The 110,240-nt window shown below is 66.4% G+C and carries 119 protein-coding genes and 1 pseudogene (2 of these 120 cut by a window edge); 53 read left to right on the plus strand and 67 right to left on the minus strand.

Annotation, left to right across the window (positions count from 1 at the left end; genetic code table 11):
• Window positions 1-29: the end of a hypothetical protein gene (locus WDN01_05650; protein ID MEJ0025495.1), read on the plus strand. 460 nt of this gene lie to the left of the window's left edge; only the last 29 of its 489 coding nucleotides appear in the window; its start codon lies off the left edge, out of view; its stop codon occupies window positions 27-29.
• Window positions 30-450: 421 nt separating this feature from the next.
• On the opposite strand, the gene WDN01_05655 is transcribed toward WDN01_05650, so the two are convergent.
• The 4 genes from WDN01_05655 to WDN01_05670 all read right to left on the minus strand — a co-directional run bounded on the left by WDN01_05655 (window position 451) and on the right by WDN01_05670 (window position 2,899).
• Window positions 451-798, minus strand: a complete 348-nt coding sequence (locus WDN01_05655) for a hypothetical protein (protein MEJ0025496.1) — start codon at window positions 796-798, stop codon at window positions 451-453.
• A gap of 253 nt (window positions 799-1,051) precedes the next feature.
• Complete coding sequence (locus tag WDN01_05660; GenBank protein MEJ0025497.1) at window positions 1,052-1,825, minus strand: hypothetical protein; 774 nt, start codon at window positions 1,823-1,825, stop codon at window positions 1,052-1,054.
• Window positions 1,826-1,906: 81 nt separating this feature from the next.
• On the minus strand, window positions 1,907-2,623 hold the full coding sequence (locus tag WDN01_05665; protein ID MEJ0025498.1) for a hypothetical protein: 717 nt from the start codon (window positions 2,621-2,623) through the stop codon (window positions 1,907-1,909).
• Window positions 2,624-2,641: 18 nt separating this feature from the next.
• Window positions 2,642-2,899, minus strand: coding sequence for a DUF6471 domain-containing protein (locus tag WDN01_05670; GenBank protein MEJ0025499.1), 258 nt, complete (start codon window positions 2,897-2,899; stop codon window positions 2,642-2,644).
• 94 nt (window positions 2,900-2,993) lie between these two features.
• On the opposite strand from WDN01_05670, the pseudogene WDN01_05675 reads away from it, so the two are divergent.
• Window positions 2,994-3,992 (plus strand): annotated as a pseudogene (locus WDN01_05675) (IS1595 family transposase).
• A 123-nt stretch (window positions 3,993-4,115) separates the two neighbouring features.
• Here WDN01_05675 and WDN01_05680 read toward each other — a convergent pair.
• Entirely contained in the window at window positions 4,116-4,766 is a 651-nt protein-coding gene (locus tag WDN01_05680) for a hypothetical protein (GenBank protein ID MEJ0025500.1), read from the minus strand.
• Window positions 4,767-4,878: 112 nt separating this feature from the next.
• Between WDN01_05680 and WDN01_05685 the strand changes: the two genes are divergently transcribed.
• Window positions 4,879-5,400: a DUF2321 domain-containing protein gene (locus WDN01_05685; protein MEJ0025501.1), complete on the plus strand. Its 522-nt coding sequence runs from the start codon at window positions 4,879-4,881 to the stop codon at window positions 5,398-5,400.
• A 100-nt stretch (window positions 5,401-5,500) separates the two neighbouring features.
• On the opposite strand, the gene WDN01_05690 is transcribed toward WDN01_05685, so the two are convergent.
• A complete protein-coding gene (locus WDN01_05690) occupies window positions 5,501-6,757 on the minus strand; it encodes an FAD-binding oxidoreductase (GenBank protein ID MEJ0025502.1) in 1,257 nt (418 codons plus the stop codon).
• A gap of 104 nt (window positions 6,758-6,861) precedes the next feature.
• Here WDN01_05690 and WDN01_05695 point away from each other — a divergent pair, with 104 nt between their 5' ends.
• Window positions 6,862-7,092: a DUF3126 family protein gene (locus WDN01_05695; protein MEJ0025503.1), complete on the plus strand. Its 231-nt coding sequence runs from the start codon at window positions 6,862-6,864 to the stop codon at window positions 7,090-7,092.
• Between the two features lie 158 nt (window positions 7,093-7,250).
• Here WDN01_05695 and recQ read toward each other — a convergent pair whose 3' ends face one another.
• Window positions 7,251-9,056, minus strand: a complete 1,806-nt coding sequence (gene recQ / locus WDN01_05700) for a DNA helicase RecQ (protein MEJ0025504.1) — start codon at window positions 9,054-9,056, stop codon at window positions 7,251-7,253.
• A 114-nt stretch (window positions 9,057-9,170) separates the two neighbouring features.
• On the opposite strand from recQ, the gene WDN01_05705 reads away from it, so the two are divergent.
• Window positions 9,171-10,394: a hypothetical protein gene (locus WDN01_05705; GenBank protein MEJ0025505.1), complete on the plus strand. Its 1,224-nt coding sequence runs from the start codon at window positions 9,171-9,173 to the stop codon at window positions 10,392-10,394.
• Here the strand turns inward: WDN01_05705 and WDN01_05710 are convergent.
• A complete protein-coding gene (locus tag WDN01_05710) occupies window positions 10,379-11,122 on the minus strand; it encodes a hypothetical protein (GenBank protein ID MEJ0025506.1) in 744 nt (247 codons plus the stop codon). The two genes, WDN01_05705 and WDN01_05710, sit on opposite strands and share 16 nt — an antisense overlap.
• Before the next feature lie 273 nt (window positions 11,123-11,395).
• Here WDN01_05710 and WDN01_05715 point away from each other — a divergent pair, with 273 nt between their 5' ends.
• Entirely contained in the window at window positions 11,396-11,671 is a 276-nt protein-coding gene (locus WDN01_05715) for a hypothetical protein (GenBank protein MEJ0025507.1), read from the plus strand.
• Between the two features lie 27 nt (window positions 11,672-11,698).
• Here the strand turns inward: WDN01_05715 and WDN01_05720 are convergent, their stop codons facing one another.
• The 9 genes from WDN01_05720 to WDN01_05760 all read right to left on the minus strand — a co-directional run bounded on the left by WDN01_05720 (window position 11,699) and on the right by WDN01_05760 (window position 18,711).
• Window positions 11,699-13,507, minus strand: a complete 1,809-nt coding sequence (locus tag WDN01_05720) for an NAD(P)/FAD-dependent oxidoreductase (protein ID MEJ0025508.1) — start codon at window positions 13,505-13,507, stop codon at window positions 11,699-11,701.
• A 107-nt stretch (window positions 13,508-13,614) separates the two neighbouring features.
• Complete coding sequence (locus WDN01_05725; protein ID MEJ0025509.1) at window positions 13,615-14,262, minus strand: glutathione S-transferase family protein; 648 nt, start codon at window positions 14,260-14,262, stop codon at window positions 13,615-13,617.
• Window positions 14,263-14,266: 4 nt separating this feature from the next.
• Window positions 14,267-14,899, minus strand: coding sequence for a YceI family protein (locus WDN01_05730; protein ID MEJ0025510.1), 633 nt, complete (start codon window positions 14,897-14,899; stop codon window positions 14,267-14,269).
• A 20-nt stretch (window positions 14,900-14,919) separates the two neighbouring features.
• Window positions 14,920-15,411, minus strand: a complete 492-nt coding sequence (locus tag WDN01_05735) for an SRPBCC domain-containing protein (protein ID MEJ0025511.1) — start codon at window positions 15,409-15,411, stop codon at window positions 14,920-14,922.
• A 34-nt stretch (window positions 15,412-15,445) separates the two neighbouring features.
• Entirely contained in the window at window positions 15,446-15,685 is a 240-nt protein-coding gene (locus WDN01_05740; protein MEJ0025512.1) for an SRPBCC domain-containing protein, read from the minus strand.
• A gap of 29 nt (window positions 15,686-15,714) precedes the next feature.
• The gene (locus WDN01_05745; GenBank protein ID MEJ0025513.1) at window positions 15,715-16,050 is read right to left on the minus strand and encodes a hypothetical protein; all 336 of its coding nucleotides are present in this window, start codon (window positions 16,048-16,050) and stop codon (window positions 15,715-15,717) included.
• Between the two features lie 97 nt (window positions 16,051-16,147).
• Window positions 16,148-16,495 (minus strand): metalloregulator ArsR/SmtB family transcription factor, encoded by a 348-nt coding sequence (locus tag WDN01_05750; protein MEJ0025514.1) that lies wholly within the window; start codon window positions 16,493-16,495, stop codon window positions 16,148-16,150.
• A gap of 251 nt (window positions 16,496-16,746) precedes the next feature.
• Window positions 16,747-17,487, minus strand: coding sequence for a PhoH family protein (locus WDN01_05755; protein MEJ0025515.1), 741 nt, complete (start codon window positions 17,485-17,487; stop codon window positions 16,747-16,749).
• A 306-nt stretch (window positions 17,488-17,793) separates the two neighbouring features.
• A complete protein-coding gene (locus tag WDN01_05760) occupies window positions 17,794-18,711 on the minus strand; it encodes a DUF6635 family protein (protein ID MEJ0025516.1) in 918 nt (305 codons plus the stop codon).
• Window positions 18,712-18,790: 79 nt separating this feature from the next.
• Between WDN01_05760 and WDN01_05765 the strand changes: the two genes are divergently transcribed.
• On the plus strand, window positions 18,791-19,318 hold the full coding sequence (locus WDN01_05765) for a gamma carbonic anhydrase family protein (GenBank protein ID MEJ0025517.1): 528 nt from the start codon (window positions 18,791-18,793) through the stop codon (window positions 19,316-19,318).
• 3 nt (window positions 19,319-19,321) lie between these two features.
• Here WDN01_05765 and WDN01_05770 read toward each other — a convergent pair whose 3' ends face one another.
• Window positions 19,322-19,921: a GYF domain-containing protein gene (locus tag WDN01_05770; protein MEJ0025518.1), complete on the minus strand. Its 600-nt coding sequence runs from the start codon at window positions 19,919-19,921 to the stop codon at window positions 19,322-19,324.
• A gap of 107 nt (window positions 19,922-20,028) precedes the next feature.
• On the opposite strand from WDN01_05770, the gene WDN01_05775 reads away from it, so the two are divergent.
• Complete coding sequence (locus tag WDN01_05775) at window positions 20,029-20,829, plus strand: enoyl-CoA hydratase-related protein (protein ID MEJ0025519.1); 801 nt, start codon at window positions 20,029-20,031, stop codon at window positions 20,827-20,829.
• Window positions 20,830-20,894: 65 nt separating this feature from the next.
• Here the strand turns inward: WDN01_05775 and WDN01_05780 are convergent, their stop codons facing one another.
• A complete protein-coding gene (locus tag WDN01_05780) occupies window positions 20,895-21,365 on the minus strand; it encodes a hypothetical protein (protein ID MEJ0025520.1) in 471 nt (156 codons plus the stop codon).
• 191 nt (window positions 21,366-21,556) lie between these two features.
• Here WDN01_05780 and WDN01_05785 point away from each other — a divergent pair, with 191 nt between their 5' ends.
• The gene (locus WDN01_05785; GenBank protein ID MEJ0025521.1) at window positions 21,557-24,244 is read left to right on the plus strand and encodes a M1 family aminopeptidase; all 2,688 of its coding nucleotides are present in this window, start codon (window positions 21,557-21,559) and stop codon (window positions 24,242-24,244) included.
• 6 nt (window positions 24,245-24,250) lie between these two features.
• On the opposite strand, the gene WDN01_05790 is transcribed toward WDN01_05785, so the two are convergent.
• The 6 genes from WDN01_05790 to sdhC form a co-directional block, all read right to left on the minus strand.
• The gene (locus WDN01_05790) at window positions 24,251-25,042 is read right to left on the minus strand and encodes a class I SAM-dependent methyltransferase (protein ID MEJ0025522.1); all 792 of its coding nucleotides are present in this window, start codon (window positions 25,040-25,042) and stop codon (window positions 24,251-24,253) included.
• Window positions 25,043-25,111: 69 nt separating this feature from the next.
• A complete protein-coding gene (locus tag WDN01_05795; GenBank protein MEJ0025523.1) occupies window positions 25,112-25,795 on the minus strand; it encodes a hypothetical protein in 684 nt (227 codons plus the stop codon).
• A gap of 86 nt (window positions 25,796-25,881) precedes the next feature.
• Window positions 25,882-26,292 carry a DUF2306 domain-containing protein gene (locus tag WDN01_05800; protein MEJ0025524.1) on the minus strand — a complete coding sequence of 137 codons (411 nt, stop codon included), beginning with the start codon at window positions 26,290-26,292 and terminating at the stop codon, window positions 25,882-25,884.
• An 80-nt stretch (window positions 26,293-26,372) separates the two neighbouring features.
• Entirely contained in the window at window positions 26,373-28,163 is a 1,791-nt protein-coding gene (gene sdhA / locus WDN01_05805) for a succinate dehydrogenase flavoprotein subunit (protein MEJ0025525.1), read from the minus strand.
• Window positions 28,160-28,543, minus strand: coding sequence for a succinate dehydrogenase, hydrophobic membrane anchor protein (gene sdhD / locus WDN01_05810; protein ID MEJ0025526.1), 384 nt, complete (start codon window positions 28,541-28,543; stop codon window positions 28,160-28,162). Before sdhD ends, sdhA begins: the two co-directional genes overlap by 4 nt.
• Window positions 28,540-28,959: a succinate dehydrogenase, cytochrome b556 subunit gene (sdhC, locus tag WDN01_05815; protein ID MEJ0025527.1), complete on the minus strand. Its 420-nt coding sequence runs from the start codon at window positions 28,957-28,959 to the stop codon at window positions 28,540-28,542. Before sdhC ends, sdhD begins: the two co-directional genes overlap by 4 nt.
• A gap of 201 nt (window positions 28,960-29,160) precedes the next feature.
• Here sdhC and WDN01_05820 point away from each other — a divergent pair, with 201 nt between their 5' ends.
• The 5 genes from WDN01_05820 (at window position 29,161) to WDN01_05840 (ending at window position 34,149) form a co-directional block, all read left to right on the plus strand.
• On the plus strand, window positions 29,161-30,603 hold the full coding sequence (locus WDN01_05820; protein ID MEJ0025528.1) for a hypothetical protein: 1,443 nt from the start codon (window positions 29,161-29,163) through the stop codon (window positions 30,601-30,603).
• 51 nt (window positions 30,604-30,654) lie between these two features.
• Complete coding sequence (gene rpe, locus WDN01_05825) at window positions 30,655-31,314, plus strand: ribulose-phosphate 3-epimerase (protein MEJ0025529.1); 660 nt, start codon at window positions 30,655-30,657, stop codon at window positions 31,312-31,314.
• Window positions 31,315-31,318: 4 nt separating this feature from the next.
• Entirely contained in the window at window positions 31,319-33,028 is a 1,710-nt protein-coding gene (locus WDN01_05830) for a heparinase II/III family protein (GenBank protein MEJ0025530.1), read from the plus strand.
• 67 nt (window positions 33,029-33,095) lie between these two features.
• Entirely contained in the window at window positions 33,096-33,890 is a 795-nt protein-coding gene (locus tag WDN01_05835) for a succinate dehydrogenase iron-sulfur subunit (GenBank protein ID MEJ0025531.1), read from the plus strand.
• Window positions 33,891-33,894: 4 nt separating this feature from the next.
• Window positions 33,895-34,149 (plus strand): hypothetical protein, encoded by a 255-nt coding sequence (locus WDN01_05840; protein MEJ0025532.1) that lies wholly within the window; start codon window positions 33,895-33,897, stop codon window positions 34,147-34,149.
• A 176-nt stretch (window positions 34,150-34,325) separates the two neighbouring features.
• Here the strand turns inward: WDN01_05840 and WDN01_05845 are convergent, their stop codons facing one another.
• The 6 genes from WDN01_05845 to WDN01_05870 all read right to left on the minus strand — a co-directional run bounded on the left by WDN01_05845 (window position 34,326) and on the right by WDN01_05870 (window position 40,578).
• Window positions 34,326-35,183, minus strand: a complete 858-nt coding sequence (locus tag WDN01_05845) for a ferritin-like domain-containing protein (GenBank protein ID MEJ0025533.1) — start codon at window positions 35,181-35,183, stop codon at window positions 34,326-34,328.
• A gap of 173 nt (window positions 35,184-35,356) precedes the next feature.
• Window positions 35,357-35,752, minus strand: a complete 396-nt coding sequence (locus WDN01_05850) for a F0F1 ATP synthase subunit epsilon (GenBank protein ID MEJ0025534.1) — start codon at window positions 35,750-35,752, stop codon at window positions 35,357-35,359.
• Between the two features lie 90 nt (window positions 35,753-35,842).
• Window positions 35,843-37,309 carry a F0F1 ATP synthase subunit beta gene (gene atpD / locus WDN01_05855; protein MEJ0025535.1) on the minus strand — a complete coding sequence of 489 codons (1,467 nt, stop codon included), beginning with the start codon at window positions 37,307-37,309 and terminating at the stop codon, window positions 35,843-35,845.
• 284 nt (window positions 37,310-37,593) lie between these two features.
• A complete protein-coding gene (locus WDN01_05860; protein ID MEJ0025536.1) occupies window positions 37,594-38,457 on the minus strand; it encodes a F0F1 ATP synthase subunit gamma in 864 nt (287 codons plus the stop codon).
• Between the two features lie 19 nt (window positions 38,458-38,476).
• Window positions 38,477-40,018 (minus strand): F0F1 ATP synthase subunit alpha, encoded by a 1,542-nt coding sequence (atpA, locus tag WDN01_05865; GenBank protein MEJ0025537.1) that lies wholly within the window; start codon window positions 40,016-40,018, stop codon window positions 38,477-38,479.
• Window positions 40,019-40,020: 2 nt separating this feature from the next.
• Window positions 40,021-40,578 carry a F0F1 ATP synthase subunit delta gene (locus tag WDN01_05870; GenBank protein MEJ0025538.1) on the minus strand — a complete coding sequence of 186 codons (558 nt, stop codon included), beginning with the start codon at window positions 40,576-40,578 and terminating at the stop codon, window positions 40,021-40,023.
• A 270-nt stretch (window positions 40,579-40,848) separates the two neighbouring features.
• On the opposite strand from WDN01_05870, the gene WDN01_05875 reads away from it, so the two are divergent.
• The 3 genes from WDN01_05875 (at window position 40,849) to WDN01_05885 (ending at window position 41,908) form a co-directional block, all read left to right on the plus strand.
• Window positions 40,849-41,127 carry a type II toxin-antitoxin system ParD family antitoxin gene (locus WDN01_05875; GenBank protein ID MEJ0025539.1) on the plus strand — a complete coding sequence of 93 codons (279 nt, stop codon included), beginning with the start codon at window positions 40,849-40,851 and terminating at the stop codon, window positions 41,125-41,127.
• Window positions 41,114-41,419, plus strand: a complete 306-nt coding sequence (locus WDN01_05880) for a type II toxin-antitoxin system RelE/ParE family toxin (GenBank protein MEJ0025540.1) — start codon at window positions 41,114-41,116, stop codon at window positions 41,417-41,419. Before WDN01_05875 ends, WDN01_05880 begins: the two co-directional genes overlap by 14 nt.
• Before the next feature lie 108 nt (window positions 41,420-41,527).
• Window positions 41,528-41,908: a hypothetical protein gene (locus tag WDN01_05885; protein ID MEJ0025541.1), complete on the plus strand. Its 381-nt coding sequence runs from the start codon at window positions 41,528-41,530 to the stop codon at window positions 41,906-41,908.
• Here WDN01_05885 and WDN01_05890 read toward each other — a convergent pair.
• Window positions 41,852-42,310 carry a helix-turn-helix domain-containing protein gene (locus WDN01_05890; GenBank protein ID MEJ0025542.1) on the minus strand — a complete coding sequence of 153 codons (459 nt, stop codon included), beginning with the start codon at window positions 42,308-42,310 and terminating at the stop codon, window positions 41,852-41,854. The two genes, WDN01_05885 and WDN01_05890, sit on opposite strands and share 57 nt — an antisense overlap.
• A gap of 99 nt (window positions 42,311-42,409) precedes the next feature.
• Between WDN01_05890 and WDN01_05895 the strand changes: the two genes are divergently transcribed.
• Window positions 42,410-42,991 carry an NAD(P)H-dependent oxidoreductase gene (locus WDN01_05895; GenBank protein ID MEJ0025543.1) on the plus strand — a complete coding sequence of 194 codons (582 nt, stop codon included), beginning with the start codon at window positions 42,410-42,412 and terminating at the stop codon, window positions 42,989-42,991.
• 99 nt (window positions 42,992-43,090) lie between these two features.
• Here WDN01_05895 and lepB read toward each other — a convergent pair whose 3' ends face one another.
• Window positions 43,091-43,882, minus strand: a complete 792-nt coding sequence (gene lepB / locus WDN01_05900) for a signal peptidase I (GenBank protein ID MEJ0025544.1) — start codon at window positions 43,880-43,882, stop codon at window positions 43,091-43,093.
• A 118-nt stretch (window positions 43,883-44,000) separates the two neighbouring features.
• Between lepB and queF the strand changes: the two genes are divergently transcribed.
• Both queF and WDN01_05910 read left to right on the plus strand, forming a co-directional pair.
• Window positions 44,001-44,453, plus strand: coding sequence for a preQ(1) synthase (queF, locus tag WDN01_05905; GenBank protein MEJ0025545.1), 453 nt, complete (start codon window positions 44,001-44,003; stop codon window positions 44,451-44,453).
• Complete coding sequence (locus tag WDN01_05910; GenBank protein MEJ0025546.1) at window positions 44,453-44,920, plus strand: GNAT family N-acetyltransferase; 468 nt, start codon at window positions 44,453-44,455, stop codon at window positions 44,918-44,920. The genes queF and WDN01_05910 overlap by 1 nt, the downstream gene beginning before the upstream one ends.
• Window positions 44,921-45,038: 118 nt before the next feature.
• Here WDN01_05910 and WDN01_05915 read toward each other — a convergent pair whose 3' ends face one another.
• From WDN01_05915 to WDN01_05930, 4 genes are read right to left on the minus strand one after another with little or no spacing between them, the layout of a single operon-like run.
• Window positions 45,039-45,683: an SHOCT domain-containing protein gene (locus WDN01_05915; protein ID MEJ0025547.1), complete on the minus strand. Its 645-nt coding sequence runs from the start codon at window positions 45,681-45,683 to the stop codon at window positions 45,039-45,041.
• A 47-nt stretch (window positions 45,684-45,730) separates the two neighbouring features.
• On the minus strand, window positions 45,731-46,327 hold the full coding sequence (locus WDN01_05920) for a DNA-3-methyladenine glycosylase I (protein ID MEJ0025548.1): 597 nt from the start codon (window positions 46,325-46,327) through the stop codon (window positions 45,731-45,733).
• Window positions 46,324-46,821 (minus strand): VOC family protein, encoded by a 498-nt coding sequence (locus WDN01_05925; GenBank protein MEJ0025549.1) that lies wholly within the window; start codon window positions 46,819-46,821, stop codon window positions 46,324-46,326. The genes WDN01_05920 and WDN01_05925 overlap by 4 nt, the downstream gene beginning before the upstream one ends.
• Window positions 46,822-46,877: 56 nt before the next feature.
• Window positions 46,878-47,663 carry a hypothetical protein gene (locus tag WDN01_05930; GenBank protein ID MEJ0025550.1) on the minus strand — a complete coding sequence of 262 codons (786 nt, stop codon included), beginning with the start codon at window positions 47,661-47,663 and terminating at the stop codon, window positions 46,878-46,880.
• A 65-nt stretch (window positions 47,664-47,728) separates the two neighbouring features.
• On the opposite strand from WDN01_05930, the gene WDN01_05935 reads away from it, so the two are divergent.
• From WDN01_05935 to WDN01_05950, 4 genes are read left to right on the plus strand one after another with little or no spacing between them, the layout of a single operon-like run.
• On the plus strand, window positions 47,729-49,066 hold the full coding sequence (locus tag WDN01_05935) for a dihydroorotase (GenBank protein ID MEJ0025551.1): 1,338 nt from the start codon (window positions 47,729-47,731) through the stop codon (window positions 49,064-49,066).
• On the plus strand, window positions 49,063-49,497 hold the full coding sequence (locus tag WDN01_05940; protein ID MEJ0025552.1) for a PaaI family thioesterase: 435 nt from the start codon (window positions 49,063-49,065) through the stop codon (window positions 49,495-49,497). The genes WDN01_05935 and WDN01_05940 overlap by 4 nt, the downstream gene beginning before the upstream one ends.
• A 58-nt stretch (window positions 49,498-49,555) precedes the next feature.
• On the plus strand, window positions 49,556-50,542 hold the full coding sequence (locus WDN01_05945; protein ID MEJ0025553.1) for an MDR family oxidoreductase: 987 nt from the start codon (window positions 49,556-49,558) through the stop codon (window positions 50,540-50,542).
• A gap of 12 nt (window positions 50,543-50,554) precedes the next feature.
• Window positions 50,555-51,205 (plus strand): LysE family transporter, encoded by a 651-nt coding sequence (locus WDN01_05950; GenBank protein MEJ0025554.1) that lies wholly within the window; start codon window positions 50,555-50,557, stop codon window positions 51,203-51,205.
• A 3-nt stretch (window positions 51,206-51,208) separates the two neighbouring features.
• Here the strand turns inward: WDN01_05950 and WDN01_05955 are convergent, their stop codons facing one another.
• The 5 genes from WDN01_05955 to WDN01_05975 all read right to left on the minus strand — a co-directional run bounded on the left by WDN01_05955 (window position 51,209) and on the right by WDN01_05975 (window position 56,340).
• Window positions 51,209-51,595, minus strand: a complete 387-nt coding sequence (locus tag WDN01_05955; GenBank protein ID MEJ0025555.1) for a hypothetical protein — start codon at window positions 51,593-51,595, stop codon at window positions 51,209-51,211.
• Window positions 51,596-51,597: 2 nt separating this feature from the next.
• Entirely contained in the window at window positions 51,598-53,190 is a 1,593-nt protein-coding gene (locus tag WDN01_05960; GenBank protein ID MEJ0025556.1) for a tyrosinase family protein, read from the minus strand.
• Between the two features lie 107 nt (window positions 53,191-53,297).
• On the minus strand, window positions 53,298-54,281 hold the full coding sequence (locus WDN01_05965) for a nitronate monooxygenase family protein (GenBank protein ID MEJ0025557.1): 984 nt from the start codon (window positions 54,279-54,281) through the stop codon (window positions 53,298-53,300).
• 38 nt (window positions 54,282-54,319) lie between these two features.
• The gene (locus tag WDN01_05970; GenBank protein ID MEJ0025558.1) at window positions 54,320-55,573 is read right to left on the minus strand and encodes an Hsp70 family protein; all 1,254 of its coding nucleotides are present in this window, start codon (window positions 55,571-55,573) and stop codon (window positions 54,320-54,322) included.
• Between the two features lie 134 nt (window positions 55,574-55,707).
• Window positions 55,708-56,340 carry a DUF2306 domain-containing protein gene (locus WDN01_05975; protein MEJ0025559.1) on the minus strand — a complete coding sequence of 211 codons (633 nt, stop codon included), beginning with the start codon at window positions 56,338-56,340 and terminating at the stop codon, window positions 55,708-55,710.
• Between the two features lie 54 nt (window positions 56,341-56,394).
• On the opposite strand from WDN01_05975, the gene WDN01_05980 reads away from it, so the two are divergent.
• Entirely contained in the window at window positions 56,395-57,057 is a 663-nt protein-coding gene (locus tag WDN01_05980; protein ID MEJ0025560.1) for a TetR/AcrR family transcriptional regulator, read from the plus strand.
• Here WDN01_05980 and WDN01_05985 read toward each other — a convergent pair.
• Window positions 57,047-57,826, minus strand: a complete 780-nt coding sequence (locus WDN01_05985; GenBank protein MEJ0025561.1) for an SDR family oxidoreductase — start codon at window positions 57,824-57,826, stop codon at window positions 57,047-57,049. The two genes, WDN01_05980 and WDN01_05985, sit on opposite strands and share 11 nt — an antisense overlap.
• Before the next feature lie 148 nt (window positions 57,827-57,974).
• Between WDN01_05985 and WDN01_05990 the strand changes: the two genes are divergently transcribed.
• The 4 genes from WDN01_05990 (at window position 57,975) to WDN01_06005 (ending at window position 63,081) form a co-directional block, all read left to right on the plus strand.
• Complete coding sequence (locus tag WDN01_05990; protein ID MEJ0025562.1) at window positions 57,975-59,228, plus strand: hypothetical protein; 1,254 nt, start codon at window positions 57,975-57,977, stop codon at window positions 59,226-59,228.
• Between the two features lies 1 nt (window position 59,229).
• Window positions 59,230-59,688: a hypothetical protein gene (locus WDN01_05995; protein ID MEJ0025563.1), complete on the plus strand. Its 459-nt coding sequence runs from the start codon at window positions 59,230-59,232 to the stop codon at window positions 59,686-59,688.
• Between the two features lie 148 nt (window positions 59,689-59,836).
• Window positions 59,837-60,358: an FKBP-type peptidyl-prolyl cis-trans isomerase gene (locus tag WDN01_06000; GenBank protein ID MEJ0025564.1), complete on the plus strand. Its 522-nt coding sequence runs from the start codon at window positions 59,837-59,839 to the stop codon at window positions 60,356-60,358.
• Window positions 60,359-60,483: 125 nt separating this feature from the next.
• Window positions 60,484-63,081, plus strand: coding sequence for a glycosyltransferase (locus WDN01_06005; GenBank protein MEJ0025565.1), 2,598 nt, complete (start codon window positions 60,484-60,486; stop codon window positions 63,079-63,081).
• A 140-nt stretch (window positions 63,082-63,221) separates the two neighbouring features.
• Here the strand turns inward: WDN01_06005 and WDN01_06010 are convergent, their stop codons facing one another.
• The 5 genes from WDN01_06010 to WDN01_06030 are packed head-to-tail and all read right to left on the minus strand — an operon-like array spanning window position 63,222 to window position 67,338.
• Window positions 63,222-64,604, minus strand: coding sequence for an FAD-binding oxidoreductase (locus tag WDN01_06010; GenBank protein MEJ0025566.1), 1,383 nt, complete (start codon window positions 64,602-64,604; stop codon window positions 63,222-63,224).
• On the minus strand, window positions 64,601-65,557 hold the full coding sequence (locus WDN01_06015) for an L-threonylcarbamoyladenylate synthase (protein ID MEJ0025567.1): 957 nt from the start codon (window positions 65,555-65,557) through the stop codon (window positions 64,601-64,603). Before WDN01_06015 ends, WDN01_06010 begins: the two co-directional genes overlap by 4 nt.
• Before the next feature lie 21 nt (window positions 65,558-65,578).
• On the minus strand, window positions 65,579-66,139 hold the full coding sequence (locus tag WDN01_06020) for a YceI family protein (protein ID MEJ0025568.1): 561 nt from the start codon (window positions 66,137-66,139) through the stop codon (window positions 65,579-65,581).
• Window positions 66,139-66,720, minus strand: a complete 582-nt coding sequence (locus WDN01_06025; protein ID MEJ0025569.1) for a cytochrome b — start codon at window positions 66,718-66,720, stop codon at window positions 66,139-66,141. Before WDN01_06025 ends, WDN01_06020 begins: the two co-directional genes overlap by 1 nt.
• Before the next feature lie 3 nt (window positions 66,721-66,723).
• A complete protein-coding gene (locus WDN01_06030; GenBank protein ID MEJ0025570.1) occupies window positions 66,724-67,338 on the minus strand; it encodes a YceI family protein in 615 nt (204 codons plus the stop codon).
• Window positions 67,339-67,487: 149 nt separating this feature from the next.
• Here WDN01_06030 and WDN01_06035 point away from each other — a divergent pair, with 149 nt between their 5' ends.
• Together WDN01_06035 and WDN01_06040 are read left to right on the plus strand one after the other, a co-directional pair.
• Window positions 67,488-68,543: an MBL fold metallo-hydrolase gene (locus WDN01_06035; GenBank protein ID MEJ0025571.1), complete on the plus strand. Its 1,056-nt coding sequence runs from the start codon at window positions 67,488-67,490 to the stop codon at window positions 68,541-68,543.
• Window positions 68,544-68,606: 63 nt separating this feature from the next.
• On the plus strand, window positions 68,607-69,380 hold the full coding sequence (locus WDN01_06040) for a thermonuclease family protein (protein ID MEJ0025572.1): 774 nt from the start codon (window positions 68,607-68,609) through the stop codon (window positions 69,378-69,380).
• An 86-nt stretch (window positions 69,381-69,466) separates the two neighbouring features.
• Here WDN01_06040 and WDN01_06045 read toward each other — a convergent pair whose 3' ends face one another.
• The 5 genes from WDN01_06045 to WDN01_06065 all read right to left on the minus strand — a co-directional run bounded on the left by WDN01_06045 (window position 69,467) and on the right by WDN01_06065 (window position 74,311).
• Entirely contained in the window at window positions 69,467-70,036 is a 570-nt protein-coding gene (locus WDN01_06045) for a CarD family transcriptional regulator (GenBank protein ID MEJ0025573.1), read from the minus strand.
• 297 nt (window positions 70,037-70,333) lie between these two features.
• Window positions 70,334-70,672 carry a ferredoxin FdxA gene (fdxA, locus tag WDN01_06050; protein ID MEJ0025574.1) on the minus strand — a complete coding sequence of 113 codons (339 nt, stop codon included), beginning with the start codon at window positions 70,670-70,672 and terminating at the stop codon, window positions 70,334-70,336.
• A gap of 45 nt (window positions 70,673-70,717) precedes the next feature.
• On the minus strand, window positions 70,718-71,017 hold the full coding sequence (locus tag WDN01_06055; GenBank protein MEJ0025575.1) for an RNA-binding S4 domain-containing protein: 300 nt from the start codon (window positions 71,015-71,017) through the stop codon (window positions 70,718-70,720).
• A complete protein-coding gene (locus WDN01_06060) occupies window positions 71,014-73,575 on the minus strand; it encodes a helicase-related protein (protein MEJ0025576.1) in 2,562 nt (853 codons plus the stop codon). The genes WDN01_06055 and WDN01_06060 overlap by 4 nt, the downstream gene beginning before the upstream one ends.
• A gap of 88 nt (window positions 73,576-73,663) precedes the next feature.
• Window positions 73,664-74,311, minus strand: a complete 648-nt coding sequence (locus WDN01_06065; protein ID MEJ0025577.1) for a hypothetical protein — start codon at window positions 74,309-74,311, stop codon at window positions 73,664-73,666.
• A 333-nt stretch (window positions 74,312-74,644) separates the two neighbouring features.
• Here WDN01_06065 and scpA point away from each other — a divergent pair, with 333 nt between their 5' ends.
• Both scpA and WDN01_06075 read left to right on the plus strand, forming a co-directional pair.
• Window positions 74,645-76,798, plus strand: coding sequence for a methylmalonyl-CoA mutase (gene scpA, locus WDN01_06070; protein MEJ0025578.1), 2,154 nt, complete (start codon window positions 74,645-74,647; stop codon window positions 76,796-76,798).
• A 5-nt stretch (window positions 76,799-76,803) separates the two neighbouring features.
• Window positions 76,804-77,676, plus strand: coding sequence for a 2-dehydropantoate 2-reductase (locus WDN01_06075; protein ID MEJ0025579.1), 873 nt, complete (start codon window positions 76,804-76,806; stop codon window positions 77,674-77,676).
• Window positions 77,677-77,817: 141 nt separating this feature from the next.
• On the opposite strand, the gene WDN01_06080 is transcribed toward WDN01_06075, so the two are convergent.
• Entirely contained in the window at window positions 77,818-78,672 is an 855-nt protein-coding gene (locus tag WDN01_06080; protein ID MEJ0025580.1) for a DUF3108 domain-containing protein, read from the minus strand.
• A gap of 101 nt (window positions 78,673-78,773) precedes the next feature.
• Between WDN01_06080 and meaB the strand changes: the two genes are divergently transcribed.
• The 3 genes from meaB to WDN01_06095 all read left to right on the plus strand — a co-directional run bounded on the left by meaB (window position 78,774) and on the right by WDN01_06095 (window position 80,985).
• Entirely contained in the window at window positions 78,774-79,739 is a 966-nt protein-coding gene (gene meaB / locus WDN01_06085; GenBank protein ID MEJ0025581.1) for a methylmalonyl Co-A mutase-associated GTPase MeaB, read from the plus strand.
• Between the two features lie 52 nt (window positions 79,740-79,791).
• Window positions 79,792-80,088 (plus strand): 50S ribosomal protein L28, encoded by a 297-nt coding sequence (rpmB, locus tag WDN01_06090; protein ID MEJ0025582.1) that lies wholly within the window; start codon window positions 79,792-79,794, stop codon window positions 80,086-80,088.
• A gap of 132 nt (window positions 80,089-80,220) precedes the next feature.
• The gene (locus tag WDN01_06095) at window positions 80,221-80,985 is read left to right on the plus strand and encodes a hypothetical protein (protein MEJ0025583.1); all 765 of its coding nucleotides are present in this window, start codon (window positions 80,221-80,223) and stop codon (window positions 80,983-80,985) included.
• 50 nt (window positions 80,986-81,035) lie between these two features.
• Here WDN01_06095 and cobT read toward each other — a convergent pair whose 3' ends face one another.
• From cobT to WDN01_06110, 3 genes are all read right to left on the minus strand, one after another.
• Window positions 81,036-82,916, minus strand: coding sequence for a cobaltochelatase subunit CobT (cobT, locus tag WDN01_06100; protein ID MEJ0025584.1), 1,881 nt, complete (start codon window positions 82,914-82,916; stop codon window positions 81,036-81,038).
• An 18-nt stretch (window positions 82,917-82,934) separates the two neighbouring features.
• Entirely contained in the window at window positions 82,935-83,927 is a 993-nt protein-coding gene (gene cobS / locus WDN01_06105; protein MEJ0025585.1) for a cobaltochelatase subunit CobS, read from the minus strand.
• Window positions 83,928-84,003: 76 nt separating this feature from the next.
• Window positions 84,004-84,711: a J domain-containing protein gene (locus WDN01_06110; protein ID MEJ0025586.1), complete on the minus strand. Its 708-nt coding sequence runs from the start codon at window positions 84,709-84,711 to the stop codon at window positions 84,004-84,006.
• On the opposite strand from WDN01_06110, the gene WDN01_06115 reads away from it, so the two are divergent.
• The gene (locus WDN01_06115; GenBank protein ID MEJ0025587.1) at window positions 84,701-84,979 is read left to right on the plus strand and encodes a BolA family protein; all 279 of its coding nucleotides are present in this window, start codon (window positions 84,701-84,703) and stop codon (window positions 84,977-84,979) included. The genes WDN01_06110 and WDN01_06115 overlap by 11 nt on opposite strands.
• Before the next feature lie 152 nt (window positions 84,980-85,131).
• On the opposite strand, the gene WDN01_06120 is transcribed toward WDN01_06115, so the two are convergent.
• Window positions 85,132-86,418 carry an HlyC/CorC family transporter gene (locus WDN01_06120; GenBank protein ID MEJ0025588.1) on the minus strand — a complete coding sequence of 429 codons (1,287 nt, stop codon included), beginning with the start codon at window positions 86,416-86,418 and terminating at the stop codon, window positions 85,132-85,134.
• A 259-nt stretch (window positions 86,419-86,677) separates the two neighbouring features.
• On the opposite strand from WDN01_06120, the gene WDN01_06125 reads away from it, so the two are divergent.
• Window positions 86,678-87,871 carry an MFS transporter gene (locus WDN01_06125; protein ID MEJ0025589.1) on the plus strand — a complete coding sequence of 398 codons (1,194 nt, stop codon included), beginning with the start codon at window positions 86,678-86,680 and terminating at the stop codon, window positions 87,869-87,871.
• Here the strand turns inward: WDN01_06125 and aroB are convergent, their stop codons facing one another.
• Together aroB and WDN01_06135 are read right to left on the minus strand one after the other, a co-directional pair.
• Window positions 87,872-88,963 carry a 3-dehydroquinate synthase gene (gene aroB / locus WDN01_06130; protein ID MEJ0025590.1) on the minus strand — a complete coding sequence of 364 codons (1,092 nt, stop codon included), beginning with the start codon at window positions 88,961-88,963 and terminating at the stop codon, window positions 87,872-87,874.
• Window positions 88,960-89,490: a shikimate kinase gene (locus WDN01_06135; GenBank protein ID MEJ0025591.1), complete on the minus strand. Its 531-nt coding sequence runs from the start codon at window positions 89,488-89,490 to the stop codon at window positions 88,960-88,962. The genes aroB and WDN01_06135 overlap by 4 nt, the downstream gene beginning before the upstream one ends.
• An 88-nt stretch (window positions 89,491-89,578) precedes the next feature.
• On the opposite strand from WDN01_06135, the gene WDN01_06140 reads away from it, so the two are divergent.
• The 6 genes from WDN01_06140 to WDN01_06165 all read left to right on the plus strand — a co-directional run bounded on the left by WDN01_06140 (window position 89,579) and on the right by WDN01_06165 (window position 95,248).
• A complete protein-coding gene (locus WDN01_06140; protein ID MEJ0025592.1) occupies window positions 89,579-89,746 on the plus strand; it encodes a hypothetical protein in 168 nt (55 codons plus the stop codon).
• Window positions 89,727-91,508: a hypothetical protein gene (locus tag WDN01_06145; GenBank protein ID MEJ0025593.1), complete on the plus strand. Its 1,782-nt coding sequence runs from the start codon at window positions 89,727-89,729 to the stop codon at window positions 91,506-91,508. The genes WDN01_06140 and WDN01_06145 overlap by 20 nt, the downstream gene beginning before the upstream one ends.
• On the plus strand, window positions 91,505-92,434 hold the full coding sequence (locus WDN01_06150) for a site-specific tyrosine recombinase XerD (GenBank protein ID MEJ0025594.1): 930 nt from the start codon (window positions 91,505-91,507) through the stop codon (window positions 92,432-92,434). The genes WDN01_06145 and WDN01_06150 overlap by 4 nt, the downstream gene beginning before the upstream one ends.
• 173 nt (window positions 92,435-92,607) lie before the next feature.
• Window positions 92,608-93,597, plus strand: coding sequence for a CoA ester lyase (locus tag WDN01_06155; GenBank protein ID MEJ0025595.1), 990 nt, complete (start codon window positions 92,608-92,610; stop codon window positions 93,595-93,597).
• Window positions 93,598-93,667: 70 nt separating this feature from the next.
• On the plus strand, window positions 93,668-94,123 hold the full coding sequence (locus tag WDN01_06160; GenBank protein ID MEJ0025596.1) for a hypothetical protein: 456 nt from the start codon (window positions 93,668-93,670) through the stop codon (window positions 94,121-94,123).
• Window positions 94,124-94,288: 165 nt separating this feature from the next.
• On the plus strand, window positions 94,289-95,248 hold the full coding sequence (locus WDN01_06165; protein MEJ0025597.1) for an acetyl-CoA carboxylase carboxyltransferase subunit alpha: 960 nt from the start codon (window positions 94,289-94,291) through the stop codon (window positions 95,246-95,248).
• Window positions 95,249-95,382: 134 nt separating this feature from the next.
• Here the strand turns inward: WDN01_06165 and WDN01_06170 are convergent, their stop codons facing one another.
• The 4 genes from WDN01_06170 to secA form a co-directional block, all read right to left on the minus strand.
• Window positions 95,383-96,561 (minus strand): epoxide hydrolase family protein, encoded by a 1,179-nt coding sequence (locus WDN01_06170; GenBank protein MEJ0025598.1) that lies wholly within the window; start codon window positions 96,559-96,561, stop codon window positions 95,383-95,385.
• A 66-nt stretch (window positions 96,562-96,627) separates the two neighbouring features.
• Entirely contained in the window at window positions 96,628-97,578 is a 951-nt protein-coding gene (locus WDN01_06175; GenBank protein ID MEJ0025599.1) for a CsgG/HfaB family protein, read from the minus strand.
• Window positions 97,579-97,721: 143 nt separating this feature from the next.
• On the minus strand, window positions 97,722-98,657 hold the full coding sequence (locus WDN01_06180; protein MEJ0025600.1) for a magnesium transporter CorA family protein: 936 nt from the start codon (window positions 98,655-98,657) through the stop codon (window positions 97,722-97,724).
• Between the two features lie 126 nt (window positions 98,658-98,783).
• Complete coding sequence (gene secA / locus WDN01_06185; protein ID MEJ0025601.1) at window positions 98,784-101,567, minus strand: preprotein translocase subunit SecA; 2,784 nt, start codon at window positions 101,565-101,567, stop codon at window positions 98,784-98,786.
• A gap of 144 nt (window positions 101,568-101,711) precedes the next feature.
• Here secA and argJ point away from each other — a divergent pair, with 144 nt between their 5' ends.
• Window positions 101,712-102,986: a bifunctional glutamate N-acetyltransferase/amino-acid acetyltransferase ArgJ gene (argJ, locus tag WDN01_06190; GenBank protein MEJ0025602.1), complete on the plus strand. Its 1,275-nt coding sequence runs from the start codon at window positions 101,712-101,714 to the stop codon at window positions 102,984-102,986.
• A gap of 1 nt (window position 102,987) precedes the next feature.
• Window positions 102,988-103,827 carry an alpha/beta hydrolase gene (locus tag WDN01_06195; GenBank protein MEJ0025603.1) on the plus strand — a complete coding sequence of 280 codons (840 nt, stop codon included), beginning with the start codon at window positions 102,988-102,990 and terminating at the stop codon, window positions 103,825-103,827.
• Window positions 103,828-103,835: 8 nt separating this feature from the next.
• Here the strand turns inward: WDN01_06195 and WDN01_06200 are convergent, their stop codons facing one another.
• Window positions 103,836-104,369, minus strand: a complete 534-nt coding sequence (locus WDN01_06200) for an inorganic diphosphatase (GenBank protein ID MEJ0025604.1) — start codon at window positions 104,367-104,369, stop codon at window positions 103,836-103,838.
• A 170-nt stretch (window positions 104,370-104,539) separates the two neighbouring features.
• On the opposite strand from WDN01_06200, the gene WDN01_06205 reads away from it, so the two are divergent.
• Window positions 104,540-104,953 (plus strand): (deoxy)nucleoside triphosphate pyrophosphohydrolase, encoded by a 414-nt coding sequence (locus WDN01_06205; GenBank protein MEJ0025605.1) that lies wholly within the window; start codon window positions 104,540-104,542, stop codon window positions 104,951-104,953.
• On the plus strand, window positions 104,869-105,099 hold the full coding sequence (locus tag WDN01_06210) for a Flp family type IVb pilin (GenBank protein ID MEJ0025606.1): 231 nt from the start codon (window positions 104,869-104,871) through the stop codon (window positions 105,097-105,099). The genes WDN01_06205 and WDN01_06210 overlap by 85 nt, the downstream gene beginning before the upstream one ends.
• Here the strand turns inward: WDN01_06210 and WDN01_06215 are convergent.
• On the minus strand, window positions 105,090-105,902 hold the full coding sequence (locus tag WDN01_06215) for a methyltransferase domain-containing protein (GenBank protein ID MEJ0025607.1): 813 nt from the start codon (window positions 105,900-105,902) through the stop codon (window positions 105,090-105,092). The genes WDN01_06210 and WDN01_06215 overlap by 10 nt on opposite strands.
• A 17-nt stretch (window positions 105,903-105,919) precedes the next feature.
• Here WDN01_06215 and WDN01_06220 point away from each other — a divergent pair, with 17 nt between their 5' ends.
• The 4 genes from WDN01_06220 (at window position 105,920) to WDN01_06235 (ending at window position 108,381) form a co-directional block, all read left to right on the plus strand.
• Window positions 105,920-106,699 carry a ComF family protein gene (locus tag WDN01_06220; protein MEJ0025608.1) on the plus strand — a complete coding sequence of 260 codons (780 nt, stop codon included), beginning with the start codon at window positions 105,920-105,922 and terminating at the stop codon, window positions 106,697-106,699.
• Between the two features lie 33 nt (window positions 106,700-106,732).
• The gene (gene grxC, locus WDN01_06225) at window positions 106,733-106,990 is read left to right on the plus strand and encodes a glutaredoxin 3 (protein ID MEJ0025609.1); all 258 of its coding nucleotides are present in this window, start codon (window positions 106,733-106,735) and stop codon (window positions 106,988-106,990) included.
• 21 nt (window positions 106,991-107,011) lie between these two features.
• Window positions 107,012-107,833, plus strand: coding sequence for a carbon-nitrogen hydrolase family protein (locus WDN01_06230; protein ID MEJ0025610.1), 822 nt, complete (start codon window positions 107,012-107,014; stop codon window positions 107,831-107,833).
• Between the two features lie 134 nt (window positions 107,834-107,967).
• The gene (locus tag WDN01_06235) at window positions 107,968-108,381 is read left to right on the plus strand and encodes a DUF1178 family protein (GenBank protein ID MEJ0025611.1); all 414 of its coding nucleotides are present in this window, start codon (window positions 107,968-107,970) and stop codon (window positions 108,379-108,381) included.
• 68 nt (window positions 108,382-108,449) lie between these two features.
• Here WDN01_06235 and ubiG read toward each other — a convergent pair whose 3' ends face one another.
• Window positions 108,450-109,175 carry a bifunctional 2-polyprenyl-6-hydroxyphenol methylase/3-demethylubiquinol 3-O-methyltransferase UbiG gene (gene ubiG, locus WDN01_06240; protein ID MEJ0025612.1) on the minus strand — a complete coding sequence of 242 codons (726 nt, stop codon included), beginning with the start codon at window positions 109,173-109,175 and terminating at the stop codon, window positions 108,450-108,452.
• 198 nt (window positions 109,176-109,373) lie between these two features.
• On the opposite strand from ubiG, the gene WDN01_06245 reads away from it, so the two are divergent.
• Window positions 109,374-110,240: the 5' portion of an aspartate kinase gene (locus WDN01_06245; GenBank protein MEJ0025613.1), read on the plus strand. 381 nt of this gene lie beyond the right edge of the window; the window shows 867 of its 1,248 coding nt (coding positions 1-867); the start codon lies at window positions 109,374-109,376; its stop codon lies off the right edge, out of view.

Raw genomic sequence — 110,240 nt, forward strand, 5'->3', positions numbered from 1 at the left:
GCGCCGACTTTCATTTTACGGCGCGCTAGAGGGCGAACACCATGCTTCCGGATTACGGCGGCGAATTGTGTGAAATGAATCTTCGTTCCCGCTGTGTGGCAGAAACTTGAAGCTCCGCCGTTCACTCTCGATGCCTAGTGGCGTTATGTCGAAAATTGTGCCGTCCGGACGCCGCACGATGGAATGAGCCACGATCTTCCACATCCAGAATTGGTCATGTTCCTGTAACAGCCAGCCCCGAACTGAATCGCAATCCGGATTGTCCGAGACATATTTATCGGCATTGTCGTGGCAGTGTGCGACCTCCGGCTTCGATCCGTCATGGAATATTACATTCGGATCAAACGAAACGGAGACCGCTTGCAGGCGAGATTTGAGGAGGTCCTGAAAGAACTCCTCGTCTGAAGGAAGCACACCACAACGCATCTCAAGCGTCCCAATTTGATCAGGCTAAACGAAGCGGATGAAGAACAAATACGCTCCGGCCAGCAAGCTCACGCTCGCCAAGATCGACAGTATCCCGTCCCAGCGCGTTCTAATCGCGCTCGCAACAGCAGCTAGAATGAGACCCGACACAAACCAAATCGCCAAGCCAGTGAGCCAGCCTTCGGCCGCTACCGATGCGTAAATAGCAGCAAAACCGGCGAGGATACCGCCTAAGATCAGAGGCACGCTCAAAATCTGCGACACTTGGGATATGTTCTCATAGCCCGCTCGACGGACCATCGTGCCTGTGACGGCGGCGAAGTTCAGAAGTAACGCGGGCAATATTATATCGATCATTTCCGTCCCGCCCATTCGCATAACGTCCCGAGCCTATCAGAAATGCCAGCCACCAGAGGCATGTGCGTTGATTCATCTAAGGTCATTGCGTGTACGCTAGTGCGCCAAATTCTTGACTTTTCCGATAGGTGTGATAGTGATTTTCATGCGATGAATCGCGCGGCGCGCATCTCGCATCTCAAACACCAATACGGAGATTCAGTTGGCTGACGCAGTCGATGCGCCAATGACGCATCTATCCGGCATACGAGAGATCGGTGCCGAATCGTCACAGGACGCTCGAAATGCTCCTAATGAACTCAACGACAAGCTCGCGCGCTTCCGCGAGCGTTTGCGTAGCCGTCTTACCTGCGCGAACCTTGATCCCCCGAAACACTACGTTGAGCGGGATGGCTTTGAAGTCATCATTCAGTTCGAGATTGTGGGGAGCAACGAGCAATACGAGGCACTGATTAGTCGGGTGCCAGTGCATGCTACCGATGCGAACTCCGCGCCGTGCCTTGAGCCGGGCCACAAGGTGTTCGCTGGGAACGGGCGCTACTTCGAGAATCTGCTTCATGTGCCCTCCGGCAACGCTTCTGAGAATCCAGAATGGCTCGCCATCCCTTCCGCCGTGCGGATCAAGCGAGCGGATAAGTTCACCAACGTCCTCGGGAAATCTCGCTATTTCTCGTTGGAAACGAGCCGGTTCCTGTGGTCCCTTACCAAAAGACGCGGGGAACGCAGCACGCCCCTCACCGGGAAGTGCGATGCGCTGCACGATGTCATCGAGAACGCCCCACAGTCCGACCATGATGGACTTGGCGTCGGCACTGAGGGTGCGGAGAGCAGCGTCAGTTTCTTCGTAAGCCCGGATTGGATTTCTGCGGACCACGAGATTTACCTGCTGATGGGCCGCATGAGGTTGTTTCTCGGCTTCCATCGAGAACGGTTTGAGTTTGAGGAAGGCATTGACCGCCTTATCGAAGTTCGCGATGTCCATTTCGGCCCGCTCGGCTTTCCCGAGCGCGTCCAATAGGCAATCTTCGAGATCGATGTCCATGTCGGCGCTCTCGCAGGATTCGGCTTGGCCCCATGCGCCGAAGCTGCTTCGTAAAATGCCCTGATGCCGACTAATGTTCTCTTAAGGCGACCCCAAGAGCTTCTCAGCATTCTCGACGACATCCCGCAAATGTGCCGACGTTGACGAGAAAATCGTCGTCGGATCGCAATTCGCCTTCGTTGCGATGCCTTCGATCCTGAACTGAATCAGCGTCAGCACGGGTTGTGCCGGATCGGCGTCAACCGCCTGAAATGTGAATTCATCGTTCTTGGTGAAATGGTCGCCGGGAATCTCGACGACGCTTTGGCTCTTGTCGGGTTTGAAGTAGGCAACCCCGCATGCGCTCGATGTCGTCGGCGACAAGCTCCAGTGCTTCGCACTATTGGAAAGCTGCTTCACGAGGATAATGTGTGACAGCCACATCTTGTGCTTTTTTCTGGCGTCCGCGATGACGCCGCTGAATGCGGGACCGACGCGAACACCAATCGCCAGCATGCGTGTGGCAAACTCACCGTCATCCTCGCAGAACGGGTAATAGAGGTTCGGCTTCTGCGCACCGCCATTCAGTTTCAAGCAAGCCGCCAGAGCTTGGTCATGCGCGTGGACAAGATTGTTTGCAACATCAGAGACAATGGGCTTTAGCCCGTTCAGTACTTCTCGGTCGATGCATAATCGGTAGTGAGGGCCTGAGTAATGAACCTTCCAAACCGACTGCGTGGTTCGATTGTATTCAGCGACATGAGCCTGCGCCCTCGTCAGCAGCGCCTTTGCATCGACGAATGGATCAGGCTTTTGCATCAGGATTTGTGCCGCCTGCTAGGCCAGGTCACGCAGATCAAGTGAAGCACAGCCCATCACCTTCAAACACATCAACAGGAACGCCGCCGAGAACTCACCCCGCGCTACCTTGTTCCGGAGGTTGCGCTCATTCTCATGGACGCCCGCTTTATCTAGTAACTCCGCAAGCTCCCCATAGCTGAGATCGCGCTTCGCCATCTCGACGCGGATGATCCGGCGCGCCCAATCGTGAGCCTCGCTCGCCACCTCTTTATCGATCTCGATTTGCTTTGGCATCGTTAACCTTAAGCCTATCTATGGTGCATAATTCATCATAGATGCTGCTTTTGTTTGATATACGTTCATGTTTCGTGCTATAGCATCATCTACGATGCAAAAGCGCAGGCGGGCACGATCTCAGCATTTTCTTCTCTCGGCCAAGGCCCGGACCCTGAGTCTGATGGAGGTCGCCCGGATGTCGGATGACGACGCCTACAAACGGTTCCGGAGCGTGCGGTTCGCTCAGAATGACGGCGAGCCATTCTGCTCTCTGTGCGGCTCTCTCGGGGTCTATGAGTTCGAGTGCCGCCACATTTTCAAGTGCAAGGGCTGTGGGAAGCAATTCTCGCTAACGACCGGTACGATCTTCCACGGTCGCAAGATGGCCTATCGCGATCTCCTGATGGCGATTGCGGTGTTTGTGAATGGCGTAAACGGTCATGCCGCGCTCCGCCTCAGCCGCGATCTTTGCGTCTCCTAAAAGACGGCTTTCGTCCTCGCGCACAAGCTGCGGGAGGTGTTTGGCGCGCTCCAGACTCCGCACAAGCTCACCGGCATTGTCGAGATCGACGGTATCGTGGTTGGCGGACACATAACGAAGGCCAATCAGAAGAAGGACCGGCGGGATCGGCGCAAGAACACGCTGAAGCGCCAAACAATTGTGAACATGCGAGAACGGCGTCCCGGTGGGCGCACAATTTCGTTTGTGTGCAAGAACGAAGCTGACGCACTGCCGGTCATCCTCGCGCACGTTGATAAAGCGGCCAAGGTTCGCACGGACGAGGGCGCGTCTTGGCAGATTTTCCCCGCGTATTTTACGGACTGGAAAGCTGTCAATCACTCCGTCGCTTACATGATCGACGGAATTCATACCAATTGGGTTGAAGGCTTTCACTCGCGTATCCGGCGTGCGGAGCGCGGCATTCACTGCCGTATCTCAGGTCGGCATTTGCAGGGCTACGCTGATGAATTCGCGTGGCGCGAGGATCATCGCCGTATCGATAACGGCACGCAGTTCGCCATGCTGATGAAGGCGAGCGCGGGCCAGCCCAAGTCAGCGAAGTGGGGCGGATACTGGCAACGCCATTTGCCGAAGCCGGTGCCCGCATGATTATCGAGTTCAAGCGCGGCAAGCAGCGGTACGAGATCAAACCACAGGGTTGCGTCTTCGTGGGTTATGTCGATGGCGTACCAACCATTATCGGAAAAAGAATCGAAGTCGTTACTCGTATGCTCATCGAGAAGCGTATGGGAGGTCGGACGATGGCTGAGATTGTCCCGTTTCCGAAGGAGCCTGCGGAGCGTTAGGTGGACGCTTCAAGCGCATCCGCGCTGCGGGGTTCGGTAGCACGATGCCGATTTTTGCGTTCGGTTTGGATTGACGATTTCTTCCCGCCCTAGCTTGTTCTTTTGGAATCGCGACCCACCGCATCGGTTTATAGCTGACGACTTGAGCAGTTCGCCCTTCCCGACCCTTTAGCGTCAGGTGTATGTCACTTTCGATTCGTGAAATCTCTCGTTCGTCTGGCGGTTCAATTCTCAGCCGTGCCGCCACCATGCGAGCCAGTTCCCGTCGAGAAAGCGGAACCGTCGCGTCGCGAAGTATCGCATAGACAGTCCGACTGATCGCCCCCTTTGTTACATGCTGCTTGCGTGGGTAAGTCGGCCTGACTTTCGCCGGGTCCCAATCGGGATCGAAAAGCCAAATCACCGTTTCGATGGCCGAAAGCTTTTCATCGAGGTCCTTCTTACGAAGATCGCAGCGGTTGGTCGCCTCAATGATTGCGTCAAGGCCAACGGCATCCTCGGTTAGCCGCTCGGCGAATTCATATTCACCGAGGAGTTTTGCGTATTTCTTCGATAGGATGGAGACGACTAGCGGCACGGCCATACGCTTAGAGTGCAGCGCCAGACGTTAAATCTAGGCAAGTAAAGTTGGTTAAGAGTCGGCGACCGGATACAATGGGCAAGAATCGCGACGCGGACTGAGTATTCTAATGAGCAACGACTGGATGCTTGGAGGCAGTCGCGAAGTGCGATCATGGCACGACCAGATGCAGGTGTGCTTGAACGGCCACCGCATTACTGCCAACGCGCTGGGATCGCCTGAATTCCGCGAAGATTTTTGTTCGCGCTGCGGCATGCGCACAATCATGGCATGCGAAAAGTGCCGGACACCGATCCAAGGCGAATACCATGTGGAAAACGTATTTGCCGTGGGCATGAATACGCCCGTTCCCAAATATTGCACGAAGTGTGGCTCGCCCTATCCGTGGCAAGAAGCAGCCATAGAGAATCTGAAAGAGGCACTGCGCGAGGGCGGCTTAGACAGCGCCGACATTCAGGCGGCTGAGTTGGCCCTTCCGGACATCATGCACGACACGCCGAAAACTGAACTGGCATCGCTGAAGTTCGGGCGGATTCTCAAGAAACTTGGCAAACCGGTTTACGAGGTTGCGATCAAGGTCGTCACCGATGTGGCGTCGGAGGCCGCGAAGAAGGCGCTTGGTCTCGGCTAGGGTGTTTGCCCAAGGTGTGTTTGCGCCATAATGGCGTGAACCTCCGCGTTCTCCGCGGCTCCGCGTGAAAATATCGGTGCCGTTGCCCACCGGCTCAGGCTCAAAACAGATCCGCCCACTTCAGCAGCGTCAGCGCTGCCGTGACCATCGGCTTGCGCAGCAGCGGACCGCCGGGGAATTTGCGCGGCGGCACGCGCGCCAGGATGTCGAACCGCTCCGCCCGGCCGAGCGCCGCTTCCGCCAGTGCCTTGCCGCCCAAGACCGACAGAGCGACGCCATGACCGGAATAACCGTGGCCGAACAGGACGCGCGATCCGAGGCGTCCGAAATGCGGCATGCGCGTGCGCGTGATGCCGACCGTGCCGCGCCAGCCATATTCGACGGCAACATCCGCCAGGCCGGGAAACACCTTGAGCATGCGCGGCCGAACCAGCGCCATGATGTCCGACGGCGGGCTCCAATAGCTTTCTCGCCCCGCGAAGATCAGCCTTCCGTCGGCGCTCTTGCGGTAATAGTCGAGGACATGCCGCGTATCGGCGACGGCGACGTCGCTGGGCAAGACGTTCGCGTTTATCGCGCCGAGCGGCTCGGTTGCGATGAGGAAGCTCTCGACATGCGCAATATAGGGCGCGAGTTCGGGCGCCAGCGCGCCGCCGAAGGCGTCGCAGGCCAGCACGATATGATCGGCGCGAATGCGGCCATAGGCGGTCGCAACCACACCGTCGTCGCGGCCGATGGCGAGGGCAGGGCTGTCCTCATGCAGAACGGCGCCGGCCGCCGCTGCAAGCGCCGCAAGCCGCCGCGCGAATTTCAGCGGATGAAGATGGCCGCCGCCGCCGTCGAACCGCGCGGCGGGATAGGCCGTCGCGCCGAGCGTCGCCGCGGTCTCGCCACCGTCCAGCATGCGCAATTCGTGATAGCCGTACCGTGCTTCGAGATACGCGGCCTCTTCGGACAGATCCCGCGCGGCACGCGCATTATGCGCGGCGATCACGAGGCCGCGCTTCAGGTCGCAGCCTTCGCGCGCCAGTTCGAACACGAGCGCGCGCGCCTCCTCGCTCAGCCGCCACAGATCGCGCGCCTGGCTTTCGCCGAGCCAGGCTCCGAGTTCCGTCTGCTCCTTGCGGTGGCCGGGATGGATCTGGCCGCCATTGCGGCCCGAGGCCGCGAAACCGATGGTCTCGGCCTCGATGAGCACGACCCTGGCGCCGGCCTGCGCGGCATGGAGCGCCGCGGACAGGCCTGTGTAGCCGCCGCCGACGACGCAGATATCGGCGCGGATCTCGCCCGCCAGCGGCGGCCGCGGCGGCGATACCGCGGCGCTGGCGGCGTAGTAGCCCTGGGGTTGCGCGTTCATGGCTGCGTCCTTGCGCGAGCCTGGGGCGCAAGGTCAAGCTCGGGCCTTGACCGGGCCCGGCACGCGTGCAAGTTGGACCTTCCCTTCTTCTTCCGGAGACACCGTTGACCCGCAGCGAAATCTGGCGCCTCGAGAAATATCTGCGCAACCTGTTCCGCCTCGACACGATCACCATCGTGGAGCGGCCCAAGCAGGCGGATTCGGTCGAGGTCCAGGTGGCCGGCGAATTCATCGGCGTGATCTTCAAGGACGAGGAAGACGGCGAGACCTCCTATGCCTTCAACATGGCGATCCTGGAAATGGATCTGCCGGAAGCGCCGTCGAGCCGGACGTAAGCCGTCATCCTTCGAGGGCCGCTACGCGGCCACCTCAGGATGACGAATTCGATATCTCGCCCGTTCTCATTCGCGTCATCCTGAGGTGAGAGCGAAGCGAGCCTCGAAGGATGACGCGCCGCTCGATGTTTTTCGACTTCCCCACAAGGGGGATGTGGTTATCCTTCCCGTATCGCCTTCAAGAACACTTCTCCGAACTCCTGCAGCTTCTTCGCGCCGACGCCGTTGATCTCGGCGAACTCGGCGGTGGTTTGCGGACGGCGTTCGACCATGTCCTGCAGCGTGCGGTCGGGGAAGATCGCATAGGCGGGCACGCGGCGCTGTTTGGCGAGGCGCAGGCGCAGATCTTTCAGCGCAGCCAGAAGCGGCGCGTCGGCATCGTCCGATTGGGCCGCGGCGATGGCGCGGATCGAACGCTTGGTCGGTGCGCGGGGCGGCGCCGGGCGGTGGTGAAACGCCCCTATTCCGCGCAGCAGGGCGCGGCCCTTGTCCGACAGCGTCAGCCCGCCATAGCCGGCGATGTCGAGCGCCAGGAATCCGCCCGCCACGAGCTGGCGCAGGATGGTCTGCCATTCGGCCTGGGTCTGCGCCGCGCCGCTGCCGAAGGCGGCAAGCCGGTCGTGGCCGGCGCCGGCGACCTTCTCGCCCGTCATGCCGCGCAGCACATTGGCGATGTGCACCGCGCCGTACCGTTCGCCGGTCTGGCGCACGGCTTCGAGCGCGAGCCGCGCCAGCGGCGTCGCGTCGATCATCGCGCCAGGCTCGCGGCAGATATCGCAATTGCCGCAGGGCTCGGCGGTCTCGCCGAAATAATGCAGCAGGATCTGGCGGCGGCAGCCTGTGGCCTCGCAATAGCCGATCAGCGCGTTCAGCCGCTGATGCTCGCGGCGGCGGCGGTCCTCGCCCGCTTCCTCCTGGTCGATGAACATCCGCCGCAGGCGGATGTCGCCGAGCCCGAACAGCATATGCGCCTCGGCCTCGCCGCCGTCGCGTCCGGCGCGGCCGATCTCCTGGTAATAGGCCTCGACGCTGCCGGGCAGGTCGGCATGGAACACAAAGCGCACGTCGGATTTGTCGATCCCCATGCCGAAGGCGATGGTCGCGACCATCACGATGGCGGGCTCGGTCATGAACAGGTTCTGGTTCGCCTCGCGCGCCTCCTTCTCCATGCCGGCATGATAGGCGAGGGCGCGGATGCCGTGCTTGTTCAGCATCTCGGCGGTCGCGTCGGTCTTCTTGCGCGACAGGCAATAGACGATGCCGCTGTGGCCGCGATGGCGTTCCAGGAAGCGCAGCAATTGCGCGGTGCCGTCGCGCTTGGGCTCGAGGGTGAGGCGGATGTTCGGCCGGTCGAAACCGAGCACGACCTGCTCGGCATCGCCGCCGAACAGCTTGGCCACGACGTCGGCGCGGGTCGCGTCGTCGGCCGTGGCGGTCAGCGCCGCGATGGGCACGCGCGGGAATATCTCGCGCAGCCGCGACAGCGCCTCGTATTCGGGACGGAAGGCCGGGCCCCATTGCGAGATGCAATGCGCCTCGTCGATGGCGATGAGGCGGACGTCGAGCTTCGCCAGCGCCTCCAGCATGCGCTCGGTCATCAGCCGCTCGGGCGCCAGATAGAGCAGGCGGGTCTCGCCCGAAGCGGCGCGGCGCCACGCCGCCACATTGGCCTCGCGGGTCTGCGCCGAGTTGATCGAATCCGCCGCGACGCCGGCCAGGCGCAGCGCCGAGACCTGGTCCTGCATCAGCGCGACGAGCGGCGAGACGACGAGCGTCAGCCCGCCCCTGACCAGCGCGGGCACCTGGAAGCACAGCGACTTGCCCGAGCCGGTCGGCATCACGGTCAGCACATTGCGCCCGGCCAAGAGCGCGTCCATCGCCGCTTCCTGCCCGGGGCGAAACGCCTCGTAGCCGAACACGTCCTTCAGCACTCGCCGCTTGGAATCGACGGGGTGGAAATTCATGGCGCGAACCTGCCCGAGGCGCGGGGCCTGCGCAATCGGCGCGCTTGAGCGGGGTGTGCGCGAATGCGATCATGCCGCCATGCCGCATCGCGAACCGCGCCGCACGGAGCAAGCTTGGCGATCCTGACCTTTGCGTTCCGCATGCGGTGGGCGATTCTGGCCCTGCTTGTCCTGGGCGCGGCGGCGGGCGGATATGCCGGGCTTCGGGACGTTGTCCCACCGGTCGCCGCGCTGTTGGCCGGCACGGCATCCTTCGCGATTGTCGCATGTGTGGGCTACGTCCACGTCCGGCACGCCGGATTGGCCGTCATTGCGGCGCTGGCGCCCCTGCTGGGTATGGTCGCGGCGGCGCTGTCGGCGCGGGGCCTGGCGACAGCGGATTTGCTGGCGATCTATGGCCTGGGCGGCGTCGCGGCGGCGCTCACCGGCGGCGAAACGGTGCGCCGCGTGCTTGTCGAGGGTGCCGGGGATGCTGCGAAGCTCTCGCTCGCGCGGCTGTTCGTGCCGGCGATGCTGGCCGCGCTCGCGGCGGCGACCGTATCGGCAGCATGGCTGTTTCGCGGCGACCCGGCACTGACGCTCCGCACCGCCTGCGTGCTTCTTGCGAGTGTCGTCTTCGCCGTCCTTGGCACGACGTTCGGGGCGTCGGTTCTTCCGTTCGCGGAAGGCTTCTTCACGGCGGCGAACCGGGTGCGGGAGCGGCGCGAGCGCCTGCTGCGCCTGACGACCGGCGTCGTGCAATCGCGCTGGGCCTTGAGCATCGCGGGCATCGCGATGGTGCTGGCCGTGCTCGGCTGGTTCGGCGTCGAGCCGTTTCTCGTCCGCGGCGCATGGATCGCCAAGCCCGCGCTCTGGAGCGCATCGGCGCTGGGCGTCTTCCTGCTCGCCTTCGCGGCGGGGCGGGACTGGCGCGAGGCGCTCGCCGCGACGGCGGCGCTTGCCGTGTTCGTTCTGCTGGTGCTTTGGCTCTGGTGTCTGACCGTTGGGCGCCTACCGCCGCCGGCGCTTATCGCGATCGCGACGGCGGCGGGCGCGGCCTATCTGCCGATGCTGGCGCTTGCCGCGGGGAGGCATCGATTTCTTGCGGCCGGCGACGAACCCACCGTGGCGCGGTTGCGCGCGCTGGAGGACCTCGGCGCATCGCCCTATTTCGGCGCGGCCGCCGCCGCGGCTTCGCTCCTGCCCTGGATCGCGCTGCACGGCTCCTTCGCGGTGCTGGCGGCGGCTTTCCTGCTGGCGGGCGGGGCAGCCGTGATCGTGCAGCCGGCCATCGCGGCCGCGCTGGAATGGTTCATCCCGCGCCGCCGCTCCCTGAACCAACTCTACGGGCGCGGCTGAGGTTCGGCCGGCGGCTTCTCGAAGCTTTCGATCAGGCGCGCGACGCCTTGGCCGATCTCCTGCCAGCGTGCCAGGTGTTCGCGCTTGAAGCGATAGGACAGCGCCACGGCGTGCGCGATCGGCATGTCGCGCAGGCAGCTTGGGCTCGGCACGTCGGGCGACAGCCGGTCGCAGCGCAGCAATTCAAGGCCGGCCGGCGTCTGGCCGACGAACAGGTCCTGGTTGCGGTAGCCGGAGTCCTCGCGGAACGTGTACTGGGTGAGGCCGAACGGGCCGGGCGTACCGCGCGGGTTGGCGAGATAGGCGGTGTAGACCCGCGACAGCCTGTCGGCCTCGGTCAGGTTCAACTGCTCTTCGCGGATCAAGAGGAAGACAACCGGCGAATCCGGCGTGTTGGCACTGAAATTGGACGCCTCCCAGTTCGACCAGCCGGCCATGTCGGGAAGGATCGCGAACAGGGCGATATCCTTGCGCGTGCCGCCCTGGCGGGCGCTCTCGAACTGCAGGTAGTTCGCGGGAACCCAGAGCTTCAGGTCATGGACCCGCAGGGCGATGAGATCGCCGCGCGATGTCGGGGCGACCTGTTCCTCCAGGAAATTCGGCGCCGTCGGGGCGAGATAATAGAGCAGCACCAGCGCCGACAGCGCCGCCGTCACCAGGAAAACGCCCAGGGGAATCAGCCAGCCGGAGCGCTTGCGGATCGTGCCGTCGGTATCGGAATACGTCATCTTCGAGTCCAAGCCCGACCCGAACGAGTCGCGCGGACCATACTTAACATAGCGCGCGCAACGATCCGTTGTGACCTGTGTCACGCCGCGCCAATTTGTTCACGGCGTGGCGCAGATGCCGCGCCATATCCGTGTTCCGGAACCCCTGTTCCGCAGTCGGACGCATCGTAATGGCACAGAAGATGCGCAAATCCGCGCCAATCGGCAGGTATGCCGCCTGCATCCGTGACGTTCAGCACAGCACGGGGGCAGAGATTGTATCGGGATATCCTTTTGGTCGCGTTCGCCACGCTCGCGGGGTTCACCGCCTCGGGCATTCTTGCCAACCTCTACCGGATGATCGCCAAAAAGCCGGAGACGCTGGGCGGGCGCCTGAGTTACGTCGCTGTCATGGTTATCGCGGGCCCGAACGTGCTGTTCGAGAACGCGGCGAACTCGTTCCGCGCCAAGGATTGTTCCAGCTTCGCCTTCTGGCTGGCCGCATCGATCTCCGCCTATTGGAGCTTCGCGCTCGGCATGATCGTGATCCAGGTCGGGCTGGCGGTGTGATTTAATCTCCCCATAAGGGGAGGTGATTTAGGCGCTCAACTCCAGCCCCTTCAATTCGCCGTCTTCGCGCCACTGCTTCAAAAGGTCGATGAACGCGATGGACCCGGCGCCGTAGGAGCCGTTGCGGGCGGCCAGCACCGAAGGCTTGCCTTCATTGTTGTAGTAGCCGGGCGTGCACTCCTCCTGGAAGCGCTGGCGCTGCAGGGCGGATTTGATGATGGTGTCGACCCAGGCAGCTTCTGCTTCGGCAGAGGCTTCGACGACCTTGGCCTGGCGCTCGGTCGCGGTCTTGATGACATAGGCGATGTGCTTGGACTGTTCGTTCAGCATGTGCGGGAAATTCGCCGTGAAGCCCGACTGGGTGTTGCTCACCACGAAGCAATTGGGGAAATCGCGCACGAAGAAGCCGTGGAAGGTGGAGACGCCGTCCTTCCACTTGCCCGTCAGCGTCTGGCCGCCGCGGCCGTAGAGCTCGTAGCCCGAGCGCCGCGTATAGGCGGTGCCGACCTCGAAGCCGGTGCCGTAGATCAGGCAGTCGAGCGCGTATTCGCGGCCATTGGCGACGACGCCCCTTTCGGTGATGCGCTCCACGCCCTTGCCGTCGGTGTCGACCAGCGTGACGTTGGGCCGGTTGAAGGTCTCCAGATAGTCGTCGTGGAAGCAGGGCCGCTTGCAGAACTGGTTGTAGTAGGGCTTGAGCGCCTCGGCGGTTGCCTTGTCGCGCACGGTCTCTGCGGCGCGGGCGCGGATCTGCTCCATCTTCTTGAAGTCGGCGAGCTGCATCGTGGTCGCGATATCCGTCGCGGCGCCGGCCTCGCTCTGCTTGCGCATCAGCGCCAGCATGTTGCCGATGATGTCGGTCCAGCCGTCGTTGACGAGGTCTTCCTTCTGCGGCACGCCCGAGACCAGGGCGTTGAAATTGTCCATCCGCGCCTGCTGCCAGCCTGGCGCCAGCGAAGCGGCCCACTCCGGATCGGTGGGGCGGTTGTTGCGCACGTCGATGGAGGAGGGGGTGCGCTGGAAGACGTAGAGCTGCTTCGCGCCCGCGCCCAGATGGGGCACGCACTGCACCGCGGTGGCGCCGGTGCCGATGATGCCGACGACCTTGTCCTTCAGGCCCGTCAGGTTGCCGTTCGAATCGCCGCCCGTGTAGTCGTAGTCCCAGCGGCTGGTGTGGAAGGAATGGCCCTTGTAGCTCTCGACGCCCGGGATGCCCGGCAGCTTGGGGCGGTGCAGCGGACCGTTCGCCATCACCACGAAGCGCGCCTTCAGGGCATCGCCCTTGTTGGTCTTGACGATCCAGCGGCCGATCGCATCGTCCCAGCGCAGTTCGGTGACTTCGGTCTGGAACAGGGCGCCGCGATAAAGGTCGAAATGCTCGCCGATGGCGCGGCAGTGCTTCAGGATCTCCGGCGCGCGGGTGTATTTCTCGACGGGGATGTAGTTCATCTCTTCGAGCAGCGGCAGGTAGACATAGCTCTCGATATCGCAGGCCGCGCCGGGATAGCGGTTCCAGTACCAGGTGCCGCTGAAATCGCCGCCCTTCTCGATGATGCGGACGTCGTCGATCCCCGCCTCGCGCAGCCGGGCGCCCGCGAGCAGGCCGCCGAAGCCGCCGCCGATCACCGCGACCTCGACCGCGTCGCTCAGCGGCGCACGCGCGACCGGCGCGACATAGGGGTCTTCGAGATAGCGGGCGAAATCCCCTTTGATCTCGACATATTGCTCGTTGCCGTCGGCGCGCAGGCGCTTGTCGCGCTCGGCGCGATATTTCCGCCGCAGAGCGTCGGGGTCGAAGCCGAGATCGTCGGTCGCCGAGAGGGGTTCGAAGGCCATGTGCGGTGTCTCCCGATATTCTGACTTTTTGTCAGTATGCCGAAAGCCACGCGCAATGCCAGCGCAATCTTCGAAGAACGGGTACGGTTTGGGCCGCTTCCGTGGCGTTACGCGGCCGGAAACATCGCGAAATAGGGCTCGGCCTCCTTCAGCACCCGCGCGAAGGACGGGCGCTCGCTCAGACGCTTCAGATAGGCGGCCGTCCTGGGGAAGGCGCCGGCCAACGGCATCACCTTGTCGGCATAGAAGAGGGCCGGCGCCGCGGCGCAATCGGCCATGGTGAAGACCTCGCCCATCACCCAGCGCTCGCCGATGCCGCTCTCGAGCAGCGCCAGCGCCGTACGGAGCTGCGCGCGTGCCTGTTCCGTGCCGAGCGCATCCTTCCGGCCCGCGGGCCGCAACCGGTCGCCGACGATCTTCTGCATCGGGACGTGAATATAGAGATCGAAGAAACGGTCGCGCATGCGCATCTGCCGCGCCGCATCGCGATCGGCCGGAACGAGCGTCGTGGGGCCTGCGTGATGCTGGTCGAGATATTCGATGATGATGCTGGACTCCGGCACCATCCACTCGCGCGCCGTGTCTTCCAGCACCGGGAATTTGCCGATGGGCCAGAGCTTGTAGAAGGCGTCGCGATCGGCCTCCTTGCCGAGATCGACCAGCACCGGTTCGAACGGTGTGCCGTTCTCGTAGAGCGCGACCAGCACCTTCCAGCAGAAGGACGACAGCGGATGACAATGAAGCCGCAGCGCCATGGCCTCAGCCCTTGCGGTCGAACTCGGTGTCGATGACGAGCTGGATAGGCGCGGTGATGAACGGGCCCATGTTGAACGGCACGGGATCGATCCAGCCTTCGGCATGGATGCCGATGACGTCGCCGCCCTCGAAGCCGGGTCCGGCACCGATCAGCGTCACGTCGAAGGTAAGCGGCACCGTCTTGCCCTTGAGCGTGAACGTGCCCTCGACCTCGCCATGCGTGGCGTCGGTCTGGTGGAAGGCGGTAGAGACAAAAGTGGCCTGCGGGAAAGCGGCCGCGTCGAGATAGTCGTGGCCGGAGAGCTGCGTCGCGAAGCCGGGGACGTTGGTGGCGATCGACCCGGTCTCGACCGTCGCCGTGAGTTTCGATCTGGCGACCGCCGCCGGATCCCATTCCAGCGTTCCGGTCGCCTTGTCGAAGCGGAAGATGCTGATCGAGAAGCCGAGATGCGAGACCCGCGCGACGACGCCGACATGCTTGGTATCGAGCGTATAGGTGCCCGCGCCGGCCTTTGCGAGGTCGGCGGTGCCGTGCGGGATGGTTCCCGGCGCGGGCGCATCCGCGGCGTGGGCGCCGCAGATGACGCAGGCGGCCAGGATCGCTCCCAGCAGCGGCGCAAACTTTCTTAACGTCATCCTTTTCTCCTCTATCGCCGCTAGATCGTCGCCAGGTAATCGGCGAGCTGGTCGAGCGTGCCCTTGAAGCCCTGATCCATGCTCGGCAGCATGGAATCGAAGAATGCCTGCTCCTTGTCCGTCGCGTTGATCGGCGTGCCGGTCATCGCCAACGTAGTCTTGCCGCCGCGCTCTGTGAAGACGACGGTGTTCAGGACCTCGAGCGGCCAGATCGGCGAATAGGGCGAGCGGACCGTGTTGGCGTCCTCATCCGAAAACGACGTGACGAACGATATCCGTTCGGGCGCGACGATCTCGCGATAGACGAACTTGCCCCACATCTCCTGGCCCGTCGGCGAACGCATGCCGTAGTGGAACAGACCGCCCGGTTTCAGATCGAGCGTTCCCTTGATCCAGGTGAAGCCCTTCGGTCCCCACCAGCGCGAGAGGTGATCGATCTCGGTATAGACTTGCCAGACGAGCGCGCGGGGCGCGTCGAAGCTGCGGTCGAGCGAAAAGACGGGCGTGGTCATGACGTCATTGTTCTCCTTTTATCCCTGGATGCGATCACAAAGTCGCCAGCAGATCGGCGAGGGGGTCGAGGCTGCCGCTCACGCCCTCTTCCATGCCGTCGAGCGCCGGAATGAGATTGCCGCCGACGCGCAGGTCGAGACGCGTCTCGCCATTGTCGGAGCCCTTGGGCCCCCACCAGCGGCGGAAATGCTTCGGATCGGTCCACATCTCGAAGACCAGTTCGCGCGGCGCATCGAGAATGCGCGTCAGCGTATATTTGGCAAGATCGGCCATCGTCGGTTTCCCACTACCGTTTTCGTGTTTCAGGATTGCGGCGGCTGGCCCATCAGCGGATGCACGACGGACTCGCCGTCGCCGGCCACGGCGAGAAATTCCTTCACCATCCGCTCGGCGTCGGCCCTGTCCCTCGCGTTCAGGATGGCGAAGCCGTGCTCGCCGGTCTTCGGCAGATCGTTCACGGCATATGAGCCCTTGGCGAGCCGCACCGTGAAGGCGCCGGGCGCGGTCGCGCCCATGGCCGCCAGCGCGTCGCGGGCTTTCATGCGTTCGATGAACCTGCCCATCTCGGCCATGTGTTCGGGGCTCGGCGGGCCGCTCGACGGACTGGCGGGGCTGTAGATCGTAAGGAATTGCGGCATGGCGGCCTCCTATTGCTGCTGCGCGAGATAGGCTTTGAGGCGCCGTCTTCGACGGCGCCGAATTCGTGCGCGGGCCGCGACTGAAGGGAAGCGGGTTTCACTTCCGGGCGCGGCCACGTTTCTTCCCCTTCGCCTGAATTTCCTTGAGATAGTCCTCGAGCCGGTCGAGCCGCTGGTTCCAGAGCCGGCGGTATTCATCCAGCCAGGTGTCGACGGGCATCAGCGCCTGCGGTTCGAGCTTGCAGGGCCGCCATTGCGCCTCGCGGCTGCGGCTGATGAGGCCGGCATGCTCCAGCACCTTCAGATGCTTGGAGATGCCCGGCAGGCTCATGTCGAACGGCGCCGCCAGTTCGGTGACAGAACGCTCGCCTGAGGCGAGTTGGGCGAGGATAGCGCGCCGCGTCGGATCGGCGAGGGCCTGGAAGGTGGCGGAGAGGGCGTCCATGCGTGCTTTGCCGATTATCTATTTAGCTTATTAGTTAAATGAAGGGCGTGAGTCAATCCCAACCTGTCATCCCGGCCGAGCATCGCGAAGCGATGCGAGGGGACGGGGACCCAGGCCGCGCAACGTGAAAGGTGCCGACCGGATTTGATGAAATATCGCACGAACCTGCGAGATCGCGCGGCTTGCGCCACCTGGGTCCCCTTACCGCCCATCGCGCTTTCGCGCGATGGGCGCCGGGGATGACAGATACGTTACAGCACCGTCAGCATGCCCGCGACCAGTGGGTGCCTCACGATGTCGGCGTCGGAGAGGCGCACGACCGCGATCTCCGGCACGCGTTCCAGCCGGTCGGCGATGTCGCCCAGGCCCGACATACCCTTCAGCAGATCAGTCTGGTCGGGATCGCCGGTCAGCACCATGGTCGAGCGCCAGCCCAGACGCGTCAAAAGCATCTTGAGCTGGGTGTAGGTGCAGTTCTGCGCCTCGTCGATCACGACATAGCAATCGCTGAGCGTGCGGCCGCGCATATAGGCGACGGGCGCGATCTCGATCACGCCGTCAGCGAGCAGGGCCTTGAGGCGCTTGGTGCCGAGCCGCTCGGTCAAAGCGTCGTAGAGCGGGCGCAGATAGGGCGCGAGCTTCTCGTTGAGGTCGCCGGGTAGGAAGCCGAGATTTTCGCCCGCCTCCACCGCGGGACGCGACAACACGATGCGGCCGCAGCGCCCGGCTTCGAGCGCTTCGACGGCTTTGGCGATGGCGAGATAGGTCTTGCCGGTGCCGGCCGGTCCGAGCGCGAGAACGACGGAGCGCTCTTCGATGGCGTCCAGCAGCAGCTGCTGCGTCGCGCTCATCGCGCGGATGTTCTTTACGTATTTGCGGTCGCGGACGTCGTCTTCGCCGCGCGGATTCCAGCCGCCGCGGGAAGGGAAGGGGTGGACGTTTTCGGATTCCTGAAAGTCGCGAGCTTTGTAACGCGCGGAACGCTTGGCCATGGAGACTCCCTGGTCAGGAACGGAATGCTGGGGTTGATGGAGATGTCGGCGTGCGTGGAAGGGCGGACGACGTTGCCCGGGTATTTCGGGAATGAAGTGCAAAGCTGCACTAAATCCGGCCCCCTCTATGTCGAATCACGCTCCGACAAGAAAAGCGTAGCAGCGTTCGTGCGACGGCGATGTGAAATCTGTGGATTGTTCCGTTTTGAAATTCGTTCGTTATCGCCGGGCTTGTCCCGGCAACCCATAAGCACGGACGGTGCACTGGAATATGGGCGGCCTGCCCAAGGCCGGCCATGACGCGGGTTACGTCCGCATATGTCCAGCGATCGACACGATCGCGTCGACGAGATCGATGAGCCGCGCCGCGTATTGTTCCGGAATCGCCAGCCGCGCATCGCCGCCGAGGAAGGCGCTTTCCAGCGTGTCGAGCAGCGCGATCAGGCGCAGGTGATGGATGCCGAGCGCGCTCTGGATCGGATCGGTGACGACGCCGGCAAACGCCGCGGCCGTGGCGCTCGCGGCCAGCACGGCGCCGGTCACGGTGAACGCCGCGACGCCGCCGATCTTGGCGCCCAGCGCCTGGGCCAGCGCCGGGCCGAGCGTGAGGAACCCCGGCGTCGCCTGATGCAGGAAGGCGCCGCCGGCCGCCATCGTCACGCCGGCGCTGACGACTTCGCCGGCCGCGCCGCGGGCGTTGAGATAGATCGCCAACTGCTGCGCCAGCTTCGCGTCCATCATCAGGCGCTGCTTTTCGCCCCAGGGTCCGTTGAGCGCGCCCAAGGCGCCGTCGAGCCGGCTGTCGCCCAGGATCTCGACCGCCAGCGCGTCGTGGAAGCTCGGCTCGCCGAAACCGGTATAGGGAAGTTCCAGGAGATCGACGATCAGCCGCCGCTCGATCTCGACCGTCACGGTGGTGCGGAAGAACAGCTCGCGGGCGCGCAGGCGTTCCGCCGTTTCCTTCCGCCCCGCCATCTTGAGCACGGACGCCGCGGCGTTGAGGCCGAGCTGCGGCCCGGCCAGCGCCGCGTTCAGCGGCGCGCGCCACAGATCGTGACCGAAGGCATGGCGATGGGTCTCCAGCGCGCCCTTCAGCGAGAAGGTGCGCTCCACGAAGCCCGGCACGCGGCTGCGCCGCTTGCGGAAATAGGTGCGGATCGAATCCTCGACGATGCTGTGCGCGATCGCGTGGTCCAGGGCGGGCAGGCGCGAAGCAGGGGCCATGGCGCGAGTATGCCTTGAAGCCTCGCCTTCGCAAAATTGTCCTGCCACAATGGCGGCGCCCACCTGTCACGAGATGTTCATGCCGATCTATGCCCTGGACGATGCGACCCCCGTGCTTCCGCCCGAAGGCGACTATTGGGTCGCGCCCACGGCGGTTCTGATCGGCAGGGTCCGGCTCCTGAAGGGTGCCAGCGTCTGGTGGGGTGCGGTGCTGCGCGGCGACAATGACTGGATCGTGATCGGCGAGAATTCCAACATCCAGGACAATTCGGTGATCCACACCGATCCGGGCCAACCCGTGACCGTCGGCGCCAACTGCACCGTCGGCCATCGCGTGATCCTGCATTCGACCACCATCGGCGACGGCACGCTGATCGGCATGGGCTCGACGCTGCTCAACCGCACGCGGATCGGAAACAACTGCCTGGTCGGCGCCAATTCGCTGGTGACGGAAGGCAAGGAATTCGAGGACGGCTCGATGATCCTGGGTGCCCCGGCGCGCCGCGCGCGGGCGCTGCTCGACGAAGAGTTGACGGGCCTGAAGATCGCCGCCGCCGGTTACGTCTACAATCACCAGCGCTACATCGCGGCCCTGCGGTCGGTGTGACGCCTATCCGGCCTTGGCGATCACGTCGTGCTGCGCGGTCCACACGCGGCGGATTCGGGTGTCGGCTTCGGGGCCGAAATTGAACCAGGCCGCCTTGTTGTGCGTCGCGTCGACGATGAACAGCATGTCCATCTTGCCGAGCTTCTGGACCAGGGCGTTGCGGATCTGGTTGATCGGCTGCTCGCTGATCAGGAGCCAGGCCTGCGGCATCAGGGGATAGGCCGGGCCCATATTCATGATCTCTTCCTCGAGGCCGGAGATCGACCGCGACTTCATGTCGGCCATGACGACGAAGCGGCCGCGCTCGCCGCTGCGCGGCTCGTCATTGCTGCGTCCGAAGGTGGGCGAGATCGTATCGTCCTCGCTTTCGACGCCGCTGGCGGTCACGAACTTGCCCGTCGCCGAGGGCGCGGGCGCGTTGGCGGGCGCGAACAGGCGCGCCAGCATGGGATAGGAGCCGGCGGCGCGGAACTGGTCGTGGCCCGTGGGCGCCACGAGCGAATGCGCCGCCAGCCGGCCCTCTCCGACGAAGGTTTGGAGCTGCTGCTCGGTATAGGGGCCATAGAGCTGGCCCGCCGCGTTGATGGTCCAGGTGTCCGACATGAGAACTTTCCGTTGCTGCGGAAAAGTTACGTTCAAATGGTTACGCAAGCCTTGCCGCCGCCCGGGGGGCACGGGACACTTGGGCGAAAAACCAGGGAAACCGCGCCATGAGCACCTACGAATTCTGCAAGGTCGAGCGGGAAGGGCGGCTGACGATCGTCACCTTGAACCGGCCGGAGGTGATGAACGCGCTGCACGCCCCGGCCCATGCCGAGCTGGGCGCGGTGTTCGACGCCTTCGCCGCCGACCCCGAGCAATGGGTAGCCATCGTCACCGGCGCGGGGGAGCGCGCCTTCTCGGCCGGAAACGATCTCAAGGTCACGGCGGCGGGCGGCGGCAGCACGGCCAACCTTCTGCCGCACCATCGCGGCGGCTTCGGCGGCCTCGTCTCGCGCTTCGATCTCGACAAGCCGCTGATCGCGGCGGTCAACGGCATCGCGATGGGCGGCGGCTTCGAGATCGCGCTCGCCTGCGACATCATCCTGGCATCGGACGCGGCGGTGTTCGCCCTGCCGGAGCCGCGCGTCGGGCTGGCGGCGCTGGCCGGCGGGCTGCATCGCCTGCCGCGCGAGATCGGCACCAAGCGGGCGCTCGGCATGATCCTGACCGGGCGACGCGTCGGCGCGGCGGAAGGCAAGGAGCTCGGCTTCGTCAACGAGGTCGTGCCGGCGGCGGATCTGATGACGCGCGCCCGGGCGCTGGCGGCACAGATCATGGAGCTGTCGCCGATGTCGGTGCGCGCGTCCAAGCAGGCGGTTTATCGCGGCTTGAACGAGCCCTCCATCGCCGACGCGCTCAAGAACCAGAACGGCTATCCCGCCATCGCGGCCATGTACCGGAGCGAGGACCTGCGCGAGGGGCCCAAGGCCTTCGCCGAGAAGCGCGCGCCGCAATGGAAGGGCAAGTAGCGGCGCAAACGAAAACCCCGCGCCGGCGAAGCGCGGGGTCGCGTAATATTATCGAACGGTAACGTTCAGTCCACGAATTGCCATTCGTGATGGCGGCGGCACACCGTGCCGTTGCGCTCCAGGCGATCGCCGTGACGCCACACGACCTGCGTGAAGTCGCGGCAGCGACGGCCGTTGCGGCGATACTCGTTGTTTACGACGATATAGCCATGGCCGCCATGGCGGCCGGACCACTCATAGCGGCGGCCGATATCGCCGTCGAAAGCGTCCTCATACGCGCGGCCGGCATAGTCGCGGTCGTCGCAATCGATGTCGCGGCTGAGCGCATTGCCCGCCAGACCGCCGAAGATGGCGCCGCCGGCGATCGCCAGGCCGTTGCCGTGGCCCGCCACGCCGCCGAGCACGCCGCCCGCAATGGCGCCGAGCACCGTGCCGCCCGTGTGATCGCTGTGGCAATCGTCCGCCCAGGCGGCGCTTGTGCCGAAGCTCAGCACCAGCAACGCCGCGCCTGCGGCCAATACGGTTTTCTTCAACATATCGTCCTCTCTCCTTTTTGGGGGGCGGTCTTGCGGGACCGACCCGTTGTCGAAATCGCTTTATGCCTGCCGGCCATGAACTCCGCCTGAACAAAATGGGGCAGAATCAGGACAGTATGGACAGGCCCACCCGGAAAACCTTCAATAGGCGGGATTGTTCCCATAGCGCCGGAGCACGTCACTTGATTGCAGTGCACAAGATCGGGCGCGCCGTCGCGCTCGCCGTCCTCGCCGCCGTTCTATGCCTGTCCGGCTGCGGCAAGGAGCCTGAGAAACGTGCGGCGCCGCGCAAGGGACTCTCGCTCGGCGGCGAAACCGTCCCGCGCGGAAAATTGCCGCGCGACGCGATTCCGCAACGCTATCGCATCGCGCTTCGCATCGATCCCAGAACCGATCGCTTCGCCGGCCATGTCGAGATCGACGTCCTTTTTCCGAAAGCGCGGCGCTCGCTCTATCTGCACGGCCTGGACCTGAACGTTTCGGGCGTGACGGTGCGGCTCAAATCGGGCCAGAGCTTCGCGGCGCATTACGACCAGGTCGATCCGTCCGGCGTGGCGCGGCTGATCTTCGTCGACAAGGTGCCGGCCGGCGCTGCGACGCTGATCTTCGATTACGACGCGCCGTTCGATCGCTCGCTGGCGGGACTCTACAAGGTCGTCGACCGCGGCGATTCCTACGCCTTCACCCAGTTCGAATCGACCGATGCGCGCCGCGCCTTCCCGTCCTTCGACGAGCCCGGCTTCAAGACGCCGTTCGACATGACCGTGATCGCGCCCAAGGGCATGCGGGTCATCGGCAACACGCCCATCGTCGCCGCCGCGCCCGCCGCGCACGGCATGGTCGACACCGTGTTCGAGACGACCAAGCCCCTGCCGACCTATCTGGTGGCGCTGGCGGTGGGTCCGCTCGACGTCGTCGACGGCGGCACCGCGCCGCCCAATGCCTATCGCTCGCGCCCGCTGCACATCCGCGGCATCGCGGCGCGCGGCGACGGCAAGCGCATCGCCTATGCGCTGGCGCTGACGCCCAAGATCGTCGTCGCGCTCGAGACCTATTTCGGCATCGGCTATCCGTTCCAGAAGCTCGACATCCTGGCGGTGCCGGATTTCGCGGCCGGCGCGATGGAGAACGCCGGCGCCATCACCTTCCGCGAGCGCTATCTGCTGCTCGATCCCGACGCGCCGCTCGACCAGAAGCGCGGCAGCCTGACGGTCCAGGCGCACGAGCTGGCGCATCAATGGTTCGGCGATCTCGTCACGCCCGCCTGGTGGGACGACACCTGGCTCAACGAATCCTTCGCCAATTGGGCGGAATACAAGGCGTCCGCCGCCGTGCTGCCGCAGATGGATTTCGCCACCGACACGCTGCGCGGCGGTTTCGACGTGATGGACCTCGACGAGCTGCCCTCGGCGCGGCAGATCCACCAGCCGATCGCCAATACCGACGATCTCGAAAACGCCTTCGACGCCATCACCTACGACAAGGGCGCGTCGGTGCTGCGCATGTTCGAAACTTATGTGGGGCCTGCGAACTGGCAGCGCGGCATCCATGCCTATCTGACGAAATTCGCGCGCGGCAATGCGACGGCGCGGGATTTCGTCGGCACCATCGCCGCCACCACGGGGCATCCCGAAATCGTGCCGGCCTTCGGCGATTTCATCGACCGCTCCGGCGTGCCGCTGCTGAAGGCCTCGTTGCGCTGCGCGCCGCCGGCACTGGATTTCGCGCAGTCGGCCTATGCGCCGTTCGGCTTCTCCGCCCCGCAGCGCAGTTGGCACGTGCCCGTCTGCGCGATGGACGGTGCGTCGCGCGCCTGCCGGGTCGGCGAAGGCGCGCATTTCGCGCTGGCCTTGACGGCGGGCTGCACGGCGATGCCGCTGCCGAACGCGGACGGCGCCGGCTATTACCGCTTCGCGCTGGGCGAGGCCGATTGGCAGAAGCAGATCGCGCTGGCGCCGAAGATGGACGCCACCGGCCAGATCACGCTCCTGGCCAACGTCTTCGCCGGATTGCGCAACGGCCAAGCGCGCGCCGCAGACGCGTTCGCGCTCATCCATGCGCTGGCGCCGGCCGCGCGCTGGGACGTGCTGGCAAGCCTCGCCAACAGGCTCATGCCGCTGCGCCACAGTCTGGCGGCCAGCGACCTTCCCGCCTATCGCGCCTTCCTCAGCCGGAACTTCCTGGCGCGCCTCAAGACGGCGGGCGTCTCGCCGCGCAAGGGCGAAGCGCCGGCCGATGCGTTCGCGCGCGAATATCTCGCGATCCTGCTCGTCACCGAAGCGCACGATCCCGACGCGATCGCCATGCTGGCGCGTCCGATCCAGGTCTCGACGGGACAGGGCGAAGCCAAATGGCAGGCGCTGGCGCCCGAGGTGCGGGCCGAGGCGCTGCGTGCGGCGCTTCTGTCGGACAAGGCCTATGCCGACGACCTGGTCGCGGTGTTCCAGACCACGAATCAGGAAACCGTGCGGCGGAGCATCGTCTATGCCTTCGCCGGCAGCGACGATCCGGCGGTGATCGCCAAGCTTCTGGCGCTGGCGCCCGCCCGAATGCGGATCGGCGAATTGCGCTATCTGAACGCCTATATGCCGGAGGAGGCGGTGGCCCGCGCGGCGCTCTGGGCCTATGTGGGCGCGCATTTCGACGCCTTCGCGCAGCGCCTCAGCCTGTCCAACATGGCCGGCATGGCGGGTATTCTCAGCGGCGCCTGCGGCGCGGGCGCGCGCGCCGACGCCGAGGCTTTCCAGCAGGAGAGGCTCAGCGCCGCGCTCGGCGCGGCACGGCGAACCGCGCATACGGAAGAACAGATCGACCGCTGCATCGCGCTGCGCCGGAACGCGGGTGCCGATATCGCCGCGGCGCTGGCGACGGCGAAGTAGCACGCCTCAAGCCTTGTGGCCGCGCGCCACCATGTAGCCGGCAATGCGCGTGATCGGGAAGAGGCCGTCCTGGGCGGCCATCCGCTCCGCCAATTCGCGGTCGAGATTTCGCAGCGTCGCCTCGTCGGCTCGGTCGCCGGGCGGAAACGAGCGCAGGCAGTTCACGACATCCTGCGCATCGGTCACGCGCAGGATGTCGGTCTTCGCATGGACTTCGACATCGCGGAAATGGCGGCGCAGGATCGGCTCGCCGCTCTCCAGGCTGAACGGCGCGGAGCCGACGTCATAGGGCGGCGTGCCGAAAACGGCATGCGAAAGCCGGTTCATCTCCGCCATCGACGCGGCGCCGTTGGTGGTGACGATGAGCGTGCCGCCGGGCTTCAGCACGCGGGCGATTTCCGCGACGGCGCGGTCTTTGTCCGGCGCGTGATAGAGCATGTGCATCGCCGTCACGATGTCGAAACCATCGTCGGCGAAGGGCAGGACGCAGACATCGGCCACCGCACCGGTCACGGAGCGCCACATGCCGCCTGCGCCGGTTGCGTTCTTTACGGCCTCCCCCACCATTCCGGGCGACAGATCGGCGAGCGTCAGCGCGATGCCGGGCGGCAATGCCTTGGCGGCGGCCGCCCAGAACCGGCCGGGTCCGCAGCCGATGTCGAGCACGCTTGCGCCGGCGGCGAACAGACCGGTATCAGCGAGCGACCACGGCCTGCCTTGCGGCGCGTATTTGATGTGGATGAGGGCGCGCGCCATCATCCGGCTGCTGTCCTGGTACTGGCGCCGTATCTCGCTCATGACGAACCGCCCGGCCGGAGTCGCGCGCGGACGATAGCGCCGCTCCGGCCGTCGCGCTACGCGAGCGGTTCAATCGTCGAAGTGCCAGTAGCCGTCGCGGCCGTAGCAGGCGGCGCCGTCATGGCGAAATTCCTCGCCGTGCCGGTACGTCACGGTGGTGAATTCGCGGCAGCGCAGTCCGTCCTCGGAATATTCGCGCGTCGGCGTGAAGTAGCCATAGCTGTCGCCATGGCGCCATTCGTAGCGTCGGCCGATATCGCCGTTGAGGCCGACCGCGTATTCGTTGAAGGCATAGCGCTGGTCGTCGCAGTCGATGTCGTGCGTCACGGCATGGCCGAACAGTCCGCCGAGCAGGATGCCGCCGACGATGGCCGCGGGATTGCCGTGGCTCGCGACGCCGCCGATCAGCCCGCCGCCGGCCGCGCCGAACACGGTGCCCGCCGCATTGCCGGCGTGGCAATCGCGCTCGTAATCGCCTTCATGATAATAGCGCGGCGGCGGAGGAGGGGGACCGCGGTCGTCGTCCGGCGGAGGCGGTCCGCGATCGTCGGCATCCGGCGGCGAACCGCGGTCATCGGGCGGCGGACGGTCGGCATCCGTGAAATGTTGGTAATGACCGTTGCGGTCGTAATAACCGTCGCGGTCGCTGCGGCTGTAATAGCCGTCGGGATCAGGCCCGGCCTGCGCGAAGGCTGCGCCGCCGCTGATCGCAAGCACGGCGGCCGCCGCCAGGAACAGGGTTCTCGTCCGCATATAAATCTCCATCGCAAACGCCCTCCACCCCAGCGATGGATACGTCGGAAGATAGGATTTGTTCCGGTTTGCGGCGGCACCGCGCGTCAGGAGCCGAAGGCGACCGCGTGCATGATGCGGCCGGGGAGGAAGGTGAGCGTTCCGGCGATCAGCATGCCGCCGACGTAGAGCGTGATCATCGCGCGCTTGTGCATCGCGACGTTGTGCGTCCAGGCCCCGCGCAGCGCGCCGACGACCGCGAACAAGGTCAGCGGCACCAGAAGATGGATCGGGCTGAGACCCCAGAACGGGCTGTGCGGCATGAGCTGGTGGACGAACAAGGTCGTGATCGCCGTGATGCTCATCAGCACGAGATAGAGATAGCCGAGCGCACGATGCAGCGGAGCGCCCTTGCGGCTGGCAAATATCAGGAAGGTGCCGATCAGGAATGCAGGCGCCACGGTCGCGACGTGAACCTGCACGGCCGTCGGCGCGTGCAGCAGCGGCTCCAAAGTCATGCCGGCCCCCTTTTTCCTTACGTCGTAAATGATCTGGGTGGCAGCGTTCGCCTTTTCAAGAGCCGAACGATCGGAGGCTTTCAATACGTCCGCGCCTTGGGCGGGATGTATTCGACTTCGTTGGTCAGCGTGTAGGTGTGTACCGGGCGATAGTCGAGCCGCGCCACGCCGGTCGCGGGATCGAGCCAGGACAGTGTGTGCTTCATCCAGTTCGCGTCGTCGCGGTTGGGGAAGTCCTCGCGGGCATGGGCGCCGCGGCTTTCGTGGCGCACCACCGCGCCCTCCAGCGCGACGATGGCCTGCTGGATCAGGTTCTCGAATTCCAGCGTCTCGACCAGATCGGTGTTCCAGATCAGCGAGCGGTCGGAGACCTTGACGTCCTTCAGCCGGGCATAGATCGCGTCGATGTTCTTCTGGCCGCTTTTGAGCGTGTCGCCGGTGCGGAACACGGCGGCGTCCTCCTGCATCGCCCTTTGCATCGCAAGGCGCAGCTCGGCAGTCGGCGTGCCGCCCTTGGCGTTACGATATTTGTCGAGCCGGGCGATGGCTTCGTCGCCCGCGCCCTTGGGCAGGTCGTGATGGCCGGTGACGCCCTTGAGCGACTCCGCGGCGTGCATGCCGGCGGCCTTGCCGAACACGACGAGATCGATCAGCGAGTTGGAGCCCAGCCGGTTGGCGCCGTGCACCGAAACGCAGGCCGCCTCGCCGACGGCCATCAGGCCTTGGATGGGCGTGTCGGGATTGCCGTTCTTCAGCGTCACCGCATCGCCGGTGTAATGGCAGGGAATGCCGCCCATGTTGTAGTGCACCGTCGGCAGAACCGGGATCGGCTCCTTGGTGACGTCGACGCCGGCGAAGATGCGCGCGCTTTCCGAGATGCCGGGCAGGCGCTCATGGATGATCTTCGGATCGAGATGGGACAGGTGCAGGAAGATGTGGTCCTTGTTCGGCCCGACGCCGCGGCCTTCGCGGATCTCGATGGTCATGGCGCGGCTGACCACGTCGCGCGACGCGAGGTCCTTCGCATTGGGCGCATAGCGCTCCATGAAGCGCTCGCCCTCCGAATTGGTGAGATAGCCGCCTTCGCCGCGCACGCCCTCGGTGATCAGCACGCCGGCGCCGTAGATGCCGGTCGGATGGAACTGGATGAACTCCATGTCCTGGAGCGGCAGCCCGGCGCGCAGCACCATGGCGTTGCCGTCGCCGGTCTGGGTGTGGGCGCCGGTGCAGGAGAGGTAGATGCGGCCATAGCCGCCGGTCGCCAGGATCACTTTATGGGCGCGGAAGCGGTGCAGCGTGCCGTCGTCCAGATTCCACGCCATCAGCCCGACGATGGCGTCGCCGTCCTTGATCAGGTCGAGCGCGAAATACTCGATGAAGAAATTCACCTCGTGCTTCACGCATTGGCCGTACAATGTGTGCAGCATCGCATGGCCGGTGCGGTCGGCGGCGGCGCATGTGCGCTGCGCGATGCCCTGGCCGTAGTTCGAGGTCATGCCGCCGAAGGCGCGCTGGTAGATCTTGCCGTCTTCGGTGCGCGAGAAGGGCAGGCCGAAATGCTCGAGCTCGTAAACCGCCTCGGGCGCGTTGCGGCAGAGATATTCGATGGCGTCCTGGTCGCCCAGCCAGTCCGACCCCTTCACGGTGTCGTACATGTGCCAGCGCCAGTCGTCCTCGCCCATGTTTCCGAGCGCGGCCGCGACGCCGCCCTGGGCGGCGACGGTATGGCTGCGGGTCGGGAAGACCTTGGTGATGCAGGCCGTCTTGAGGCCGAGGCGGGCGCATTCCAGCGTGGCCCGGAGGCCCGAGCCGCCGGCGCCGACGACGACGACGTCGAATGTGTGGTCGACGATGGTGTATCCGGCGGTCATACGATGGGTCCAGCGATGCGGAGCAGGGCATAGAGGCAGGCGGCGGCGACGGCGATCGCGAAGCCGCGCATGAGCAGCATCAGCGAGAGCTTCTGCCAGGAGACGTAGACGTAGTCGTCGATGACGACCTGCATGCCGAGCGCCATGTGATAGACCGCGATGAGCACGAAGGCGGCCATCAGGATCGCGTTGAGCGGCTTGGACAGGAAGGCCAGCGTGGCGGCCTCGTGCGCGCCCACCAGTCCGAGCGCCGAGACGCCGAACCAGATCGCCAGCGGGATCAGCGCCGCGGCGGTGACGCGCTGGCGCCAGAAATGCGTCACGCCGGAATGGGCGGAGCCGAGGCCCTCGACCTTGTGCAGCGGGGTTTCGAGGCTCACTGGTAGTATCCCCCATAGCCGCCATAGGCGAGCGCGAAGAAGCCGGCGGCGACCAGGATCGAGGCCGCGATCACCAGGATGGAATTGGTCTGCGCCGTCTCTTTCGAGAAGCCGAAGCCCATGTCCCAGGCGAGATGGCGGATGCCGTTGAGCAGGTGGAAGGCGAGCGACCACACGACCAGGAACAGGATGACCTGGCCGAGCGGCGTGCCGGCGAGATCGGTGAACTCACGGAACGAGTCGGGCCCGCTCGCCACCGCATAGAGCCACCAGGCGAGAAGGACGGTGCCCGCGGCCAGCCCCATGCCGGTGAAGCGATGGGTGATCGACGTCGCCATGGTGACGGGCCAGTGATAGATCGTCACGAAGGGCGACAAGGGGCGCGGGCGCTGCGCCCTGTGCGGGGTATCCGCCATGAATTTCCTCGAGAAAGCGGGTATGCGAAGCGGGCCGGAGTGTAGGGCGGGGCGACCGCCTGTCAACCGCGCCGATGCCAGCGAATCGGCAGGATTTCCGCGCCGTTTCTCCCCAGTGTTGCGCCTGTCCATTTTGTCACTTTGCAGTGCAGCATTGGTTGCGGCATTGTTCGCACACGAGTTGGGGGCGTCCGCCGGGCAATGAGCGAGTTGGGAAGCACCGTTGCGGGGTTACGCCCGTTTCGCTTCGTGTTCCCGGCCGCGCCGATTGCGCGGCCGCGCAACGAGCTTCTCGGCGTTCTTCTTCTCACCCCGATCCTGTTGTCCGTGGCCGCCTGGAACGGCTTCCCGATCATCTTCTACGATACCGGCGCCTACATGCTGCAGGGGCTGGGGCATCTCTTCATCGCCGAGCGGTCGCCGATCTATTCCGGCTTCCTGGCGGCGAGCGGCGGCGCGCTGAGCCTATGGCTGGTGGCGGCGGCGCAGTGCCTGATCACCGCCTTCGTCATGGTGGAATTCGCCCGCGCGATCCGGCCGCAGATGGCGCTCTGGGCGCTGCTGGCGATCGGCGCGGTCTTGTGCCTTACGACGGGACTTCCCTGGTATGCCGGCCAGATCGAGCCGGATTGCTTCGTCGCCGTGGCGCCGCTCGCGATCTATCTGCTGGCGTTCCATGGCGAGGAATTGGGGTCCGCGCGCAAGACCCTGCTCGTGGTCGCGGCGACCATCGCGATCGCCTGTCATTCCTCGCATGTCGCGCTCGCCGCGGGCCTGCTCGTCGTCCTGGCCGCGATGCGCTTCGCGCCGGTCGCCTGGATCGAGGCCAACGCGCTGCCGCGCCCGCGGCTCAGGCTTTCCGTGGCGAGCTTCGTTCTGGCGATCCTGTCGATCTATGCCGCGAACTACATCTTCACCAAGCACGTCTTCTTCAGCCGTTCGGGCATGGTTTTCCTGGAAGCGCGGCTGATGGAGGACGGACTGATCGCGCCGGTGCTCGACACCGATTGCCCCGCGGCCGGCTATGCGATCTGCCCCTATAAGGACCGTCTGCCGGTCCATGCCGATACCTGGCTTTGGATGGGCGGCATCGCCAGTCCGTTCCACAAGGCCGGCGGCTTCGAGAAACGGGCAAAGGAATCCGCGCACCTCGTGGGCCAGAGCCTGGCGCGCTATCCGCTGGAGAACGCCATCGTCGCGGCTCAGGACGCGGGACTGCAGTTCTTCTGGTTCCAGACCGGCGACGGGATCGTGCCGCAGGAATGGGTGCTGAACCGCGAGTTCAAGGTCGCCATTCCCCAGCAGCTCGACGACTACGACCACGCCTATCAGCAGGAAGGCGCGATCTGGTTCCTGCCGATCAACCTCGTGCATGTGCCCGTCGCGATCCTGTCGCTGGCGGCGCTCTACCTCGTCCTGCGCAACGCGGTGCGGCGGCGCGACTGGCGCGGCAGCGTGCTGCCGGCCTTCGTCCTGCTCGCGCTCCTGGGCAACGCCTTCGTCTGCGGCGTGTTCTCCGGCCCGCATGGCCGCTACCAGTCGCGCATCATGTGGCTGCCGACCTTCGCGGTCATTCTCATCGCCTGGCCCCGGATCGAGAGCGAAGCGCGGCGCCGGCTGGATACGAAAACACCCACCGCCTAGGCGCGTTCCCGCCTTGCGGGCAGGATCAGAATCCGTCACTTAATGGCCGCCATGGCCAGCAAAATCCGCATCGCTCCGTCGATCCTTTCGGCCGATTTCTCGCGGCTGGGCGCGGAGATCGAGGCGGTCGAGGCCGCCGGCGCCGATCTCATCCATGTGGATGTCATGGATGGCCATTATGTTCCCAACATCACGATCGGTCCGATGGTGGTGAAGGCGATCAAGCCGCACGCCAAGAAGCCGCTCGACGTGCATCTGATGATCTCGCCGGTCGACCCTTATGTGCAGGATTTCGCGAGTGCCGGCGCCGACGGGATCACCGTCCACCCCGAGGCGGGGCCGCACGTCCATCGCACGCTGCAGTTGGTCAAGAGCCTGGGCAAGCGCGCCGGCGTGGTGCTCAATCCCGGAACCCCGGTCGAGATGCTCGACAATCTCATGGACCTCGCGGATCTCATCCTGGTGATGAGCGTCAATCCCGGCTTCGGCGGCCAGACCTTCATCCACAGCCAGCTCCGGAAGATCGAGGCCATCGCGACGCGCATCGCCAAATCCGGCCGCGCCATCGATCTGGAGGTGGACGGCGGGATCAATCCCGAGACCGCGAGGCTCGCGGTCTCGGCCGGCGCGAACATCCTGGTCGCGGGAACCGCGGTGTTCACGGGCGGACCGTCGCGCTACGCGGCGAACATCGCCGCGCTGCGCGGCTGATGCCGTGGCGGACAAGGCGACGAGTTCCCTTCCCATCGGTCTTCTACCGGAGGTCCTGCGCGCCCTGCTGCGCGTCTGGCTCCGTCCCCTTCGCGTCTGGTATCGCCGCACCTGGCTCTATCGCCGCTTCCTGAAAGGTCCGCTGTCGGACCGCATCCTGTTCCACCCCTACGACGCGCTGCCGCGCCGCCTGGAGGACGCCGATGCCCTGCTGCGCGGGCGCTTCCGCTTCGCGGGCGAGACGGTCGAGGTGAAGGACGGCTCGGTGTTCGACAAGGAGGCGCCGTCGGACGAGTGGGCGCGGGCGCTACACGGATTTGCCTGGCTCCCGCCCTTGGCCCTGGCCGGCGGCGATGCATCGCGGACGCTGGCGACCAACCTGATCAGCCAATGGCTCAAGCGCAATGCGCGCTATTCCGAGCCGGCCTGGTCGCCGGAAGTGATCGCGCGGCGGCTGATCCACATCTTCGCGCATGGACGGCTGGTGATCGCCAATTCCGATCTGCTCTGGCGCTCGAAGGTCTTCGTCTCGCTGCGCGAGCAGTCGCGCATGCTGGCGCGCATCGCGGGCGCGGCGCCGGACGGCATGCCGCGCCTCGAAGCGGCGGCGGCCTTCGCGCTCTCGGGCGCCTGCCTCGGCGACAGCCAGCGCCGGCTGGAAGAAGGTCTCAAATGCCTCGAAAGCGAGATTACGCGGCAGATCCTGCCCGACGGCGGGCATATCAGCCGCTCGCCGGAGAACCTCGTCGCCTGCTACCGCCTGATCGTGATGGTGATGGACGCGCTCGGCGCCGGCGGCCTCGACGTGCCGCATCCAATACGGAGCGCCCATGACCGTATCGCGCCGGCGATCCGCTTTTTCCGCCATGGCGACGGCGCGCTGGCGCTGTTCAACGGCGGCACCGAAGCGGATTCGCGGATGATCGCGGGCCTGTTGGCGCGCGACGAGGTGCGCGGCCAGCCTTTCGCCTTCGCGCGCCATTCCGGTTATCAGCGGCTCGCCGCCGCGAAATCGCTGCTGGTGCTCGATTGCGGCGCGGTGCCGCCGGCCGCATTCTCGATTCAGGCGCATGCGGGATGCAACGCGTTCGAATTCTCGAGCGGCAACCAGCGCATCGTCGTCAATTGCGGCGCCGCCAGTCTGGCGCATCCCAAATGGGAATCGGCGCTGCGCGCGACCGCGGCGCATTCGACGCTGGCAATGGACGACGCCTCGATGGCGGCGATCCTGCCCGCGGGGCTGGCGCGCCGCCTGCTCGGGCCGCGCCTCCTCAAGGGCCCGCGCACGATCGAGACGCAGCGCCTCGAGACCACGCAAGGCTGGAGCGTCGAGGCCAGCCATGACGGATACCTCGCCCAATTCGGCGTGCGCCATGAGCGGCAGGTCGTGTTGTCCGTCAACGGGCTCGTCGTCACCGGCGCGGACCGGCTGCTGCCGAAACCCGAGAAGGGCCGCAAGGACGTAGCCTTCGCGATCCGCTTCCATATCCATCCCGACGTGCGCGTGTCGCAGATCCAGGGCGGCGGCGTGCTCTTGAAGCTGCCAAACGGCGAGGGCTGGCGGTTCCGCTCCGGCGGGCAGGTGGGAATCGAGGAAAGCGTCTATCTCGGCGGCGACCTGGTGCGCCGCACCGAGCAGATCGTGCTGACCGGATCGGTCAAGGACCGGCCGGTCGAAACCGCCTGGGTGTTCGAGCAGATCGGAACGGGGTAGGTGCCGCGTTGCCAGAGGGGAGGGGGCTTGCTAAACCCGCTCCACGATATTTCCCGCCAGGACGGTCATGGTTCAGCTCACATTGCCCAAAGCTTCGCGCCCGACCAAAGGTAAGGTCTGGCCGGCGCCGAAGAACGCCAACGGCAAGAAGCCCAAGGGCACCAAGGAGTTCAAGGTCTACCGCTACGATCCCGAGGGCGACGCCAATCCGCGCGTCGACACCTACACGGTCGATCTGGCGAGCTGCGGGCCGATGGTCCTGGACGCCCTCATCAAGATCAAGAACGAGATCGATCCGACGCTGACCTTCCGCCGCTCCTGCCGCGAGGGTGTGTGCGGCTCCTGCGCGATGAATATCGGCGGCGGCAACACGCTGGCCTGCACCAAGGCGATCACCGACATCTCGGGGCCGGTCGCCGTCTATCCTCTGCCGCACATGCCGGTGGTGAAGGACCTGGTGCCCGATCTCACCAACTTCTACGCGCAATACGCCTCCATCGAGCCGTTTCTCCAGACCAAGACGGCGGAGCCCGAGAAGGAATGGAAGCAGTCGCCGGAAGACCGCGCCAAGCTCGACGGCCTCTACGAGTGCATCCTGTGCGCCTGCTGCTCGACGGCGTGCCCGAGCTATTGGTGGAATTCGGAGCGTTATCTGGGACCGGCGGCGCTGCTGCAATCCTATCGCTGGCTGGCCGACAGCCGCGACGAGCACACCGGCGAGCGCCTCGACAAGCTGGAGGACCCGTTCCGGCTCTATCGCTGCCACACGATCATGAACTGCACCAACACCTGCCCGAAGGGTCTCAACCCCGCCCAGGCCATCGGCGAGATCAAGCAGATGCTGGTGAAGCGCAGCGTGTGACGCGGTGACGGCCCGCACCCGGCGTCTCGTCGCGGTCATCGTCCTGATCGCCTTCGGCAGTTCGCTGGGCCTGGCGCTGGTCTTCGGCCCGAACGGCATCGGGCTCTATCTGCTCTATCAGTTGCGCTGGCCCTTGATCGTGCTGGCGGCGATGATCGCCGCGACGATCTGGCTACGCCGCCGGCAGCCGAAACCGCCCGCGCCCAAGCCCAGGCCGACCCATCTCAAGATCGTCAAGCCGGACGAGACGCTGCATTAGCGACCTGCTCAATCGGAGCCTTATTCTAAAACCGTCATGGGCGCCCTTGAGGCGCCCATCCATCGCGCCCGCGTCTGCGGGCGCATGAGAGTCTTTCCGGCGCGCGCCGGATGGATGGGCGGGGCAAACCCGCCCATGACGATTTTCTGAACGCAGTCGAATAGCGACCCTTGGCGTCAGGCCGCGGCGGGACGCAGCCCGGCGCGCAGGCGCAGGAAGCGCCACAGCACCGCGCCGGCGACCCGGGCGAAGGCACCGTGCGGCGCGGCGCCCACGGCCTTGGCCACCATCTGCACCAGCTTCTGGACGTGATGGCGCTGGTAGATCGTGTTGAGGATGCCGGCCGCCACCCTGGCGTGATGGGACCGCCGGTAGGGCGTGCGCGCCGTCTCGCCCGGCGGAATATTGGCGCAATAATAGGCGTAGGCGATCTCGTCGTCGTCCGACTCGGTGATGCGCCCCGCCGCGACCGAGATCTTCTTCCAGAACGGCAGATCCGGCTCATCCTGGGCGTGAAGAGTCTCGAAGAAGAGCTTGTAATGCCTGAACTCGTCGGCGGCGATGCGGCCGGCGATCTCCTTGAGCACCGGCTCCTCGGTCGCGTCCTTGATGGCGGTGTAATAGGTCGAGGTGCCGCTCTCCACGACGCAGCGCGCGATCATCTCGCCGCGCCGGCTGCCGCGGATCGACGCGCCGTCGTCGTCCTGGAAGTGCTCCGGCTTGTAGCCGGCGCGGAAGCGGGCGAAGGCGTCGGCAACCTTGTAGCTGGAGTCCGCCATCTCGGCCCAGCGGCCGAGGGCGCGGCCGTGCTGGCTCTCCTCGCACCCCCATTGCTCGATGGCGGCATGGATCTCGGGGCCGGCGTCCTTGAAGACCCGCTTCAGGTAAGTGACGTAGTCGGGCGCATTCATTTCGACCAGGGCGGCGGCCTTGATGGCCGCGACCATGCGCGGCGTGGTCTTCGCGGCGTCGAAGCGGTCCCACCGGATATCGTCCAGCGTCCAGCCCTGTTTGTAGACGGTTGCTTCCGTCATTCGCCTGCATGCCCCATGGTGGGTCTTCCGACCCCGTCAACGCACTATATCAAAACCGGTTGCCGAGTGGGAACCCACAGTCGCGCCCTATCCGCGGGTAAAAGTCCGCCGAATCAGGTGCTTGTCCGCCTGCCGCACCCGAAAGGGAGGGCGCTGCCAGTCCGGACCGGCCTCTAGAACGCGGCGCGGACCATCTTGAGGTCGTCGAGCACTTCGGCGATGCGCGCTTTCTCGGCCTCGGTGCCGGCGGCGATCAGGTCTTCTTCGGTGTCCCGGATGCGCTGGTCGAGCACCGGCAAAGCCATTTCCGTCATCGGGATCGCTTCCTCGGCGAGAACCGTGATCTTCTCGGCGCCGATCTCGGCGAAACCGCCGCGGACGAAGAAGCGGGTGTCCGCCCCGTCCTTGAGGATGTCGATCATGCCGGGGCGCAGGGTGGTGATCACCGGCGCATGGCCGGCCATCACGCCCATATAGCCCTCGGTCGCCGGCACGGTGACCATGTCGGCGGTGTCGGAGAGCAGGAGCCGCTCCGGCGAGACCAGGTCGAAGGCAATCTTATCGGCCATGTAAAATTAGCGAATGGCGAGTAGCGAATAGCGAGTAGTCGCCTCCGCTTCTTTCCCTATTCGCTACTCCCTATTCGCTATTCGCGGACCTCAAGCGTCCGCCGCCATCTTCTTGGCCTTGGCCACCGCGTCCTCGATCGTGCCCACGTTGTAGAACGCCTGCTCGGGCAGGTCGTCGTGCAGGCCGTCGACGATCGCCTTGAAGGAGCGGATCGTGTCTTCCAGGCTCACGAACACGCCGGGCAGGTTGGTGAACACCTCGGCGACGTGGAAGGGCTGGCTGAGGAAGCGCTGTATCTTGCGCGCGCGGGCCACGACCAGCTTGTCGTCTTCCGACAGCTCATCCATGCCCAGGATGGCGATGATGTCCTTGAGCGCCTTGTACTGCTGCAGCACTTCCTGGACGCGGCGGGCGACGGTGTAGTGCTCCTCGCCGATCACGTTCGGGTCCATGATGCGCGAGGTGCTGTCGAGCGGATCCACCGCCGGGAAGATCGCGAGCGCCGCGATGTCGCGCGACAGAACCGTGGTCGCGTCCAGATGCGCCATCGAGGTCGCGGGCGCCGGATCGGTCATGTCGTCGGCCGGCACGTAGATCGCCTGCACCGAGGTGATCGAACCCTTGTCGGTCGAGGTGATGCGCTCCTGCAGCGCGCCCATCTCCGACGCCAGGGTCGGCTGATAGCCCACCGCGGACGGGATGCGGCCGAGCAGGGCGGACACTTCGGAACCGGCCTGGGTGAAGCGGAAAATGTTGTCGATGAAGAGCAGCACGTCCTTGCCTTCGACGTCGCGGAAATACTCCGCCTGGGCGAGACCGGTCAGCGCGACGCGGGCACGGGCGCCCGGCGGCTCGTTCATCTGGCCGTAGACCAGCGTGCACTTGGAGCCTTCCGTCGAACCGTTGTTCTTCTTCGGGTCGATGTTCACATTCGACTCGATCATCTCGTGATAGAGGTCGTTGCCCTCGCGGGTGCGCTCGCCGACGCCGGCCAGCACCGAATAGCCGCCATAGGCCTTGGCGATGTTGTTGATCAGCTCCTGCATCGTCACGGTCTTGCCGACGCCGGCGCCGCCGAACAGCCCGATCTTGCCGCCCTTGGTGTAGGGGCAGAGCAGGTCGATGACCTTGATGCCGGTGACGAGCACTTCGGCGGTGCCCGCCTGCTCGGAGAAGCTCGGGGCCTCGCGATGGATCGGCGCCATATGGGTCTCGGCGATCGGGCCGGCCTCGTCGATCGGCTCGCCGATGACGTTCATGATGCGGCCGAGCGTGGCCGGGCCGACCGGCACGCGGATGGGCTTGCCCGTGTCGGTGACTTCGGCGCCACGCACCAGGCCCTCGGTCGCATCCATCGCGATGGCGCGGACGGTGTTCTGGCCCAGATGCTGGGCGACCTCGAACACCAGGCGGACCGGCTTGCCGGTCTTGGCGTCGACATTCGTCGTCTCCAGCGCGTTCAGGATCGCCGGCAGCTCGCCGTCGAACTCGACGTCGACGACGGCGCCGATCACCTGGGAGAGACGGCCTTTGGCATTCGGGGTCACGGCATTCATGACGTTTTCCTTCACTTCGGTCTCTTAGGCCCCGATCGGTTCGATCGGGACCGGGTCTTTCTGCTCCACGATCTCCACGGCCACCGCGTCGATCGTGTTCGGCGGCGGGAGCGCCGCAACGCGCGACCGCCGTCCGAAGATTTCGCGGAAGAATCGGACGACCCTTCCCAGTCTCTCGCGCCAATTCATCCCGTCTGCCCCCGCAGCGCCGCCAGTTTAGGCTAGGCGCGGCTCATGACGATGGGGCGAATTGGGCGTTTACCTTGTTCCTGCTCCCTCGCGCGTCAGACGGCGGATGCACCGGAGATGATCTCGATCAGCTCCTTGGTGATCTGTGCCTGACGGGTACGGTTCATCTTGATGGTGAGCGCCTTGATGAGGTCGCCGGCATTGCGGGTCGCGTTGTCCATCGCGGTCATCTGCGAGGCGAAGAAGCCAGCCTGGTTCTCGAGCAGCGCGGTCAGGAGCTGCACGGCGATGTTCTGCGGCAGCAGCGCTTCGAGAATCGTGGATTCATCGGGCTCGTATTCGTAGAACGCGGCGCTGCCGGCATTCGCGTCCACGGCCGCCGGGATGAGCTGACGCGCGGTCGGCGTCTGGGTCACGACCGACTTGAAGCGGCTGGACACCAGCGTCACGACATCGGTCTCGCCCGCCAGGTACATGTCGATGATCTTCTTGGCGATCGGGCGCACCAGCGCGAAATCCGGCGCCTTCGTCCCGACCTCGTAGTTCTCCACGAAGCGCGCGGCGTGTTGCCGGCGCAGCTGGTCGCGCGCTTTGCGGCCGATGGTGATGATGCGGACGTCCTTGCCCTCATCCAGCAGCCGGGCGATGCGCTCGCGCGCCGCGCGCACGATGCCCGAATTGAATCCGCCGGCGAGGCCGCGGTCGGAGGTCGCCACGATGAAGAGATGGCGCTGGTCCTTGCCGTTGCCGGCCAAAAGCAGCGGCGCGTCGGCGCCGGAGACGCCCGCCGCCAGGTTGGCGATCACCGCCGCCATGCGCTGAGCGTAAGGGCGCGCGCTTTCCGCAGCGGCCTGGGCGCGGCGTAGCTTCGCCGCCGCCACCATCTGCAGCGCCTTGGTGATCTTCTGCGTGGACTTCACGCTTCCGATCCGTGTGCGCATTTCCTTGACGGATGCCATGGAAAATCAGCCTTGTGCGTTACGCCACGAACGTTTTGGCGAAGTCGGCGAGCGCATCCTTGAGCTTGCCTTCCAGTTCGGGCGTCAGCGCCTTGCCGGTGCGGATGCCGTCGAGAATCTCGGGCCGCGAGGCCTTGAGCTTCGACAGCAGCGCCTCCTGATAGGCACCGACCCTGTTCACCGGAATCGGATCGAGGAAGCCGCGCGTGCCGGCATAGATTACCACCACCTGCTCCTCGACCGCGAAGGGCTTGTATTGCGGCTGCTTGAGCAGCTCGGTCAGCCGCTCGCCGCGCGCCAGCATCTTCTGGGTCGAGGCGTCGAGATCGGAGCCGAATTTCGCGAAGGCCGCCATCTCGCGGTACTGCGCGAGCTCGGACTTGATCGGGCCGGACGCGGTCTTCATCGCCTTGATCTGCGCCGACGAGCCCACGCGCGACACCGAGATGCCGACGTTCACCGCCGGGCGGATGCCCTGATAGAACAGGTCGGTTTCCAGGAAGATCTGGCCGTCGGTGATCGAGATCACATTGGTCGGGATATAGGCCGACACGTCGTTGGCCTGGGTCTCGATGATCGGCAGCGCCGTCAGCGAGCCCGAGCCGTTGTCCTCGTTCAGCTTGGCGGCGCGCTCCAGCAGGCGGCTGTGCAGGTAGAAGACGTCGCCCGGATAGGCTTCGCGGCCCGGCGGGCGGCGCAGCAGGAGCGACATCTGACGATAGGCGACGGCCTGCTTGGAAAGGTCGTCATAGACGATCACGGCATGCATGCCGTTGTCGCGGAACCACTCGCCCATGGCGCAGCCGGAGAACGGCGCGAGGAACTGGAGCGGCGCCGGCTCGGACGCGGTCGCGGCGACGACGATGGTGTAGTCCATCGCGCCGGCGTCCTCGAGCGTGCGCACGATCTGCGCCACGGTCGAACGCTTCTGGCCGATGGCGACGTAGATGCAATAGAGCTTCTCGCTCTCGCTGCCGGTCTTGTTGACCGATTTCTGGTTGATGATGGTGTCGACGGCGACGGCGGTCTTGCCGGTCTGGCGGTCGCCGATGATCAGCTCGCGCTGGCCGCGGCCGACCGGGATCAGCGAGTCGATGGCTTTCAGGCCGGTCTGCACCGGCTCGTGCACCGATTTGCGCGGGATGATGCCCGGCGCTTTCACGTCGACGCGGCGGCGCTCGGCGATGCCGGCCGGATCGATCGGACCCTTGCCGTCGATCGGATTGCCGAGCGGATCGACCACGCGGCCGAGCAGGCCCTTGCCGACCGGCACGTCCACGATGGCGCCGGTGCGCTTGACGGTGTCGCCTTCCTTGATCGTGGAGTCGTTGCCGAAGATCACGATGCCGACATTGTCGTTCTCGAGATTCAGCGCCATGCCCTTGATGCCGCCCGGGAACTCGACCATCTCGCCGGCCTGGACGTTGTCGAGGCCGTAGACGCGCGCGATGCCGTCGCCGACCGAGAGGACCTGGCCGACTTCGCTGACCTGCGCTTCGGCGCCGAAATTCGCGATCTCACGCTTCAGGATGGCGGAGATTTCCGCGGGCTGGATATCCATTGTCAGTTACCTCTCATGGCCGCACGGATGCCGTTCAGCTTGGTGCGGAGCGATGTGTCGATCATGCGCGAGCCCACCTTCACGACGAGGCCGCCGAGCAGGGTGGGATCGACTTTGGTTTCGAGCCGCGGCTCGCGGCCGAGCTTGCCCTTGAGCGCCGCCTTCAGCTCGGCGGTCTCGCCATCGTTGAGCTTGCGGGCCGATGTCACCTGCGCCTGCACCTCGCCGCGGCGCGCCGCGAGGATGCGCTCGAAGCTCTTGATGATGTCGGACAGGTAGAACAGCCGGCGCTTGGCGGCCAGCACGAGGACGAATTTGGTGCCGAGATCGCTGGCGCCGATGCGTTCGAGCACGGCCTTCAGGGCGCGGGCCTGGTCGTCGCTCGCGAAGACCGGCGAGCGCACGAGGCGGGTGAGGTCGGAGCTTTCCGCCAGCAGCTCGCGCAGGACGGCGAAATCCTTCTCGATGGCGGCGATGGATCGGCTGTCCTCCGCCAGTTCGAAAATGGCGGTGGCGTAGCGTCCCGCGATGCCGGTTTCGTGCTGCTGTTCCGTAGCCACGTTCGCCCTTTAACCCTTGGCGCTTTTGCGTATCGCGCCGGCCGTTTAAGCTCTTGAATTCGCTTATGAAATTACGCCGCACACGGGCGAGTCCCCACGCGCGCGAAGCAGTTAGCACGCGACCTTCCCGCGCGCAACAATGTGCCACTAGCCGTGGTGTCGCGGGCCGGAACCGGCCCATAGGGCGGCGCATAAATCGCCGCCCCGGAGCAATCGGCTTGCGTGCAAGGGGCATGGCCGTAGTATGACACCGTCATATAGGAGCTCAGAATGGCGCGCACCAGCCGGCCGATCACCGTCACGCTCGGCGATCTTCACAGAAGCGTGGAGGCGCGTTTGAACAGCGGCGCCTACGCCTCCGCCAGCGAAGTTTTGCGCGCCGCGGTCCGTGCGCTGGACCGCGAGGATGCGGCCGTCAATGCTTGGCTCAAGCAACAGGTCGCGGAATCCCTGAACGACCCGCGCCCCAGCATCCCGGCAAGCACCGTGTTCGACCGCCTGCGCAAGCGTCACGCGCGCAGGTCGAAGGCCAAGCGTGAGCCCGCATAGGGTTGTCTTTCGTCCGCTTGCCGAAGCCGACCTGATCGAGCTGTACGAATACATCGCCGACAAGGCGGGCGCGAAGATCGCCGGCGGCTATATCGAACGCATCGAAGCGGCCTGCTTTTCGCTGGAAAATTTCCCTCAGAGGGGCACGCGGCGCGACGATATCGAACCAGGCCTGCGAACGATGGGATTCGAACGCCGGGCGACGATCGTGTTTCGCGTCCTCAAATCCGAAGTGACGATCGTCCGCATCTTCTATGGCGGCCGGGACGTCGAAGGACTGCTGCGCCTCTGAACGGGGCCGGATGTCTTTCTATTGTTTCAACCTTTCCTAACCAGTCCTGTCAGCCCGAAATTAACGCGCGCGGCGCATGCTGCCAGTGTGGGGCAGAGGCGCAAAGCCATGCAGGAACGGGTTCTGGGTGCTTTCAAGCAGGTCGTGGGCTTTCTCGTTCAGGGCGTGGACTTCGAAGCCGAGGGCTGGCGGGCCTTCGAGGCGGAAATGCGCGAGCTGATCGCGCCCCACATCGCGGTCCTGGCGCATCGCCGCGCCAAGCTGCTCGACGGCTCAGACGGCGCGCGCTGGGGCGAGGAGCTCGACGCTTTCATGCAGGCCAGCCTGTGGCCGCTGCTCGGCGACGAGCGCGACTTCGCCGAGCGCAACCGCACCTTCGTGACCCTCATGCTGGACGTCGCTGTGGCCGAGGAACAGCGCCGCCGCCGCGAATCAGCCGCGCAGTCGCTTCCGTTCGTCCGCGCCTTCGACGCGAGCTGGGCGGGCTAGCGATCCCGGCCTGACCGCGATCTTCGGGGTTGGACGCGGCGCCGCCGCGTCGAATTTCGCGCGCGCATTCTCGATCTTGCCGATATTGGCGAGCGCCCAGGCGCCCAGGGCGCTGACCGGCACCAGCAGCGAGCGGCCGAGCGCCGTCAGCGCGTAGTCCACGCGCGGCGGAATCGTCATAAAAACGGTACGGGTGACCAAGCCGTCGCGCTCCAGGCCTCTTAAGGTCAGGGTCAGCATGCGCTGGGAAATCCCGCCGATGTCGCGCTTCAGCTCGCTGAACCGCATGGCGCGGTCGCCGAGCCGGCTGACGATCAGGACCGACCACTTGTCGCCGATCCGGGAGAGCACGCCGGAAACGGCGCGGCAGTCGCCGGTGTCATGGATGTGCCCCTGTTTCATGAGCGTGCCTTCTTGCAAGACATTCGGCCAGGAACCATCCTAGCTCCAGTTACCTTTTGATACCATACAACCGAACGATACCGCCAGCAGGAGCAGACCATGGCCTTGAAGCTTCACACCGTCATCGGCACGACCCGTCCCGGCCGCCAGGGACCGATCGTCGCCCAGTGGTTCCATGCCGCCGCGAAGGCGCACGGCAATTTCGACGCGCATCTGGTCGACCTCGCGGATTTCGAGCTGCCGCTCTATGACGAGCCGCACCATCCGATGCGCCGGCAATACGAGCACGCGCACACCAGGAAGTGGTCGGCCAGCGTCGACGCCGCGGACGCCTTCGTCTTCGTGATCCCGGAATACGACTACATGCCGCCGCCGGCCTTCGTGAACGCGGTCGACTACCTGTTCTGGGAATGGCAGTACAAGCCGGCCGCCTTCGTCAGCTATGGCGGCGTGTCCGGCGGACTGCGGTCGGCACAGGTGGCGCGGAGCCATGTCTCCACGCTCAAGATGATGCCGATTCCGGAAGGCGTGGCGCTGCCGAACGTCTTCGCCCAGATCAAGGACGGCAAGTTCGAGGCCAACGATCTCAACCTGCAGGGCGTCGCCGCGGTGCTGAACGAGCTGCACAAATGGTCGACCGCGCTGGCCCCGCTGCGCGAGCAGATCCGCAAGCCGAAGTAGCCTCCACCCGTCATGGGCGGGCTTGACCCGCCCATCCATCGCGCCCGCGGGCGCAAATGAGTCGTTTCGGATGGCCGGCTCGCGGCCGGCCATGACGGGTCAGTTGACGCTGTTGAACACGCGCGACAGGCGGAACTCGCCGAGCCACGTCCAGACCGCGTGCGCGTTGAGGAAGTCGTAGGAGCCGACGACGAATTCGGCGCGGCCGACGAGGTTCTCCACCGGCACGAAGCCGACGCCGAGTTCGGCCTCGGACCACCGGCTGTCCTGCGAGTTGTCGCGGTTGTCGCCCATCATGAAGAGATGGCCGGGCGGCACGACATAGACGTCGGTGTTGTCCTTGGGTCCTTCCCAGTTCCACTTGAAGATCGGATGCGACACGCCGTTCGGCATCGTCTCGATGAAGCGCGGGACCTGGCGGATCGTGCCGTCCTCGTCTTCGACCTGTCCGTAACCGTTCGCCCGCAGCGCCAGCGCCTTGCCGTTGATCCACAAATGCCCGTCGAGCATCTGCACGCGATCGCCGGGCAGGCCGATGACGCGCTTGATGTAGGTCTGTTTCGGATCGCGCGGCAGGCGGAAGACCACGACGTCGCCCTGCTTGGGCATCGTCTGCAGCAGCCGCCCGGCGGAGGCCGGGCCGAAGCCGAACGGCACCGAATAGCGGCTGTAGCCATAGGGATATTTCGCCGCGACGAAGGCATCGCCGATGGCGAGCGTCGGCTGCATCGAGCCCGACGGCACATAGAAGGGCTGCGCGATCGCGGTGGTGGAGGCGAAGGTGATGGCGACGATGGCGATGGGTTCGAGCACCGCACGCGCCACGCCCTTGCCGTCCTCCACACCGAGGAGGCGTTTGATCGTCGCCCAGACCGAATCCAAGATTTCCATGCCTTAGCCCTGCGCGCCCCCTCGCGAACTTCGATATTGCCGGAAGCGAATTCAAGATGACATTAACGCATAAAAGGATTTCTTGACGGAAATTCATGGGGCTGCCAAAGCCTTGGCCATGGCGAAAAAGCTTACCCAGCTGGGCCGTTCGGTGCCGGTTCCGGCCTCGCCGGACGCGGCGGTCCTGGAAGCGGTTCCCAATCCGCAGGCCGGCGAGGCTTACCTCGTGCGCTTCACGGCGCCGGAATTCACCTCGCTCTGCCCGGTGACCGGCCAGCCGGATTTCGCCCATTTTGTGATCGATTACGTGCCCGGCGCGAAGATCGTCGAATCGAAATCGCTGAAGCTCTTCCTGTTCAGCTTCCGCAACCACGCGGCGTTCCACGAGGATTGCACGGTCTATATCGGCAAGCGCATCGCCGGCGCGATCAAGCCGCGCTTCCTGCGCATCGCCGGCTACTGGTATCCGCGCGGCGGCATCCCGATCGACGTGTTCTGGCAGAGCGGCAGGTTGCCGTCCGACGTGTGGCTGCCCGAGACCGGCGTGGCGCCCTATCGCGGGCGCGGCTGATGTCCGTCGCAATCGTGCCGGTTCTCGAGAGCGAGAAGGCGCTGTTGTGGGACAGGTTCCAGGACTATGCGCAGGAGTTGACCCGCTACGGCACGCATGAGCGCGTGGACGGCGTTTTCGAATATCCGTATTTCGATCTCTATTGGCGCGAGCCCAACCGTCATCCCTTCTGGGCCGTGGTCGACGGCAGGCGCGTCACCTTCGCGCTGGTGCATCGCCTGGACGGCGTCACCGAAATGGCCGAGTTCTACAGCTTCCCGGAAAGCCGCCGCACGGGCGCGGCGCTCCAATTCGCGCGGGCGATTCTCGAACGCTTCCCCGGCTCCTGGCAGCTGACGCAATACCGCACGAATGAGGCCGCGGTGGCTTTCTGGCGGCGCGTGATCGGCGAACGGCCGTATACGGAGGAGTCCTATATCGGCGGCTCCGGCATCGAACGCCTGCGGCAGACCTTCACGGTCGGCTGACCTCAAGACATTCTGTCATGCCCGCGCAGGCGGGCATCCAGAGGACTGGGCGCACTGCCAAGCATGGATTCCCGCCTACGCGGGAATGACAGTCTGGAATGGTCGAAAATCCTTCGCCCTATATCCGCGCCAGCAGTTCCGCCTTCTTCGCGTCGAACTCCGCTTGGGTCAGGAGCCCCTGGTCGCGCAGTTCGGCGAGGTGCCGGATCTGCTCGGCGATGTCGGCGGCCTTGGCGGCGGCAGGCGAGGGCGCGACCGGTCCAGCGGGGGACGGCGGCGAGAAGAACGGCGCCGCGGGCTGCACCACCGGCGCGCCGCCGGCGACGCTGGGCGAGGCCGTCATCTTCACCCCGATCCGCGCCAGCGTGTCGGCCGGCCATTTGTTGAACACGCTCCAGAACAGATAGCCCTCGGCGGCGATCACGATCAGGAACCATAGCCCGCTCAGGCTGCCGAAGAAGAAGCCGCCGAACACCAATGCGACCAGCCCGATGCCGAGCGCATAGACCACGAACTGCGTCGCCGGCTCGATCGCCAGCGTGACGGTAGATGCCCCGTCCGGCGCCGCCGCGACCACCGCCCGGCCGGGCATGGTCACCTCCATCGAGCCGGTGTCGGCATCCTTGCGGGTCAGCGCGAAGTCGAGATTGGTCGGCGGCGTCTGCGCGCCCAGGACCGCGCCGGCGGCCTGCAGGGCACCGCGCGTATATTCGAACGCATCGCCCGGCGTCATCGCCACATTGTAGACGGCCGTTGCCGGCATGCGCATTCTCCTCGGGTCACATCCTGTCAGAGAAACGCGCGAGAAGGCTAGTGCGGCGCATGTTTGCCCAGCTTCGCCACCGGCCCGTGGCGGTAGCAGGTGACGACATGGTCGTTCACCATCCCCACCGCCTGGGCGAAGGCATAGACGATCACCGGGCCGACGAAGTTGAATCCGCGGCTTTTCAGTTCCTTGGACAGGCCCTGGCTCATCGCCGTCTGGGGCGGGATCTGCTTGAGGGTCTTGAAGCCGTTCTGTTTCGGCCTGCCGTCGACATGCTTCCAGATCAATTCGGTGAAGCCGCCGGGCTCCTTCTCCTGGATGTCGAGCCAGAGCTGGGCGCCCTTGATCGCCGCCTTGATCTTGGCCTCGGAGCGGATGATCCCCTCGTTCTTGAGCAGCCGGTTCATCTCGCGCTTGCCGTAGCGGGCGACCTTTTCCGGGTCGAATTTGTCGAACGCCGCGCGGAAATTCTCCCGCTTCTTCAGGATGGTGATCCAGGACAGCCCCGCCTGGAAGCCGTCCAGCACCAGCTTCTCGTAGAGCGCGCGCGGATCGTATTCCGGCACGCCCCATTCCTCGTCGTGATAGACGGAATAGATCGGTTCCTTGCCCACCCAGCCGCAGCGGACGAGGTCGCTCAACGGCGGCTCTTCTTCTTTTTTGCCTTTGTCTTCACGGCTTTCTTGGCTGCCTTTTTCACGGCCTTCTTCTTGACCGCCTTCTTGGCTTTCTTCTTGGGGGCCTTGGCAGGCGCCGCCGGGGCGGGTCGCAGCGTCGCCTCGATCTTGTTGCCGTCGAGATCGAAGACGAAGGCGCCGTAATAGTCGGGGCCGTAGTCCGGACGCGGACCGGGCTCGCCGTCATTGCCGCCGCCCTGGGCGAGCGCGACGGCATGGAATTTGTTCACCTGCGCCTTGGTCCGCGCGGCGAAGCCGAGATGGGTGCCGTTGCCCGCGCTGGCGGGCTTGCCGTCATGCGGCGCGCCGATCCAGAACTCGGGATAGGCCTCGCCATAGCCGATCGCATGCGGCGAGAAATCGGCGACGCGCTTGAAGCCCAGCGCCGCCAGCACCGCGTCGTAGAACTTCGCGGCGCGGTCGAAATCGGCGACGCCGACCGAGACATGATGGAGCATTGTCGAAATCCCCTCGAAGATCGCGTGGCAAACGAGAAGCTTTCGCGCCTACGCCGTCAAGCGAAAAGCCAGGCGGGCTTGGTCAATTCGACCACGCTGCTGCCAATTGTGACAGGAGCGTCCCCGGCCTCCTCCAGACGGTCGAGACGGATGAGGGCGAAGTCCGCCGAGACGACCTCGCCGATGTCCTTGCCGCCGGCGCTCACCGCCGCGCCGGGCTCGCCTTTCAGCGGCAGGAGCCGCTTGCGCGCCGTGCCGCGATGCTTCATCCGCGCGGTCAATTCCTGGCCGACATAGCAGCCCTTGGTGAAATCCACCGCGTGGAGTTCGTCCAGGTCGGCGTCGAGCGCGAACATCCGGTCGGAGCCGAAATCGCCCGCCTCGGGCACGCCCAGGGCAAGGCGATGGGCGTGGTAGGCGGCGGTCGGAAGCAGGTCCTGGCGCATCTCGCCCCGGGCGATGACGGCGCGGCGGCCGAGCGCGGCGAGGCGCGGATCAGGATAGGCGACGGCGTATTTCGCCTCCGCGCCGTCCCATTCGGCCAGCACGGCAAGCTGGTCGCGCGCCTCCAGCACGATCTTGGCGCGGAGCTTGTACAGCGTCAGCCGCTTGAGCAGCGCGTCGCGCGCCGCGGCGTGGCAATCGATCAGGATCGCGCCGTCGCCCTCGACCAGGAAGAAGTCGAACAAAATCTTGCCCTGGGGGGTCAGCAGCGCGGCGTAGAGCCCGGTTCCCGGCTGCAGCCGCTCGACATCGTTGGTGATCAGCCCCTGCAGGAAGCCGCGCGCCTCGGGTCCGGCGACGGCGATGACGGCACGGTCCTCGAGAAGGGCGATGGGCATGGCGTAAGAAGTAGTGGGGACCGGCAAGGTTGCCAAGGGAAGGGCGGAAGGGATACGCCTTGCCCATGTCTCAGACCTTCGATCTCCTTATCCGCGGCGGGGTTGTCGCCACGCCCAACGGCCTCGCCGGGGGCGATGTCGGCGTTGTCGGCGGCAAGATCGCCGCCATCGGTTCGCTCGCCGGCGCCAAGGCGGCGGAAGTGTTCGAGGCCAAGGGCCTCCACGTCCTGCCCGGCGTGATCGACAGCCAGTGCCATTTCCGCGAGCCCGGCAACGAGCACAAGGAAGATCTGGAGAGCGGCAGCCGTGCGGCGGTGCTGGGCGGCGTCACCGGCGTCTTCGAGATGCCCAACACCAACCCGCCGACCACCACCCGCGCCGCAATGGAGGACAAGCTCGCCCGCGCCGCGAACCGCATGCATTGCGACTATGCGTTCTATATCGGCGCCACGCCGGCCAATATCGGCGCGCTGGCGGAACTGGAGCGGATGCCGGGCGTCGCCGGCGTGAAGGCGTTCCTCGGCTCCTCGACCGGCACGCTGCTGCTCGACCATGAGAGCGACATCGCCGCCATGCTGCGTGCCGGCCGCCGCCGGGTCGCGGTGCATTCGGAGGACGAGGATCGTCTGAAATCCCGCAAGCATCTCGCGCTGCCCGGCGATCCGCGCAGCCATCCGGTGTGGCGCGACGCCGAAGCGGCCCGCAAGTCGACCGAGCGCGTCATCCGCCTCGCGCGCGCCGCCGGCCGCCGCCTGCATGTGCTGCATGTGACCACTGCCGACGAAATCCCGCTGCTGGCCGGTGCGAAGGAAATCTGCACCGCCGAGACCACGCCGCAACATCTGACACTCGCCGCGCCCGAATGTTACGAGCGCCTCGGCACCTATGCGCAGATGAACCCGCCGATCCGCGACGCGTCGCATCGCGCCGCTTTGTGGGAGGCTGTGAACCAGGGCGTGATCGACGTCATCGGCTCCGACCACGCACCGCATACCCGCGCCGAGAAGGACAAGACCTATCCCGACACGCCGTCCGGCATGCCGGGCGTGCAGACTCTGGTAACGATCCTGCTCGACCATGTGGCCGCCGGCCGGATGACTCTCGAACGCTTCATCGACCTGACCAGCACCGGCGCGGCGCGCATCTTCGGCATCGCGGGCAAGGGCCGCATCGCGCGCGGCTTCGACGCCGATTTCACCATCGTCGACCTCAAGGCCCGGCACAAAATCGAGAACAGCTGGATCGCCTCCAAATGCGGCTGGACGCCGTTCGACGGCATGCAGACCACCGGCTGGGCGCTGGCGACGATCGTCCGCGGCCAAACGGTGATGCGCGACCGCGCGCTGGTCGCCGGCGGCCTCGGCAAGCCGATCCGCTTCGGCGAGACGCTGGAGCCGGCATGACCTGGGCGACCGAGCGGCTGGACGCATTGATCTCGGGCAAGGACGATCCGCCGCCGGTGATCCAGACGATGCGGCTGGGAACGCTCGATGCCTGGGACGAAGGATGGGTCGGCAAGCGCTGGGAACCGGATGCGGAGATGCTGAACGACGACGGCACCTTGTTCGGCGGTTGTATCGCCGCGCTCGCCGATCAGCTCCTGGGCTTCGCGGCCATGACCGTGATCCCGGAAGGCAGCATGTTCCGCACGATCAATCTGCAGGTGCAGTTCCTGCGCGTCGGCCGCGCCCATCCCTTGCTGATGGAGGCGCGCGTCACCGCCCACACCAAGTCGCTCATCGCGGTCGAAGCCGATTTCTACCGCGAGGCGGACAAGACTCTGATCGCCCGGGCGAGCGCCCAGCAGATGGTGCTACCCCTGGCAACGCCTTGACGGCGCGCGCGAATTCGGGTGGCGTGCCGATCAACATTATCCAGGTGGGCAACGACCAATGAAGAGCCGGTTCAAGGCCGTCCTGCTGCGCAAGGACGGCGACAGGCAGACCGTTGAGGACGTCGAGTTGACGCCGGACGATCTGATGCAAGGCGACGTCACCGTCGCCGTGTCGCATTCGACCGTGAACTACAAGGACGGGCTCGCGCTCACCGGCCGCTCGCCCGTGGTGCGCAAATTCCCGATGATCCCGGGCGTCGATCTCGCCGGCACGGTCGAGGAATCGTCCCATCCCGACTTCAAGCCGGGCGACAAGGTCGTGCTGAACGGCTTCGGCCTCAGCGAGACGCATTATGGCGGCTATTCCGAGCTGGCGCGGGTCAAGGGCGATTGGCTGGTGCCGCTGCCGAAGGCGTTCACGCCGGCGCAGGCGATGGCGATCGGCACCGCCGGCTACACCGCGATGCTCTGCGTGCTGGCGCTGGAAGACGCGCATGTGACGCCCGCGAAGGGTGCCGTGGTGGTGACCGGCGCCAATGGCGGCGTCGGCTCGGTCGCGGTCGCGGTGCTGGCCAAGCTCGGCTACAAGGTCATCGCCTCGACGGGACGGCCCGAGGAAGCGGACTATCTGAAGGAACTCGGCGCCAGCGAGATCATGCCGCGCGCCGAACTCTCGGGCGATCCGCGCCCGCTCGCCAAGGAGCGCTGGGCCGGCGGCGTCGACAGTGTCGGTTCCAAGACGCTCGCCAATGTCATCGCGGCGACATCGTATCAGGGCGCAGTGGCGGCCTGCGGCCTCGCCGGCGGCATGGACCTGCCGACCAGCGTCGCGCCCTTCATCCTGCGCGGCGTCTCCCTGCTCGGGATCGACTCGGTGCAGATGCCCAAGCCGCGGCGAATCCAGGCATGGGAGCGGCTGGCCAAGGATCTCGATCCGGCCAGGCTTGCCGCGATGACACACTCGATCCCGTTCTCGGGTCTGCGCCAGGCGGCGGAGGATATCCTTAGCGGAAAAATCCGCGGCCGCCTGGTCGTCGAAATTTAGCGCGCGGTTCGGATGGACTATATCGTCCTCGGCGTCTCCGGGATCGTGATCGGGCTCTTCGTTGCGGTCCCGATCGGGCCCGTGAATCTGATCTGCATCCGGCGCACGCTCGCCTTCGGTCCGCTCAACGGATTCATGTCCGGGCTGGGCGCTGCGGCCGGCGACACCGTGTTCGCCATCGTCACCGCCTTCGGCCTGACCGCGGTGGCGCAGCTCATCGAGGGCTATTCCTCGATCATCGAGCTCGCGGGCGGTGCGATGCTGGTCTATTTCGGCGTCCATACCTATCTGGCCAAGGTCGAGGCGCGGCTCGACGACAAGCTCGCCGCCAAGGAAAAAGGCGCGTCCACCCTGTTCCGCGCGGTGGCATCCACCTTCGCGCTGACCATCACCAACCCCGCGACGCTGCTCGGCTTCGCGGCGCTGATCGCGGGCCTCGGCGGCCTGGCCGGCGGCCATCCCTCCATCGCCTCCGCGTCCTTCGTCGTGATCGGCGTCGCGGTGGGCTCGACCCTGTGGTGGCTGATCCTGACGGCAATCGTCGGCCTGTTCCACGCCAGCATCAACGATCACACCATGGCGCTGATCAACCGTATCTCCGGCATCGCCATCGCCGGCTCGGGCCTGGCGGTCCTCGTTCACGTCGCCACGAAGATCTTCTGACGCTCAGTGCGTTGCGCCGATGGCGACAAGCGCCACGCCGCGCAACTCGCGTCTCGTCGGCGCGCGGGGCGGCGCGCCGGCCTCCGTAAGCACCAGCCGGATCGTCACCCGTCCGCGACGCGCCAACCGGTCGGGCAGGGGGATCGTATAGGTGCCGGCCCCTTGCCCACCGCGAACCGCGAAGGGCGACACCGTGCCCAGCAATGCGCCCTCGCCATAGACGTCGATCTCGGCGCCGCGCGGCAGCACGCCGGCCCGCACGCGCAGGACCAGGTTCTCGCTCGCCGGGACTGTGCGCGGCACGGCAATCGTGACGACGCGCGCCGCCGCCGCGCTCGCGGGCTGTCCCAGAAGGGCGAACAGCGCGAGCGCGGCAGCAGCAATACGCATTGTCAGGGCGAGACCGCGACCGACACCGCCTTGAGCAAAGGCGCGGGGCCGTTCTGCCCGAGCGCGGTGGCGCGCAGATTGGGCGAGGCATAGGACGGCACGACGGTGAAGACGAGATCGCCCGGTGCCTTGCCTTTCGCGGCGGCCGGCAGCCTGGTGAGCGGCACCTGGAACGTCACGTCCATCGCCATCATGCCGGCCATGAAGCCGAAGAACGACACGGTTCCGGCGTAGTAAGGGCTGTCGGCCTCGACATGCGTCGTCCCGGGCGGGGCATTGACCAGCACGTCGTAGTCGCGCGGCGCCGCGCCCGACATCGGATGCGGGATGGTGATCGAAGCGACCAGCGTGCCGCCCTGCAGCAGGTTCTGCGGTACCGACACCGCACCGGCGCCGGCGCTCACCGCGCCGACGAAGGGCTTCAGCGCCGCCACCGCGGCGGCGACGGGCGTGACGCTCTGCTCGCCGGACCCGGGCTGATAGGCATAGTCGAAATCGCCGATCGGAATGCTCTCGCCGGCCGTCCGCCGCGGCGCCGGCTTGCCCATGCGGTCGACATAGAAGAGGAACGGCTCCGTCGCGAAGGTCCGGAATTGCGCACCGGTCGGCAGCCAGGGCAGGCGGCGCGCCTGCTGCTTGCGCGTCCACACATCCCACAGCCGGTCCATGTTGGAATGGTGCAGGAAGAACACCGGATCGACCGGCGACAAATTGTCGGCCATGTAGCCGAATTTCAGATACTGGTCGTTCGGGATGTGGCCGACGCCCCCGATATTGTTGTGCGTCTTGTTGTGCGGCTGGCCTTCGAGGATGGCGAACACCGTCGTCCCGCTCGGCGCGGTGTTGTGCGACGGCGTCTCGTTCGAGTTGAACGTATCGAACGTATTCGGCGCCAACCCCTTCAGGATCGTCGGCAGCGACACCGTCACCTTGGTCTTGTCGTCCAGCCAGGGATTGGCCTTGGTCAGGTAGCGCGCATAAGGCGTCTGCGCGTACATCGCACTCTGCTCGAAATCCTTCACCTGCTGCCACAGCGATGCGAGCGTCGGCATCCCGCGCGTCTGGAGCTGCGCAAGCTGCGCCGGCGACAGCGTCTTCCAATAGTCCGTCATCGCCGGATTGAGGTATTCGAAAAACGTCTCGAAGGTCGAAATATAAGGATTGAAGAACCCGCTCGTCGGATCGAGCGCGCCGGAGAACATGCCTTCGGGAATCCGCGCCTCCGCCGTCCAGTCCCAATAGGGAAAGGCGAAATTGGGACTGCCCGAGGCGTCGCGCACCGTCTGCTCGAAATAGCCGACGAAGGGACGGTGCCAGGTGAAGAACCACCAATTGCCGTGCGGGCAGTCCATCGCGTGGATGAAGGCATTGCGGAACCAGTTGCGGCTGTCGCCGGCATCGTATTTCAGCAAATTCCGCACGCCACGCTCATAGCTCACCAGCATGGCGCGGCCCTGCGGGCTGGTGGCGTTGTAGCGGGTGTATTTCGCTGCGGGCGCCGCGATGGCGGGCAGCAGCGCCGAACCCGCGGCCGCGGCGGCGGTGCCCAGGAAGACGCGACGCGAAGTACCGGGTACGTCGAACAGGACCGTCATGGCGAATCCCCCTCAAATTGTGGGGTGGATTGGCTCATGCGCTGCGATCATAGTCAAAGCAAAGATCGAAGAACATTCGATCAAATATCGTGCAAATGAAACCCGCGTCAGGCTTTGGCCGCGACTTTGGCGAGTGCGGCCATGCGCGCGATGACCTCTTCGGCTTCGGCCATGATGCCGGCGATGATTTCGCGAGCGGGTTTGACGTCGTGGATGGCGCCGGCGCCCTGGCCGATGGCGAAGGCCGAGCGTTCGCGCGACAGCCCCTCGATCTGGCCGCCGATGCCGCCCATCACGCCCGCCTGGCTCGAGAGGATCGCCTGCGCCGGGAACGGCTTGATGTCCTGCGGCCGCTTCTCCCAGTCCGCGACCCATTCGTTCCTGAACACCCGCATCGGCTTGCCGGAATAGGACCGCGTGATGATCGTGTCCTCGTCGGTCGCATCCACGATGACCTGCTTGTAGAGCCCGCCGGCATGCGCCTCGGTCGCCGCGATGAAGCGCGTTCCCATCCACACGCCCTGCGCGCCCAGCGCCAGCGCCGCAGCGAGACCGCGCCCGTCGACGATGGCGCCCGCCGCGATCACCGGGATCTTCACCGCGTCCACGATCTGCGGGATCAGCGCCATGCCGGCAATGCGGCCCGTATGGCCGCCGGCCTCCGTTCCCTGCGCCACCACGGCATCGAGCCCGCCGGCCTCGGCCGAGCGCGCATGCTTGACCGTGCCGTTGACGTTCATGACTTTCAGGCCCGCGTCGTGGAATTTCTTCACCAGATGCGGCGGCGGCACGCCGAGGCCGGAGATGAACGCCTTCGCGCCGCCCTCGATGATGATATCGGCGGTCGCCTCCAGCGATTGTGGCACCGCGGCGAGCAGATCGACGCCGAACGGCTTGTCGGTCAGATCGCGCACGACTTTCATCTCATGCTTGATCTCTTCGGCGGAGCGCCCCGCCATGCCGAGGGTGCCGAACCCTCCGGCCTCAGAAACGGCTGCGGCCAGTTCGCCGTAAGACACGCCGCCCATACCCGCGAGCATGATGGGATAGTCGATGCCGAGCATGTCGCAGAGAGGCGTGCGGAGAGTCATGGCGTCCTCGTTTTCACCTTCCCTCCGGGGAGGTGGTTCTATCCAAACCGCTTCTGCGCCTCGCGCGTCAAGCCTAACGCCACGGAAAGGAAATCCGAGCCCGTCGTCGCGCGGGCGTTCGGCGCGGCGCGCCCGATCGCCGCGCGCACCGCCGGCACGCGGCCCGATCCGCCGGTGAAGAAGATCGTATGGATGTCGTCGGGCCTGAGGCCCGCATCGCGGATGCAGTCCGACGCGGTGCGGAACAGCCGCTCCGTCCGGCTCGCGATGGCATGATCGAAACCGTGACGCGTGGCCTCCGCCGCCAGCCCGCGCTCGATGAAATCGAGGGCCAGGACGGCCGCGTTCGCCTCGCTGAGCGCGATCTTGCCGTCCTCCACGGCGAAGGCGATGCGGTGGCCGAGCCGCTCGCGCACCACCTTGAGCAGTCGCGCCACCTTCTCCGGCTCGCGCGCGCCGGCGGTCAGTTCGATCAGCATGCGCTCGCTCTGATAGGTGTATGCGAAGTTGATCGTCGACCAGGTGCTGAGCTCGTAATAGAGCCCGTTCGGCATCGGCAGGTTCTTCTCGACAAGCTGCGTGCCGAGGCCGAGCTGCGGCATGACCGCCTCCAGGCTGAGCAGCGAGTCGAAATCCGTGCCGCCGATCCGCGCGCCGTCATTGGCCAGGATGTCGTCGGTTCGGTCCGCCCGGCGCATGCGCTCCGGCCCGATGCGGATGACGGTGAAGTCCGACGTGCCGCCGCCGATATCGGCGATCAGCACGGTTTCCTCCCGCGTGGCGGTCTCCTCGTAATGATAAGCCGCCGCGATCGGCTCGTAGACGAAGGCCACGTCGCGGAAGCCGACGCGGTTGGCGATCCCTTCCAGCACGCGCTGCGCCTTGGCGTCGGCCGCGTCGTCGTCGTCCACGAACCGCACCGGGCGGCCGTGCACCACGGCGGTCAGCTCCGTGCCGGCAAAGATTTCGGCCTTCTGTTTCAGATGCCGCACGAAGATCTCGACCACATCGGTCAGCGCCACCATCTTCGAGCCCAGCGCCGTCTTCTCGTCGATCAGGGGCGAACCCAGGATCGACTTCAGCGCCCGCATCAGCCGCCCGTCATGCTGGCCGATATAGGTCGCGATGGCCTCCGCCCCGAACAGGACGTTGCCCTTGGTCTCGTAGTCGAAGAACACCGCGCTCGGGATCAGCGTTTCGCCGCCCTCGACGGGCGCCAGCACCGGCGCGTTGCCGCGCAGGACGCCGATCGCCGAATTGGATGTTCCGAAGTCTAAGCCGCAGGCCGCCATGGGTGTCCCCGTGAGATGAGGGGACGCCATCTATTACACTGGAAGCAGCCTTGCCAGTCTGTTTTTTTGCGCTTATGCTATCTGTCATACTGGGATGTCCGAAAAACGGGCGTCCTTTTTTGTTTGTGTACGGATCATCGCGCCGCCGGCCGGCGCAGCGCCTTCACCATCGCGTAGAGCGCCACCGCGATCACATTCGGCATCCACGACGTGTAGGCAAGCCAGACCGACGCGGCGCTGTAGGTCGTAAAGCCCTCCATGGCGAAGAACGGAATCTGCAGGCGCAGCGTCACGGCGGCGAAGGTCATCGCATAGCTGAAGCGCATCAGGAGGCGGTGCAGGTCGAATTTCCGCATCGCCGCGGCGCGCCAGGCGCCGAGCGTCGTGACGACCCACAGAAAGGCCAGCGTGCCGAAGCCGATCCCCGCGACCGGTCCGCCCGAGGCATAAGGCGCCGTCGCCAGCGCCGCGACTCCGGCGATCACGCAGGCCGCGACATAGACCTTGCCCAGCGTGCGGTGCAGGGCGGGGCGCCGGACGCGGATCGCGGTGAAGAACTGGAACGGCCCGACCAGCAGCGCCACCGGCGCCACGATCATATGGACCAGCGCGCGGACCGGCACGCGCTCGATGACGCCGCGGATGCCGTCATCCACCTGCAGCCAGACATGCGCCGGCACGGCGGCGAAGCGGAACGAATAGAGCGCGACGCCGACGGCGAGGAACGCCATGGCCGCCAGCCCGATCCGCGCGATCCCTCTTTCCATCGCCCTCTCCATCGGCCAGTATCTTAACAACGTACAGATCAGATAGGGCGTTATTTGAACAGTGTCAAGATAAAGCGAAAACCGAAAACGCCGGCGAAGAAGCGGGCCTATCACCACGGCGACCTGAAGGATCAGCTCGTCGCGGCCGCGGAGGCGATCATCCTGGAGCGCGGGGTGGACGGCTTCACGCTGCGCGAGGCGGCGCGCCGTGCCGGGGTTTCCCCGGCCGCCCCGGCGCATCATTTCAAGGATACCAAGGGGCTTCTATCCGAGGTCGCGCTGCGGGCCTTCAAGGATTTCGGCGACGCGCTGGCCGCAGCCGACGCGCGCGGCGGCGCCGATCCGGCGGCGCGCCTGCGCGAGCAGGGGCTCGCCTATGTGACCTTCGCGCTGTCCCATCCGGCGCGCTTCCAGCTGATGTTCCGCCATGCGATGTACGACATCGACTATGCCGGCCTGGCCGACACCGGCGGGCGCGCTTTCGCCGTGCTCGAACGCGCGGTACGCGCGGCGACGGCGCTGTCCGAGGGCGCGCCGATGACGTCCGACGCCTTCGGCTTTCTCCTGGCGACCTGGTCGATCGTCCACGGCTTCGCGCATCTGGCGCTCGGCGGCGATCTCGATTCCGCGGCGCAAGGCCTGGGCGGCCCAAAAGCGATCCTCGACCGCTTCCTGCCGCTGATGCTGAAGCATCTGCCGACGCCGTCTAGAAAATGACGTAGCCGCCGTCGATGATGAACGTGTCGCCCGTGTGGTACTTCGAAGCGTCGGACGCGAGATAGACCGCGATGCCGCCGAAATCCTCCGCCGTGCCCCAGCGGCGCATCGGCACGCGGCTGATCACCTTCTCGGTGAACACCGACGAGCTCTGCGCCCCCGCCGTCATGTCGGTGGCGATCCAGCCCGGCGCGACGGAATTGGCCCGGATGCCGTAGCGCGCGTGCTCCACCGCGATGGAGCGGATCATCGCCAGGACCGCGCCCTTGGTCGCGCTATAGGCCTCGTTGCGCGCCGCGCCTTCGATGCCCGCCAGGCTCGCCACGCCGACCAGCGAGCCGCCCGCGTCGCCCTTGCCCGCCCGCTCCACCATGTGCTTGCACGCCTCGCGCAGGGTGAAGAACACGCCCTCCTCGTTGACCGCGTGGATCTTGCGCCAGGTGTCGATGGTCATCTCGCTGAACGACCGCGAGCCGAAGCCGATGCCGGCATTGGCGATCACCGTGTCGACGCGCCCGAATGCCGTTATCGCCGCGCCCATCGCGTCGATCACCTCGGTCTCGCTGGCGACGTTCACCTTGCTTGCGGCGACTCGCGTGCCGTGCGCCTTGAGGCTGGCGGCGGCCGCGGCGTTCTTCTCTTCGTTCGTGCCCCAGATCACGATATCGGCGCCGGCCTGCGCCATCGCATCGGCCATGCCGAGGCCGATGCCGCCATTGCCGCCGGTGACGAGCGCGACCTTGCCGCTGAGATCGAATGGCTTGTACATGATGTTCCCTCCGGGTTCCGACCGACGCCGAACCTAGCCACTGCCCGAAAGACGGGCAATGTGCCCTCGTCAACCATGTTTCTTGTCGCCTCCCAATTGTCGCGGGGCTGTGGAATACTCCAGCAAAAGGCGGGGTAGGGCGTATCGCATGACATCCGAGATCGCGGTGATGAACCAGCGCGCGGTGGCGCTCGCCGCGGATTCGGCCGTCACGCTGATCGACGGCGGCACCGTCGTGGTGCGCAACGACCAGCGCAAGCTCTACAACCTCGTCGGCGGCCAGCCGGTCGGCGTGATGTTCTTCGGCGTGGCCGACATGATGGGCCACCCCTGGGAACATCTGATCGAGCATTACCAGAAGACCGTGAAGCCCGGCACGCTGCCCCATATCCGCGGCTACGCCTCGGGCTTCGTCGGCATGCTGGACAATCTGGAGGAGTTCTTCCCGAAGAACCGCCAGCGCGACGAATACAAGCGGCTGCTGGCGAGCGTGTTCCGCTACATCTTCCACCTCGCACAATATCTGCGCGAGAGCGGCGGCGAGGAACGCGCCCATATCAGCGACACGGCGATCCTCGAAGAAGCGATCGAGCGGGTGTGGCGCGATTATCAGTTCCGCGAGGACGGCAGCCCGCGCGGCGATCTTTCCTGCTTCCCGGCCGGCTTCGCCGAGACGGTGCGCAAGACCTACGCCGCCGACATGGATGAGGTCATCGCCTACGGCTTCCAGCCCTTCGGCCTCGGCAAGCAGGGGATCGCCCATCTGAAGGAGATCGCGGTCTATGCGGTGGTGAAGGACCTGTTCCTGGAGGACGTCACGGGCCTGGTCTTTGCCGGCTTCGGCTCGGAGGAGCGCTATCCGATCGTCACCACCTGGTTCGTCTCGGCCATCGTCGGCGGCATCGTCAAGCGGGCCGAGGCCTCGTTCGACCAGATCGACGGCGACACCCGCTCCAAGATCCGCGTCTTCGCCGACAGCGAAGTCACCAACGCCTTCATCCGCGGCATCGATTTCAACCTGGAGCGCAGGGTCTACGGCGCGCTGAACATGCTGATGCATGCCCTGGTCGACCAGGTCGTTGGCGCCTTCCCGAACGCCGATCCGGTGGTCAAGGAGGACATCCGCCGCCAGTTCCAGTCGAACTACATCCCCCAGTATTTCGATGTCTTCCGCGGCATCATCGGCGACTACCAGCAGCACGCCTATATCAACCCGGTGCTCCGGGTGCTGGAGATCGCGTCGCGGACCGAGCTGGCCGAGACCGCGCGCGAACTGGTCTCGCTCAACGTTTTCAAAAAGCGTATCATGGCGCAGAAGCAGACGGTGGGTGGCGCCATCGACGTCGCGATCATCAGCCGCGAGGGCGGCTTTCAGTGGCATTCGAGGCAGGGTGGAGGCTGACATGGCCGAAAGACTGACAAACGCGACAGGCTCGCTGGCGGACGGCGCCGAGCGGCTGGAACGACTGATCCGCGGCGTGAAGGACCGGCAGTTCTCCGAGGCGCTGAACGCGCCCCAGCCCAAAAGCGTCTCCAATGCCTATGCCGTCAGCCCGGAAGAAGAATGGTCCAGGAAGTTCATGACCGCCGGGATCGGCCCGCACGATTTCAAGCCGGTCCAGATGCCGGTGATCTCGATTGCCGCGCCGTCGGCCGCGCTCAAGCCGGCGCCCAAGGTGCTGGAGCCCGCCATCGCGGCCGTCGCCGCCAGTCCGGCCGCCCCCAAATCCGTCCCGAAGGCTGCGGCGCCAGCGGCCGCGGCCCAGTCGCCGGGTTCGGTGCGCCCCGGCCCGATCGGCGCCGCCATCGCCAAGCCGGCGCGCAAGCGGACCTGGTTCGGCCGGATGGTGCGGGGGAATTGATCGCCTCGCTTTCGCCATCAAGGCCGGGTTTGTCGCGCTCCCACAGGGGCTTGTAAGAATGTGTTGAGCCGGCTGCTCAATTGAGCGGCAGGGCGGATTTTGCGATAAGGTCTTGGACTCGCGTCGGGTCAAGCAAGGAGCTGAAAGCATGAAGCGTTTCGGGGCCCTCATGGCCGCGCTGGCCGCGTTTTTGTCGTTCTCGGGGGCGGCGCAGGCGGCCGATCCGGCGCTGAGCGGCCCGGCGAACGAGGCTTATCTGGCGGCGAATTCCCACAAACCGGGCGTCGTGGTGCGCCCCAGCGGCCTGCAATACAACATCATCAAGAGCGGCTATGGCGACCGGCCGAGGACGACCGACGAAGTCGACGTGCTCTACACGGGCATGCTGATCAATGGGAAGGTGTTCGACGGCACCGAGCCGATGACGCCCGCCCATTTCACCGTCAACAAGCTGATCCCGGGCTGGACCGAGGCGCTCAGCCTCATGCGGACCGGCGACAAATGGCACATCGTCATCCCGTCCGGCCTGGCCTATGGCGCGCGCGGCGCGGGCGACGGGCTGATCCCGCCGAACCAGGTGCTGGTGTTCGATATGGAGCTGCTGTCGATCACCCACCCCAAGGGGCCGCCCCCCGGGCAGGACCCCGACGATCCCAACGGCGGTCAATGACGGCGGCGCAGTTGCGGAACCTGATATAAAATGGGCGGGCCCGGGCAGCGATAGGCGTGGTCGAGAAGGTCCTCAGTGGCTGGCGTCGATGGCTCGGGAGCGGCCGGCTCCGGATCGCCGCATCCTTGTTTCTGGTCGTCAGCGCCTCCGTGCTGTTCTGGGCCAGCCGCGACTACACGATCGTGGCACCCGATTGGGAAGGCCAGATCCGCGGCGTCACCTACGCGCCCAGCCATGTGTTCTCGCTTCGCGAGCACAACCGCATTTCCCCCGCCCAGATCGACCGCGACATGGCGCAGCTCTCCCAGCTCACGGGGCGGGTGCGCACCTATACGGTGGGCGGCGGCATGGACAAGGTGCCGGAGATCGCCCGCCGCTATGGCCTGATGGTCTCGCTCGGCTGCTGGATCTCGGCCGATTCCGAGCAGAACGAGACCGAGCTTTCGCTCTGCATCAAGACCGCGCTCGCCAACCGCCGCGTCATCGACCGCGTCTTCGTCGGCAACGAGGCGATCCTGATGGGCTTCGTCACGCCCGACCAGCTCAACGGCTACATCAAGCGGGTGCGCGACGCGCTGCCCGACCGCATCAAGGTCACGACCGCCGAGCCGTGGTCGACCTGGCTGCTGACGCCGGAGATCGGCCAATATGTCGACGTCATCTCGGTGCACCTGCTGCCCTATTGGGAAGGTGTCTCCGCCCACGATTCCCTGCGCATGCTTGAGCACGCCTATAACGACGTCGCCGAGGAATTCCCCGACAAGCCGGTGATCATCGGCGAGGCCGGCTGGCCGTCGGAGGGCCGCACCAAGCGCTTCGCCGAGCCCTCGGTCGCCAATGAGGCCTATTTCATGCGCGGCTTCGTCCAGCTCGCGCGCGAGAAGGGCTACGACTACTACCTGCTCGAAGGCTACGACCAGCCCTGGAAGGGCGGCAACGAAGGCTCGGTCGGGGCGAGCTGGGGCCTGTTCGACGCCATGGGCAATCCGAAATTCAGCTTCAGCGGCTTGCTGCGCACCTTCCCGGAATGGCGCACCTATGCGCTGTTCGCCTCGGTCCTCACCCTGGTTCTCGGCCTGATGATCCTGGGCTGGATGCCGCGCATGCGCCAGCAAGGCTATCTCGTCATGGGCGGCCTCGTCGCCGTGGTGACGACGGGCCTTCTGGTGCTGATCGACGCCAGCTCGCTCGAATATATCGATCCCGCCGACCTCGCCATGATCATCGCCATGGTGCCGCTGGTCCTGCTCGCCTCCACCGTGATCCTGACCGAGGGCATCGAGCTCGCCACCAGCCTGTGGCGCGTCGAGCGCCGCGCGCTGCGCACCGCCATCCCCAAGATCAGCCCGCGCGTCTCCATCCATGTGCCGTGCTACAACGAGCCGCCGGCGATGGTGATCGGCACCCTGAACGCGCTGGCGCGCCTGGACTACGACAATTTCGAAGTCATCCTGCTGGACAACAACACGCCGGACGAAGCCGTCTGGAAACCGGTCGCGGCGCATTGCGCCGCGCTGGGCGAGCGCTTCCGCTTCTATCACTACGACGACATGGCGGGCTTCAAGGCGGGCGCGCTCAACGAGGCGCTGCGGCTCACCGATCCGGCGGCGCAATACATCGCGGTGATCGACAGCGACTACCAGGTCGAGCCGTTCTGGCTGCGCCGCGCGCTGCCCTTCTTCGCCTCGCCCGACATCGCGGTGGTGCAGGGGCCGCAGGATTACCGCGACGCGCACCAGAACGCCTTCAAGTCGATGGCCTATCAGGAATATCGCGGCTTCTTCCAGATCGGCATGGTCGAGCGCAACGAGTACAACGCCATCATCCAGCACGGCACGATGACCATCGTGCGCCGCCACGCCCTGCAGGAAGTCGGCGGCTGGGCGACCTGGTGCATCACCGAGGATACCGAGCTCGGCCTCAAGCTGTTCGAGGCCGGCTATGGCGCGGCCTATATCCCGGAGAGCATGGGATCGGGCCTGATGCCCGACACGCTCGACGCCTTCATCTCCCAGCGCTACCGCTGGGTCTATGGCGCGATGCAGATCATGAAGCGCCATGCCGGCGCGATCTTCCTCGGCCGCACCAGGCTCACCGCCGGCCAGCGCTACCAGTTCCTGGTCGGCTGGCTGCCCTGGATCTCCGACGGCTTCGGTCTCGTCGTGACGCTCACGGCCCTGGCCTGGACTGCGGCGATGTGGGTGGCGCCGCAGACCTTCGACGTGCCGCTGCCCGCCCTGTCGGCGGCGGCGCTGGCCCTCTTCGTCGCCAAGACGATGAAGACGCTGCTGCTCTATCCGCAGAAGGTGCGCTCGGGCATGAAAGGCGCCGTCGTCGCATCCATCGCCGGCCTTTCGACCACGCACGCGGTCGCCAAGGCGGTGATCTCGGGCCTCTTCACGCGCGGCCAGCCCTTCCTGCGCACGCCCAAATGCGAGGACCAGGCGCTGCTCAGCCAGGCGTTGCGCAAGGTGTGGCAGGAGACCACGCTGCTGGCGGCGTGCGTGCTGGCGCTGCTGTCGCTGGCGACCGGCGCCACGCTGGACGATCCGGCGATCCAGCTTTGGATGGTGATGATCGCCGTGCAGTCGCTGCCCTATCTGGCGACGGTGGTGACCGCATCGATCAGCGCGATCTCGAACAAGCAGCGCAATGCGCGCTTGGCGGTGCAGGCCGTTCCGACCGCCCCCGATCCGAAACCGGCCTTGCCGAAAGCGGCATGATTTCTTTCCTCCCCCGCTGTTGCGGGGGAGGTGCCGAGCGAAGCGAGGCGGAGGGGGCCTGTGCGGGGCGGCTGGCCCCCTCCGTCACGGCTCCGCTTCGCTCCGCCGTGCCACCTCCCCCGCAACAGCGGGGGAGGAAATCAGAGCGCGATCACCTTCCCGGGATTGAGAATATTCCCCGGATCCAGCATCCGCTTCAGCATCCGCATCACATCGAGCTCCGCCGCGCTCTTGTAGCGCGGGAGTTGATCCCGCTTCTGCACCCCGATGCCGTGCTCCGCGCTGATCGAGCCGCCGAAATCGCGCACGACGTCGTGCACGATCCGCTGCACCTCTTCCCAGCGCGCGAGGAACGCGGCCGCGTCGCCCTCCTTCGGAGCGCTGAAATTGAAATGGATATTGCCGTCGCCGATATGGCCGAACGACACCGGCCGCGCGCCGGGAATCGCCTTCAGCACAGCCGCCGTCGCCGCGACGAGGAAGTCCGGAATCGCGCTCACCGGCACCGACACGTCATGCTTGATCGAGGCGCCTTCGCGCTTCTGCGCCTCCGACATGTTTTCGCGCAGCGCCCACAGCGCGGCGCGCTGCGCCTCGCTGGACGCGATGACCGCGTCGTCGGCGTCCGCCAGCGCGGTCTCGAAGGCGCCGTTCAGGTCGGACCCGCCGCCCGCCTCGACCAGCACATACCAGGGCGAGGGCTTGGACAAGGGATCGCGCGCACCGGGCATATGCGCCAGCACGAGTTCGAGCCCGGCCCGCGGCAGGATCTCGAAGGCGCTGACGAGGCCGCCCGTCGCCTCCTGCATCCGCCCCAGCAGCGCCACCGCGGCGGCGGGCGAGGGCAGGGCGACGAAGGCGGTGGCCCGCGCCGCCGGCTTGGCGAACAGCTTCAGCGCCGCCGCCGTGATCACGCCCAGCGTGCCCTCGGCGCCGATGAAAAGCTGCTTCAGGTCGTAGCCCGTATTGTCCTTGCGCAGCGTGCGCAGCAGGCCGAGCACCCGCCCGTCCGCCAGCACGACCTCCAGCCCCAGCGCCAGGTCGCGCGCCATGCCGTAGCGCAGCACCGCGACGCCGCCGGCATTGGTCGAAAGGTTGCCGCCGATCGTGGCGCTGCCCTCCGCCGCAAGGCTCAACGGGAAAAGCAGGCCGGCCTCGTCGGCCGCCTTCTGCACCTGGGCGAGGATCATCCCCGCTTCCACCGTGATCGTATGCGCCGCGGCATCGAGCCCGCGCAGCTTGTTCATCCGCGCCAGGCTGAGAACGACCTCGCCGTCGAACGGAATCTGCCCGCCGACCAGCCCTGTATTGCCGCCCTGCGGCACCACGGCGGTGTGCGTCTCGTTGCAGATCGCCAGCAGCGCGGAAACCTCCGGCGTGGTCGCCGGCCTGAGCAGCAACGAGGAACGGCCATGATATTTGCTGCGCCATTCCTCCAGATGCGGCGCGATCTCCGCAGGGTCTTCCGAGAAGCCCTTCGGTCCGGCGGCGGCTTTCAGGCGCGCGAGCGTTTCGCCGTTCATGACGGATCTCGCGGCGCCGCCGCGCGGCGCAGCCGGTCGTTGATCGCCTCGCCGAGCCCTTCGTCCGGGATCGGCATCACGGCGATGGCCCGCGCCGCGTCGAGTTCGTGCAGCATCGCGAACAGGTTCGCGGCCGCCTCGCGCAGATCGCCGGTCCGGCTGAGGTTGCGCGCCGCGCGCGGCGCCTCCGGCCCGAAGCCGAGCAGCGTCTCGCCGGCGCGGGCCTCGCGCGCGTTCAGGCGCAGGCTCGCGCGCGGCGCATAGTGGCTGGCAAGCTGTCCCGGCGCCTGCACCTTGCCGTCGCTGGGCGCGATCAACGGCCCCGCGATGCGCTCGATGGCTTCACGCGGGATCGCTCCTGCGCGCAGCAGCACCGGCTCGCCCGCGTCGAACCCGATCACCGTGGACTCCAGCCCCAGCGGCGTCGCGCCGCCGTCGAGGATCAGATCAACCATGTCGCCAAGGCCCTCGGCGACATGCGCGGCCGTGGTTGCCGTGATGCGGCCCGAGGCGTTGGCGCTCGGCGCCGCGATGGCGAGGCCGCTTTGCGCGATCAGCTTCGCCGCCACCGGATGCGCCGGCACGCGCAGCGCCACGGTACCGAGGCCGGCGCTGACCAGCTCGGAAAGCCGGCAATCCTCCTGCCGCGGCAGCACCAGCGTCAGCGCCCCAGGCCAGAACGCGTCCGCGAGCTTGCGCGCCGTGTCGTTGAACACGGCATGCCGCTCGGCTTCGGCGGCATCGTGGACATGGACGATCAGCGGATTGAAGCGCGGCCGCCCCTTCGCCTCGAAGATGCGCGCCACCGCGCGGCCGTTGGCGGCGTCGGCGCCCAGCCCGTAGACCGTCTCGGTCGGGAACGCCACGAGCCCGCCGTCGCGCAGAAGGCGCGCCGCCTCGGCGATGGCGCCGTCATCGGCGGGGCGCAGGAGTGGAGCCGTCGTCGTGGTCATGCGCCGCATTCTATACGGAATTCACAAGGCCTTTGTCGCGGTCAGATCGACCGTGATCGTCACCGCATGGCCGATGGGCGTCTCGCCCGCCCATTCGCCGCTCGCGCCCAGCCCGAAATCGAGCCGGCTCACCACCGCCTTGCCCGTCATATGCGCCGTGTCGCCTGCGACGGTCAGCGTGAAGGGCAGGGCGATCACCTTCGTCACGCCGTGCAGGTTCAGCCGTCCGGTCGCGATATAGCCGTTGCCGCCGGTGGCCTTGAAGCCCGTCGTCTCGAAGGTCGCGGTGGGGAACCGGGTGACGGAGAACCCCTCCGCGCCCTTCAGCCCGTCGTCATTGTCCGCCGCGCCCGACGCTTCGCTGTCGAGCGCGACGGTGACCTTGGCATGCGCCGCCGCGAGGTCCGCCGGATCGAAATCGATCGCGGCGCTCCAGGATTTGAACGTCGCGTCGAACGCCTCGCCGCTCCATTGCACCGTGAAGCCGAGCCGGCTCCTGGCGGGATCGACGGTCCAGCGCGCCGCCGCGGCCGGCGTGGCGGCCAGCAGCGCGATGCACAGAACCGCCAGCGCCCGCCGCATCAATCGCCCACGCTCATGCCCGGCACCATGCGCCGCAGCACGTCGTCGCCGCGCAGGAAATGGTGATAGAGCGCCGCGGCCACATGGATCGGAATGAGCACGATGGCGCTCCAGGCGAGATAGACATGCACCGTCTCGTACATCTCGTGCACGGAATGAAGCTGCTCGCGGGTCTGGCCGGCGTAGAAGCCGAGATTGGGCCAGATGAACAGCCCGAAGAAATTCGTGCCGTTGCCCAGGGGCGAAGCCGACACCATCAGCCAGCCCGACAGCGGGATGGCGATGATCAGGACATAGAAGAAGACATGCGTGAAGCGCGCGAAGCCCGCCACGATGGGATGCATGCCCAGCGGCAGATGCGGCACGCGGTTGACCAGGCGCCAGCCCAGCCGCAGCAGGCTGAGCACCAGCACGGTCAGGCCGATCGATTTGTGCGTCTGGATGATCATGAACTTGCTGGGATCGCTGCGCGGCAGCCCGCCCATGTAAAGCCCGAGCGCGATATTGGCGATGAGCAGCGCCGCGATGATCCAGTGAAACGACATCGCGACGGTGTTGTAGCGGAGGGGACGCGCCGGCACGGCTCAACCCTTCTGCTTCTGGAACAAGGCTTCGACGGTCAGCTTGACGTCGTCTCCGACAAAGCCGGTCCAGCCCATCTTGTCCAGCCCGAAATCGCTGCGTTTGATGCTGGTCGCGGCGTGGAAGCCGAGATAATAGCCCGGCCCCATCGGCGAGGGCGCCCCGCCGTTGAACGTCACGTCGAAGGTGACCGGCCTGGTCACGCCATGGATCGTGAGATCGCCCGTCATCCGGCCGGACGTCGGGCCGGTGCGTTCGAGGGACGTGGAGGTGAAGGTCGCCTGTGGGAACTTGGCGGTGTCGAACGCGTCCCCGGCCACCAGTTCTTCGAGCAATTCGCTGTTGGGCACGTTGAGGCTGGGCATGTCAATGGTGATCGACACCGAACTCTTTTCCGGGGCGCCCGGCGTGAAGTTCAGCGTGCCCGAGGTCTTCTCGAAACGGCCGTAATAATCCGTGATCCCCAGATGCGGGATGGCGAACAGCACCACGGTGTGGCGCGGTTCGATCTGATAGGCGCCGGCGGGCGCCTGCTTGGTGTCGGTCGAGACGCCGGCGGCCTGCGCGACGACGGTGTGGAGCGCGAAGACGGCTCCGAGAACGGCAAGGCGGCGCATGTTTCCTCCGGTGCGGGAAAGTTCCGACTAGATATAACGTGCAACCGGCCCACATGCAGTGCCGTGACGCGGTAAATATCGGCGGCTTGACGCACCCGGCGCCCTCTACCCATAGTCGAAAGAACCGCTATTTCCCGAAAGGCTCACTGGTGAGCGCCACCGAAGTCCGGGTCCGTCCCGGCAGCAATCTCGACTATCCGTTCGAGCACAGGCCCGAGACCGGCCACAGCATCGTCGTCGCCCCCGGCGTGCACTGGGTGCGCATGCGCCTGCCCATGCAGCTCAACCATATCAACCTGTGGCTGCTGGAGGACGGCGACGGCTGGACCGTGGTCGACAGCGGCATCCGCAACGAGGAGACCACCCAGGCCTGGGAACAGCTCTTCGCCGGTCCGATGCAAGGCCGCCCGGTCAAGCGGGTGATCGTCACCCACATGCATCCCGACCATATCGGGCTTGCCGGCTGGCTGGTGCGCAAATTCGGCGTGCAGCTCTGGATCACGCGCACCGAATATCTGATGTGCCGCAACCTCGTCTCCGACACCGGGCAGGAAGCGCCGGCCGAGGCGCTGCGCTTCTACCGCGCCGCGGGCTTTCCGGAGGATCTGCTGGAGACCTACCGCACCCGTTTCGGCGGCTTCGGCCATGGCGTCTACCGGCTGCCCAGTTCCTATCGCCGCATCGCGGACGGCGAGGCCATCGAGATCGGCGCCAACACCTGGCGCGTGGTCGGCGGCAACGGCCATTCGCCCGAGCATGCCTGCCTGTGGTGTCCGGAGCTGAACGTGTTCATCTCGGGCGACCAGATCCTGCCGAAGATCTCGTCCAATGTCTCGGTGCATCCGACCGAGCCGGAAGCCAATTCGCTGCAGGACTGGCTCGACAGTTGCGCCAAGCTCCGGCGCGTCGTGCCGGACGATGCCCTGGTGCTGCCGTCGCACAACGAGCCGTTCCGGAAAGCAACCCTGCGCCTGACCGAGCTGATCGAGCATCACGAGGAGGGCCTGGAGAAGCTCCACGCGCTCTGCGCCGAGCCCAGGCGCGCGGTGGATGTTTTCCCCGCGCTGTTCCGCAGCCGCATCACCCAGGGCAATTTCGGCATGGCGACGGGCGAGAGCCTGGCGCATCTGAACTGCCTGCGCGCCCGCGGCCGCATCCTGCGCACCGCCGACAAGGACGGCATCGACTGGTACGAGGCGGTCTGACCTCCGGTTACCTTTTGCGCATATCCCGCGTGCAAGCCCGCGCGAGCCGTGCTGAATGGGCGGATGATCCGAGCCATCCTCACCGCCTTCCTTTTCCTCGCGGCCGCCGTGCCGGCGGCCGCGCTGCCGTCCTGCGCGGGACCGGCCGAAATCGCCGGCGGACAATTGCTCCGTGTCGAGCGCAATGGCGCGGTGATCCTCACCGACGGCCGGGCGACGCATCTGGAAGGCATCCGCCTGGCCGCAGGCGCGGCGGATCGCGCGCCGCAGGCCTTTGCCGACCAGGCGATTTCCGCGATCCTGGCGATGGCACGCAAGGCGCCGCTGACGCTGACCGCCGTGCCGCCGAAGGAAGACCGCTATGACCGCATCCGCGGCCAGCTCTTCGCCGGCGACGGCACCTGGGTCCAGCTCGCGCTTCTGAGGAAGGGCCTCGCCCGTGTCGCGCTCGCGCCCGACCGCACCGAGTGCTTTACCGAGCTCTATGAGGCGGAGGCCGAGGCGCGCGCGGCGCGTGCCGGCCTATGGGCGGTCCCGGCCTATGCCGTGCGGACGCCGGACACGGTCGGGCGCGACACCGGCACGTTCCAGATCGTCGAGGGCACGGTGCGCAACGCCGAGCTCAAAAATGGCCGCGCCTATCTCAATTTCGGCGCCGACTGGCGCACCGATTTCACGGTCACGGTCGATCCGGAGGACATGCCGAATTTCCGCAAGCTCGGCGTCGACCCGCGCGCCTATGCCGGCCAGACCATCCGCGTGCGCGGCCTGGTGCAGTTCCTGAACGGCCCCGAGATCGAGATCGCCAATCCGCAGAGCGTGGAAGTGGTGAACTGAATCGACCCTCTCCTTGAGGGAGGGCAATAAAAACAAAAAGGCCCGGATCGTCTCCGGGCCTTTTCGCAATCGATGGTTCGAAGCGCTTAAGCCGCCTTCTTTAGCAGCATGCCTTCGACGCGCTTGACGGCCGACGGCTCGTCGGTCTTCTCGACGGCGGCGACTTCGCGCGCCATGCGGGCCAGCGCCGCCTCGTAGAGCTGGCGCTCGGAATAGGACTGCTCCGGCTGGCCGGACGCGCGGTGCAGGTCGCGGACCACCTCGGCGATCGACACGAGGTCGCCCGAATTGATCTTCGCTTCGTATTCCTGGGCGCGGCGCGACCACATGGTGCGCTTGATGCGGGCGCGGCCCTTCAGCGTGTTGAGCGCGTTGTTCACGATGTCCGGCGAGGACAGCTTGCGCATGCCCACGGCCTTGGCCTTCATGGTCGGCACGCGGAGCGTCATCTTGTCCTTCTCGAAGGTGATCACGAACAGTTCCAGCTTCATGCCTGCGACTTCCTGTTCCTCGATCTTCATGATGCGGCCGACGCCATGGGTGGGGTACACGACATGGTCGTTGGTCTTGAATTCATGCTTGGTCTTGGTGTTCGTGTTCGCGGGCGTCTTAGGCTTCGCGGGGACGGGTGCGGGGGCGGTCTTTGCGGTTGTCATGGTTCACTTTCGTTCGGCCCCGCGCCTGGCGCGCCTTGGGGGCCTTTGGCCTTACTCTGCACTGCAACCGAAACGTGTTCCGGCGCCGGAATGTTGCCAGTCCGGTGAGGGCGCCTTCGAGCGTTTCAGATCGTGGAATTATATATCACAGTTCATCCGTAAACGGAAGGACAAAGTGACAAGGCCTTGAAATTTCGGCCTTTATTGAGATTCGCGGCGAAAAGACCCGAAAATTCAACTGGTTAAATTCGACGTGAACGGCGGTTAACGAATATCCACCGGCGGTCGTCCTTAATTCTACGAACCGGAACCGGGCTTATCGGAAAAGTACTTGGCGAATTTGTCAGGCTTTCCTTCCCATTCCTTGGCGTCGGCGGGCGCGGTTCCGTGCTGGGTGATGTTCGGCCACTTCTTGGCATATTCCGCGTTCAGCGACAGCCATTGTTCCAGGCCGCTCTCCGTGTCGGCCTTGATGGCCTCGGGCGGGCATTCCGGCTCGCAGACGCCGCAATCGATGCACTCGTCGGGATGGATGACGAGCATGTTCTCGCCCTCGTAGAAGCAGTCCACCGGGCAGACCTCGACGCAATCCATGAACTTGCACTTGATGCAGGCTTCAGTGACGACATAGGTCATGCGGTCGGGCCCCTTAAGCGTAGGCGATACATAGTCAGCGAAGCGTCATACGGGAGGGGGGCCTTTAGGATCAAGCCCATCCTCCGCGACGATTTCGTACAACAGCCGCGCTTCGGCAGCAGGCCCGCGCCGTTCCCCGAAAGCAACCACGCGCACGATAAGGACATCGCGCCCGGTCGGGACGGTCAGGATATCCCCGAGCTTGATGCCGCGCCCGGATTTTTCGGTCCGCGTTCCGTTGAGCCGGATGCGGCCCTTCTCGGCCGCCTCCTGCGCCAGCACGCGGGTCTTGTAGAACCGCGCATGCCAGAGCCATTTGTCGATGCGGGCGCGCACCTCGCTCACTTGCGCACGAGCGCCGCCAACCCCGCGAATGGAGAATCCGGACGGATTTCCACTTTGAATTCCTTGGGCGCCCGGCGGTCGGGGCGATGCTTCGGCTTGCGCAGCGGACGGGGCAGGGCCTTGCGCCAGACCTTCGTCACGCCGTTGCCGGTATCGGCGACATCCACGACCTGCCAGCCCATCTCGGCCAGCACGCCCTTGAGCTCCTCATTGCCCGAGCCGATCAGCGAAACCAGCCTGGGCAGCAGCGTCTCCGCATCCGTGCCCGCGGCGGCGCCTTTCTCGAGTTCCTCTTCGAGGCGCTCCACCATGTCGAGGCGGATGGCGCGCTTGCCGATCACGCGGAAGCCGGCGGCGGCGAGGAATTCGCGCGGCAGCTTGGCGTCGTTGACGAAAGAGGTCAGCCCGGGCTGCGGCGGCGCCGGGATGCGCTCATGCTTGGTCCACACACCCCAGAGCAGCGCCAGCAGCGATGCCGCCTCGGGCCGCAGCATCTTGGGCAGGTAGACCGAGCGCCGCCCGAACCACACGCCATAGGCCTTCAGCGCGCGGATCAGCGGCCCGAGCTGCTCCGGCAGTTGCAGCCGGGCGCGCTCCAGCGACCCGAAATGCTCCAGCAATTGATGCGCGATGCCGCGCGCCGCGCCGGGCAGGGCGTCGGCCGTGCCGGCCTTGGCCTCGACCGCCTCGCGCAACGCCAGCAAGGGTTGCAGCCGCGCCGCGATCCGTGTACGGACGAACGCCTCCAGCCGCGCCTGCACGCCCTCGCGCAGGTCGCCCTTCAGCCGCTCGTCCGCCAGCATGTCCACGCGCGGCTCCAGCGGCGACGGCCCGGCGGCGAGATGTGCCACCACCGCGCCGTCCCACCACAGCTTGCCGTGCTCGCTGAGCGAGATCGCCTTGTCGTCGGCCTCCGAAATGCGCTTGGCGCGGGCATAGAACTCGCCTTCCAGGCCGCGCATCGCCGCGGCGCGCAGCGTGCGGCCATGGATGCCTTCGGCCCGCGCATCGGGCTCGAAGCGGAAGCCTTCCAGCTTTCCGACCACCTCGCCGCCGATGGCGACGCCGCCGGAATCGTCCAGCGTCAGATCGATGATGTCGTCCTCGCGCAGCCGCTTCATCAGCACCGAGGTGCGCCGGTCGATGAAGCGCTGCGTCAGCTGTTCGTGCAGCGCGTCCGACAGCCGGTCCTCGACCGCGCGCGTCACGCCCTGCCAATGCACGCTGTCCCTGGTCCAGCTCGAGCGATGCGACGCATAGGTCCAGGTGCGGATCTGCGCCAGCCGTCCGGAGAGCGTCGCGACATCGCCTTCGGTGACGTTCAGCCGCTCGATCTGCCGCGCCAGCCAGTCGTCCGGCAGGACGCCGTCGTCGCTGGCCAGGAACAGGAAGATCGACTGCACCAGCCGCACATGCTCGTCGACCGAGAGCTTGCGGAAGTCCGGTAATTGGCAGGCATCCCACAGCCGGTGCACGCCGCCGCGCGAATTGGCCAGCGCCTGGACATCTTCCAGCGCCGCCAGAGTCCGCAGCGCGATGAAATCGCTCGACGGCCTTGCCTTGGCGAGGCCCTTCGCCGGCGGCGGCTCGTCCAGGCTGGCGATCAGCCGGTCGAGCGATGCGAAGTCGAGATTGGAATTGCGCCATTGCAGCACGCGCACCGGATCGTAGCGATGGCCCTCGACCCGCGCGACGAGTTCGTCCTCCAGCGGTTCCGCCTCCGCCGTCGTGCCGAAGGTGCCGTCGTTCATGTGCCGCCCGGCGCGGCCCGCGATCTGCCCGACCTCGTCGGGGCGCAGCGGCCGCATCTGGGCGCCGTCGAACTTCTCCATCGCCGCGAAGGCGACGTGGTCGACATCCATATTGAGGCCCATGCCGATGGCGTCGGTCGCCACCAGGAAATCGACGTCGCCGCTCTGGTAGAGCTCGACCTGCGCGTTGCGCGTGCGGGGTGAGAGCGCGCCCAGCACCACCGCCGCGCCGCCGCGCTGGCGGCGGATGAGTTCCGCGATGCCGTAGACGTCGTCGGCCGAGAACCCGACCACCGCGGCGCGGCGGGGCAGGCGGGTCAGCTTCTTGTGGCCGGTATAGGCGAGGTCCGAGAACCGCGCCCGCGTCATGAAATAGGCGCGCGGCACGAAGCGCTGGATGGCGCCGCGCATCGTGTCGGCGCCGAGCAGGATCGTCTCCTCCTCGCCGCGCGCATGGAGCAGCCGGTCGGTGAAGACATGGCCGCGCTCGAAATCGGCGCAGAGCTGGATCTCGTCGATGACGAGGCAGGCGACCGGAATGTCGAGCGGCATCGCCTCGACGGTGCAGACATAGTACCGCGCGTCGGGCGGGACGATCTTCTCCTCGCCAGTGATCAGCGCCGCCAGATTGGCGCCCTTCAGCCGCACCACCTTATCGTAGACCTCGCGGGCCAGGAGCCGCAGCGGCAGGCCGATCATGCCGGAGCGGTGCGCCAGCATCCGCTCGATGGCGAAATGGGTCTTGCCGGTATTGGTGGGGCCGAGGACCGCCGTGACGCGGGCGGCGGCGTTGGGATTGGTTTGCACTGAGCCAGCTTCTACCATGCATAAGAATTGCTGTTTGCGTTCGGCCGGACGGGACATCCTGCCATGCAGACTGGGCCCGGCGGCGGCGCTATCCACCCATGCGCCGCAAAAGCTCTGCCAGCAAGTGCTTGCCACCTTCCTTCAAGAGATCCCTTTTGGTTTCGCCCCAGAACTGATCCTTGGTTCGAAACGTATCCTGGAACACGACATCGTCGACATCGATGTGCAGGCATTTGCGGACGCCTTCATAGGGGTAGTTGCCGGCGTTGTTGTTGCAGTCCCCGACGTATCCGCCGGAGCCGTTCCGCACCGTACCGAAAACCAGATAGAGACCTTCGGACTCCTCCGCCGTCGGCGGGGGATGACTCTTGAAATAGGCCCGGCATGCGTTCTGTGCGGTCTCCAGCCGGCCATGCGCCATCTTTCCCCAATAGGTTCGCAGGAACCCCGGATTTGCCGCCTGCGCCCAGTGGAACACCGGCGGTATCAACACGTCGCTCTCGGCATAGCAAGGCCCTCGAAACCAGCCGACGGTAACGACCTTGATACCGTTGAATACGGACGGTCCTTCCGTCAGGAAGGTCCAGCCTTCGAACCCGCCGGTCGCGTAGAGCGTCTCATAGTCGACGACCTGATAGGCTTGGCCATCGTGCGTCACCTGTGCTCCGAACGCGGGCGACGAAAGTGTGAAGGCCAGACACGCAGCGAACAGAAGGGAGAGCGGTTTGATGTTCATGGAGACCAGCCCGAGCCGAACGGCGCGCACGTTACATCAGATCGACCGGCCGCTGTGGATCGTCCGTTTACGGATGGTACGTTCCAGGAACGAACCCGGCCCGAATCACTAACCGATAAAATATCATCCTTTGTTCTCATACGTTTAGTGGAAAGTCAAGGATCGCGTACCACTACATCTTGTGGACAGGTCCAGTGATGGAGCCGGAAGGGCTTATCCACCGGATAATCCGTACCCGGATCATTTGTTACGGAACGAAGACAAAGGCATGACAGGTTTGACGACCCTTTCGCACCTGCGATACTGCCCGCAAAGCACCAGGGAACGGGAACCATGAGCGTCGACGGCAAGACACCGGAAAGCTGGGCCAGGGCGGCCCAGAAGGAACTGAAAGACCGTCCGCTCGCCAGCCTGACCTGGGCGACCCCGGAGGGTTTCGACGTCAAGCCGCTCTACACCGCCGCCGACCTCGAGGGCTTCGAGGCCGCGAATTCCCTGCCGGGGCAGATGCCGTATATGCGCGGCGTCCGCTCGACGATGTATGCCGGGCGCCCCTGGACCATCCGCCAATATGCCGGCTTCTCGACGGCGGAGGAATCCAACGCCTTCTACCGCAAGAACCTCGCGGCCGGGCAGATGGGCCTGTCGGTGGCGTTCGACCTCGCCACCCATCGCGGCTATGACAGCGACCATCCGCGCGTCGCGGGCGACGTCGGCAAGGCCGGCGTCGCGATCGATTCCGTCGAGGACATGAAGATCCTGTTCTCCGGAATCCCGCTCGACAAGATGAGCGTGTCGATGACCATGAACGGCGCGGTGATCCCGATCATGGCGAATTTCATCGTCGCCGGCGAAGAGCAGGGCACGCCGGTCGGCAAATTGTCGGGCACGATTCAGAACGACATCCTCAAGGAATTCATGGTGCGGAACACCTACATCTATCCGCCGACGCCCTCGATGCGCATCGTCGCCGACATCATCGAGTACACGGCCAAGAAGATGCCGAAATTCAATTCGATCTCGATCAGCGGCTATCACATGCACGAGGCCGGGGCGACGGCGACGCAGGAGCTCGCCTATACGCTGGCCGACGGCATCGAATATGTCCGCGCCGCCCTCGCCAAGGGCCTCGGCGTCGACGAATTCGCGCCGCGCCTGTCGTTCTTCTTCGGCATCGGCATGAACTTGTTCATGGAAGTGGCCAAGCTGCGCGCCGCGCGGCTACTGTGGTCGCGGATCATGGAAGGCTTCGGCGCGAAGAACGCCGAGAGCCTGATGCTGCGCACGCATTGCCAGACCAGCGGCGTGTCGCTGACCGAGCAGGACCCCTACAACAACGTGGTGCGCACCACGATCGAGGCGCTGGCCTCGGTGCTCGGCGGCACGCAATCGCTGCACACCAATTCGTTCGACGAGGCCATCGCGCTGCCGACCGAATTCTCCGCCCGCATCGCGCGCAACACCCAGCTGATCCTGCAGAACGAAGCCCAGGTGACCAAGGTCGTCGATCCGCTCGGCGGCTCCTATTATGTCGAGGCGCTGACGCATTCGCTGGCCGACGCCGCGAAGAAGATCATCGACGAGGTCGAGGCGATGGGCGGCATGACCAAGGCGGTCGAGGCCGGCATCCCCAAGCTGCGCATCGAGGAAGCCGCGGCGCGGCGCCAGGCCCGTGTCGATCGCGGCGAGGACGTCATCGTCGGCGTCAACAAATTCCAGCTCACCAAGGAAGACGCGCTCGACGTCCGCGCCATCGACAACGCGCAGGTCCGCGAATCCCAGATCGCCCGGCTCAAACAGGTCAAGGCGACGCGCGATCCGGCGAAGCTGAAGGCGGCGCTCGATGCGCTGATCGCCGGCGCCAGGGGTACCGGCAACCTGCTCGAACTCGCTGTGGAAGCGGCGCGCGCCCGCGCCACCGTGGGCGAAATCTCCGATGCGATGGAAAGCGTGTTCGGACGCCACCACGCCGTGATCCGCTCCATCGCCGGCGTGTACGGCCAGGCCTATGAGGGCGACAACGAATTCGGCGCCATCCGCGGCGAGGTCGAAGCCTTCGCCCGGCAGGAAGGCCGCCGTCCGCGCATGCTGGTCGCCAAGATGGGCCAGGACGGCCACGACCGCGGCGCCAAGGTGATCGCCACCGCCTTCGCCGATCTGGGCTTCGACGTCGACATCGGGGCCTTGTTCCAGACGCCGGAGGAAGTCGCCAAGGACGCGATCGACGCCGACGTGCACGTCATCGGCGTGTCCAGCCAGGCGGCGGGACATCTGACGCTGGTGCCGCTCCTGATCGAGGCGCTGAAGAAGCACAAGGCGGACGACATTCTCGTCGTGGTCGGCGGCGTGATCCCGGCGCAGGACTACGACGCGCTGCGCAAGGCCGGCGTCGCCGCGATCTTCGGCCCCGGCACCAACATCCCCGACGCGGCGCGGGGCGTGCTCAAGCTGATCCGCGAGCGCAAGCTTCCGCACGCGGCGGAGTAGGGCGAATGATCGCCCTCATCGGTCCCGGCGCCATCGGCGGCACGGTCGGATTCGCCCTGCTGGAAAAGGGCGCCGACCTCGTCGTCTGCGCCAATCGCAAATTCTCCGAACTGGCGGTGACGCGCGCCGACACCAAGGAGCGCCGCGCGCGTCCCGTGGAGGTCGTCACCTCGCCGGCAGACGCTCGGCCCGCCGACTGGGTCTTGCTCTGCGTGAAGTCGCATCAGACCGATTCCGCCGCCGCCTGGCTGAAGGCGACCGTCGGCCCGCACACCGGGATCGCCGTGCTCCAGAACGGCGTCGAGCATCGCGAGCATGTCGCGCCCTATATCGGCCCGGGCAACGCGGTCGTGCCGGTGGTCGTGATGCTGCCCGCCGAGCGCACCGCGCCGGGCGAGATCACGACCTTCGGCAGCGCGGCGCTCACCGTGCCCGACGACGCGGCCGGCCGCGCCTTCGCCGCGCTGTTCGAGTCGAGTTCCGTCAGGGTCTCCACCGACACGGATTTCGTCTCGCGCGCCTGGGAGAAGCTCTGCATGAACGCATGCAGCGGCGCGCTCTGCGCGATCCTGAACCATCCGGCGGCGCTGGCCGCCTATCCCGACCTGCGCCCGCTGGGCGAGCGCATCGTCGAGGAGACCATGGCGGTCGGCCGCGCCGAAGGCGCGACCTTCCCGGACGGCTTCGCGAAAGCCATCGTCGGGCTTTTCACCAACCCGGGCGGCCGCGGCAATTCGATGTATTACGACCGCCGCGACGGCAAGCCGCTGGAATGGGATGCCCGCAACGGCGTGGTGGCGCGGCTGGGCGCCAGGCACGGCATCGCGACTCCCGTCGCCGATACGATCGTGCCGATCCTGAGGTCGCTGAGTTCATAGTTTCCTCCCCCGCTGTTGCGGGGGAGGTGGCACGCCGTAGCGAAGCGTAGGCGTGACGGAGGGGGCCTATCGTCGCGCGGGCCCCCTCCGCCTCGCTGCGCTCGGCACCTCCCCCGCAACAGCGGGGGAGGAAAAACCCATTCACCCCGCCGGCTTCAGCGGCGCGCCGTCGACCCTAAGCTGCGTCGCCACCGCGGCAATCACGCCGTAGTCGGTGCTCGCCCAGACGCGCAGCGGCACCACATAGCGCCGGCCCGTTACCGCGCTCGGGATCGTCGTGATCCAGGCGTTGATCAGGGGAAACTTCGCCGCGTCCTTGAGCACGCGCGGCTTGTAGCCGGAGATCTGCTTGTACTTCATCTCGCACAGCACCGCCGGCCCCTTATAGACCCCGTTGTCCAGCGCCACCGTGGTGTCCTTCACCTTCACGAACTCGACGTCGTAGCGCCGCCGCCCGTCGAACACCGGCAGGAGGACCGAGCACGGATTCTCCGCCGTCATGCCGACCCCGGAGACGAAATAGGTGATCGCGCTCAAGGGATCGAAGGTGCCCTTCTGCTGCGCCGGCGGCACCTCATAGCCGGTGGTCGGATAGACCGGATCGGCATAGAGCCGGACCGGCCCGCCCTCGTCATAGGTCAGCGAGACTTCCTGCTTCTTGTCGGCATGGCCCGTGTAGAACGAATCGTAGAGGCCGGGATGGAATGCCTTGGGCGCCACCGTTCCGGTGGAGGTCGCCTGGATCTCCGACTGCCAGAATGCATTGACGATGCCGCTGGTCTGCAGGTTCGACACCGAATGATACTGATCGCCGATGATTTTGGTGTTGAGGTCGACCTTGCCCAGCGTCACGCCGCCGGCATAAAGCGTCATCGCCATCTGCAGCGTCGAGCCCGGCTGCGCCGGCGCCTCGCCGCCCGAGCCGCCGGCGGCGAAGGCGGCGCCCGCGAGCGGCGCGGTCACGATCAATGCAAGGACGGCGTGACGAATTTTCATCGTTGGGCTCCTTATGGCGGCGCAAAGTAGCGGCGCGGACGCTCCAAAACCACTATGGTCCAATTATGGCCAATCCCTTGGATTCAAAAGCGGTTAACGGCGTGGACCTTGCCGCGTCCGTAACCCTCGGCGATCGCCGGGCACTGGCGCGCGCGATCACGCTCGTCGAATCCACGACGGTACAGGATCAGACGCAGGCCGAGGCACTGCTGACCGCACTCCTGCCCAGGACGGGCGGCGCGATGCGCATCGGCATCTCCGGCGCGCCCGGCGTCGGCAAGTCGACCTTCATCGAGGCGTTCGGGGGCCATCTGACGGGCCTCGGCAAGCGGATCGCGGTGTTCGCGATCGATCCGTCGTCGCGGCGCTCCGGCGGCTCGATCCTCGGCGACAAGACGCGCATGGAGAAACTGGCGCGCGATCCGAACGCCTATATCCGCCCGTCGCCCGCCGGCACCACGCTCGGCGGCGTCGCCCGGCGCACCCGCGAGTCGATGCTGCTGGCCGAGGCGGCCGGCTTCGACGTCGTGCTGGTGGAGACGGTCGGCGTCGGGCAGTCCGAGACCGCCGTCGCCGACATGACCGATCTCTTCGTGCTGCTCGCGGCGCCGGGCGGCGGCGACGACCTGCAAGGCATCAAGCGCGGCGTGATGGAACTGGCCGACCTCTTGATCGTGACCAAGGCGGATGGCGACCTGCTGCCCGCCGCCAACCGGGCGGCCGCCGACTACCAGGCGGCGCTGCACCTGATGCGGCCCAAGCATCCCGGGCTGTTCCCCAAGGTGCTTCGGGTCTCCTCGGTCGTGGGGCAGGGCATCGCCGAGGCCTGGGCCGAGATGGAGGCCGCCCATCGGGTGCTCGCCACCGGGGGTGGGCTGGCCGGGCTGCGCGCGGCACAGGCCCGGCGCTGGTTCTGGGGCGAGGTGCAGACTCTGGTCAGCGAAGCCATCCTGGAGGATGCGGGCCTCGCCCGGGACGCCGCCAGGCTGGAGGCCGCCGTCGCCGCGGGCGGCTCGCTGCCTGCGGCGGCCGCCCGGACGCTCCTCAGGCGGTTTCGCGGCGCTTGACCGGCAAGGCCCCTTTCCTTATGAGGGCGCCTCTTTTGGACACGAGACTCCCATGGCACGCCGCTGCGAATTGACCGGAAAAGGCACTTTGGTTGGCAACAATGTCAGCCACGCCAACAACAAGACCAAGCGGATTTACCGCCCGAATCTGCAGCAGGTGTCCCTGGCCAGCGAGGCCCTGGGCAACTCCTACGTGCTGAAGATCAGCATGAACGCGCTCCGGACCGTCGACAAAGTGGGCGGCCTCGACCCGTTCCTGCTCAAGTCCAAGGACGGCGTCCTGTCGACCAAGGCCCTGCGCCTCAAGCGCGCGATCGCCAAGAAAACCGCGGCGAAAGCGGCTGCTTAAGAGTTCCCGCTAAGCCTCTCTAAAATTTACCTTGTTTCGCCTGTCCACAGGCATGGCTCCTGCACGAACTTTGCCCTAGTGTATCAAAATGTGTCAGGTCCAAAATAACGGGCCGGCACGGGGCGGGGTGCGGTGCGGGCATACGAATCAGGTTCGATTTCGGCGCGGAACGGTGCGTCGCAGCGTCTGGCGGTCGGCATCGACGACGGCCCTTACCGGCTGCGCGGCGCCAGTGACACAACCTGGCACAATCAGGGCTACGTCCAGAATGCGGGCTTCGGGCGCCGCCTGGCGGATGGCTTCCGCGCCGTATTGCGGACCGTCATTCCAGTTCTGGCGCTCTGCACCGCGCTGGCGGCCATGTACCTCTACATGGACACGACGCTTGCCTATTTCGCCGACGCCGGCGTGCGCTGGCTGACGGTCAGCCATCTTCTCCTTCCGGTGGCGTTTCTCACCGTCCACCTGACGAATCGCCGCTACGGGCCGGCTTATGCCTTCGCCCAGATCGTGCTGTCCTTCGCGGCGCTCGCCGCGGCGGTGATCTTCGGCCGGGACGTGATCTCGCTGTTCCTTCCCGAAGCGATCGTCCCCAGCGTGCGGATGGTGGCCGCGTTCGGCGGCGCATTCCTGGCGGCGGGCTTCGTCGGCATCATTGCCTTCGACGGCGCGCGCGGTCCGCGCTGGTGGACGGCGCCGCTGATCGGCTCGATCGCGGCTTCGCTCGTCTTCGCGCCGATCTTCTACGCCGCCGCCTATGCCGGCACGCCGGGGCCATGGTTCGCCCATATGGGCATCCATACGGGCCTGCTGGCAGGCGGCGCGATCCTGGCGCTCATCCCCTACTGGCTGCTCCGCCGCATCGTGCAGCCGCTGCCGGGTTTCGGCGGGTATTGATCCTCCCATTTCCTCCCCCGCAACAGCGGGGGAGGAAATGGGGGAGGAAACTAATGCGCCACATGCCTGGGCGTGCGCTTTGCGAGGCCGCGCGGCGCACGGATGTGCCCTTCGTGACCCTTCTCTTCCTTGAACAGCCCGATGAGCTGTTCCGTCATGGCGCCGCCGAGCTGCTCGGCGTCGACGATGGTCACCGCCTTGCGATAATAGCGCGTCACGTCGTGGCCGATGCCGATGGCGGTCAGCTCGACGTCCGACTTCTCCTCGATCTCCTCGATCACCCGGCGCAGGTGCCGTTCCAGGTAATTGCCGGCATTGACCGACAAGGTTGAATCGTCCACCGGCGCGCCGTCGCTGATCACCATCAGGATCTTGCGCTGCTCCGGCCGCCCGACGATGCGGTTGTGCGCCCACATCAGGGCCTCGCCGTCGATATTCTCCTTCAGCAGGCCCTCGCGCATCATCAGGCCGAGATTCTTGCGCGCCCGGCGCCACGGCTCGTCCGCCGCCTTGTAGATGATGTGGCGCAAATCGTTGAGCCGGCCGGGATGCGGCGGCTTGCCGTCGGCGATCCATTTCTCTCTGGACTGCCCGCCCTTCCAGGCGCGCGTCGTGAAGCCCAGAATTTCCGTCTTCACCGCGCAGCGCTCCAGCGTGCGCGCCAGGATGTCGGCGCACATCGCCGCCACCATGATCGGCCGCCCACGCATCGAGCCGGAATTATCCAGCAGCAACGTGACCACGGTGTCGCGGAAGGTCATGTCCTTCTCGCGCTTGAAGGAGAGCGGATACATCGGATCGATGATGATGCGGGGCAGGCGCGAAGTGTCGAGCATGCCCTCCTCGATGTCGAACTCCCAGGTGCGGTTCTGCTGCGCCATGAGCAGGCGCTGGAGCTTATTGGCGAGGCGCGAGACCACGCCCGACATCGCCTGGAGCTGCTGGTCGAGGAAACTGCGCAGCCGCGACAATTCCTCGGCGTCGCACAGCTCGTTGGCCTCGACCTCCTCGTCGAACTGGAAAGTATGGACCTTGTAGCCCCACTCGTCCTTGTGGCTGAAGGGCTGCTCCGGCCGCTGCGGCTTCATCCCGTCTTCGGGCTCGGCCGCGTCCGACATCTCGTCGGTCTCTTCGGCGCGCATCTCGGCGGAGGAATCTTCGCTCTCCTCGCCGTCGGATTCCTGCATGTCGGCTTCGCTGGTCTCCGACTGGCTGTCGGATTCCTGCTCCTCGCCCTCCTGCTCCTGGCTCTCGGCGTTCTCGCCTTCGCCCGTTTCGTCGGAGGATTCCTCGGCGTCGAACTCGTCGGTGAGCTTGAGGTCCTTCAGGATGGTGCGCGTCAGCTTGGCGAATTGCGCCTGGTCGCGCAGCGAGTTCTCCAGCCTGGCGAGGTCCTTGCCGGCATTCTCCTCGATGAAGGGCCGCCACAATTCGACGGCGTTCTTGAGCACCTCGGGCGGCTTCTCGCCGGTCAGCTTCTCGCGCACCATCAGCCCGACCACGTCGGCGATGTTCGCGTCGGCGCGCACCCGCGCCTTGCCGAGGCCGCGCTGCACCAGCCGCTGCTCGAGCTGCGCCGTGAGGTTGTTCGCGACGCCTTTCATGGCGAGCGATCCGATGGCCTCGACGCGCGCCTGCTCGGCGGCTTCGAACACCGCCGCGGCGTCGGCCGATTGCGGGCGGAACTGGTCGTGGATCTTGCCCTCGTGATGCGCCCGGCGCAGCGCATAGGCGTCGCCGGCGCCGCGCACGATGGCGACCTCGTTCGGCGGCAGGTTGCGCGAGGGCAGGGGCAGCCGCGCTTTCAGGCCGCGCAGGGCAGGCGGCTCGGCGGAGAACGTGACCTCCATCTCCGGCTCGCCCGACAGCGCCCGCACCGAAGCGGTGACGGCACGCTTGAACGGCTCGGAGGGATTTTCAGGCTTGGACACGGGTCACCCGCGTGCGGTTCACGTCACCAGCACCTTGGCGGCGCTTTCCGGCAGGTCTTCGCCGAAGCAGCGCTGATAGAACTCGGCCACCGAAGCGCGCTCCAGCTCGTCGCATTTGTTCAGGAAGGTGAGCCGGAAGGCGAAGCCGACATCGTTGAAGATCTCGGCGTTCTCCGCCCAGGTGATCACGGTGCGCGGGCTCATCACGGTCGACAGGTCGCCGTTGATGAAGGCGTTGCGCGTCATGTCGGCGACGCGGACCATGGCCGCGATCTGCTTCTTCTTCTCCGGCGTCGCCGCATAGGACGGCACTTTCGCCAGCACGATCTCCTGCTCGGCGTCGTGGCTCAAATAGTTGAGCGTCGTGACGATCGACCAGCGGTCCATCTGGCCCTGGTTGATCTGCTGCGTGCCGTGATAGAGGCCCGTCGTGTCGCCCAGGCCGATCGTGTTCGTGGTCGAGAACAGGCGGAACGCCGGATGCGGCCGGATCACCTTGTTCTGGTCGAGCAGCGTCAGCTTGCCCTGGACCTCCAGCACGCGCTGGATGACGAACATCACGTCCGGGCGGCCGGCATCGTATTCGTCGAAGGTCAGCGCCACCGGATGCTGCAGGCACCAGGGCAAGAGGCCCTCGCGGAACTCCGTCACTTGCTTGCCGTCCTTGAGGACGATGGCGTCCTTGCCGATCAAATCGATGCGGCTGATATGGCTGTCGAGGTTGATGCGGATGCAGGGCCAGTTGAGGCGCGACGCCACCTGCTCGATATGGGTCGACTTGCCGGTGCCGTGATAGCCCTGAATCATCACGCGCCGGTTGAAGGCGAAGCCGGCGAGAATCGCCAGCGTCGTCTCGCGGTCGAAGCGATAGGCCGGATCGCGGTCCGGCACATAGGGCGTCGTCGTCTTGAAGCCCTTGATCTTCATCTTGGTATCGATGCCGAACGTGGCCTTCACGTCGACGTCCACATCGGGCGTCATCGCGGCGTCGAGTTCCTGTTGTTCCGTCATGTCCTGGTATCCGGCCCTAGAATCTTGTTTGCGGGGTGACCGCCGGATGAGGGGAGGGCGTTGGAAGGAGCCCTCGTTAGGTCAGCCCGGAGGCGCGCAACACGCCATAGGCCTTGATAACCTGCTTCAGACGCTCCTCGGCGCCCCGATCGCCGCCGTTCGCGTCGGGATGAAACCGCTTCACAAGTTCCTTATACCGCGCCTTGATCTCTAGCAAGGTGGCGGAATGCGCCAGCTGCAGGGTGTCCAGGGACTGCATCTGCAGCCGCGTCAAGGTGCGCTCCGGGCGGCGGATATGCGGCTTCGAATCGGCGTCGTTCTCGAACTGGCCGTAATTGTCGTCGACCGTGAAGGTGCCGAACGGATTCTGCATACGTGCCGCGCGTTTGCCGAGCGGCCAGGTCGGGCGATGGCCGGTGATGGCATCGTTGCGGAAGGATTCGATGGCCTTCTCGTCCATGCCGGCGAAGAAATCCCACGCCTCGTTGTGCTCGCGCGCGTGGGCAAGGCAGAGCCAGATATATTCGCCCAGCCGCTCGCGCGAGCGCGTCACCTTGAAGTCGCCGTTCTCCGCGCAGCCGGCATGCGCGCAGGGCCGCAGCGTCTTCGCCGGTTCCGGGCGGACGCCATCCGGTTTGATCCGGATGTCGGTTTTGAACTTTGCACTCTGCTTGGCGGCCATGCGGTGAATTATGGGGCGCGACGGCGAAAAAACAAGAAAACGTATTGCTTGACTTAACGCCGCGGACGGCTGACACGCTGGAGTCATGACGATGGCCGACACGATCCGGCAAAAACTGGAGGCCGCCTTCGCGCCGGCGGAGCTGGTTGTCGAAGACGACAGCCATAAGCACGCGGGCCATTCCGGCGCCCGTCCGGGCGGAGAGACGCATTACAGCGTGCGCATCGTCGCACAGGTCTTCGAGGGCCTGTCGCGGGTGGAGCGCCAGCGCCGCGTCTATGCCGCGCTCGCCGAGGAACTCGAGCCCAACAAGGTACACGCCCTAGCCCTGACCACGATCACCCCCGCGGAGATGTGGCAGGAGAAGTAACACCCTGACGGTGTCATGGCCCGCGAATGCGGGCCATCCATGTGACGCCTTGCATCGACCGAGCAGGTTTGGGCAGGCGCAATCCTGACAGGTTCTTCTGCTTTCAACTGGGTGGCCCGCATTCGCGGGCCATGACAATTTTTTGATGTCGATCAGCTGGTCTCCGGTTCGGCTGCCATCGCCGCCGGCGGGATCACCCTGACGGCCGTGATCTGGTTGCGCTGCCGCCGCAGCACTTCGAACTCATAGCCGAAGAATTTGAACCTTTGGCCCACCTCCGGGATCGTGCGCGCCTCATGGATGACCAGCCCCGCGATGGTCGTCGCCTCCTCGTCGGGCAGGTTCCAGTCGAGGTCGCGGTTCAGCTCGCGGATCGGCACCGTGCCGTCGATCAGGAATGAGCCATCGGGGCGGCGCCGCACGTCGGGGCGGCCCTGTTCCTCGTGCTCGTCGGGGATGTCGCCGAAGATCTCGTTGAGGATGTCCTCCAGCGTGACCAGGCCCTGCAGCGCGCCGTACTCGTCCACCACCAGCGCGAAATGCGACCGCTTCTCGCGGAAGGCGTCGAGCTGTTCCTCCAGCATCGTGGTTTCCGGCACGAACCAGGGCGGCGAGGCCAGCGCCGCGACGTCGACGCCCTCGCGGCCGCGCTCCAGGATCGCGCGCACGATGTCCTTGGTGTGGACGACGCCGACGATGTTGTCCGGCTGTTCGCGCCACAGGGGCACGCGGGTGTGGTTGGCTTCCAGGATCGCGGTTAGGATCTCCTGCGGCGGCAGGTCGGCGTCGATGGTCGCCATGGTCTTGCGATGGATCATCACGTCGCCGACGGTGAGTTCGCGCAGGTTGAGGATGCCGCCGATCATGTCGCGGTGCTCGCGCTCCACCGCGCCCTCCTTGTGGTGCAGGTCGACCGTGCCGCGGATCTCCTCATGCGCCTCGACCAGTTCCTCCTCGTTCGCGCGCACGCCGAAGACGCCGAGCACCCGCCAGACGACGAACTGCACGGCGTTGACGATCGGCCCCAGCACGCCGACCACCAGGCGCACCGGCGTGGCGACGGCGAGCGCGAAGCGGTCGGTGCGGGCGATGGCGAGCGTCTTGGGCAGCACTTCCACGAATACCAGAATGAGGACGGTCATGATCGCGGTCGCGATGATGACGGCGCGATGGCCGAAACTGTGCTCCAGCACCGTGGTCGCGATCGACGAGGCCAGGATGTTGACGAAGGTGTTGCCGAGCAGGAGCGCGCCGACCATCCGCTCGCGGTTGTTGACGAGGCGGTTGACGTCGCGCGCCGCGCGGCTGCCTTCCTTTTCGAGCTGGTGCATGCGGCCGCGCGATACCGCGGTCAGCGCGGTTTCCGAGCCGGCGAAGAACGCGCCCAGCACCAGAAGGAGCAGGACGGGCGCGAAGGAAAGCAGGATGACCGTATCCATTGGAGAATCTCGCATAGTCGGATGACGAGAATGTCATCCGCGGGGCAGGGGGGCCACTCTCAATTCATCATGCCGGGGCGTCCCGACACCGCCGTCCTGCGCTACCTTGACCGCATGCGGAACCTGGACAGGCGGACCGCCCGCAACCATTTGTATGATTGTGCGCTCGACGCGGGACGTCGAGACTCGCAAATCTTGTTGGCCGGCGCGCTCGGGACGGGCGCAGCCGGCGTTCCGTCCGATCGCAAGGCCTATCGTCATGAAGCTCAATCCTCCCCTTCTTGCGCTGGCCGCCGGCGCCTTCGGCATCGGCGTCACCGAGTTCGCGCCGATGGGACTCCTGCCGGCCATTGCCGGCGATCTTCGCGTGTCGATCCCGACCGCCGGTCTGCTGGTCAGCGCCTACGCCATCGGCGTCATGCTGGGCGCGCCGGTGATGACGCTCGCCACCAGCCGCGTGCCGCGCCGTGCCCTGCTGATCGGCCTCATGGGGATATTCACCCTCGGCAACCTGATGGCGGCGATGTCGACCGGCTACGGCATGCTGCTGGTCGCGCGGCTGATCACCTCGCTGAACCATGGCGCCTTCTTCGGTGTCGGCTCGGTCGTCGCGGCGCGGCTGGTGCCGCAGAACCGGCGCGCCGCCGCCGTCGCCGCCATGTTCATGGGCCTGACCCTCGCCAATGTCGTCGGCGTGCCGCTGGCCGCCTGGGCCGGCGACCAGATCGGCTGGCGCGCCGCCTTCTGGGGCATCGCCGCGATCGGCGTCGTGGCGATGGCGGCTTTGCGCCTGACGCTGCCCGCTATCGCCGCCGACGCCGGCGGCGACATGCTCGCCGAGATCAGGGTCGTCGGGCGCGGTCCGGTGCTCGCGGCGCTCGCCCTGACGGTGATCAGCGCCAGCGCGATGTTCACGGTCTTCACCTATATCGCGCCGATCCTGCAGGTGGAGACGAAGGCATCGATGTCCTTCGTCACCGCGATGCTGGTGACCTATGGCGTCGGCCTCACCGTCGGCAACTGGCTGGGCGGCCGCTTCGCCGACCGTTCGGTGGATCGCACGCTGATCGTCACCCTTGCATCGCTGGCGCTGCTGCTCGTGGCATTCGCGGTCGCCATGCCGTTCGCCGCGCCCAGCGCCGTGCTGATCTTCCTGTGGGGCGTGGCGAGCTTCGCCCTCGTGCCGCCGCTGCAGATGCGCGTGATGTCGGCGGCGCATGACGCACCGAACCTGGCCTCCGGCATGAACATCGGCGCCTTCAATCTCGGCAATGCCGTCGGCGCCGCCCTGGGCGGTGCGGTGATCGCCGGCGGGCTGGGCTATCCGGTTGTTGCCCTGGCCGGCGCGGCGGCGTCGGCGTGCGGCCTCGTCCTGGTGCTTTTGCTGGCGCGGCGCCGCGCCCGCATTCGGGCCGCCGAGCCCGTTCCGGCGGCCACCGCCTGCGGCGGGTGATCAGGCGAGCATCGCCCGCACCGCCGCCAGCGGCACATCGGCCGTCACGAAGGCCTCTCCTATCCTCTTCAGGAGGATGAACGTCACCCGCCCGTCCTTGACCTTCTTGTCGTGCGCCATGTGCTCCAGCAGCGTCTCGACATCCGGCCGCGGATCCGGAATGTCGGCGATGGAAGAGGGCAGGCCCACCGCTTTCAGATGCCGCGCGAAGCGCTCGGCATCCTGCCCGCTGCACAGGCCGAGTTCGACCGACAGCCGGAACGCCAGCGCCATGCCGATGGCGACGCCCTCGCCGTGCAGCAGCCGGCCGGAGAACCCCGTCGCCGCCTCCAGTGCATGGCCGAAGGTGTGGCCGAGATTGAGCAGGGCGCGGTCGCCGGTCTCCCGCTCGTCGCGCGCCACGATGTCCGCTTTCATCCGGCAGGAATGCGCCACCGCATGCACCATCGCGTTGCTGTCGCCGCCGAGCGCCCTGGCGCCGTTCGCCTCCAGCCATTCGAAGAACGCCGCATCGCCCAGCGCGCCATATTTGGCGACCTCGGCATAGCCGGCGAGCAATTCGCGGCGCGGCAGCGAGGCCAGCACGTCGGTATCGGCGATCACGATCCTGGGCTGATGGAACAGCCCGACGAGGTTCTTGCCGGCCTGGGTGTTGATCGCGGTCTTGCCGCCGACCGACGAATCCACCTGCGCAAGCAGCGTCGTCGGGATCTGCGCGAAGGCGACGCCGCGCTTGAGCACGCCGGCGGCGAAGCCCGTCAAATCGCCGATCACACCACCGCCGAACGCGACGACGAGGCCGCTGCGATCCACACCGGTGTGCAGCAGGGCGTTCGTCAGCGTCTCCAGCCCGACGAAGCTTTTCGTCGCCTCGCCCGGCTCCAGCACGATCGGCCGCGCATCGAGGCCGGCATGGCCGAGCACGTCCAGCAGCGCCGCCAGATGCATCTCGCCGAGATGGCTGTCGGTGACCACGGGCAAGGGCCCGCGCGCGAACGGCTTCAGCAACTCTCCCGCGCGGCTAAGAAGGCCCGGTCCGATATGGATCGGATAGGACCGCTCGGCGAGGCTGACGGTCAGCGTCTCGCTCATGCCGCCAGCGCCCCGGCTTCGCTCAAAAGAAAGATGATGCGTTCGACGACGTCGGTCTGCGGTCCGTCCTCGCCGTCCAGCGTATGGTCGGCCTGCTCATAGACGGGCGAGCGCTCCGCCAGCAGCCGCTCCAGGATCGCGCGCGGATCGCCGTCGCGCAGCAGGGGCCGCGTGTCGCGCCGTCCGGTCCGCGCCAGCAGCACGTCGACCGGCGCCTTCAGCCAGATGGTGACGGCGTCATGTTTCAGCCGCTGGCGGGTGGTGGGATCCATGAAGGCGCCGCCGCCGGTCGCCATGACGTGCGGCGGCTCGCCCAACAGGCGCGCGATGACCTTGCGCTCGCCGTCGCGGAAAGCCGGCTCGCCATAGCGCTCGAAAATCTGCGACACCGAGCAGCCGGCGGCGTGTTCGATCTCGCTGTCGGCGTCCTTGAACGGCACGGCCAGCCGCGCCGCCAACCGGCGGCCAACCGAGCTTTTGCCCGCGCCCATCATGCCCACCAGCGCCACGGTTCGCGTCAGTTTCATCGCCTCCGCTTACACGCCATTAGCGTTTCCTGCCAGCAGGTCTTGCCTAACCGCCTGCAATTCCGCCACAAACCTCCAGGAGTTTGTCATGCGCAACGCTTACAGGGAGCCGTCGGGTTGGGGTTTGCGGATTGCGATCGGCCTTGGCGTGCTGGTCTTGCTGGCCGCTGTCGGACTGGCGGTCTATGGCAGTCGGGTCGAACCCGTGCGGCATCCGGTCGAGCTGACCGTGCCGAATGACCAATTGCCGCGCTAGCCTCGTCTTCGCCGCCGTCCTGGCGCTGGCCGCAAGCGCCGCCGCCCAGGACCAGCCGCCGGCCGCGACCGGCGCGCCGACGCCGCTGGGCGGGCCGGCGACGACGACCGCCCCGCCGCCGGACGATCAGCCGCCCGCCGCCGACACCGCGCCAGTCGAATATAAGCCCGGCATCCTCGGCAATCCGGTGCAATCCACCGTCGTGCAGGGCGATCTCAGCGGCCCGGTCGACGGCCCGCCGGTCGGCACGCTGGACGAGTCGCAGGGCGGGCTCGGCCCGTCGATGTGGGTCAATTCCCCGCGCGAGGCGGTCGAGGACCTGCTCGGCCGCATTCCCTTCGTCAGCGCCGATCCCTTCGCGCGCGGCCTGTCGCGCCGCATCCTCCTGACGCCGTCGGAGGCGCCGGCCGGCTCGGCCAAGCGCGCCCTGGTCACGATCCGCGTCGAAAAGCTGCTGCAGGGCGGCGCCATCGAGGACGCCGGCACCATCGCCGCCGCGCTGCATCTCGACAACGACCCGGATTTCGCGCGCGTGCAGGCCGATGCCTTGCTCTATGCCGGCCGCGACAAGGATGTGTGCGGCGACCTGACCGCGACGCGGCAGACCTCACCCGACCCGTTCTGGCTGGAGCTGCGCATCTATTGCTTCGCGGCGGGCGGCGACACCGCCTCGGCGGAGCTGGCGCAGGCGGCGCTGGACGGACTCGGCGCCAAGGACCCCGCCTTCGACAGCCTCGCCGCCGACGTGCTGACCGGCGCGAAGCGGCCGGTCGTCGCCATCGACCATCCGACCGCGCTGCACATCTATCTCCTGCGCAAGGCGGGATTGCCCGTGACCAACGCCATCGCCGCCAGGCTCGGCACGGCGGCGAACGTCCTCGCCGCGCGCGATGCGCGGAACGCGCCCGCCGACCGCCTCGCCGCGGCCTCGCGCATCGCCGCAACCGGCGCGCTGTCCAACGCCGAACTGCTCGCGATCCTCAACGCGCAGGCCGTCGCCGCGAAGGACCTGGCGCAGGCGCAGGCGCTTGCCGCCAAGCTCACCTTCCTGCCGTCGCAGGGCCTGCTGCGCCGTGCCGCGCTCCTGGAATCGCGGCCGCCCGCCAGGCTCGACCTGCTGCTGGCCGCGCTGTCCGCCGGCGGCCATCCCGAAAGGCTGCCGCAGACCGCGGCGCTGCAGGGCGACGTCGCGCTGGCGATCAAGCCCGATGCGAGCGTGGCGCGGGGCCGGCCCGTCGTTCCGCACGCGCTGGTCCTGAACGGCAAATTCGACGCGGCGTCCGCCTGGTTCGCCGGCGCCGTCGACGGCGAGGACCTGCACGCCTTCCAGATCCTCGTCGACTTCGCCTCTCCCAGCGCGACGCACGACGCCGCCGCGCAGGCCGCCTATGCCTGGTTCGCGGCCAGCGCCGCGCCGCAGAAGAACCCGGACGCGCAGGCCGCGCTGGCGCTGGGCCTGGCCGACGTCCTCGGCCGCCCGATGCCGCCGGCGGCGCGGTCGCTGGCCGCCAATCTGGAAGCCATGCACTGGCCCGGAACGCGTCCGGACGGCGCCGAGATCCGCAAGCTGGAGGAGGCCGCTTCCCAGCCCGGCCGCAAGGGCGAAGTCGCGCTGCGCGTGCTCGACATCGTGGGCGTGGGCGGTCCCGGCGACCTGCCGGCCGACGTGACCATCGAATGCGTCCGCATGCTGGTCCAGGCGGGCCTGGCCGACGAGGCGCGGGCGCTGAGCGTCGAAGCGCTCGCCCTGCAGGCGCCATGAAGGACCTGATCGAGGCGTTCCTCGACATGATGGGCGCCGAGCGCGGCGCGAGCATCAACACCATCGCCGCCTATCGCCGCGACCTGCTCGATTTCGCCGCCCATTGCGCCGGGGAAGGCGCCAGCGCGCGCGACGCCAGCCGCGACGACATCAAGGCCTATCTCGCGCGCATGTCGAAGGCGGGCATCGCCGGCTCGACCCAGGCGCGGCGGCTGTCGGCGCTGCGCCAGTTCTTCGCCTTCCTCTATTCCGAAGTCATCCGCAAGGACGATCCGACCGACGCCATCGACGCGCCGCGCCGCGAGCGGCCGCTGCCCAAGGTGCTGTCGCGCGAAGATCTCGACGCGCTGATCGCCGCCGCGCGGACGCAATCGGAAACATCCGCGGAAGGCCTGCGGCTGCTCTGCGTCGTGGAGATGCTTTACGCCTCCGGCCTGCGCGTCTCGGAACTGGCGACGCTGCCGCTCGCCACCGTGCGCAGCCGCGACGGCTTTCTCCTGGTGAAGGGCAAGGGCGGCAAGGAGCGTCTGGCGCCGCTCAACGATCACGCCCGCGATGCGATCCGCTCCTATCTGACCGTGCGCGAGCAATTCCTCCCCGCCGGAATCCGCCGCGCCCATGCCGAGCGCTTCCTCTTCCCCTCGCGCTCCGCCGAAGGCCATCTGACCCGCCGCCGCCTGCATCAGATGCTGAAGGAATTGGCGCTGAAGGCGAATATCGACCCGGACAAGCTCTCGCCGCACGTCCTGCGCCACGCCTTCGCGACGCATCTGGTGGAGGGCGGCGCCGACCTGCGCAGCGTGCAGACCCTGCTCGGCCATTCCGACATCGCGACGACGGAGATCTACACGCATGTCGCCAAGGACCGTCTGACGCAGGTGATCGAACAGGCCCATCCCTTGTCGCGGCGGCACCGCAAAATATAGGTGTCATCGCCCGCGAGTTCGTAGCGACAGCGTGCGAACGGGCGACCCAGGTGACATCTTGTCGGTCTTGCAGCGCCTGCTCGGATCGCAGCATGATCCCAACGTCCATTGTTTTCCCAACTGGATGGCCCGCTTTTGCGGGCCATGACACCGGGAGGGGAGGGAGAGAGAACGTGTCCTTCACCACCATCGAACGCCTTGCGCCCGTGCGCATCTACCGCTCGAAGCTCTTCGTGCCGGGCTCCAAGACGAATTTCTTCGAAAAGGCCGCCGCCGGCGCCGCCGACTGCGTCTGCCTCGACCTCGAAGACGCCGTCGCCCCGGCCGACAAGGACAAGGCGCGCGACAACGTCGTGGCCGCGCTCAACGATGTCGACTGGAAGGGCAAGATCGTCACCGTTCGCATCAACGGCCTCGACACCGGCTGGTGCTATCGCGACGTGATCGCGCTGGTGGAGAAGGGCGGCGAGAACCTCGACGCCATCATGATCCCCAAGGTCGCCAATGCGAAAGACGTCTACGCCATCGACTGGCTGATCACGCAATGCGCGACGGCCGCCGGCCGCAGGAAGAAGATCGGCCTCGAGGTCATCATCGAATCCGTCCTCGGCCTGACCAACATCGACGAGATCGCCGCGTCCTCGAAGCGCATGGAGACGCTGCATTTCGGCGCCGCCGACTATGCCGCCTCCCAGGGCATGCGCACGACGAATATCGGCGGCGGCAACGCCGACTACGTCATGCTGACCGACAAGCATCCCGACGCCGCGCGCGCGCGCCACTGGAACGACCTGTGGCACTACCCGCTGTTCAAGCTGGTGCAGGCGGCGCGCGCCCACGGCCTCGTCGCCATCGACGGTCCATTCGGCGACTACCAGGATCCGGACGGCTTCCGCGCCCAGGCCAACCGCACCGCGATCCTCGGCTGCGAAGGCAAATGGGCGATCCATCCCAGCCAGGTCGAGCTTTGCAACGCGATCTTCACGCCGCCCGAAAAGGAAGTCGCCCGCGCCCAGGCGATCCTGGATTCGATGAAGGACGCCCACAGCACCGGTTCCGGCGCCGCCAGCCTGGGCGGCGTCCTGATCGACGCCGCCTCGATCCGCCAGGCCGAGGTGATCGTCAAGCAGATGGCGATGATCCGAGAAAAGAGCGGAAAGTAGCGGCTCCGCGCGCCCATTTTTAAGATGTCGCGCTCGCGATATACTCTCTACCGCATTGGGGGAGGGGCACATGCGGTATCTCATCGACGCCGTCGCGGCGGTCCTGTTCGTCGTCTCGACCGGTCTTCTCTTCAGCGAGGCGGTGCGGGCGCGGCGCGTCCTCTTCATCCTGGTCGGCGTCGTGACGCTGGCCTCGTCCTATGTGATCGCCAAGGATGTCCTGGACGCGACGGTCGGCCATCGGATGCATCACCGCCGCGCGACGGTTGCCGCGTCGACGGCCGCACCGGCGCCTGACACCGCCCTGAACGATTTCTCCGCGACCGACGCGCTGCTGGAGCAGATCTACGGCCTCACCGAAAGCGCCCTGAACCGGATCGTGCGCGCCGGCACGAAGCAGTCCACGGCGTCCGTCAGCAGCGACACGGTGGTCGACGTGATCGTCGGCCTGTCGCTCGCCGCGCTCGGCGTGCTGTCGCAGCTTTTCTCGTCGCTGTACCGCCGTCTGTTCGGCGCCGAGGCCTGACAACCTTTGCCCGTTCCCGGGCGTTACCAGGGTCAAGACGTCGGACCCTCTGGATTTGTGACCGCGATTGCGCATATCAGAGGGGCCGCCGGAACGGGAATCCCCGTTTTCCGGCTTTTTGCCCGCCGGGGGCTTCCTTTTCCGTCCGGACCTTAGCGAGTAGCCATGCACGCCTATCTGGATTTCGAACGCCCCATCGCCGAGCTGGAAGGCAAGATCGTCGAGCTCAGGAAGCTCGCCGAGGAAGACCCGGCGATGCAGATCGACGCCGAGGTCGGGCGCCTGCAGACCCGCGCCGACGGCCTGATCAAGGACACCTATGCCAAGCTCACCGCCTGGCAGAAGGTCCAGGTCGCGCGCCATCCCGGCCGGCCGCATTTCTCCGACTATGCGCGCGGCCTGTTCGACGAGTTCACGCCGCTCGCCGGCGACCGCTCCTTCGGCGACGACAACGCCATCGTCGCCGCGCTCGCCCGCTTCCGCGGCCGCGCTGTCGCGGTGCTCGGACACGAGAAGGGCAACGACACCAAGACCCGCCTCAAGCACAATTTCGGCATGGCGATGCCGGAGGGCTACCGCAAGGCCCAGCGCATCTTCGAACTGGCCGACCGTTTCGGCCTGCCGGTGATCAGCCTCGTCGACACCGCCGGCGCCTTCAACGGCGTCGCGGCGGAGGAGCGCGGCCAGTCCGAGGCCATCGCCCGCTCCACCCAGGCGGGCCTGGAGATCCGCGTGCCTTTCGTCACCGTCATCATCGGCGAGGGCGGCTCGGGCGGCGCGCTCGCCATCGCCACCGCCAACCGCGTCTTCATGCTGGAGCATTCGGTCTATTCGGTGATCTCGCCGGAGGGCTGCGCCTCGATCCTGTGGCGCAAGCAGGACAAGACCCAGGAGGCCGCGATCGCGATGCGCGTCACGGCGCAGGACTGCCTGAACCTGAAGGTGATCGACGCGATCATCCCCGAGCCGGTCGGCGGCGCGCACCGCGCGCCGGAGGAGGCGATCCTCAATGTCGGCGAACACATCGCCCGCGCCATCGCCGAGATGGACCGCGTCCCCGGCGAGCAACTGCGCAAGGAACGGCGCGAGAAGTACCTCGCGATGGGAAGAGATCTGCTGGTCTAATTTTCCTCCCCCGCTGTTGCGGGGGAGGTGGCACGCCGAAGCGCAGCGTAGGCGTGACGGAGGGGGGCCGCCCCGCACAGGCCCCCTCCGCCTCGCTGCGCTCGGCACCTCCCCCGCAACAGCGGGGGAGGAAATCAACCCAGCCCCCGCGCAAACGCCCGGATGCTGCCCACCAGATCGTCCGGCCGCTCCAGCGCGGCGAAGTGGCCGCCTTCTTCGAACTTGTCCCAGTGGACCAGATTGACCGCACGCTCGACCTGGCTCTTCGGCGGGAAGGGGATGATGTCGACGGGAAACACCGCGACGCCGGTCGGCTTCTCCAGCCGCGCGCCTTTCGGCAGCGGGTTCATGAACGCCTCCTCGGCGCGGCCGCGATACATCCAGGTCGAGGTGTTGAAGCTCCGCGTCACCAGATAGATCATGATGTTGGTGAGGAGCTGGTCCTTGGAATAGACGGTCTCGAAACCCTTGCGGATGTCGGACCAGCCGTGGAATTTCTCCACGATCCACGCCGCGGTGCCGACCGGCGAATCCATCATGCCGTAGGACAGGGTCTGCGGCTTGGTCGTCTGCTCGCGGAAATAGGCGCCCTCCATCTCGAAAAGCTGCGCCGCCTTGGCGGCATGCGCCTTCTCCTCCTCGGTCTCGGGCACGACGCCCGGCGAGAACCAGCCCATCATGTTCAGATGCGCCGCCCGGCAGCCCTTGCCCTCATAGGACAGGAAGGCCGAGATCGTGCTCCCCCAATCGCCGCCTTGCGCGATATAGCCGGGTAGGTTCAGCACCTCGGTCATCAGCGTGTCGAAAAGCTGCGCCGTGCGGCGCGGCCCGACCGGGCGGTTCGGCTTGCCCGACCAGCCGTAACCGGGCAGCGACGGCACCACGACGGTGAAGGCGTCGTGCACGCTGCCGCCATGCCGCTCGGGATGTGCCAGCTTGTCGATGACGTGGAGGAATTCGAACACCGAGCCCGGCCAGCCATGGCTGAGGATGATCGGCCTGGGCGCCGGCCCGCTCCCGGTCTCGCGATAGAAATGCAGGTCGATGCCGTCGACCGGCGCGACGAATTGCGGATAGGCGTTCAGCTCGGACTCCCAGCCGCGCCAGTCGTATCCGTCCGTCCAATAGGCGCAGAGTTCGCGCATGAAATCGAGATTGGCGCCATAGGCCCAGCTCGCCTCCACGCCCTCGTCGCGCGGCATCTCGTGCCATTCATAGGCCCGCACCTTGGCGCGGATGGCGTCGAGCGTCTTCTGCGGCACGTCGATCGTGAACGGCGTCATGGCGGCTTCCTCGAGATTGCGGACGCCCATGTTGATCCGCCGCGCGCGAAACAAAAAGGGGGCCGAAGCCCCCTTTCGTCCGCCGCGGCGGCCGCGCTATTTCGCCAGTTCGAACAGCAGCGACGACACCCAGCCCTTGTTGCCGAGCTCGTCCGACACTTCCCACCACACGCCGTCCTTGTCGCCGGTGGGATAGAGCATCATGCCGGACGAGAGCTTGCGCACCACGCCGCCCTTGCCGCCCGACTTTTTGTACATCGTGCCGGGCTTGGTCATGTTGACCGCCTGCGCCGCGTTGTCGGCCGAGGCGTTGGCGCTGACGCCGCCCAGCTCGTCCACCATCTTCGTATAGGCGTCGATATAGGCGAGGATGACGACCTGGCCGATCTCCGAATTGGTGTAGCTCGACACGCCCGCGCCGCCGAAACCGCTCCAGCCGCCCCAGCCGCCGGCGACCCCGAAGCCGACATCGGTCTTGTCGGAATGGCCCTCGGTCATCGCCACCTGTTCGGTCGAACGCACATCGGTGATCGTCAGCACCACGTCGGCGGTCTTCTTGGAGATGTTGATGCCGGAGAGGATCGCGCCGGCGCCGCCGCCGACGAAGCCGCCCAGGATGCCGCCGATATTGGTGCTGCCGGCGTCGGAATTCTTCGAGACCAGGTCGGGGATCAGCACATAGTCGGCCGCCTTGATCTGGCCCTTGCCGATATTGGAGCCGCGGCGCAGATCGCCGCCGCTGGCGAGCGCGCGTTCCTGTTCCGCCGCCTCCAGCCCCTTGCCGCGGTCGACCAGCGTGAAGCACTGCGACTTCATCACCAGCACCTTGATCACCGCCTCCGGCGAGGCCAGGCCCAGGCCCTCCCACCAGTGATTGTCCGGCTCGTGCACCGCCAGCGTGCCGATCTTGTGGCTGCAGGTCGGGATCTGCGCCTCCTTGCGGTCGCGCTTGTCGTTGATCGATTCGGCGTGCGCCACGGCCGGCGCGGCGAAGGCTGCCGCCAGGCCGGCGAGCAGCACGGTTCTTACCCCATGGGCGAAATGCATGATGTTCCTCGCTCGATAAATGTCGTTGGAAGGTTTGAAATGAAGTTGGCGCCCCCGTGCCAACATTAAGCGCGCTTCATGCCGCTGAAAAGGCCTGAGTCGCGTTGTGGATATATTACGGCGGCGTCACCGCCCTTAGGCGATCACCACCAGCCGCGCCATTTGAACCACGCGATGGGGATGATCGTGCTCACGACGATCATCAGCCAGCCCCATTCATAGCCGAAGGCCCAGTGATATTCCGGCTGGTTGACGAAATTCATGCCGTAGAGCCCGGCGACGAACACCGGCGGGATGCCGACCACCGAGGCGATCGTCAGCACCTTGAACATGTCGTTCTGCTCGTTGTTGATGAAGCCCAGCGTCGCGTCGAGCAGGAACTGCACCTTGTCGGTCAGGTGGGTCTCGAAATCGTTCAGCGACTGGATGTCGGCGCCGGCGGTCTTCAGGCGCAGCACGACGTCGTCGCCGATCCATTTTCCGCCGCGGTCGAGCACGAAGGGCAGGGCGCGCTGCAGGGTCAGGAGCGTCTCGCGATTCTCGGACAGCCGCTCGCCCATGTCGCCCAGATGGATCAGGGTCTCGCGCAGCATCGCATTGCTGCGCGAGACGTTGTGGCGCGAGCGCGGCGCGCGGTGGAAGACGTTGCGCGAGACCGCCCGCGTGTCGGTCTGGATGTGTTCGAACTTGTCGGCGGCATAGTCGACGATCGCCTCGGCGATCAGCGCGAAGATCTGCGCGCTCGTATAGGTCTCGCTGTCGTTGCTGACCTTCTCGCCGACCTTGTGGAAGGTGTGCAGCTCGTCGAACCGCACGGTGACGAGGATCCTGGGCGTCAGCACGAAGCCGATCGGCGCGGACACCGGATCGACGCCCGGATGATAGGGCGTGATCGGAAGGCTCATGGTCAGCGTGTCGCCCTCGGCCTGGAGCCGGCTCGACGTCTCGATCTCGTCCAGTTCCGCCCGCGTGGGGATGCGCAGATGGCACGCCTCGCAGGCCTCCGCGATCTCCTGCGGCGTCGGGTTGTGCAGGTCGACCCAGACGGCCGTGCCGTTTTCCTTGTAATCATGCCGCATCGCGGGAATCCTTTTGGCGCGAACGCGCCAAGGCGCCGCGCGGTTTCGGACTTATAGCAGCGGCAGGGAGGCTGGCGAGCCGCCTGGGGTCCGCCCGAGCGCCCAGGCGAGCGCGGCGACGACGCGCTAGACCAGCGCGCCGTGGCAATGCTTGAACTTGCGGCCCGACCCGCAGGGGCAGGGCGCGTTGCGCTGCACCTTGCCCCAGGTCCTGGGATCGTTGGGATCCACCGCGACGTCGCGGTCGCGCGGGATCGCGCGCGGGCCGCCGGCCGAAGGCGCCGGCGCCGCGAAATCGTCCTCGCCGGTCAACGGATCGATATGCGAGACGCGCATCGATTGCAGCGAGGGATCGACCAGCTGCGGGATCGGCTCGGACGCGACCTGGAAGTGCATCAGCTTGCGGATCACGCCGGTGCGCATCCGCCCGAGCAGGCTCTCGAACAGCGCGAAGGCCTCGCCCTTGTACTCGTTCAAGGGATCGCGCTGGCCGTAGCCGCGCAGCGCCACATACTGCCGCAGATGATCGAGCTGGATGATGTGCTCGCGCCAGTCGTGGTCCAGCGTCTCCAGAAGGATCGCCTTCTCGGCATAGCGGATCAGTTCGGGGCCGAAATTGGCGGCGCGCTCGGCCGCCTTCTTGTCGACCGCCGACATGATGCGCTCGCGCACTTCCTCGTCGGCGATGCCTTCTTCCTTCGTCCAGTCCACGATCGGCAGGTCGACGCCGAAGATGTCGAGCACTTCGTCGTGCAGCCCGGCGGCGTCCCACTGCTCGGCATAGGCGCGCTCGGGGATATGGCTGGAGACCAGATCGGCCACGACCTCGGCGCGGAATTCGGAGACCTGCTCGGTCACCTCGTCGGCCGACATGATCTCGCGGCGCTGCTCGAAGATCACCTTGCGCTGGTCGTTCAGCACGTTGTCGTATTTGAGGATGTTCTTGCGGATCTCGAAGTTGCGCGCCTCGACCTTCTGCTGCGCCTTTTCGAGCGCCTTGTTCACCCAGGGATGGGCGATCGCCTCGCCCTTCTCCAGGCCGAGACGGGTCAGGATCGCGTCCATCTGCTGCGATCCGAAGATGCGCATCAGGTCGTCCTGCAGGCTCAGGAAGAATTTCGAGGCGCCCGGATCGCCTTGGCGGCCCGACCGGCCGCGCAGCTGGTTGTCGATGCGCCGGCTCTCGTGCCGCTCGGTGCCGACGATGTAGAGGCCGCCGGCCTGGATGACCTTCTCCTTGTCGATCCTGATCTCGCTCTTGATCTCGTCGATGCGCCTGGCGCGCTCGTTCTCGTCGATCACGCCGCCGAGCTCGACCTTGACGCGCATTTCGAGATTGCCGCCGAGCTGGATGTCGGTGCCGCGGCCGGCCATGTTGGTCGCGATGGTCACCGCGCCCGAGACGCCCGCCTGAGCGACGATGGCGGCTTCCTGCTCGTGATAGCGCGCGTTCAGCACGTTGTGCACGATCTTGCGCTTCTTCATCAGCTCGGAAAGCTGCTCGGACTTCTCGATGGAGGTGGTGCCGACCAGGACCGGCTGGCCCTTCACGCGGCATTCCTCGACCAGCTTGATGATCGCCTCGTTCTTCTCCTCGGCGGTGCGGTAGACCTCGTCGTCGGCATCGATGCGCCTGACCGGCATGTTGGTCGGCACTTCCATGACGTCGAGATTGTAGATGTCCATGAACTCGGCGGCTTCGGTCATCGCCGTGCCGGTCATGCCCGCCAGCTTGTCGTAGAGGCGGAAATAATTCTGGAAGGTGATCGAGGCGAGGGTCACGTTCTCGGGCTGAACCTCGACATGCTCCTTGGCTTCGAGCGCCTGGTGCAGGCCTTCGGAGAAGCGCCGCCCTTCCATCATGCGGCCGGTGAACTCGTCGATGATGACGATCCGCCCGTCCTTGACGATGTAGTCGCGGTCCTTCTGGAAGATGGTGTGCGCCTTCAGCGCCTGGTTGACGTGATGGACGATCGAGATGTTCTCGATGTCGTAGAGATCGCCGCTCTCCAGGAGGCCCACGCCCTTCAGGAGCTCCACCATGTGCTCGTTGCCGGCGTCCGTCAGCGTGACGTTGCGCGACTTCTCGTCGAGCTCGTAGTCGCCCGGATCCTCCAGCACTTCCTTGCCGTCGCGGTTCTTGATCTTCTTGGTGCCGGGCTTGCGCAGCAGCGGGATCATCGCATCGACCCGCTTGTAGAGCTCGGTCAGGTCGTCCGTCGGGCCCGAGATGATCAGCGGCGTGCGCGCCTCGTCGATCAGGATCGAGTCCACCTCGTCGACGATCGCGAAGGAATGGCCGCGCTGCGCCATCGTCGCGATCGAGTACTTCATATTGTCGCGCAGATAGTCGAAGCCGAACTCGTTGTTGGTGCCGTAGGTGATGTCGGAATTGTAGGCGGTCTTGCGCTCCTCGTCGGTCAGGCCGTGCACGATGCAGCCGACGCTCATGCCGAGGAATTTGTAGACCTGGCCCATCCAGTCGGCGTCGCGGCTGGCGAGATAGTCGTTCACCGTCACGACATGAACGCCCTCGCCGGCGAGCGCGTTCAGATAGACCGCGAGGGTCGCGACCAGCGTCTTGCCCTCGCCGGTCTTCATCTCGGCGATGTTCCCGTAATGCAGGACCATGCCGCCCACGAGCTGCACGTCGTAGTGCCGCTGTCCGAGCGTGCGCTTGGCCGCCTCGCGGACCACCGCGAAGGCTTCCGGCAACAGGTCCTCCAGGGTCTCGCCCTTGGCGAGGCGTTCCTTGAAGGCGGGCGTCTGGGCGCGAAGCTGATCGTCCGACAGCGCGGCGAATTTGGGCTCCAGGGCGTTGATCTCGGCCACCCTTGCCTTATAGGGCCTGATCTTCCGCTCGTTGGAGGACCCGAAGAGGCGTTGCGCTATGTCGCTGAAACCCAGCATGAAAACCTCGTAAACCTGTCGGAAATGGCGGTCTTGGGGCGCAAGTCCGGCATGGCAGGAGCGGCGGAGACATAAGAACGGCTCACCCCCTTGTCAAATCAGGGGATTCCGGTCACATCCGCGCCCGATTTCCGAGGGCGGTCCATGGCGCAGGCAAAGACGGCGGCAAAGCCCGCCAAGGGCGCGGACCATGCCGTATCGCCGCTGGCGCCCAAGACCTATCCCAGCCTGCCGCCCCTGGCCGGCGTGCGCCTTTCCACCGGCGAGGCCGGGGTCCGCTACAAGGACCGCACCGACGTCCTCCTGGCGGTGTTTTCCGCCGGAACGCAGGCGGCGGGCGTCTTCACACGGTCCAAGACGGCCTCGGCGCCGGTGGACTGGTGCAAGACGAGCCTGGCCGGCGGCGCCGCGCGCGCCCTGGTGGTCAACAGCGGCAACGCCAACGCCTTCACCGGCAAGGCCGGCTATGACGGCGCCCGGCAAGTCGCGGAATCAGCCGCCGCCATCGTCGGCTGCAAGCCGGGCGAGGTCTTCCTGGCGTCAACGGGAGTCATCGGCGAGCCGCTGCCGGCCGGCCGCATCACGAAAATCCTCGGCACGCTGGCGGAGGAGGGCGCCGCCGGCGGCTGGCGCGCCGCCGCCGAGGCGATCATGACCACCGACACCTATCCCAAGCTCGCCACCGCATCGGCGACCATCGACGGCAAGCGGGTGACGATCAACGGCATCGCCAAGGGCTCGGGGATGATCGCGCCGGACATGGCGACGATGCTGTCCTTCGTCTTCACCGATGCCAAGCTGCCGGCGCCGGTGCTGCAGGAATTGCTGAGCGCGGGCGTGAAGCCCTCCTTCAACGCCATCACCGTCGACAGCGACACCTCCACCAGCGACACGCTGCTGCTGTTCGCCACCGGCAAGGGCGCCACCCATCCCGCGATCTCCAAGGCGAGCGACAAGCGCCTGAACGAATTCCGCCAGGCGCTGGACAAGGTGCTGCTCAATCTCGCGCTCCAGGTGGTGCGCGACGGCGAGGGCGCGCAGAAGCTGATCCGCATCGACGTGAGCGGGGCGGAGAGCGACGAATCCGCCAAGCGCATCGCGCTCTCCATCGCCAACTCGCCGCTGGTGAAGACCGCCATCGCCGGCGAGGACGCGAATTGGGGCCGCATCGTCATGGCGGTGGGCAAGGCCGGCGAGCCGGCCGATCGCGACAGGCTGAAGATCAGCTTCGGCGCCCAGGTCGTGGCGGAAGCGGGCGAACGCTCGCCCAAATACAACGAGGCCGCCGCCACCAGGGCGGTGAAGGGCCGCGAGGTCGAGATCGCGGTGGACATCGGCCTGGGCAAGGGCACCGCGCGCGTCTGGACCTGCGACCTCACCCACGGCTACATCGACATCAATGGCAGCTATCGAAGCTGAGATGACCACGCAGCGCGACATTCCCTTCGCCGATGCCGGCAACCGGCCGCTGACGCTCGACGTCTACCGCCCGGCGGGCACCGCAAACGGCGCGGCCGTTCTCATGCTGCATGGCGGCGCCTGGGCGCGCGGCAGCAAGGCCATGCTGGTCCCGCATGCGACGGCCTTGGCCGCGCAAGGCTTCGTCGTCCTCACGTCCGAATATCGCCTGACCGGCGAGGCGCGCTTTCCCGCCCAGATCCACGATGTGAAACGCGCGCTGCGCTGGAGCCGCGCGCGCGCCTCCGAACTCGGCTTCGATCCGGACAAGCTCTGCCTCGAAGGTCATTCCGCCGGCGGCCAGCTGGCGCTGCTCGCGGCCGGCAGCGGCGACGACCCCCGCCTCGATCCGCCGGAAGGCGCCGGCGGCGTGTCGGCCCGCGTGGCCGCCGTCGCCGCGATCTATCCGCCGGTCCTGTTCTATGTCGGCGACGAGCGCCCCTCGGGCGGCATCCCCGCCGCCGCGCTGCCCGGCGCGGAGATCTCGGCCGAGACGGCGGCGCTCGCCAGCCCGCTCGGCCATGTCGGTCCCGGCCTGCCGCCCGTCATGCTGCTGCACGGCGACGCCGACCGGATCGTTCCGGTAAGCACCTCGCTCGCCTATGCGGGGCGCGTGCGCGAAGCCGGCGGCAAGGTCGACCTGCACCTCTTCGCCGGCTTTCCGCACGGCTTTGCCAATCATCCGCGGATGGTGTCCGAGGTCATGGCGATGATCGGCGGCTTCTTTCGCCGCACCGTCGTCGAGCCGCAGGCCTATGTCTTCGGACGCTCGCGGTTCGAAGCCGCCGCCGGGCAGGGCTGACCGCGGCGTTACGCGGGCGCCCGGAATTTCGCCTCCGCCGCCTTCACCGCCGCCATGGCGGCACGCGCGCCGCGCCAGCCCTCGAAGGCGATCTCCTTGGCGGTGCCGGCGATCGCGGCCTGGAAGAAGCCTTCCAGCTCCTGCTTCATCGGCTTCGAGAGGGACAGCACGTCGCGCATGTTCCGCTGCCGCGGCGCCGCCATGGGCACGAACAGCACGCGGTCGTTGCGGAATTTCCGCCCCTCCTCGCGCTGGATCACCTCCAGCACGCCGACCGGCCGGCAGGGGATGACAACGCCGGGATAGCTCTCGCCGTCATGCAGCACCAGCGCATCGAGCGGATCGCCGTCCTCGGCGCAGCTCGACGGCACGAAGCCCCAGTCGAAGGGATACCGCAGGCCCAGCGTCAGCGGCCGCGACATGCGGAAGGCCTGAAGCTGCGGGTCGTATTTGAACTTGGTCCGCGCCCCGCGCGGGGTCTCGACCACCACATTGATGCCGCCCTCGGCGAAACGGGAGGGAAGATGGAGATAGTCGGTCATGCGGCAAGGCTCGCTCATTTTCCGCGAGCGGTACGCCGCGGGCCCGGTCCTCGACAAGGCGCCCGGCGCCGCGGCGCTCTCATGACGCAGTTGCGCCCGCGGAACTTGCGTTCGACCTCCCCAGACCCCACTGCTAATTGTTAATCGGCCGTTAGGAGGGTCTCGGCATCATGGCGGACACACGCGCCAGGCTTGTGCTCGTAGCGGCTTGCGCGCTGATCGATCCGGATGGCCGCGTGCTGATCGCGCAGCGCCCGCCGGGAAAGGCGATGGCGGGATTATGGGAGTTTCCGGGCGGGAAGATCGAGCCGGGCGAGCGTCCGGAAGAAACCGTGATCCGCGAACTGGGCGAGGAGCTCGGTATCGCGATCAAGGAACCCTGTCTGGCGCCCTTCGCCTTCGCCTCGCACGCCTATCCGGATTTCCACCTGCTGATGCCGCTCTATCTCTGCCGCCGCTGGGAGGGCACGCCGACGGCCCGCGAGCACAGCGCGCTGAAATGGGTCCGGCCGCGGGATCTGACACAGTATCCGATGCCGCCGGCGGACCTGCCGCTCGTCCCCATGCTGCGCGATCTGCTCTGAGCCACCTCGCGCGCGACGCCTCCGGCGCCACCGCGATCGAATACGCGATGATCGCGAGCATCGTCTCCATCGTGATCTTCGCCGCCGTCAGCAGCATCGGCACGAGCCTGACCGCCTTCTTCAACGCGCTGGCGGACTACGTCTGACGCTTCGGCGGCGCCTCGCCGGCCGGCAATTCCTTCGTTCCCAGCGCGCCCGCCAGCCGCGCCGTCGCGGTTCCCGGCTTCAGCGGCTTCTGCTGGCTCTCGTGCGGCGCCCAGCCGGTGAGGTAGACGATATCGAAGGTCGCGCGCAGCCTGCCGTCCGGATCGGAGAAGTGCCGCGCATAATGCGCCATCGCCGCCGCCAGCATCTCGCGCCGCATCGGTTTCCTGCTGCGCTCGACCAGCGCATTGGTCTGGCCCATGGCGCGCAGGTCGCGGACGAGCTGCGTGAAATCGCGATAGCGCACCACCGTGCGCTCGACATCGGCGACGGGAAGCGTGAAGCCGGCGCGCTGCAGCAGCCCGCCCAGATCGCGCACATCGGCGAACGGCGCGACCCGCGGACTGATGCCGCCTACGATCTCGATCTCCGCCGCCGCGAGCGACTGGCGCAGCTCGGTCAGCGTCTCGCCCCCGAACAGAGCCGCCAGGAACAGCCCGTCGGGTTTGAGGGCGCGGCGCGCCTGGACCAGCACGCCCGGCAGGTCGTTGACGGCATGCAGCGCCAGGATGCTGGTCACCAGATCGTAGGGCGCCCGATCCAGCCGGAGGTGCTCTTCGTCATCCATCGCCGCTTCGATGGCGACACGCCACATCCATTCGCGCTTTGGAACGGCAGAAAGCCGCTCGACGAGGTGATGGGCGGCTTCGTCGTGCAGGAATCGGTCGCCGCCGATCCGCGCGGCCCTGGCGTCATGGAGCCGGATGGCTTTGCGATCGAATATCCGCGGCGGTCCTTCGGTCATTGCGCTACACTAGCGCCATGAGCGGGGGATTGCAGGGCGGCCTCAAACGCGGCCTGATGAGAACGGGGCGGGCGGTGCTCGATCTCGTCTATCCGCCGCTCTGCATCGGCTGCCGCTCCCAGGTGGCGGAGCCCGGCGCACTCTGCGCCCCGTGCTGGCAAAAGGTGCGCTTCCTCGACGGCCCGATGTGTTCCGCCTGCGGCGCGCCGTTCGAGTTCGATCCCGGCGGCGACACGCTCTGCGCCGCCTGTCACGCCCATCCGCCGGCCTATGACCGCGCCCGCGCCGTCATGCGCTACGACGAAGCGAGCCGCGGCCCGATCCTCGCCCTCAAGCATGGCGACCGGCTGGACCTCACGCCCGCCTTCGCCCGCTGGCTCGACCGCGGCGGCCGCGCCTTCCTGGAAGAGGCCGACCTCCTGGTCCCGGTTCCCCTCCATCCCGGCCGGCTCTGGACCCGTCGCTACAACCAGTCCGCGGAGCTCGCCCGCGCCCTGGGCCGGCTCTCGGGCAAACCCTGCGACGTTCTGGCGCTCACGCGCAGCCGCGCCACCCCCAGCCAGGGCGCCATGCGGTCCGCCAAGGCGCGGCGGCGCAACATGCTGGGTGCGTTCAAGGTTTCGCCCCGCCACAAATCGGCCATCGCAGCGCGTAACGTTCTTTTGGTCGACGACGTATTGACCACCGGGGCCACGGTCGACGCCTGCGCGCGTGCGCTAAAGCGCGCAGGGGCCGCGAAAGTCCTGGTTTTGGCGCTCGCCCGCGTTGTCCGCCCCGCCGCTGGCGATATTATATAACTGTCACGGAAGGGTGCCTACGAGTCGCTCGCCATGTCCAAGATCAAGATCTACACGACCCCCATCTGTCCCTATTGCGTGCGTGCCAAGGCGCTCCTGAAGAAGAAGGGCGCCCCGTTCGAGGAGGTCGACGTCTTCATGGACGCCGACGCCCGCGCCGAAATGGAATCCAAGAGCGAAGGCCGCCGCTCCGTGCCGCAGATCTTCATCGGGGAAACCCATGTCGGCGGCTGCGACGACCTCTACGCGCTGGAAAGCCAGGGCAAGCTCGACCCGCTTCTGGCGGGATAGTTTCCGCGCTATCGTGACACGATGAGCATCTTCAAAGCCGCCTGCGTCCAGCTTCGCTCGTCCGACGACGTCGCGGAGAACATCCGCACGACCTCCGAATTCATCCGCGAAGCGAAGGGGCGGGGGGCGCAGTTCATCGCCACGCCCGAGAACACCACGCTCATGGCGCCCGATGGCGGCGCCAAGCTCGCGAGCTCCTATGACGAGGACCACGATCCCGCGCTGCCCGCCTTCCGCGCCCTGGCGGAAGAGCTCGGCATCTGGCTCCTGATCGGCTCGCTCGCCATCAAGGTCAGCGAGACCAAGACCGCCAACCGCGAATTCCTGATCGATCCCAAGGGCCGCATCGCGGCGCGCTACAGCAAGATCCATCTCTTCGACGTCGACCTGCCGTCGGGCGAGAAATACCGCGAGTCCAATACGGTCGCCGGTGGCGACGAAGCCGTCCTCGCCGACACGCCCTGGGGCAAGATCGGGCTGACGATCTGCTACGACATGCGCTTTCCGCAGCTTTACCGCGCGCTCGCCCAGAAGGGCGCCTTCCTGCTGACCGCCCCCTCCGCCTTCACCGAGACCACCGGCAAGGCCCATTGGCACATCCTGTTGCGCGCCCGCGCCATCGAGAACGGCGCCTTCGTGCTCGCGCCCGCCCAGGGCGGCACACACGCCAACGGCCGCAAGACCTATGGCCATTCGATCATTATCGCGCCCTGGGGCGAGGTCCTGGCCGAGGCCGGCACCGAGCCCGGCATCATCCTCGCCGACATCGATCCCGCCGCCGTGACGGCGGCGCGCGCCCGCGTGCCGAACCTGCAGCATGACCGCCCCTTCAAAGGCCCCTGACGCCCTGCGCGGCGCATGGTTAACGGCGGCGTCCTTGCCAGCGCCGCGGCGCAGGCGCTAAGCGTTGTGAATTGTCGAACCGGCCGGCGATTCCGTCGTGTAAGCTGGCACCGGGACTGGAAGAAGGCTCGGGCGTGATCGTTTACAATCTCCGCTGCAGGAATGCCCACGAGTTCGAGGGCTGGTTCCGCGATTCGTTGGCCTATGAGGACCAGGCGCGTGGCGGTTCGCTGACCTGCCCGGTCTGCGACTCCCGCAAGGTGGAGAAGGCGATCATGGCGCCGGCGGTCTCCGGCGCGAAGAAGCAGACCGTCACCGCCGAGGAAGCCGGCAGGATGCGCCAGTTCATGACGGGCCTGCGCAAATATGTGCAGCGGAACGCGGACTATGTCGGCCCCAACTTCGCCGAGGAAGCCCGCAAGATCCACTACGGCGAGGCCGACGAGCGCCACATCTACGGCGAGGCCTCGCTCGAGGAAGCCAAGGAATTGCTGGAGGAGGGCGTCGACGTCGCCCCGCTGCCGCCCGATCTCGACGGCGCGAACTGACCTCGCGACAGCGAGGTCATCCCGGCGAGCCGCGCCAAGCGCGGCGAGGGAAGGGGATCCAGGCGTTTCTACCGGCTCGCCACCACCATATAGTTCACGTCTATATCGTCCGACAGCCGCCAGTCCCAGGCGATCGGATCGAACGCCACGCCTTGCGTTTTCAACGGGTTGAGCCCGGCGCCTTCAAGCAATCTGCGAAGCTCTGCGGGCTCGACGAACCGGTTCCAGTCATGCGTGCCGGGCGGCAGCCAGCGCAGGATGTACTCGGCCCCGATCTTGGCCAGCGCCAGGGATTTGAGCGTCTTGTTCAGCGTCGCCACGATCGTCAGGCCTCCCGGATTCACAAGATGCGCGCAGGCCCTGAGATAGGCGCGCAGGTCGGCGACATGCTCGACCACTTCCATATTGAGGACGATGTCGAAGGTCAGCCCTTCCGCCTCCAGCGTCTCCGCGCTCGCGGCGCGGTAGGCGATGGGCAGGCCGGCGGCATGGGCTTTCGCCGTGCCGATGTTCTTCTCCGACGGATCGACGCCGGTCACCGCGAAGCCCAGCCGGCTCATGGGCTCGCACAGCAATCCGCCGCCGCAGCCGATATCGAGCAGGGTCAGGCCCTCGAACGGCCTCAACCCCGAACGGCCGAAATGCGCCGCGGCGGTATCGCGGATGAAGGCGAGCCGGACGGGATTGAATTTGTGCAGCGGCGCGAACTTGCCCGCCGGGTCCCACCACTCCGCCGCCATGGCCGAGAACTTGGCGACTTCGGCGGCGTCGATGGTGGTGTCGCTGCTGGTCATCCTTGCGATCGTAGCACTTCCTCCCCCGCTGTTGCGGGGGAGGTGGCGCGACGTAGCGAAGCGAAGGCGCGACGGAGGGGGCCCCCTCCGCCTCGCTCCGCTCGGCACCTCCCCCGCAAACACGGGGGAGGAAACCTTGCATTGAGCCCCAGCACTTCGCCGTCTATGTATCCCGGGCAACCAGCGAACTTTTGAACCATGGCGAAGATTGCGATGAAATTCGGCGGCACCTCGGTGGCCGACCTGGACCGCATCCGCCATGTCGCGACCCTGGTGAAGCGCGAGCGCGACCGCGGCAACCAGGTCGCCGTCGTGGTCTCTGCGATGGCGGGGGAGACCAACAAGCTCGTCGCCTGGGCCAACGACATCGCCAGGGCGCCCGGCGCCAACGCGCCCGCCATCCCCGACCCGCGCGAATACGACGTCATCGTCGCCACCGGCGAACAGGTGACGAGCGGCCTTCTCGCCGTCGCGCTGGGCGCCATCGGCGTGCCGGCGCGGTCCTGGATGGGGTGGCAGATTCCGCTGCGCACCTCCTCGGTCCATGGCTCCGCCCGGATCGAAGGCATGGACTCCGATCTGATGAACGAGAGTCTCGGCAAGGGCGAAGTCGCCGTCGTCGCGGGCTTCCAGGGCGTCGCGGGCCATGACCGCATCTCGACGCTGGGGCGCGGCGGCTCCGACACCTCGGCCGTCGCGGTCGCGGCGGGGCTGAAGGCCGACCGCTGCGACATCTACACCGACGTCGACGGCGTCTACACCACCGATCCGCGCATCGTTCCGAAGGCGCGCCGGCTGGAGAAGATTTCGTACGAGGAGATGCTCGAGATGGCGTCGCTGGGCTCCAAGGTCCTGCAGACCCGCTCGGTCGAGATCGCCATGCTTCACCGCGTGCCCACCCGCGTCCTGTCCACCTTCGATCCGGACAAGGGCGGCACGCTGCTTTGCGACGAGGAAGACATCGTGGAAAAGAAACCGGTCACCGGCATCGCCTATAGCCGCGACGAGGCGAAGATCACCCTGCACAAGATCCCGGACCGCCCCGGCATCGCCGCGGCGATCTTC

Source organism: Rhizomicrobium sp. (genome assembly GCA_037200985.1).
Taxonomy (GTDB): Bacteria; Pseudomonadota; Alphaproteobacteria; order Micropepsales; family Micropepsaceae; genus Rhizomicrobium.

Bases quoted from the DNA above. Each gene is read 5' to 3' on its own strand.
- WDN01_05655 (MEJ0025496.1), bottom strand. From the start codon at position 798: ATGGGCGGGACGGAAATGATCGATATAATATTGCCCGCGTTACTTCTG.
- WDN01_05660 (MEJ0025497.1), bottom strand. From the start codon at position 1,825: ATGGACATCGATCTCGAAGATTGCCTATTGGACGCGCTCGGGAAAGCC.
- WDN01_05665 (MEJ0025498.1), bottom strand. From the start codon at position 2,623: ATGCAAAAGCCTGATCCATTCGTCGATGCAAAGGCGCTGCTGACGAGG.
- WDN01_05670 (MEJ0025499.1), bottom strand. From the start codon at position 2,899: ATGCCAAAGCAAATCGAGATCGATAAAGAGGTGGCGAGCGAGGCTCAC.
- WDN01_05685 (MEJ0025501.1), top strand. From the start codon at position 4,879: ATGAGCAACGACTGGATGCTTGGAGGCAGTCGCGAAGTGCGATCATGG.
- WDN01_05690 (MEJ0025502.1), bottom strand. From the start codon at position 6,757: ATGAACGCGCAACCCCAGGGCTACTACGCCGCCAGCGCCGCGGTATCG.
- recQ (MEJ0025504.1), bottom strand. From the start codon at position 9,056: ATGAATTTCCACCCCGTCGATTCCAAGCGGCGAGTGCTGAAGGACGTG.
- WDN01_05710 (MEJ0025506.1), bottom strand. From the start codon at position 11,122: ATGACGTATTCCGATACCGACGGCACGATCCGCAAGCGCTCCGGCTGG.
- WDN01_05720 (MEJ0025508.1), bottom strand. From the start codon at position 13,507: ATGGCCTTCGAACCCCTCTCGGCGACCGACGATCTCGGCTTCGACCCC.
- WDN01_05725 (MEJ0025509.1), bottom strand. From the start codon at position 14,262: ATGGCGCTGCGGCTTCATTGTCATCCGCTGTCGTCCTTCTGCTGGAAG.
- WDN01_05730 (MEJ0025510.1), bottom strand. From the start codon at position 14,899: ATGACGTTAAGAAAGTTTGCGCCGCTGCTGGGAGCGATCCTGGCCGCC.
- WDN01_05735 (MEJ0025511.1), bottom strand. From the start codon at position 15,411: ATGACCACGCCCGTCTTTTCGCTCGACCGCAGCTTCGACGCGCCCCGC.
- WDN01_05740 (MEJ0025512.1), bottom strand. From the start codon at position 15,685: ATGGCCGATCTTGCCAAATATACGCTGACGCGCATTCTCGATGCGCCG.
- WDN01_05745 (MEJ0025513.1), bottom strand. From the start codon at position 16,050: ATGCCGCAATTCCTTACGATCTACAGCCCCGCCAGTCCGTCGAGCGGC.
- WDN01_05750 (MEJ0025514.1), bottom strand. From the start codon at position 16,495: ATGGACGCCCTCTCCGCCACCTTCCAGGCCCTCGCCGATCCGACGCGG.
- WDN01_05755 (MEJ0025515.1), bottom strand. From the start codon at position 17,487: ATGGCCAAGCGTTCCGCGCGTTACAAAGCTCGCGACTTTCAGGAATCC.
- WDN01_05760 (MEJ0025516.1), bottom strand. From the start codon at position 18,711: ATGGCCCCTGCTTCGCGCCTGCCCGCCCTGGACCACGCGATCGCGCAC.
- WDN01_05765 (MEJ0025517.1), top strand. From the start codon at position 18,791: ATGCCGATCTATGCCCTGGACGATGCGACCCCCGTGCTTCCGCCCGAA.
- WDN01_05770 (MEJ0025518.1), bottom strand. From the start codon at position 19,921: ATGTCGGACACCTGGACCATCAACGCGGCGGGCCAGCTCTATGGCCCC.
- WDN01_05775 (MEJ0025519.1), top strand. From the start codon at position 20,029: ATGAGCACCTACGAATTCTGCAAGGTCGAGCGGGAAGGGCGGCTGACG.
- WDN01_05780 (MEJ0025520.1), bottom strand. From the start codon at position 21,365: ATGTTGAAGAAAACCGTATTGGCCGCAGGCGCGGCGTTGCTGGTGCTG.
- WDN01_05790 (MEJ0025522.1), bottom strand. From the start codon at position 25,042: ATGAGCGAGATACGGCGCCAGTACCAGGACAGCAGCCGGATGATGGCG.
- WDN01_05795 (MEJ0025523.1), bottom strand. From the start codon at position 25,795: ATGCGGACGAGAACCCTGTTCCTGGCGGCGGCCGCCGTGCTTGCGATC.
- WDN01_05800 (MEJ0025524.1), bottom strand. From the start codon at position 26,292: ATGACTTTGGAGCCGCTGCTGCACGCGCCGACGGCCGTGCAGGTTCAC.
- sdhA (MEJ0025525.1), bottom strand. From the start codon at position 28,163: ATGACCGCCGGATACACCATCGTCGACCACACATTCGACGTCGTCGTC.
- sdhC (MEJ0025527.1), bottom strand. From the start codon at position 28,959: ATGGCGGATACCCCGCACAGGGCGCAGCGCCCGCGCCCCTTGTCGCCC.
- WDN01_05820 (MEJ0025528.1), top strand. From the start codon at position 29,161: ATGAGCGAGTTGGGAAGCACCGTTGCGGGGTTACGCCCGTTTCGCTTC.
- rpe (MEJ0025529.1), top strand. From the start codon at position 30,655: ATGGCCAGCAAAATCCGCATCGCTCCGTCGATCCTTTCGGCCGATTTC.
- WDN01_05835 (MEJ0025531.1), top strand. From the start codon at position 33,096: ATGGTTCAGCTCACATTGCCCAAAGCTTCGCGCCCGACCAAAGGTAAG.
- WDN01_05845 (MEJ0025533.1), bottom strand. From the start codon at position 35,183: ATGACGGAAGCAACCGTCTACAAACAGGGCTGGACGCTGGACGATATC.
- WDN01_05850 (MEJ0025534.1), bottom strand. From the start codon at position 35,752: ATGGCCGATAAGATTGCCTTCGACCTGGTCTCGCCGGAGCGGCTCCTG.
- atpD (MEJ0025535.1), bottom strand. From the start codon at position 37,309: ATGAATGCCGTGACCCCGAATGCCAAAGGCCGTCTCTCCCAGGTGATC.
- WDN01_05860 (MEJ0025536.1), bottom strand. From the start codon at position 38,457: ATGGCATCCGTCAAGGAAATGCGCACACGGATCGGAAGCGTGAAGTCC.
- atpA (MEJ0025537.1), bottom strand. From the start codon at position 40,018: ATGGATATCCAGCCCGCGGAAATCTCCGCCATCCTGAAGCGTGAGATC.
- WDN01_05875 (MEJ0025539.1), top strand. From the start codon at position 40,849: ATGGCGCGCACCAGCCGGCCGATCACCGTCACGCTCGGCGATCTTCAC.
- WDN01_05885 (MEJ0025541.1), top strand. From the start codon at position 41,528: ATGCAGGAACGGGTTCTGGGTGCTTTCAAGCAGGTCGTGGGCTTTCTC.
- WDN01_05890 (MEJ0025542.1), bottom strand. From the start codon at position 42,310: ATGAAACAGGGGCACATCCATGACACCGGCGACTGCCGCGCCGTTTCC.
- WDN01_05895 (MEJ0025543.1), top strand. From the start codon at position 42,410: ATGGCCTTGAAGCTTCACACCGTCATCGGCACGACCCGTCCCGGCCGC.
- lepB (MEJ0025544.1), bottom strand. From the start codon at position 43,882: ATGGAAATCTTGGATTCGGTCTGGGCGACGATCAAACGCCTCCTCGGT.
- queF (MEJ0025545.1), top strand. From the start codon at position 44,001: ATGGCGAAAAAGCTTACCCAGCTGGGCCGTTCGGTGCCGGTTCCGGCC.
- WDN01_05910 (MEJ0025546.1), top strand. From the start codon at position 44,453: ATGTCCGTCGCAATCGTGCCGGTTCTCGAGAGCGAGAAGGCGCTGTTG.
- WDN01_05915 (MEJ0025547.1), bottom strand. From the start codon at position 45,683: ATGCCGGCAACGGCCGTCTACAATGTGGCGATGACGCCGGGCGATGCG.
- WDN01_05925 (MEJ0025549.1), bottom strand. From the start codon at position 46,821: ATGCTCCATCATGTCTCGGTCGGCGTCGCCGATTTCGACCGCGCCGCG.
- WDN01_05930 (MEJ0025550.1), bottom strand. From the start codon at position 47,663: ATGCCCATCGCCCTTCTCGAGGACCGTGCCGTCATCGCCGTCGCCGGA.
- WDN01_05935 (MEJ0025551.1), top strand. From the start codon at position 47,729: ATGTCTCAGACCTTCGATCTCCTTATCCGCGGCGGGGTTGTCGCCACG.
- WDN01_05940 (MEJ0025552.1), top strand. From the start codon at position 49,063: ATGACCTGGGCGACCGAGCGGCTGGACGCATTGATCTCGGGCAAGGAC.
- WDN01_05945 (MEJ0025553.1), top strand. From the start codon at position 49,556: ATGAAGAGCCGGTTCAAGGCCGTCCTGCTGCGCAAGGACGGCGACAGG.
- WDN01_05950 (MEJ0025554.1), top strand. From the start codon at position 50,555: ATGGACTATATCGTCCTCGGCGTCTCCGGGATCGTGATCGGGCTCTTC.
- WDN01_05955 (MEJ0025555.1), bottom strand. From the start codon at position 51,595: ATGCGTATTGCTGCTGCCGCGCTCGCGCTGTTCGCCCTTCTGGGACAG.
- WDN01_05960 (MEJ0025556.1), bottom strand. From the start codon at position 53,190: ATGACGGTCCTGTTCGACGTACCCGGTACTTCGCGTCGCGTCTTCCTG.
- WDN01_05965 (MEJ0025557.1), bottom strand. From the start codon at position 54,281: ATGACTCTCCGCACGCCTCTCTGCGACATGCTCGGCATCGACTATCCC.
- WDN01_05970 (MEJ0025558.1), bottom strand. From the start codon at position 55,573: ATGGCGGCCTGCGGCTTAGACTTCGGAACATCCAATTCGGCGATCGGC.
- WDN01_05975 (MEJ0025559.1), bottom strand. From the start codon at position 56,340: ATGGAAAGAGGGATCGCGCGGATCGGGCTGGCGGCCATGGCGTTCCTC.
- WDN01_05985 (MEJ0025561.1), bottom strand. From the start codon at position 57,826: ATGTACAAGCCATTCGATCTCAGCGGCAAGGTCGCGCTCGTCACCGGC.
- WDN01_05990 (MEJ0025562.1), top strand. From the start codon at position 57,975: ATGACATCCGAGATCGCGGTGATGAACCAGCGCGCGGTGGCGCTCGCC.
- WDN01_05995 (MEJ0025563.1), top strand. From the start codon at position 59,230: ATGGCCGAAAGACTGACAAACGCGACAGGCTCGCTGGCGGACGGCGCC.
- WDN01_06000 (MEJ0025564.1), top strand. From the start codon at position 59,837: ATGAAGCGTTTCGGGGCCCTCATGGCCGCGCTGGCCGCGTTTTTGTCG.
- WDN01_06010 (MEJ0025566.1), bottom strand. From the start codon at position 64,604: ATGAACGGCGAAACGCTCGCGCGCCTGAAAGCCGCCGCCGGACCGAAG.
- WDN01_06015 (MEJ0025567.1), bottom strand. From the start codon at position 65,557: ATGACCACGACGACGGCTCCACTCCTGCGCCCCGCCGATGACGGCGCC.
- WDN01_06020 (MEJ0025568.1), bottom strand. From the start codon at position 66,139: ATGCGGCGGGCGCTGGCGGTTCTGTGCATCGCGCTGCTGGCCGCCACG.
- WDN01_06030 (MEJ0025570.1), bottom strand. From the start codon at position 67,338: ATGCGCCGCCTTGCCGTTCTCGGAGCCGTCTTCGCGCTCCACACCGTC.
- WDN01_06040 (MEJ0025572.1), top strand. From the start codon at position 68,607: ATGATCCGAGCCATCCTCACCGCCTTCCTTTTCCTCGCGGCCGCCGTG.
- WDN01_06045 (MEJ0025573.1), bottom strand. From the start codon at position 70,036: ATGACAACCGCAAAGACCGCCCCCGCACCCGTCCCCGCGAAGCCTAAG.
- fdxA (MEJ0025574.1), bottom strand. From the start codon at position 70,672: ATGACCTATGTCGTCACTGAAGCCTGCATCAAGTGCAAGTTCATGGAT.
- WDN01_06065 (MEJ0025577.1), bottom strand. From the start codon at position 74,311: ATGAACATCAAACCGCTCTCCCTTCTGTTCGCTGCGTGTCTGGCCTTC.
- scpA (MEJ0025578.1), top strand. From the start codon at position 74,645: ATGAGCGTCGACGGCAAGACACCGGAAAGCTGGGCCAGGGCGGCCCAG.
- WDN01_06075 (MEJ0025579.1), top strand. From the start codon at position 76,804: ATGATCGCCCTCATCGGTCCCGGCGCCATCGGCGGCACGGTCGGATTC.
- WDN01_06080 (MEJ0025580.1), bottom strand. From the start codon at position 78,672: ATGAAAATTCGTCACGCCGTCCTTGCATTGATCGTGACCGCGCCGCTC.
- rpmB (MEJ0025582.1), top strand. From the start codon at position 79,792: ATGGCACGCCGCTGCGAATTGACCGGAAAAGGCACTTTGGTTGGCAAC.
- cobS (MEJ0025585.1), bottom strand. From the start codon at position 83,927: ATGACGGAACAACAGGAACTCGACGCCGCGATGACGCCCGATGTGGAC.
- WDN01_06115 (MEJ0025587.1), top strand. From the start codon at position 84,701: ATGGCCGACACGATCCGGCAAAAACTGGAGGCCGCCTTCGCGCCGGCG.
- WDN01_06120 (MEJ0025588.1), bottom strand. From the start codon at position 86,418: ATGGATACGGTCATCCTGCTTTCCTTCGCGCCCGTCCTGCTCCTTCTG.
- WDN01_06125 (MEJ0025589.1), top strand. From the start codon at position 86,678: ATGAAGCTCAATCCTCCCCTTCTTGCGCTGGCCGCCGGCGCCTTCGGC.
- aroB (MEJ0025590.1), bottom strand. From the start codon at position 88,963: ATGAGCGAGACGCTGACCGTCAGCCTCGCCGAGCGGTCCTATCCGATC.
- WDN01_06135 (MEJ0025591.1), bottom strand. From the start codon at position 89,490: ATGAAACTGACGCGAACCGTGGCGCTGGTGGGCATGATGGGCGCGGGC.
- WDN01_06140 (MEJ0025592.1), top strand. From the start codon at position 89,579: ATGCGCAACGCTTACAGGGAGCCGTCGGGTTGGGGTTTGCGGATTGCG.
- WDN01_06145 (MEJ0025593.1), top strand. From the start codon at position 89,727: ATGACCAATTGCCGCGCTAGCCTCGTCTTCGCCGCCGTCCTGGCGCTG.
- WDN01_06150 (MEJ0025594.1), top strand. From the start codon at position 91,505: ATGAAGGACCTGATCGAGGCGTTCCTCGACATGATGGGCGCCGAGCGC.
- WDN01_06160 (MEJ0025596.1), top strand. From the start codon at position 93,668: ATGCGGTATCTCATCGACGCCGTCGCGGCGGTCCTGTTCGTCGTCTCG.
- WDN01_06165 (MEJ0025597.1), top strand. From the start codon at position 94,289: ATGCACGCCTATCTGGATTTCGAACGCCCCATCGCCGAGCTGGAAGGC.
- WDN01_06170 (MEJ0025598.1), bottom strand. From the start codon at position 96,561: ATGGGCGTCCGCAATCTCGAGGAAGCCGCCATGACGCCGTTCACGATC.
- WDN01_06175 (MEJ0025599.1), bottom strand. From the start codon at position 97,578: ATGCATTTCGCCCATGGGGTAAGAACCGTGCTGCTCGCCGGCCTGGCG.
- WDN01_06180 (MEJ0025600.1), bottom strand. From the start codon at position 98,657: ATGCGGCATGATTACAAGGAAAACGGCACGGCCGTCTGGGTCGACCTG.
- secA (MEJ0025601.1), bottom strand. From the start codon at position 101,567: ATGCTGGGTTTCAGCGACATAGCGCAACGCCTCTTCGGGTCCTCCAAC.
- argJ (MEJ0025602.1), top strand. From the start codon at position 101,712: ATGGCGCAGGCAAAGACGGCGGCAAAGCCCGCCAAGGGCGCGGACCAT.
- WDN01_06195 (MEJ0025603.1), top strand. From the start codon at position 102,988: ATGACCACGCAGCGCGACATTCCCTTCGCCGATGCCGGCAACCGGCCG.
- WDN01_06200 (MEJ0025604.1), bottom strand. From the start codon at position 104,369: ATGACCGACTATCTCCATCTTCCCTCCCGTTTCGCCGAGGGCGGCATC.
- WDN01_06205 (MEJ0025605.1), top strand. From the start codon at position 104,540: ATGGCGGACACACGCGCCAGGCTTGTGCTCGTAGCGGCTTGCGCGCTG.
- WDN01_06210 (MEJ0025606.1), top strand. From the start codon at position 104,869: ATGGGTCCGGCCGCGGGATCTGACACAGTATCCGATGCCGCCGGCGGA.
- WDN01_06215 (MEJ0025607.1), bottom strand. From the start codon at position 105,902: ATGACCGAAGGACCGCCGCGGATATTCGATCGCAAAGCCATCCGGCTC.
- WDN01_06220 (MEJ0025608.1), top strand. From the start codon at position 105,920: ATGAGCGGGGGATTGCAGGGCGGCCTCAAACGCGGCCTGATGAGAACG.
- grxC (MEJ0025609.1), top strand. From the start codon at position 106,733: ATGTCCAAGATCAAGATCTACACGACCCCCATCTGTCCCTATTGCGTG.
- WDN01_06230 (MEJ0025610.1), top strand. From the start codon at position 107,012: ATGAGCATCTTCAAAGCCGCCTGCGTCCAGCTTCGCTCGTCCGACGAC.
- ubiG (MEJ0025612.1), bottom strand. From the start codon at position 109,175: ATGACCAGCAGCGACACCACCATCGACGCCGCCGAAGTCGCCAAGTTC.